Origin of the sequence: Enterobacter sp. AC1 (assembly GCF_050434705.1) — a bacterium.
Classification (GTDB): Bacteria; Pseudomonadota; Gammaproteobacteria; order Enterobacterales; family Enterobacteriaceae; genus Enterobacter; species Enterobacter cloacae_L.
The window spans coordinates 168,946-284,288 of the sequence record NZ_JBNDIZ010000003.1 but is presented as its reverse complement, the minus strand read 5'-3'; the positions used below and the strand labels follow the sequence as shown (position 1 = coordinate 284,288).

The following is a 115,343-nucleotide window of genomic DNA, read 5'->3' as shown; positions in this document are numbered from 1 at the left end:
AATGATGGTCTTGACGCCCAGCCGAATGCCTTCATCGATGTACCGTGCTGCGTCACCTTTTTCGAATGTCACCCGTACGTGAATTTGCGCACCGTCTTCACGTAGTTCGGTAATTGCCTGACGCAATACATCGTTGCCGGCACTTTTGCCATTGAGAATCAATAAACTGTCTGGATAGGTTGCCATCCTCGCTGCTCCCTTTTTTAGCGTTAGTAAGAGTGTATAGCAGAGAGGAAAAAAGCGGGTAAGAACAGGATGAAAGGAGCAAACCAGGCACGAAAGCGCGTTACAATTCAGCGATGAGATTCATGTAATTACAGAAAAGCGATGATAAATAAAATTCTGGTAAGCGCATGCCTGATGGGCTTCAAAGTCCGCTATAACGGTAGTGAAAAATCCCGAATGAACGAGCAACTCGCTCGCTGGCAACAGGAACAACGTCTGGTTATCCACTGCCCTGAACTTGCTGCCGGGCTGCCTGTACCGCGTCCCCCGGCTGAGATTATCTCTGCAGACGGTAAAGACGTCATGAACGGGCAGGCCAGAATAATTGAAAATACAGGCCAGGATGTGACTGAGCAATACCGGCTTGCAGCGTGGCTCGCGCTGCGTACCGCTCAGGAATCTGGCTGTAGCGCCGCGTTGTTAACTGACGGCAGCCCAACGTGTGGCAGCGTGGTGATTTATGACGGTTCTTTTAGCGGTATACGCAAGATGGGTATGGGGGTTGCGGCATCGCTGCTCGCAGAGCATGGGATAGCGGTGTTTTCAGAGAGGCGAATCCTTGAACTTATAGCTTGGATTGAGGAAAGCGAAAGGAAAAATAAAGGCCGCCAGCAAACCCTGGGGCCTTTAACATGTTTGATTCACTTATGAGGAGGGTAATCGATCCCCCCATTAGGAGGCCTGCATCGAGAAATGCGATTTAATCCCAGTCTCCACCCTTTTAGAAAACCGAAACGCTTTAGGGTAATCAGCGTGTACTTAGAGCAAGAAGGGGTATGGCGGCAACGATTACGGATACTCTTTGGGGCATGACCACGATATATGAGTACGAAACGTATGCTGAGCCACTTAAGCATCAGCAACTTCTTTTCTGAAAGTAATAACGTAATAGTGAGTCAATGTTGATTTATTTCCGCCAAAACATCCTGGCCGCTCTTCAATGCCGATAGTATCAACGCGCTGGAATTCCCACCCCTCAGCAGCCCAGGAGTTGACTTCTTGCTGCAAATAGGCGGCTGCAACGCCATCTTTATTGTCCCTTGCCTTAACAGAAATGTTAGGTGGTATCTGAACCATTTTATATGTGTACATAAAATATCCCTTAGTATTTTGGTGGTTTCTGATGGTAAAGCTTAACGCCAGGTGATTCAAATGAATCGTTTGGGTATCAAGTTAATATGATTCCTTTGAAACTTATCTACATTCATTTCTGCCACAATTGGTGACTAAAATCAGTGTTGTGAACAGTTGATTACTCCTATGGTGACAGATGAGGTCAACGACTCCTGAGAAGGGGGGGTTATTCCCCTCACCTCGGAGCACACTACGTGCATGTAACCCGTTCAGCCGAATGGCGCATTGCTCCAAAGGTTTTGGCCGTTGAGCCTTTGACCTTAAAAAGCGATTCTGCCGCGCCCCGGAGTCCTGTCAATAACTGTGGAAAGGTCACCGGCGGCAGCGTCCAGTTATGACCTCCATACTGTCTGAGCAAGCCGCAGCGGATTTAAATCTGATTGAGCGCGGGGTTATCGGTTGGAATTAGCCACTCAAAACCAGCTAGCAAGCTCCATCAGCTAAGTTAACCCGAACCGAAAGAGAGCGCATGGCAAAGATATGTTTTCGATTTGGTTCAGGAAGAGATTACCCTCGAACGGTGGGAACTCAAAGCGCTGGCTCGTGGGGCAGCGGTGGTTTGTGGCGATAAAAAATTTAGATGTTCGACTGATGAGGAGTGGTAGGGTAATACACAACGAAAGGGATGGTTTTCATATGATGGTTACTGTATTTTTGAAAAAGGATAACAAACTGCTGGGCTTCCTATGAACTACGTAAAGGAGTTGATTTACCCCGTTGTATTTTATTGGTTAATATATCTTTTTTCTTATTTTCAGGGTACTGATTCAATTTTCTTAGATGAGTATTATTTTATTTTTGCTGTAGCCAATACGTTGACTTTTCCATTTGCTCGAGCGTTCATAAAATCGTTGAATGAGCGATTTGTTTCGCTGCAACACTGGAATCGTTCTATTGGATTTGTTTGTCTTGTTTTTGCACTTCCCTTATCAATTCTATTTTTTATAAAAAAAAGGAATTAAAATCACCCCAGATAGAATATGTTTTATCTGGGGTGAGCTCTACATTAATCCCAATATTGATTTGTTAAATGCATCATAATCCAATTTATCTACAGCAGCTGCTACTAATAACATTATTAAACCGAATCCCAAAATCCCCATTGATGTTGTTGCCATGACGCCAAAAACAAAAGCTGTTAACTCTGCAGCAACCATACCAGCTAGTTGTTTTTCAACTTCACTATAAAAACCACTCCACTGTCCTGTTTTAACAGCTTTGCTGTATGCATCATACAAACTTAGACCATTTATCGAGTATGATATCACCCCGAACACCTTGCTATATTGTGCCAGTGTCTTAGATAACTCTGCACGGTTAACAGAATCTAAAGCTTGCGCAATTGCAGTCCTGTCCGCTGCACTAATTTTAGCATTTAATTGATTTTGATATTTTTCAAATGTTTTTAAAGCATCCTGTGCATTTTTTATTTTCTGACCTTTAGTCGACTCAGCCAGATTTTGTGCCTGTTTTGAAAACGCATCACTATATTTTGAAGTGACCTCTTTATAGAAATCAGCGGCCTTTCCTATAACGTTGTTAACATCTACTGCAAGGGCTTTTGCTTTCTCTTCTCTAGATTTAAAAGGAATCTGTTGTTGAGCATCTGGAGCTCTGTTCTCAAGATCTTTCTCCCAGTTGACATAATCTACTTGAATTACCTTCCCTGTTTTATGAATGTAAATTTTATAGACGTAGTTCTCTACGCGGGTTATATATATATGAGACTCTATGCCTTTTTGGGTTTTTCCATTGCCTAGTTCTATAACATCCCATTTTGGTACTTTTTTAAACCAGGAAGAATCATTTACAGGAGGGAATCCCATTGTGTTAGTATAGTCTGTATTTCCACCTGGTAATGTATCTTTGCCATTACCTCCGTTTCCCGCTGAGCCTCCGGGCTTGTCTGGTCTTCCATTAATTTCTATCCTAGGAGTGCCGTCTTTATCCCACGTTAAACTCATAGTTAACCTCTTTTTATCTGTGTTGATATTATTTAACTTACCATTTTTCAATTACTTTCAGTAAGCTCTAATTTATTTACCATTCTTGTATAAGTAAGTAAAGCACTCTTGGGTATGTTTTGTTGTGTGAGGCGCTTAGGCTGAATTTAGGGAGTCAAAACTTGGTAGGATTTTTGAGTTGATGGTTATTAAGGCTTACACGCAGAAAGCAATTTTATAAATTAAATATTGATTAATGTAGTTAGAGAGGAAGATGTGGTTTTGATAGCGTGTATAGTAGGTTAATAAATTTATTACGGTATCGTCTTTTAGATGAATGGTGCATTTCTCATTAATTCTCAGACCGGATAACCATGCTGACAATATCTTTGTTAGTGACAACGCTCATCCGCAACGATGGCTTTAAATTCTGGGGCAACGGCAAAGAAAGCCCCGCAATGCGGGGCTTTTTCTTTTGTAATTATTTAAAAAGCCGCGTATGTGAAAGCATGATCGCTTTTGCTTTTACTTCTGTTTCTTTCCCCATTTCATTACAGGTATCGAGCGGGTTTTCCAGCACATAACCCTGTGCTTTATGCTTGTTGAGAATGTGCACCTCTTTGACGGTCTTGAGGTAATTTGCCGGGACATCCTTAGTCCAGATATCCATGCAAGCACCGGCGCTGATAATCGCATCGTAGACGGTAGGGGTGATTTGGTTCTCGTCGAGTGTCACCGTCAGCGTATCACTGCTTTTCGAAACCTCGATTGGCTGCCACGGTTTAAGTGATTTTTTGAGAGTGGCGACGTCATTTGCCTGTGAGGTAAAGGACATAAAGGCGAGGGAAAGCAGGAGCGTATTTTTCAGAAGTTTCAAAATAATTTCCTTATTAAACATATGCTTGAAATCCATTGTGTCATTGGAATAATAAGAAAGTAAAGCCACTCACAGGGCAGGGCTATTTTGCGATGTGGTCAATGTGTGGGCGTGACCAGAAATAAATCATTTGATTTCAGATTGTTACTATCTATATGAAGTCACCAATAGTTGACGTACCTATATGAACTGAATTTTGAATATTCATTTGATCTAGTTAGTTAGATTGGAGGTATGACTGAACTATACATAGGCCCGGAGTAGTCAATCGGCTTACCGTTTAACTCATCTGCTATTCGGTTCTTATCTTCAAGCCAGTTTGCGAAAACTTCTAAACGCTCATAAACAAGCGGATGTTTATCGGCAGAAGCTGCGATCAGGAAAGCAATTGCCTGACCAACCTCTATGCATGCAAGCAGTGCATAATTCACTTGCCAACTATTTGATCCATAGACACCTGTGAGCTGGAAGCCATGGAATTTTGAATCTACCTCGCCAATGTCCGATAAGTGATTGAGCACGGCTTTATGGTTTGGATGTGCACCGTAATCAATAGCAGCATTGTAAAGCGCCATAACGTTTTCAGCCATTTGAGGGCTGAGGGAAACTAGTGCATCACAGGCTTTCTTTACAGTAAGTCTACGGCGGCATTTCTGGAGAGCTTTCTCCGATTTATGTCGGTTAGCCCAAATATCTCCCAATGCTTCGTCTTGAGATATTAAATATGCATAACAAGCTGACTCAAGCGCTGTACGTGCAACAGGGAAGACAGCTACAGTATGTCCTGAAAGTGCTTGCCCTACCGCATTGAGTAGCATTGTATAAGAATTCATTGCTAGAAAGAGAGCATAGGGGGGCGTCTCTAAATCATGTCCAAAAATCTCTTCCTGAAAGATTTGGTCCATCTGAAGAACCATTCCCATCAGTTGAGGGGGAGCCTCTGAGTGATCGGTATAATTTTCAAGGATTGCTTGTAAATAGTCGTTAAGAGTTCCAGCATTCACTTTCATCTTCTTTTTCCTACACTTTGTAATTATCGATAAGATGATATCTCAATCACTCTGAAGCATAACTACTCCAAGTCAGAGCTTATCTGACACAACCAAAAATACGCAAAATGCGTCCCATCATCACTTTTTGAAAGTGTTTAACAAAATGAAAGCCCCGCAAATGCAGGGCTTTCATTATCGATGTGGTCAATGTGTGGACATTGGTTGAAAAAAATCCCTTTATTTCATTAGGTTAAAGAAAAAAATAAGCCCGCGTAAGGGAGATTACGCAGGCTAAGGAGGTGGTTCCTGGTACAGCTAGCATTTATGGGTTATGTTTTTCAGCGGGGGGGATAATACCCGTATTGAACGAAGCGGTATGTGATCCGATTCTAAGAATTATCCCAGCGTGAAAAAATTTCCCTGATTGACTATTTGCCGTGTGGATTACGCGTGCTTTCACCGTTGAAATTACGCATCAGCAGCGCGAACTTCAGCTCCACCTCTTCCGGAACCGGCAGCCAGACGGTATGGCCGTCACCCGGTGCCACCTCAATCATTTGGCCTTTGCCGTTTTCCAGATGCTCCAGCGTGAAGTTCATGTTGCCCTGCGGGGTCATCAGCTCCAGGCTGTCGCCTTTGGTGAACTTGTTTTTCACCGCCACAGCCGCCAGCGCGCCTTTGCGCTCGCCGGTGAAGTCACCGACAAACTGCTGGCGTTCGGATACGGAGTAGCCATGCTCGTAGTTCTGGTAGTCGTCATGGGTATGACGGCGCAGGAAGCCTTCGGTGTAGCCGCGATGCGCTAGGCCTTCCAGGGTTTCCAGCAGGCTGGTATCGAACGGTTTACCGGCGGCGGCATCGTCGATGGCTTTGCGGTACACCTGCGCGGTGCGCGCGCAGTAGTAATAGGATTTGGTGCGGCCTTCGATCTTCAGGGAGTGCACGCCCATCTGGGTCAGACGCTCGACGTGGGCGATGGCGCGCAGATCTTTTGAGTTCATGATGTAAGTGCCGTGCTCGTCTTCAAAGGCGGTCATGTACTCGCCCGGACGTTTGGCTTCTTCAATCATAAACACGCTGTCGGTTGGCGCGCCGATGCCCAGCGTAGGCTCAACGTTGGTCACCGGGATCGGCTCATGCTTGTGGACGATGTTGCCGATGTCATCCTCTTTGCCTTCCTGGACGTTATATTCCCAGCGGCAGGCGTTGGTACAGGTGCCCTGGTTCGGGTCGCGCTTGTTGATATACCCGGAAAGCAGGCAGCGGCCAGAGTAGGCCATGCACAGCGCGCCGTGAACGAAGATTTCGATTTCCATATCCGGCACCTGGGTGCGGATCTCTTCAATCTCTTCCAGGGAAAGCTCGCGTGACAGAATGACGCGGGTCAGCCCCATCTGCTTCCAGAACTTGACCGTCGCCCAGTTGACGGCGTTAGCCTGCACGGAGAGGTGAATATCCATCTCCGGGAAGTTCTCCCGAACCAGCATGATTAAACCCGGATCCGACATGATCAGCGCGTCCGGCCCCATATCCACCACCGGCTTCAGGTCACGGATGAACGTCTTCAGCTTGGCGTTGTGCGGCGCGATGTTGACCACCACGTAGAATTTTTTGCCCAGAGCATGCGCTTCGTTGATGCCGAGCTGCAGGTTCTCGTGGTTGAATTCATTGTTACGCACGCGCAGCGAGTAGCGAGGCTGGCCCGCGTAGACGGCGTCGGCACCATAGGCGAAAGCGTAACGCATATTTTGCAGCGTTCCCGCCGGGGAAAGGAGTTCCGGTTTAAACATGTTTGTTCTCGTTCTGATGACAGGTCAGATCCGCGTGCACCTGGTGCAGCGGTAAGGGGAGATCCCCCACTTTAAGGGCGGGCATTGTAGCGCTGCGGGGCTGGGAGGTAAAGCGCCGGGTCGCGTCACCGCTCACCCGGCGCGCGTCGTGCTGTCAGGTGTTGTCTTTTACCGTCTGGGCAGAACCGTTAGTTTTGACCGAGGCAATACCCTTATCACGCGACTGTTCCGTCGCATACAGCTGGCTGCTGCCAATGACCTGATGATTGCCCGCCTTGAGATTGAAATGGAACTTACCGTTAGAGGCCGTTTTCTTCTCATAGCGCTCGTCCAGGGGGCTGTTCGTGCGTACGGAAGCAATGCCGTTTTCGGCGGCACTTTTGCTCGTGTAAAGCTCGCTGGTCAGAACGATCTCCCCGTTTCCAGCCTTCAGCACAAACCTGAACTGACCATCACTGCTTTTACTTAATTCGAACCAACCAGACATAGGAACTCCTTGATCGAAAGTAAAATTATCAGCACCAGTTATCAGTAAGCGAACCGGTAAAAAGAGTATGGTTGATTCCTGGATGGATTCCAGAAAAGAAAAACCCGCCAGAGGCGGGTTTCAGAGATGAAACGTCACACTATCCTGCACGCATCCGCTTCCCATCGATATCCCACGCCATACACCGCGCGAATAAAAGACTGATCGGCGTCCAGCGCCTCCAGCTTGCGGCGCAGGTTTTTGATATGGCTGTCGATGGTGCGGTCGGTCACGACGCGGTAATCGTCATACAGGCGGTTCAGCAGCTGCTCGCGGGAGAATACTTTCCCCGGCTCGTGGGAGAGGGTTTTCAGCAGGCGAAACTCGGCGGGAGTGAGATCCAGCAGCTTGCTGCGCCAGCTTGCCTGGAAACGGCTTTCATCGACGATCAGCGGGCTCTCCGCGTCCAGCACCTGAAGCTCGCGCTGCGGTTTGCAGCGGCGCAGAATGGTTTTCACGCGGGCGACCACTTCACGCGGGCTGTAGGGTTTGCAGATGTAATCGTCCGCGCCAATTTCGAGCCCCAGCAGGCGATCAATTTCTTCGATTTTGGCGGTGACCATGACGATCGGCACGTCGGAGAAGCGACGAATTTCCCGGCACAGGGTCAGGCCGTCGGTACCGGGCAGCATCAGATCCAGCAGGATCAGATCCGGCGGCGTCTGGCGCACGTAGGGCAGCACCTGGTCGCCGTGGCTTATCAGTGACGGGGCATAGCTGGCCGCGCGCAAGTAGTCGATAAGCAGCTGTCCAAGCTTGGGTTCGTCTTCGACAATCAAAATGCGCGGTGTGTTTTCGTCAATCGGTAACTCAGTCATACTTCTCTCGATAAATCCCGTTCCAGCGGTAACTCTACTGTAATGCTAACCCCGCCAAAAGGCGAATGGGCGGCGCGGAGGGTGCCATTATGCGCCTCGACGATGTTAACGCAAATCGCCAGCCCCAGACCGGAACCGCCGCTGGCGCGGTTACGGGAGCCTTCGGTGCGGTAAAACCGTTCAAACAGTTTTTCCAGCTGCGCATCCTGCACGCCGGGGGCGGAATCCGCAAAGGTGAGGGCGAAGCGTCCGTTTTCCTGTTTGCCGGAGATATGCAGCCCGCCGCCGCTGTCGGTATAGCGCAGGCTGTTTTCCAGCAGGTTGTTGAAGAGCTGCATCAGACGGTCCTTGTCGCCAAACACCACCGCGCTGTCCGGCAGGGAGAGGTCGATTTTCAGGTTACGGCTGGCAAAACGCTCCCGGAAGGCGCCGCTCGCAACTTCAAGCACGTTAATCACGTCAATAGGCGCCTTCTGGTAAGCCAGCGCGCCTTCATCCGACATGGAGAGCTGGTGGAGATCGTCCACCAGCTTGGTGAGCGTGCCCACTTCCGCCTGCAGGGAAGCGACCGATTCGGGCGTAAACTGGCGCACGCCGTCCTGAATGGCTTCCAGCTCGCCGCGCAGCACCGCCAGCGGCGTGCGCAGCTCGTGGGAGATATCGGCCATAAAGTCGCGGCGCATCTGCTGGTTCTTCTCCAGCGTGCTGGCGAGCTGGTTAAAGTCCTGCGCCAGCTTGCCCAGTTCGTCCTGGCTGCGGGTATCGACGCGGGTGGTGAAATCCCCGGCGGCCAGCTTGTGCGTACCTTCCACCAGCCGCTTTACCGGCGCGAGCAGGCCGCGCGCCAGCGGGAGGGTGGCGAGCGCGGCAAGCAGGGTGGAAAGGGCGACAATCAGCCAGCTTGTCCGGCGCTGCTGGCGGTCAAAGTTAATGTCGGTGTTGCGCGTCAGCCGCTCCACCGGGGAGGCGATAACCCAGCCAACGGTCGCGTTGTTGACCTTGATCGCACGGCGGGTGCCGTCCGGCGGTACCGGCGCGCGCGGGCCAACCAGCGTGCGCATGTCCTGGTCGATCACCCAGAACTGGGTGCGCCAGCCGTGCGGCGGCATACCCGGGCCCGGACGATCGTCACCTGCATCGTGCTCCAGCGAGCGCAGGATCTGGAAAACGAACCGGTCATTGTTGCGCAGAAAACGCCAGTTGCCGTGCTGGGCGTACTGTTCGCCCAGCGCATCGCTCAGCCCCTGCAGGCGCTGCTCGTTGCCGTGCTTGATGTAATCAATAAACCCGCGCTCAAAGCTGATTCGCACCGCCCAGTGCATGGTAACCAGCAGAACGATACAGGTGGCAAATATTGCCACAAAGAGCTTGCCGGTAATCCCCGGACGCCAGAATTTCATGAGCCACTCCTTTTGCCGCGCCTAATCACGACGTTCTTGCTGGTATCATCCGGCACTCTGGCGAAGATGAAAGCGGGCAGGGCGATAATGACCGCCATGCTGAGATAGGTATATAAAAAGACCTGATGCGCCACCGGCGTGTCGACGCTGAGGTGGTGCTGACCGTACATGCCGAGCAGCAGGCCGGCAATCGTGACGCCCACGCTCATAGAGAGCTGCATAACCATCGACAGCAGGCTGTTGCCGCTGCTCGCCAGCTCGTCCGGCAGATCTTTCAGCGTCAGGGTGTTCATCGACGAGAAGCGCATGGAGTTGACGATCCCCTGGCAGAACAGCACCAGCGGCAGGGCGTAGTACCAGCCCATCAGCGCCACGGCCATAAACAGCAGGCTGACCAGCGCCAGCCCCAGCGTGGCGGCCACCAGCACGTGACGATAGCCAAAGCGGTTAACCACCTGCACCACGATGCGCTTCATGCCCATGCTGCCGAGCACCATTGGGATCATCATCAGGCCCGCGTGAAACGGCGAGAAACCCATGCCAATTTGCAGGAACACGGGCGTCATAAACGGCAGCATGCCGCTGCCGACGCGTCCGGCGAAGCTGCCGAACAGGCCAAGACGGTAGGTGGGGTTGTTAAACAAGCTCAGGCTGAACAGCGCCTTGTCGTTTCCTCTGGCGTGCCAGAGGTACCACAAAATGGCGGTGAGGCCGAGGGCGACCAGAATACCCAGCGTCAGGGACGAAATCCCCAGCCCCTTTTGCCCGTCGAGCGCGAGGGTGAGCGTTGCCATCCCCGCCGCCAGCAGGATAAAGCCAAACAGATCGAAGCGACGCGTCTGCATTTTGTAGTTCGGCATCAGGGTCAGCGTGGCGATCGCGCCGATGATGCCCACCGGCAGGTTAATTAAGAAAATCCAGTGCCAGGAGGCGTACTCCACCAGCACCCCGCCCAGCGCCGGGCCCAGCAGCGGCCCCACCTGGCCGGGCAGGGTCACAAAGGTCATCGCCGCCATGTACTGCTCGCGCGGGACAATCTTCATTACCGTTAACCGCCCGACGGGCACCATCATCGCCCCGCCAACGCCCTGCAGCACGCGCGCCATCACCAGCTGGTCGAGAGTATGGGCCTGGGCGCAAAACAGCGAGCCGGTGGTAAACAGCACGATGGCGGTGAAGAAGATATTCCGCACCCCGACTTTATCGGCCAGCCAGCCGCTGGCAGGCAGCATCACGGCCACCGTCAGCACGTAGGAGACAATCACCATATGCATATGCAGCGGGCTCTCCCCCAGGCTTTTCGCCATCGAGGGGAGGGCGGTGTTGACGATGGTCGTATCCAGCGACTGCATAAAAAAGCCGAAGGCGACTATCCATAATTGCCAGCGAACGCTGCTGGGAAGCTCAGTCATTTACCCGGTCACCGTGGTTCTGTTTTTACGCGAAAAGCGCAGCCGCAGGCGGTCAAAGAACAGATAGACAACCGGCGTAGTGTACAGCGTCAGCAGCTGGCTCATCACCAGGCCGCCGACAATGGTGATCCCCAGCGGCTGACGCAGCTCAGAGCCGTCGCCGCCGGAGATCACCAGCGGCAGCGCGCCAAACAGCGCCGCCAGGGTGGTCATCATGATCGGACGAAAACGCAGCAGGCAGGCCTGGAAGATCGCCTCTTCCGGCGACAGGTTGCCGTTGCGCTGGGCGTCCAGCGCGAAGTCGACCATCATGATGGCGTTTTTCTTCACAATACCGATTAATAGCATAATCCCGATAAGCGCGATAAGGCTGAACGGCGCGCCGAACAGCTCCAGCGCCAGCAGTGCCCCCACGCCCGCCGACGGCAGGGTCGAGAGGATAGTCAGCGGATGCACGTAGCTCTCATACAGGACGCCAAGCACAATATAAACCGTGGCAATGGCGGCCAGAATCAAAATTACCTGCGAGTTCATCGTCTCCTGGAACACCTGCGCGGTGCCGGCAAAGCTGCCGCGCACGGTGGACGGCACGCCAAGCTGCGTCATTGCGCGGTTGATTGCGTCGCTGGCCTCCGAAAGTGACGAACCGGCGGGCAGGTTGAAGGAGATGGTCGACGCCGCCGACAGCCCCTGATGGTTTACCGACAGCGGCGCGTTGGCCGGTTGCCAGCTGGCAAAGTAAGAGAGCGGTATCGCCTTGCCGTCATTGTTGATCACAAACATCTTGTCCAGGGCGCTGATGTCCTGGGTATAGCGCGGGTCAACTTCCATCACCACCTTATACTGGTTCATCGGCTGATAGATGGTGGAAATCTCGCGCTGGCCGAAAGCGTTGTTCAGCAGGCTGTTGGCGGCTTCAACGTTAATGCCCAGACGCGACATGGTTTCGCGGTCGTAGGTCAGGGCCATCTCGGCGCCGTTGTCCTGCTGATCGGAGTTCACGTCCGCCAGCTCCGGCAGGGCGGCCAGCGCCTTGCGGATCTTCGGCTCCCACTCGCGCAGGGCGGCTAAATCATCAGAAAGCAGGGTGTACTGGTAGCTGGCGTTCGCCTGGCGCCCACCGACGCGGATATCCTGAACGGCCATCAAAAACAGGTTAGCGCCCGGCTCTTTGGCGAGCTTCACCCGCAGGCGGTCAATCACCTGCTGCGCCGTTTCGTTGCGCTCGCCGCGCGGTTTCAGGGTAATAAACATCATCCCGCTGTTAACGCGTGACCCGCCGGTAAAGCCGGTCACGTTATCCACGGCTTTGTCTTCACGAATGATCTTCATAAAGTCCTGCAGCTTGCCGCGCATCGCCTGGAAGGAAATGCTCTGGTCCGCCTGAATACCGCCCATTAGCACGCCGGTATCCTGCTCCGGGAAGAAGGTTTTCGGGATGGTGATATACATCCAGACGTTGAGCACGATGGTGCCGATCAGCACCAGGCCGACAAGCCGGGTATGGTTCAGCACCCACTTCAGCGATTTCCCGTAGCCCTCCTGCATCGCCATCAGGAAACGGCCAAAGCCCTTACGGCGCGGCTGCGAGTGCGGCTTGCTGCGCTTGAGCATCCAGCCGCACATCATCGGCGTGAGCGTTAAGGAAATAACCAGCGAAATGCCGATGGCCACCGACAGCGTGACGGCAAATTCCCGCAGCAGACGGCCCGGCAGCCCGCCCATCAGCAGCAGCGGCAGGAACACCGCTACCAGCGACAGGCTCATCGAGAGCACCGTAAAGCCCACCTCGCGCGTACCCTGGAGCGCGGCCTGCAGCGGCTTCACGCCGGCTTCCAGGTGGCGGGAAATGTTTTCCAGCACCACGATGGCATCATCCACCACGAAGCCCGTCGCAATCGTCAGGGCCATCAGCGACAGGTTGTTGAGGCTAAACCCGCACAGATACATGGCGGCGAAGGTACCGATCAGCGATACCGGCACGGCCACCGCCGGGATCAGCGTTGCCCGGCCGGAGCGCAGGAACAGGAACACCACCAGGATCACCAGCGCGACGGAGATAATCAGCGTCTGCTCCACCTCTTCCAGCGAGGCCCGGATGGTCGGGGAGCGATCCTGGGCAATTTGCAGATCGATCGCCGCCGGGATGGTCTGCTGCAGATCCGGGAGGCGGGCGCGAATGCCGTTCACCGTCTCGATAATGTTGGCTTCCGGGAGCTTGCGGATCATCAGCAAAATCGCCGGTTTGGCGTTGGTCATCCCGGCGTTGCGCACGTCCTGCACCGAGTCGGTGACGCTGGCAACGTCGCTTAAGCGCACCGCCGCGCCGTTGTTGTAGTGAATAATGAGCGGCTGATATTCCGCCGCGGTTTTCAGCTCGTCGTTGGTGTGGATCTGCCAGCGGTGGCTGTTGTCTTCAATCGCCCCCTGCGGTTTGCGCACGTTGGCGTTGCTGATGGCGGAGCGCACGTCGTCCAGCGATACGCCCTGGTTGAACAGCGCCTGCGGGTTTAACCCCACGCGCACGGCGGGCAGGGAGCTCCCGCCGACGCTCACGTCACCGACGCCGTTAATTTGTGAAATGGTCTGTGCCAGCTGGGTGGACGCAAAGTCGTACAGCTGCCCCTGCGAGTAGGTGTCCGAGGTCAGCGTTAAAATCATGATCGGCGCATCGGACGGGTTGGCCTTGCGGTAGGTTGGGCGGCTCGGCATCCCGCTCGGGAGCAGGCTTTGCGCGGCGTTGATGGCGGCCTGCACGTCCCGCGCCGCGCCGTTAATATCCCGGTCGAAGCTGAACTCCAGAATGATGCGCGTGCTGCCGAGCGAGCTGCTGGAGGTCATCTCGTTGACCCCCGCAATTCGCCCGAGCGAGCGCTCCAGCGGCGTGGCAACGGACGAGGCCATGGTTTCCGGTGAGGCACCCGGCAGCGAGGCGCTGACCATGATCACCGGGAAATCCACCTGCGGCAGGGGTGCCACCGGCAGCAGCCGGAAGCCCAGCACGCCGCAGAGGGTAATGGCGAGCGAAATTAATATCGTCGCCACCGGGCGATAAATGAAGAGGGCGAAAAACTTCACTTATGCCTCCTCTTCACGTTTCGGGAAGCGGCTTTTGGCCCACAGCGCCAGGCGGTCAAACAGCAGATAAATCACCGGCGTGGTGAACAGCGTCAGCACCTGGCTCACCAGCAGACCGCCGACCATGCCGATACCCAGCGGACGACGCAGCTCCGCGCCGACGCCGGTGCTGAGCATCAGCGGCAGCGCGCCCAGCAGGGCCGCCAGCGTGGTCATCAGGATCGGACGAAAACGCAGCAGGCAGGCCTGGAAGATGGCATCGCGCGGCGACATGCCCTGCTCGCGCTCTGCGGCCAGGGCGAAGTCGATCATCATGATGGCGTTTTTCTTCACGATCCCGATAAGCAGGATGATGCCGATGATGGCAATGACGTCCAGCTCGCTGCCCGCCAGCATCAGCGCCAGCAGCGCCCCGACGCCCGCCGTCGGCAGGGTGGAGAGGATGGTGATCGGGTGGATAAAGCTTTCGTACAGCACGCCGAGCACGATGTACATCGCCACGACGGCTGCGACAATCAGCCAGATGGTGTTGCCCAGCGCGGCCTGAAACGCCAGCGTGCTGCCCTGGAACTGGGTCTGAATATCGGACGGGAAGCTTACCGCTTTTTCAGCGGCCTGAATGGCCTCCACCGCTTCGCCGAGAGAATAATTGTCCGGCACGTTGAAGGAGATGGTGGTGGACGGGAACTGATCCAGATGGTTTATCGACAGCGGGGTATAGCGCTCCTCCACCGTCGCGATAGCGCTCAGCGGCACAATACCGCCGTCTTTGCTGGTCAGGCGCACCGAGTCCAGTCCCGCCAGGCCGGGGGTGTTCTCGGTGTTGTGCTCCAGCACCACGCGATACTGGTTCGCCTGGGTGTAGATGGTGGAGATCAGACGCTGCCCGAACGCGTTATACAGGGCGTTGTCCACGTCCGCCATGGTAATGCCCAGACGGCTGGCGGCGTCGCGGTTGACGTTCACATACGCCGCCAGGCCTTTGTCCTGCCAGTCGCTGCTGACGTCGGAGAGCTGCGGCAGAGTGTTAAGCTTATTCACCAGCTGCGGTACCCAGGTGCTGAGGGCATCCAGCGTGGTGGCCTGCAGCGTGAACTGGTACTGCGTGCGGCTGACCTGGGTATCGATGGTCAAATCCTGAATCGGCTGCAGGTAAAGCTCCACGCCCGGCACGCGGGCGACGGCGCTTTGCAGACGTTCAATCACGGCGTTGACGCGATCGTCGCGCTCATCCAGCGGCTTGAGGTTGATCTGCAGGCGCGCGCTATTGAGCGACGGGTTAGTACCATCTACCCCCACGTAGGAGGTGAGGCTTTCCACTGCCGGATCCTTCATGATGATTTCAGACACCTGCTGCTGGCGCTGGGCCATGTTGGCGAAGGAGACCGACTGCGGGGCCTGAAGCGTGCCCTGAATAATGCCGTTGTCCTGGATCGGGAAGAAGCCTTTCGGAATGAAAATCCACAGCATCACGCTGAGCGCCAGCGTGCCGAGCGCCACGCCGAGCGTCGCCCACGGGTGGTTGAGGACTTTCGCCAGCACGCGACCGTAGGCGGCAATAATCCGTTCGAACATGCGCTCGGAGGCGCGGGAGAAGCGGTTTTGCTTGCGCAGTGACTCGTGGCTCAGCATGCGGGCGCACATCATCGGCGTCAGGGTCAGCGACACCACGGCGGAGATCAAAATGGCGACGGCCAGCGTGACGGCAAACTCGCGGAAGAGACGCCCGACGATATCGCCCATAAACAGCAGCGGGATCAGCACCGCAATCAGCGAGAAGGTCAGCGAGATAATGGTAAAGCCGATCTCGCCCGCGCCTTTCAGCGCGGCCGCCAGCGGTTTTTCGCCTTTCTCGATATAGCGCGAGATGTTCTCGATAACGACGATGGCGTCATCCACCACGAACCCGGTGGCGATAGTGAGCGCCATCAGCGTCAGGTTGTTGATCGAGAAATCGAGGAACACCATGACGGCAAACGTGCCGACCAGCGAGAGCGGTACGGCGACGGCGGGAATAATGGTCGCCGGAACGTTGCGCAGGAACAGGTAAATGATCATGACCACCAGCGCAATCGCCAGCATCAGCTCAAACTGGGTGTCGGTGACCGACGCGCGAATGTTGGTGGTGCGGTCGGAAAGCACCTTCACGCTGACCGATTTCGGCAGGCTTTCAATCAGCTGCGGCAGCATGGCGCGGATGCTGTCGGCGGTTTCGATGATGTTGGCACCCGGCTGGCGCTGCACGTTCATGACGATCGCCTGCTGCCTGTTGGCCCAGGCCCCTAGCCAGCTGTTTTCCGCACCTTGCTCCACGGTCGCCACATCGCCCAGACGCACCGGGGCGCCGTTCTGATACGCGATAATCAGCTGGCGGTATTCATCGGCGGACTGCATCTGGTCGTTGGCGGAAAGTGTGACCGCGCGGGTCGGGCCGTCCAGCGAGCCTTTTGCCGAGTTGACGTTGGCATTGCTGATGGCGCTGCGGATGGTTTCGCTGGTCAGACCCAGCGCGGCAATCGCCTGCGCGTTAAGCTTGACGCGAACGGCCGGGCGTTGTCCGCCCGCCAGGGTGACGAGGCCGACGCCGGAGACCTGAGAAATCTTCTGCGCCACGCGCGTTTCGACCATGTCTTCGACCTGGGTCATCGGCATGGCGGAGGAGGTGACGGCAAGCGTCATTATCGGCGGATCCGCCGGGTTCACCTTGCTGTAGACCGGCGGGTTAGGCAGGTCAGACGGCAGCAGGTTGGTGGCGGCGTTAATCGCGGCCTGAACCTCCTGCTCGGCGACGTCCAGCGACAGCGTAAGTTGGAACTGCAGCGTCACGACGGATGCTCCGCCGGAACTCTGGGAAGACATCTGCTTTAGTCCCGACATCTGGCCGAACTGGCGCTCCAGCGGGGCGGTGATGGCGGAGGTCACTACGTCCGGGCTGGCACCGGGATAAAGCGTCACCACCTGAATGGTTGGATAATCCACCTCAGGCAGCGCCGACACGGGCAGGAAGCGATAGCCGATAATCCCGGCGAGCAGGATCGCCACCATCAGCAGCGTGGTGGCGACAGGGCGGAGGATAAACAGGCGTGACGGCCCACCTGTAGAGCCTGGCGGCATAACCTGCATCAGGAGGTCGCTCCCTGTTTCGCCGGTTCAACCACTTCCACTTTGGCCCCTTCGGTCAGACGGTCGATGCCGTCAGTGACCACGCGGTCGCCTGCGGAAAGGCCGGCGGCGATCACTACCGTCTGGCTGTCCTGAATCCCGGTTTTCACCAGGTGCTTGCTGACCTTATTGTCGCTGTTCAGCACCCAGACGAAGTTGCCTTCGTTACCCATCTGCAGCGCGGCGGTGGGGATCACCACCGCGTTCTCTTCGGTCGCGACCAGCATTCGCGCGTTGACGAACTGGTTCGGGAAGAGGGCATCGTCCTGGTTATTAAAGCGCGCCTTCAGCTTGATGGTGCCGGTGGTGGTGTCGATCTGGTTATCCAGACTGAGCAGGGACCCCTCGCTCAGTTTCTCCTTGTTGGTGCGGTCCCAGGCTTCCACCACCAGGCCGTTACCGGCTTTTTGCGCCTGCACTACCGTCGCAATGTCGCTTTCCGGCAGGGTAAAGACTAAATCGATCGGGTGGGTCTGGGTGATCACCACGATGCCCGTAGTGTCGCCGCTCGAGATCTGGTTGCCGATATCAACCTGCTTGAGGCCAACGCGGCCGTCAATCGGCGCGGTGATGCGGCTCCAGTCCAGCTGCAGCTGGGCGCTGGCCACGGCGGCTTCGTCGGCTTTGATGGTGCCCTGCGTTTCGCTGACCAGCGACTGCTGCGTGTCCAGCTCCTGACGAGAAACGAGGTTGGTTTTCACCAGCTGCTGGTAGCGTGCTAAATCGCGCCGGGCATTGGCGAGCGTGGCTTTGTCTTTCGCAAGCTGTCCCTGCGCCTGGGCGAGGGCGACCTTAAACTGGCTTGGATCGATTTCCGCCAACAGATCGCCCGCTTTGACCTGCTGGCCTTCCTGGAAGTGAATAGCCATCAGCTGGCCGTCGACGCGGCTGCGCACCGTCACGGTGTTGGCGGCGGTGATGGTTCCGAGACCGGTAAGGTAGCGTGGAACGGCTTTATTGACCGCCGTCGCCGCCTGGACCGGCGCCAGCGCGCCGCCACGCATACCGTGTCGCCCTCCACCTGCCGGGCGCTGCGGCTGGCCGGTGGCACTGGCGGGTGCTGCGGAGTTCGCGGATTGACTGTGCCAGTACCAGGCGGCGGCAAGGGCCACCACAATGATGCCAGCGGCGATTGCCCAGCGGGATTTATGACTGCCTTTCATCGTTATACGTTCTCATCCTGAATACTTCGGGGAATGATACTAGTTTAGTCAGGCGACGCAGCGGAAAAATGGAGGAAATATGGAAGACTGTCAGGAATGGTCTGAATGGTGCCGGTGCGGCTTCGTTGCGTGGCGCTCCGCGGATTCTGTTTAATCCAGGAATATTCTTTATACGTGGAATATTCCGAAGTTACTCCGTTCTAATGAAAAATACAATCCTCTGTTCAGCATTTTTTTATTAATTAATAGACCAGGAATATTCCTGTCATTATTAATGTGGCATAGGAATTTTCCCGCACTCACTAAATTGATGCATATTTTTAGCAAAAATTTAACAAATATTTTTATTGTGAGTCATGTTCAATAGTTTATTGATTCACAATGCTTTTTGGCTTTTTCGCATTCTTTTTCTATTTTGATTTGTATCAAAAAAGCAAAATAGATTTAAAATCCTTAATTTGTGTTAAATATAAAATTAAAAACCATTAAACACCTGTTTATTGGAATTTAATATTATTATTTGGCGTTACCAGCCGATTATTGATAAGAAAATTCTTAGAAACATTAAGGTTTTTCGTATTTTATAGTGTTGTGAGGAAGGTTATTTCGAATAATACTTTTTTGGCGCGGCAAATCTCGCTCGCAATTAAATGGAGCATCCTGGTTCTTATATAAAGAGTGCCTGGTTGCGCGTTTGTTCTCAGGAGAAAAAAATGAAAAAGTTATTACTGGTGGCCTCTCTGGTTTCTGTATTCGCAGCAGCAAATGCAATGGCTGATGTGACTGCATCTGCTACAGCGTCATGGGATGCTACTGCTACAAAAGATACGACCAGCATGCTGGTTGTTACTCCGCTGAACTCTCTGACTTTCCAGTATGCGGAAGGTCTGAACGGGTTTAACACTCAGGACGGCGCTTTTGATGTAACCATTCAGGGACAAGAAAGTGCGACAGATTTCGAGCTGACTGCACAGGTCATCAGCAATACGCTGACCAACGCAAGCGGCGATGCGTCTACGCTGGACGTGGGTGTGGCATGGAACGGCAATGCGCTTTCCAGCGCGTCTGAGACCGTACTGGTTAACTCCTCTTCAACCTCTGGTCTCGAAAGCCTGATGGCGGATGGTGCTTATAACGGTGCTGAGCGCGTGAGCGATCAGTCCAGCTTCAAGTTCTCCATCTCCTCTGCAACCTCTGACGGTACGACTCCGGTAACAGATTACTCAGCGCTGCCTGACGGCTACTGGACTGGCGATGTGAAAGTACAGTTCAACGCGACCTGGACCACGCCTGCGTAATGAATAAAATTCGGGGGAGTCACTCTCCCGAATTTTCTCAGGAAATAAGTAATGACTAAATATGTGCCAATAGCCATGTTGGTAGGGGTTGCCACATCCTTTTCCAGCTGGGCAATTAATGTGGGTGATATCACGTCGATAATGACTTCCGAAGCGAGTTCATTATCGAAAGAAATTATCAACACGACGGATTCAGCGCGCTACGTAAGCGTGACGGTAAAACAACTCTCCTCTCCGCTGCCCGGCGGCGTAGAGCTGAACGTTAATCCCGGTGAATTATTGTCGACGCCCGCCAGCCTTATTCTTCCAGGCGAGGCAAAAGACGTTTTCCGCTTTTTCTATAAAGGGCCGGAGGATGATAAAGAGCGCTATTACCGCCTGCAGTGGATAGATGAGCCGATCAGTGAAAGCGCCACAACCAAAGCCGGTAAGGCCGCGACGGCCACGGCCTCGGCGGAAATTGGCACCATTCTGGTGATTGCCCCGCGCAAGGAGCGCTTCGACTACAGCCGTCAGGACGACCTGATCACCAATACCGGCAATGTTTCCTTCCGCGTGATCGCCTACGGCGCCTGCAAGGACAAGGCGCAGGATCAGGGCAGGGGCTGCCGCGAGCGTTACTACGTTATGCCGGGCACAAAAATAAGGCTGCAAAAAAGCGATGTGTCGAACAGCCGTACCCGTATTGGCATCTGGCACGGCAAGCAATTTATTACAGTGAAGTAAAAGCATAACGCCATTACCGGTACCAAAAATTAAAATGCCGATGTGTAAGGATGCGTATGTCATTTAAATATCTCGTTGGGGGAAGTGTATTTCTCTCGTTAGCGTTAACACCAGGCTTTGCACATTCTGCGCCAGTGAAGATCGGGAAATACGTTATTCCTGGCGCGTTTGCCCGTTCGCTGGAGCAGGGAATGACGGTTCCGGTATTTATTCGCTATCGGGAAACGGACGAAAAGAGTCAGCAGAAAATTGCGGACGCGGTGATCTCTCTGGTCGACGGGAATATTACCGTGAAGTCGATTATGGTTTCCGACCTGCCAAATAACGCGGTGCTGTCGGATAAAACCCGCGCCATGGTGGAAAAAATCGCTGACGCTACGTTTGTCGATAACACTGCGATTGCCCTGACGCCGGAAGCCCGCCTGCAGCTGAACGTGTCGTCGTTTCACCTGGAGATGATCGTCAGCCGGGACGCGCTGACCGAGGCGGTCGTGGCGCGCAGTACCTTATTAGGCCCGTCCAGCGTGGACAGGCTCTCTAACGTGCTCAATTACAATTTCGGCACCTATTACAACGACTATCAGAACGGCAGCAGCGCGCGCAGCTATTTAACGCTGGATAACACCCTGTCGCTTCGGGAGCATCACTTCAATATTAACGGTTCGGTATACGGTATTGGCCAGAGCAACAGTTCGAGCAAGGTGTATCGCGCGATGTACGAGCGCGACTACGAGGGCTATCGCCTGGCGCTGGGGATGCTGGACACGTGGAACGTGCAGTCCATTGCCAGCCTGAACGCGCTGAACGGCGGAAAAATCTACGGTGCCAGCTACGGCAACAAAGGCAGCACAGTGGTGGAAAATACCGCCCTGTCGCTGACTCCCATTACGGTCTTTCTTCCGGCGGCCGGGGAAGTCCACGTCTTCCGCGACGGGCGCCTGCTGAGCGTGCAGAACTTCAACATGGGCAGCTACGAAATTGACACCAGCCGTTTTCCCTACGGTGTGTACGACGTGACGGTGGATATCGTGGTGAATGGTCGCACGGTGAACACCCGCGTCAGCCGCGTGAATAAGATCTTCGCGCGCCAGCAGGCCGCCGGGCTGGACCAGCTCTCATGGCAGGTGTTCGGCGGATCGCTGGATTACGATCGCGTAAGCTACAAGCGCAATCACTACCACAATGCCGGCAGCGAGCAGACCTGGATTGCCGGCGGCGCGGCCTCTCTGACGCTGGCGCTCCTCTCCGGCCTGAACGTGAAGTCCACGCTGTACGGTTTTGATTCCAACGCCGTGAACGAAACCGACCTGACCCTAAACGTTAATGAATACGTGAGCGTGGGCACTCAAACGCTGGTGGCAAACGACGGCACCTGGCGCAACGTCAGCAGCGTAAGCCTCAACGCTCCCGGCGGGTTTGGCTCGGTGTGGGCGTCACGCGAGGACAGCAAAATCGGCGACCGTTTACCGGTGCAGGAACGCGATAACTACTCCATTGGCGGTACGATTAACCTCGGGCGCTTTATACCGCACGGGGGATCGCTGGCGGTGAGCCAGACGGAAAACCGCTACTCGGGCAACACATATCGCAACCTGGATTACAGCACCACGCTGTACGCCGGGCGTTACGCCACCGTCGGCCTGCGCGCCGGGGTGCAGCGCTATTACTACAACAACCGAAATGACGACGGTCGTCAGGAGCGTTACGTCAGCCTCGACTTCTCGCTGCCGCTGGCCTCCTGGCTAAGCGTCGGAGCATCGCGGGATCGTTACGGTGCAACGCAGGGCAACATCAGCGCCCGCAAGCAGTTTGAAGACGGGCCAATTACCTCGGCGGGGATCGCGGCCTCCACCCGCCTGAGTGGCGAGCAGAACTACGGAAACGATTATTCCGTGAACGGCAACATGAGTTACGCCACCCAATACAACGCCGGCACGGTCTCCGTTACCCGATCGGCGGATAACGCCACCAACCTGAACTTCTCATCCCAGGGTTCGGTTGCCTGGGCGGGGGGCGATTTCGGCCTCAGCAAAGAGCGCCAGCGTTCCGGCATCATCGTGAAAACCGGGCTGGCAGGGGACGGCAAGCTGGCGGCAAAAATTAATAACCGCCAGTACGTCCTGAGCGGCAAATCGAGCTTTATCGCGCTGCCGCCGTACGCCCAGTACAAGCTGGAGATCATGAACGACCGCAACTCCGAGGACAGCTTCGATATCGTCTCCGGGCGTAAGCAGTCGCTGAACCTCTATCCGGGCAACGTTGGCGTTGTGGCGCCGGAAGTGAAAAGCATGGTCACCGTCTTCGGGCGCGTGCGCTATCCGAACGGACAGCTCGCGGTCAATACCGATATTCATAACCACATCGGTAAAACGCGCACCGATGAGAAAGGTGAGTTCGCGATTGATATCGATAAGACATTCCCCGTCATTACCCTTGTTTCGGCGAATGGCAACATCTGCGAAGCCGATTTAGATCTGGAAAAAGCCCGCGGCGCAGCGTGGGTTGGGGACGTGCAATGCGCACTGCAATCGACTATGGCGCAGAGATAATGCTATGAAAAATGTTAACCTTATTCTTCCGTTACTCGTTGCGGGTGCATTGACGCCGCTGGCGGCGAAAGCGTTGACCGCATCATCGTCCGGCTCGGTCAGCAATAACTTTCTGTTTATTGAAAACGCCGTGGACGGTGAGTATTTCATTACCCCCTCCGCTCTCGATCCTCGCTTTAGCGGATCCAATACCTGGGTGAAATACGGCACCTCGCAGGTGAGCCTCGGCTATCTCGGCTACGTGGGTTGGACGGCGCCGGCGAATAACTATCAGGATATGTGGATCGATAATTCGCCGATTGACGGGCCGTTTAACGGCATCCGCTGTTACAGCGGTACGCAATGCCCAACGTCCGGCTATATCTCCGGTCAGGGCCGAGACAGCAGCGGTTTCTACCACGCTCAGGTCGGATCGGTCGCGGGCGTGGTGGGCGGGGCGTACGGCTTTGCGTCGCTGAGCGATTCGGCCTACGAATATTTCCGCGCGATGCCGACCGGCAGCAGCGAAACTTACGTCTTTAACCGCTGCTATACCTCGGTTAACTATGATTACGCGGGGGGGGAGCGCTGTAAGGATCAAAGTACCGGGCGCTGGAACTACGTGAATTACACCTTAACCAAGCGCGGCCATCTGGCGCTGGAATCTACCAGCGCTTTCCAGGAGCTGTGGATCGCCAGCGACGGGACGCCGAGCATTACCAATGACTCCGGCGCCTGCGAGCTGGGGGTTGTCGGAAGCGTAAGCGGCGTGATCTGCAAAATGGTCAGCTACAGCCTTGAGCAGACCGCGAACCTGACCGCCTCGCTCACCTTCAGGGCCTATATCGATTCTGCCGCGCTGGGCTTTACCCCGGCGGCGTCAACGGTACGTTATTCCGGCAACGGCTCGAACTGGTATAACTTCAGCGCGACGACGGCCTATTACAATGTCTTCTCAACGGACGGCCACTACGTCTATCTCTTTTTGTCGAAGACGTTTCTTAAGAACCTTGTCGACGCGGGCTACAGCATTACCAACAGCCAGCCTTTTACCTTTGCCTTCCGCAATGCCTTAACGCCGGAGTCGGGGCATTACGAGTTCACGCCATCGTTGCAGTTGAACATTATTCCTAAGGAGTATGGAATCAGCATTGTCTCGTCGAATAACACCACGTCGGCAAGCGGCAGCGGCACCATCGGCGATGATACCCCGATAGGCATGGACTATGTCGTCACCGTTTCCGGCCCGCGTCAGGCGGACAGTATTACCGCCCAGGTCACGGGGGACACCACGACCATTAACAATACGCCGTACTGCCTGTTTACCTCCGCGCAGGGCGGGATCAGCGTGCCGATCCCGGCGTATCTTCAGTACAGCAACCAGTCGGGCAGCGTGACGCAGGTGCGCAATAGCTGCGGCGACGCGCCCATCAGCCTCAACGATGCGCTGTGGCAGCAAACGCCGTGGGATGCAAATAACACCGACGACGGGAGCTACTTCAGCACAGGCTTATCGCTGCTGTTCCCGATGAATGACTCCCGCTCGGCGCTGACGGTTGCAGGCTCCGACTGGGAAGGCGTGGTCAGCGCCAGCGGCGAAATCAAAGTCACCGCGAACTGGCTGGGCGTCACCAAATGAAGCGCTGGTATGCGGCAATCATTAGTGCGGCGCTGCTGAGCTTTTCGGCGCACGCCCTGTATCTCGATTCCACGATTTATGAGATGCCTGCGGACAAGTCCTTCATAAGCAAACGCATTTTTAACGACAGCAAAAAGCAGAATGTGTATCGCATTTCTGCGGTGAAAATTGATAGGCCCGGGCCGGGCGGAGAGAAACGCCAGGATATAGAAGAAGGGGAGCTGATCTTTGCGCCGCTGACGTTCTCGCTGGCACCGGATGCCGGGGAGTTTTTTAAGATTTTCTACCGCGGCCCGCAGGATGATAAGGAGCGCTATTACCGTGTGCAGTTCACCGAGCTGCCCGTCACGATGTTTCCTGAGCGCAACGGGGGGAAAAGAAGCGAAGCGATACCGGCTATCGCCCTGGATACGATATTGGTAGTACGCCCGAGAAAGATCGACCTGCGCTATACCCTGGATGAGCAGGCCGGGGTGCTTAGAAATACCGGGAACACTTTTTTTAAAATCATTGTGCAGCAGGGGTGTAATTCAACGGATGATGAGGCCGCTATCCGTTACGTCCTCCCCGGAGAAACGTATCGCAGCAGCGGGTTAAAAAATCAAAATAAAAAATTCATTGTCGCTTTGCACAAGTATATCCCTGTTGGCAACGCGTGTTTTAAACCTGGCTCATAAAATCTAAATAAAAATATTCTTATATTGCTAACCTGTATAAGGTAAATATACTCTGTATAGGTTGCTTGCATAATGAAAGAAAAATATAAGAGTTAGTCTGGATGAGAAAGATAATTAATGGTCGGGTTTTGTACGACTCAACGAAACGAGAATTGAGCCTACAAAATCAACAGCTTGTCCTTTCCGCTTCGGTGGCAAGGTTACTGGATTTTTTTATTGTAAATAATGCCCGGCAATTAAGCAGGGAACTGATCATCGAAGAAGTCTGGGCCAAGTATGGGATGAATCCATCCGGCCATAGTCTTAATAAAAGCATTAGTCTTTTACGTAAGGCATTGTCTTCGCTGGGCGTTGATGACGTAATTATCACCATTCCGCGAGAAGGGTTTATTTTTCAGGCGCAGGTTAGTGATAACCGCAAAGAAGAATTGGGTTCAACTGAGAAAGACGTAGCGCCTGGCAATCCTGCGTTGACCTTCCCGTGGAATAAAAAACTTTTAGTCTGGTTTGTTTTTTCTCTGGTTTTACTGGGCGGTGCAGGCATTTTTCTCACCGTCATGTTTCGCAATAACGACGGCGTGGTGCATGTTTCAAATACCGGGGCCTGCGAGGTGTATACGACGGATGATAATTCTTCCGAGAAAATTTTTAAGTTTCTGCATTCGCAAAGATGGAAAGGGTTTAGCACCATTTGTAACGGCACGAAGAAAGCCATCATATTTTATGACGATAACAGCCTGTCTAAGAGCAATAAACTGAAAGAACATTTTTTTAGTATTTGTTTGATGGACGAAAAAAAGGTGGCGTATGAGTGCCAAAATTATTTTTATTAGCATCATAGCTGCGCTGGCCGCTCTGTTTTTCATTGTACTTGACCGCGGGGAAATCCCGGCGGCGCTGGTCTGTACCTCTAAATATCATATCGAACTGGATACGCAAAAAAACGGGATAAAAATAAAGGGAGAGGTTCTCCAGGTATTCAGGATCTCCTCGGAAAAAGACGGGATGCTGTCGCAGGTGGGCGTACTGGAGGTAAATGATAAACAGTACGCCGTGAATCGGACAACGTCGCTGCATTTTTTAGGGAAGGACAGCGACGGATATCTGCGTACGGAGCGTCTGGCAATAGTCAAAAATGATAATGACGATTTGCCCGACGCGATAACGGATCTGCTGATGTCAAAACAGAAGCTGTTTTATTACAAGGTCATCCATATCGACAACAATGTGTATGGTATCAGGGATTTGCGCCGCACGCTGATGGTCTGTCGTGCGAAGTGATTCTCTGCTTTACAATGCCTTACAGTGATTTTTATCTGTGAGTTGATGTATTTTTGAAGTTTTAGTTTGTCTTGTTGTGAATGTAAGGGCATTTGTTTGTACTTGCCGCAGCTAAGAAAATTCCCTGTTCCGGTGATAGGAATATTCTTATCATTTTAACTCTGATCGCAGCCGTAGTCCGGGGGATATAAAAAATTTCTTTAGCATTGCAATGATAATATTAATTATCTGACATGTATGTCGTTGGAAACCGAATCAATTGTGAATGTTCTCTCTATTTGAGGGAGGGGTAGCCTTTGCAATTAAAACCATGATGGTGATGATGATGAACACAAAAAAGGTCTTCCTGCTTAGTTATGACATTTATCTTTTCTCAGGGATTAGGTCATTTTTGCCTAATCTGATACTGGTGGATACCGGAACCTATATCAACGATGCTGATATCTCCGCGCCCCAGTACAAAAACTGCCTGTTAATTATTGATAGCCGAATGCCATTTGGTCTGGTTAAAAGGTGGCTGCAAAGAAACAGCAGTCAGTTTATCAATATCAACAGCGTGGTGATTAAGTTGAGTGAAAATAAATGTATTAACCGAGGCTTTGAATACGCGGAGTTTATCGATGCCAAACTGGACGCTGATGCCGTCATTGATTCGCTGAAGCAGATTTTGATGGCGAATACTGAAAACGGTGCGCCCGCCAGAATAGGCTTTGTGGATGAATTTCGCCTGAGCAATTTTGAACAGGAAATGCTTAATGCCTCATTCACCCGTACCGGCCAGGAGGAGTTTTGCCGGGCGAACTCGCTGGCGGTAAAATCACTTTATCGTTATCGGGATAAAATAACCCATCGTCTGGAATTTGATAATTTCAACGAGTCCATTATTTTTCTTTCCCGTAACGGCCTGCTGGCAGAGAGAGTCAATGGAAATGAAAAGCCGCCGCGCTATGTCTGTGATAATACCGAGGCCGATCGATTGAGCCTGGCGCTGAAAAATGAGGAAATTATTCCGTATTATCAGCCTATCGTCGACAGCAATGGTGAACTGAGCGGGGTAGAGGTGCTGGCGCGCTGGCCGCTGGGTCATAATTACGCCATCTCCCAGCGTGAGTTTATTCCGCTGGCGGAAAAAAGCGGGCTTATTAATGAGCTAACCAGCTATTTAATGAATAAGGTAGCCTGCGATTTAAATCACGGCATTCACTGGCATGGACAGTCCTTTTTTGTCGCCTTTAACGTAAGCCCTTCAAGCCTGAGCAATCCCGTCTTTTACTGGGAGTGCCTTAATTTTTTAGAGTTAACGGAATCGTTGCCGATAAAGCTGATGATCGAAATAACCGAAAACCAGACGCTGGTGGTCACTCCGGCAATAAAAGAGCTGATCCGCTCCCTTCGCAATCGCGGGGTGCTGTTTGCGCTGGATGATTTTGGCACGGGGTATGCGAATCTTTGTTATCTGAACGAGCTTGAACTCGATGTGATTAAAATCGACAAGACCTTTATCAACGGCATCCACGCGCATGAGCAGCCGCTGCCGATGCTGGAGTCGATAATAAACCTTGCCGCTATTCTCGGGCTGCAAACCGTGGCTGAGGGGGTGGAATATGACTACCAGCGCGACTGGCTTGTGGATAACCAGGTCGACTACCAGCAGGGGTACTTTTTTATGCCCCCGGTGGCGCTGGCGGAGTTCAAAGGCTTTATGAAGCGGTGTGAAAATATCGAGAGGCCCGTCAGGAAAAAGAAGTCTCCAGGGCAGGAAAATCAGGTTAATCCGCGCCTTACCGCACCCTGAATCCGCTCGCCCCGTATCATAGTACGGGGCGAGCGTCGTTTTAACTAAACATCACCTGCGCCCAGCGCGCCAGGCCCGCGGTGACGGAGCCAAAGTCATCGCCGCCCGCAATAGGTATTCCCGGCAGCTGTTCCGCCAGCGCTTTTTTGATCAGCGGCGAACGGGCGCTTCCCCCGGTCAGGTAAATCACGTCAGGCTTCTCTTTGCCGTTCTCCAGCGCCAGCTGCACCTGTTCCAGGATGCGCTGCAGCGGCTGAGCGAGCGCCGTCTCCAGCCCCTCCTGTGAAATCGCCGTGGCCAGTTCGTCGCTGATAAACGGCAAGGACACCGCATGTTCAGCGCGATCGGAGAGGGCGATTTTACTCTCTTCCGCAGTGCGCACCACGCGGTAGCTGAGGCGCTGACGCCACACTTTATACAGCAGGGCGACCTTATCGGCGTCCTGGGCATCGCGCACCAGATCGTTAAGGAAGCGGCCGTTAGCGGTGCTGTAGAAATCGCTCTGCGCCGGCACGTCGTTGATGGCGATGGCGTTCCACCATGGCAGGATCGGCAGAGCGATCCCTTTTTCCGTTTGCCCGCCCATGCCCAGCAGCGGCATCAGGCTCTTAAAGGCCAGCGCGATATCGAGATCGTTACCGCCTACGCGGCAGCCGCTGTGCCCCAGCAGGCTGTTTTCGCGGTCGCGCCGGTTATGCCACTGCGGCCCCATCAGCAGCAGCGAGCAGTCGGTGGTGCCCCCGCCGATGTCGACGACCAGCACGCGCTTCTCTTCCGACAGCGTGGCTTCAAAATCCAGCCCCGCCGCAACCGGCTCGTACTGGAATACCACGTCGCGGAAGCCCGCGCGGTGCGCCGCGCGCTCCAGGATCCCCTGCGCCTGCTGGTTGGCCTCATCGCCGCCCAGCCCCTGGAAGTTGATGGGTCGACCAATCACCGCCTGGGTAATCGTATCTGATACCTGGGTCTGCGCCTGATTGCGGATATGCAGCATCATCGCGCACACCAGGTCTTCAAACATCGCCACCTGCTGAGGCTTCAGGCCGCTGGCGCCGAGGAAGGACTTTGGCGACTTAACGAAGTAGACCTCTTCAGGATCTTCAATGTAGTGCCCGAGCGACGAGAGGCCGAACTGCACGCTCGACGGCGTAACGTCGATATCTTCCTCGCGGTTGAAGCTGACCGCACGGCGTAAAAGCGCCTGGGTTTCCGCCGCCGAAGCCGGAACCTGATGGTGGCGGAACAGCCATTCGCTGACCGCTTCGCGGGTGGGCGCGCAGAGCATTGACGGCAGCAGCGTGCTCTCTTTTTCCATTTTCAGGAGCTGTGGTTGCCCGTTTTGCATAATCGCAACCGAGCAGTTTGCCGTACCGTAGTCAAATCCAATAAACACGATGAATCCCCATGCCGGTGAGAAGGGGCGAGACTTTAACGAAATGTCTGCATGGCGACAACAGGAATATGAAAGCAAGGCAATACAAGGTCTTTCCGTTTATGCTGATAACAATAAAAAAGGAGCAACGATGTATACCCTCACCTGGCTTCCCCCCTATGACTGGCAGTGGATGTTTGGCTTTCTTGGCGCGCGTGCGGTGGCGGGCATTGAAACCGTCACGAGCGACTACTATGAGCGCAGTTTTGCCTGCGAAGGACATCAGGGGATCTTTCGCGTTACGCCGGATGACGCAACACATACGCTGAGCGTGACGCTCAGCCCGGGGTTGATCCCGGTTGCGCAGGCGTGTCTTGAGCGCATCGCGCGGCTGTTCGATCTCGCCTGCAACCCGCAGCATATAGCGGAGACGCTGGGCGACCTCGGCGCTGCCCGGCCGGGCTTGCGCTTGCCGGGGGCGATGGACGCGTACGAGCAGGGCGTCCGGGCGATTCTCGGACAGCTGGTGAGCGTGGCGATGGCGGCGAAGCTGGCGTCGCGCGTGGTGGCGCTGTGCGGTGAACCCGTGACAGATTGCCCAGGCTATCTCTGCTTTCCCACGCCGGAGGCGCTGGCGGCAGCGGACCCGCTGGCGCTGAAAGCGCTGGGCATGCCGGTAAAGCGCGCAGAGTCGTTGATTCATCTGGCGCAGTCGGTCATCGACGGGACGTTTCCGCTTTTCCCGCCCGCAAATATTGAGGAGGGGATGAAGGCGCTACAGCAGAGGCCGGGAATTGGCCGCTGGACGGCAAACTACCTGGCCCTGCGCGGCTGGCAGGCGAAAGATGTGTTTCTGCCGGATGATTATCTGATTAAGCAGCGCTTCGCCGGGATGACGCCCGCGCAAATTCGCCGCTACGCCGAACGCTGGCAGCCCTGGCGCTCTTACGCGCTGCTGCACATCTGGTATACCGACGGCTGGGCGCCGTCAGTTGATGGCGAAATAGCTGGTATTAAGAAGTAAATCCAGCGGCTGCGGCTCAGCGATGGTGTCGCCAAAGATAAAATCAATACCGATGCCGGAGAGCGTATCCATCATGATGGGCTGATTGCAGGGGCCGGCTATGGTCTTCATGCCCAGACGCTGGGCATGGCCCTGAACAATGGTGACCATCATTTCATCCATCAGATTACCATAAACATTGGTCACCACTTCCGCGTCCAGCATCAGATAGTCGGCCATATTCGCGCTCAGGTGGGTAAAGACGTTCATGTCGCGGCCCACCTGGCTGAAGATAATGCGACAGCCCGCCTGGCGAAGCTTTTGCAGACCCCGCTGCAGGTTCTTGTCCGGATTGCACACCACGTCGGCAGAGATAACCAGGTGCAGGAGACGGCCCGGCATCGGGCTTTTATCCAGCAGGTCGAGAAGTTCATCGACCAGCGTCACGCTGGCTAAACCGGCCTCAGAAAGCGGAAGCGCGATACCCATACCTTTACTGGCGATCTGTGCCGCAGAGGCGCGGAAAAACTCGCTAAAGATACGTCTGTCGAGGGCGTGAAAAAGCTCAGGCTCCGCCAGGCCCGAGCGGAAGGCGTGCTCTTCCTGAACTTCGCCCTGGCTGGTCCACAGGCGTAATGAAATCAGCCAGAAATTACTGCTTTCCGGAATGCGTGGGGAGGCAACGCTGCGGGCAATCATCATCAGGTGATTGTCTTTAATCATGTGCCACTGCTCGTCAAGCGACATCATGCTGCGCGTGCTGCGATCCCGCTCCTGCTGGGGTTCGTAAACCGTCACCATGCCGCGTCCGCCGTTTTTCGAGGCATAACAGGCAATGTCCGCCTGCGACATGATCTCCGACGCCTGATGGTTATTTTCATCTATCAGCGTGATCCCGGCGCTGGCGCCGATCCGGTGCAGACGGCCTTCCCACATAAAATGGTAGTCATTGATGGTCTGGATCAGGCGGTTGGCGATATAGCGTGCGCTTTCAATATTGCAGTCCGGCAACAGTAACCCGAATTCGTCCCCGCCCAGGCGCGCCAGCACGTCGCTGGAACGAAGCATGGTCAGCATTAAGGAAGAGAGTTCCCGCAGCAGCGCATCGCCGGCGGCATGGCCTGCCGTATCGTTGACGGCCTTAAAGCGATCGAGGTCGATAAAGACCAGGGCGTGACGCTGGCGCGTTTCGCGAACGGTCTGCAGGAGCCGCTTGAGATGGCTTTCGAAGCTGACCCGGTTGGCGAGGTGGGTCAGGGCATCGTGGGAGGCGCTGTAGCTCAGCTGGCGCAGCATTTTGCGCGACTCGGTGACGTCCTGAATCACGATAACGGAGCCAATACTCTGTCCATCCAGGGTGCTGAGCGGTGTAATGCTGTAATGGATATCGAAGTTTCCGCCGGTGCGGCAGTTCAGGACCACGTCCTGATCGATATCGGAACGGGACATATCGCCGCTGTGAATATTCTCCATCAGCGGCCCTTTTTCACCGAAGGTGATGTGTAACACCGTCAGAATCGGCTGGCCAATTGCCTCGGCCTGCAGCCAGCCGCTCATTTTCTCGGCGACCGGGTTCATAAAGGTGACATTCATGTTGATATCGGTACACAGCACCGCTTCACCGATGGAGTCGAGGGTGATGTGCAGACGCTCTTTTTCCTGGAAGAGGGCCTCGTTGAGCTGCTTCACCTCGGTCATATCCATGTTGATCCCGAGCAGTCGTTCAACTTCACCCTGCTTATTCAGCACCCGGTTCGCCAGGGAGCGAATATGGCGCACGCCTTCCTTCACGCGGATGCGGAACTCGAGCTTAAACGGCAGGCGGGAAATCAGCGAGTCCCGCAGGACCTGCTCCGCGTGGGCGCGATCTTCCGGCAGCATCGTTTCATGCCAGAGCTGCCAGGTGGGCTTGATGTGCGGCGGAATTTCATACAGCTCAAACATCCGCTTATCCCAGCTAATAACGTCTGGCTCCAGATCCCACTCCCAGATGCCGATCCCGCCCGCTTCGTTAGCAAGCGTAATGCGCTCCATCAGGCGCTTATTGACCCACTCGGTCTGCTTCAGGTCGTTAATATCTTCAATCTGGGCGATAAAATAGAGCGGCGAGCCGTCGGCATGCCGCACCACGGAGACGGCCAGCAGCGCCCAGACCACTTCCCCATTGCGGGTGTAATAGCGCTTTTCGAGGGTGTAGGTATTGATCTCGCCGTTGACCAGCTGTTCCAGCTGTTCCAGGTCGGTATGGAGATCTTCCGGCCAGGTGAGCTGCTGGAAGGTCAGCGACTGAAGCTCCGTCTGGCTGTAGCCGAGGAAATTGCACAGCGCCTTGTTGGCCTGCAGCCATTTGCCCTCGATGCTGACCAGCGCCATGCCGATGGCGGAATACTCCATCGCATTACGAAAACGCTCCTCGCTTTCGGTGATGTGTTTGCGTTCGGCGCGGAAGGCATACATCACCATGGTCATAACGTTGGCCGGCAGGAGCAGCATCAGGAACGGCAGCCACGGCGCGTTCAGCATTGCCCCGGCGTGCTGGGTTGTCAGCGCCACCGGATTGCGGGCAATCATCAGCGAGACGACCATCACGGTGACCAGAAACACCATGAACGCTTCCATCCGCGGCAGGCGCACGGCGCTCCACATCAGCAGAACGATAACGCAGGTAAAGGGCCACGGCAGCCAGGTGATGGCGGCCCAGCTAAGGACTAACGTGACGGCAAGCGTAGTTAGCGTTTCCAGCAGCAGTCGCGGGTCACGGTGGCGCAGCAGATAATGCGGTTTAAACAGCAGGCCCAATGGCACCAGCGCCAGCGCGCCAATGGCCTCTGACAGCACCCACACGAAGAAATTACGCAGCGTCTCAGGGCCGGGCGCCACCAGAGTAACAAGAATGCCGCCCACCAGCGGTGGAACCAGCGCGCTGCCGATGGCTACGCGGATCCAGTCATTCAGGTTCTGCAGCGGGTTGTACCACGGAAGTAATTTGCGCAGGAACACCGCGCCGATAACGGCCTCAATCACGTTGATTGAAGGGTAGATGAGGCTTATCGATCCCCACGAAAACAGCATCCACGAGGCCAGAATATTGCCGAACGAACAGGCCAGGGCAATGCCCGGCCACATTTTTCCGGCATGGCGGTAAAACGCCACCATCATAATGGCGGTGGGAAACCAGAGCGGGGCCAGCAGCGTGCCGAAGCGGGTAAGTTCCAGCGAAAATAAGGTAAAGATAAAGGTGACCAGGCCCAGACAGACAAGTCGTAATAAAGGATGTGGGGTGGTAACCAAAACCCGCTGGTATTGTTTATTCATTACCGCTTTATCCAGAGACGCCATGCCGTCAGGGAAGATGTTCGAACGCGTGAATTTGATAATTTGGTTTATGCTAGTACAAACAATTTACAATTCATATGGCGACTGCTCAGAATTTGACACCATAGACTTATTAAATAGTTACTCCGCGAGAAAAAAAGGGTAAACGCTGAAAAAACGTTCATTTAAATTTCACTCAGGGAGTAATGCGCCACTTTTCGGCCAGTCTCGCAGAACCTGTGCATTCGACTGGTATCACGCCCGCGAAATCCCTATAATTGCCGCGTTTGACGCTCCGGCGTCGTCCTTCCTTAACATCCAGGTTAATCAGGTCGCTAAATTTATGACTGATAAGTCTCATCAGTGCGTCATTATAGGCATCGCCGGCGCATCGGCTTCAGGTAAAAGTCTAATTGCCAGTACGCTTTATCGCGAACTGCGTGAACAAGTAGGTGATGAGCATATCGGCGTCATTCCCGAAGACAGCTATTACAAAGATCAATCCCATCTGTCGATGGAAGAACGCGTCAAAACCAACTATGACCATCCCAATGCGATGGATCACAGTTTGCTGTTCCAGCATTTAGAAGCACTTAAGAGCGGCCAGGCGATTGAACTGCCCGTTTACAGCTACGTAGAACACACCCGCACCCAGGAAACGATCCGCATCGAGCCGAAAAAGGTCATTATCCTTGAAGGTATCCTGCTGCTGACCGATGCCCGTCTGCGCGAGTCCATGAACTTCTCGATTTTCGTCGATACCCCGCTGGATATCTGCCTGATGCGCCGCATCAAGCGTGACGTTAATGAACGCGGCCGTTCGATGGACTCCGTCATGGCGCAATACCAGAAAACGGTCCGCCCGATGTTCCTGCAGTTTATTGAACCCTCCAAACAATACGCCGATATCATCGTGCCGCGCGGCGGCAAAAACCGCATCGCCATTGATATCTTAAAAGCGAAAATCAGCCAGTTTTTTGAATAAGCCGCGTGAATTGTGTACCGTTCAGAGATAACCTGGTTTTACCCTGAGCGCTTACCGCCTCAGGGTATGATGCATGAAAGGAGAAAGTGCCGTGCGTCTTTGCGATCGCGATATTGAAGCCTGGCTGGATGAAGGCCGTTTGTCTATTACCCCGCGTCCCCCCGTGGAACGTATCAATGGGGTGACCGTTGATGTACGGTTGGGGAATAAATTCCGCACCTTTAGCGGCCATACCGCACCGTTTATTGACCTCAGCGGGCCGAAGGACGAAGTCAGCGCCGCGCTCGATCGCGTGATGAGTGACGAAATCGTTATCGATGAAGGCGACGCTTTTTATCTGCATCCGGGGGAGCTGGCGCTGGCGGTGACGTATGAATCCGTCACTCTGCCTTCGGACTTGGTCGGCTGGCTTGATGGCCGTTCTTCTCTGGCGCGACTGGGGCTGATGGTTCACGTAACCGCGCACCGTATCGATCCAGGCTGGTCGGGGCGTATCGTGCTGGAATTCTTCAATGCCGGTAAACTGCCTCTGGCGCTGCGTCCCGGCATGATGATTGGTGCGTTAAGCTTTGAGCCGCTGTCAGGCCCGGCAGACAGGCCTTATAACCGCCGGCAGGACGCAAAATATCGCGACCAGCAGGGTGCGGTTGCCAGCCGTATTGATAAAGACTGATCGTTAGTCCATTGAGGATGCCATGAGAAGAGTTCTGACAACGCTGATGATTTTGCTGGTGGTGCTGGTTGCTGGCCTTTCGGCGTTGGTTCTGCTGGTTAACCCTAACGATTTCCGCGCTTACATGGTGCGGCAGGTCGAAGCACGTAGCGGTTATCAACTGAAGCTTGATGGATCGCTGCGCTGGCACGTCTGGCCGCAGCTCAGCATTCTCTCTGGCCGCATGTCGCTCACGGCGCCGGGGGCTTCCCAGCCGCTGGTTTCCGCAGACAATATGCGCCTTGATGTGGCGCTGATCCCGCTCTTCTCTCATCAGCTGCAGGTTAAACAGGTGATGCTGAAAGATGCGGTCATTCAGCTCACCCCGCAAACCGAAGCCGTGCGTGATGCGAATGCGCCGGTTGCGCCGCATGAAAATACCCTGCCTGATGAACCGTCTGATACAGGCTGGTCCTTTGATATTGGCAAGCTGAAAGTCGCCGACAGCGTGCTGGTTTTCCAGCATGAAGATGAGGAGCAGGTTACCGTTCGCAACATTAACCTGCAGATGGAACAGGACGCTCACCATCTTGCCACGGTGGACTTTAGCGGGCGCGTGACCCGCGATCAGCGCGATCTCACCCTGTCGCTGAATGCCAGCGTCAACGCCGCAGACTATCCGCATCAGCTCACCGCCGACGTTCAGCAGCTTAACTGGCAGCTTACGGGCGCCGATCTCCCTACCCAGGGGATTACCGGGCAGGGGACGTTGCAGGCCGTGTGGCGCGAAGAGCAAAAGCAGCTGGAGCTGGATAATCTCAACCTGCAGGCAAATGACAGCACTCTGAAGGGGCAGGCAAGCGTCTCGCTCGAAGAGAAACCGAAGTGGGTGCTGAACCTGCAGTTCGACAAGCTCAATCTGGAAAACCTGCTGCCGCCTCTGCCAGCAGGCGCAACGGACGGCGATGCCGTGCAAACGGGGCAAAGCCAGGCACCGATATCACGTCCGGTTATCTCGTCGAATCTCGATCAGCCTGACTATAACGCCCTGCGCGGATTCACGGCGGATGTTCTGCTGAAAGCCAATAGCCTGCGCTGGCGCGGCATTGATTTTACCGACGTGAGCAGCCAGATGTTTAACCATAACGGTTTGCTGGTGATCTCCGAGCTGAGCGGCAAGATGGGGGCAGGGCACCTCTCCCTGCCCGGCACGCTGGATGTCCGTAAAGACGTTGCCAGCGCCGAATTCCAGCCGCGTCTCGACAACGTTGAGATCGGTACCATCCTGAAGGCGTTTAACTACCCGATATCCCTGACGGGGCAGCTGACGCTGGCGGGTGACTTCTCGGGCACAAAAATTGATGCCGATGCCTTCCGCCGCGAGTGGCAGGGGCAGGCGCATATCGACTTAAAAGACTCACGTATGGAAGGGCTTAACTTCCAGCAGCTGGTGCAGCAGGCGGTGGAGCGCAGCAGCGACGTGAAAGCCCAGGAGAACTACGACAGCGCCACGCGCCTCGACAGCTTCACCACAGACCTGACGCTGGATAACGGACTGCTTGCGCTTGCCGACATGCAGGGAACCTCTTCCATGCTCTCGCTGACGGGCGATGGCTCGATGGATCTGGTGAAAGAGACGGCGGACACGCGCTTTAATGTCCGGGTGCTTTCCGGCTGGCAGGGCGAAAGCTCGCTCATCGACTTCCTGAAAGAGACGCCGATCCCGCTGCGCGTTTATGGCAAATGGCAGGCGCTGAATTACAGCCTTCAGGTGGATCAGATCCTGCGTAAGCATCTGCAGGATGAAGCCAAACGTCGGCTTAACAGCTGGGCGGATCGTAATAAAGATTCCCAGACCGGGAAGGATGTGAAAAAGCTGCTCGATAAGCTGTGATGCGTGTTGTGCCGGGTGACGGCTTTGCCTTACCCGGCCTACAAAAGCCAGACACCGTAGGCCGGGTAAGCGAAGCGTCACCCGGCTTTTTTACACCTCAAAATCCAGTTCTTCCTCGTCCTGCAGCGGGATGAGCTGAACCTTCTGCACGCGATGGTTTTCAATCTGCAATGTTTTCAGCAGATAGTCGCCCACCTGAACCTCTTCCCCCGGCTGCGGAATACGCTGCAAATACTCCATCAGCAGGCCAGCAATGGTGTGATAGTCCCGTTTTTCATCCAGCGGCAGCGGCACATACTGCACCAGGTCTTCAAGCGGCATATGGCCGTTGGCCGTCCACGAGCCGTCTGCGTTTTTCTGGATGTCATGGCGGGCATCAATCTCATCAACCTCATTGGGTAAATTACCGGCGATGGTTTCCATCACGTCGCTGAGCGTGACCAGCCCTTCAACCGACCCAAACTCATCCACCACAAAGGCAAAGTGCGTGCGCGCGTTACGGAATTGCTCAAGGGCCGAAAGCAGCGGTAGCCCCTCCGGGAAAACCAGCGGCTGGCGGACCAGGGCGCGGAGATTGAGCGTCTCGCCGTGCAGCTGCTGTTGCAGCAGGTCGATGACGTGGACCACGCCCAGCAGCTCCTCTTCCTCTTCGCCGCCGGTGACCACCACGCGGGTGTGCTGGTTTTTATCCAGCAGGGCGCGGATTTGCGCTTCCGGGGCCGTCAGGTCGATATGCTCAATGTCATGGCGCGACGTCATGATGCTGCTGACCGTGCGCTGATTAAGGTTGAGCACCCGCTCAATCATCAGCCGCTCCTGCGGGTTAAAGATCTGCCCGTCGCTGTGATCGGCCAGCATGGAGGAGGTTTCAGCGTCCAGCTCCGCATCCTCTTTCTTGCCGCTTAACAGGCGCATGACCGTGTCGGCCGTGCGCTGGCGCAGGGTCTGATTTGCGGAAAGGAAGCGGCGGCGGTTAAATATCGCCAGCTGGTTAAGCGCCTCAATCATGACGGAGAAACCGATGGCGGCGTAGAGGTAGCCTTTCGGAATATGGAACCCAAAGCCGTCGGCCACCAGGCTAAAGCCAATCATCAGCAGGAAGCTCAGACAGAGTATAACGATGGTCGGGTGACTGTTCACAAACCGTGTCAGCGCCTTGCTGGCCATCACCATCAGGGTGATGGCGATAATCACCGCCGCCATCATCACCGCAAGATGGTCCACCATCCCGACGGCGGTGATCACCGAATCCAGAGAGAAGACCGCATCCAGCACCACAATTTGCGCCACCACCGGCCAGAATTTCGCCCCGCGGCGCTGGGTCGGGTTTTCGCTGTCTTTGCCTTCGAGCCGCTCGTTCAGCTCGACGGTGGCTTTGAACAGCAGGAACAACCCGCCGAAGAGCATGATCAGATCACGGGCGCTAAAGCTCAGCCCGTGAAGGGAGAACAGGGGCTGAGTGAGCGTGACCAGCCAGGAGATAGAGGCCAGCAGCAGTAAGCGCATCACCATCGCCAGCAGCAGACCCGTCACGCGCGCGCGGTCGCGCTGGGAAGGGGGCAGTTTTTCAGCGAGGATGGCGATAAAGACCAGATTATCAATCCCGAGCACTAACTCGATGACGACCAGCGTTACCAGCCCGGCCCAGATTGAGGGATCGGCAATCCATTCCATAGTAATAGCAATACCTTCTGTTATATGACGAATGTCACACTTCGATCATGGATAAAGCCGGGAGAAATTGCAATGCCGGGCTGAGATTTCTCTTAATACGAAACGCTAAAAAGAGAGCAATCTGATGACGCTGTAAATAAGGGGAATACGTATATTTAATTACAGGAATATCATTTTAGGATATATCGCAGTTAATGGTTTTTGCTCTCTTTTTGTCAATATAAAGAAAATCCTAAAAGGTCAAAAATTTGCTCTTAATATTAATCTTAAAAACCGATATTAGGACAGTTGTCTCCTTGCCTGCTATTAGGTTAGCTGCAACAATTCTCCCAGCATCAAATGTTAAATCTCGGTGTTGCTATTATTGTTCGGTCTTCAGGGATGGTTATTCATTATCCGCCGGGTATCTCAAGCGGCTGATATATTTCCAGAAGACCTTGCTTAAGAGGGTGTCTATCCATAACACATTGTTTAGTCAGTGGATTGGTAACTGAAAGCCAAGGGCGGTAGCGTGCCTGAAAGCGTGTGAATGAGCCTCGATTATTCTGTCAATAGCCAATGGATGAATAAGCTTTTTTTAGGACTGATGCCAGTTATATTTCTTATTGATTAACTGCATGCTGAAACCCAATACGACTCGAGCTTATTTAAATTGCACAGGATAATTACTCTGCCAAAGTGATAAATAATCAATGATGAAATCCAAAATGAAATTGATGCCATTATTGGTGTCTGTGACCTTGATGAGTGGTTGCACGGTCTTTCCCGGCAGCAATATGTCAACAATGGGTAAGGATGTGATCAAGCAACAGGATGCCGATTTTGATCTCGACAAAATGGTGAATGTTTATCCACTTACGCCACGTCTGGTCGAACAATTACGTCCACGTCCGAATGTTGCTCAGCCGAATATGTCGCTGGACCAGGAAATTGCCTCCTATCAGTATCGCGTGGGGCCGGGTGACGTGATTAACGTGACCGTCTGGGACCACCCTGAACTGACCACGCCTGCGGGCCAGTACCGCAGCTCAAGCGACACCGGTAACTGGGTGCAGTCAGATGGCACCATGTTCTATCCCTACATTGGTAAAGTCCATGTAGCCGGGAAAACGCTTGCCGAGATCCGTAGTGATATTACCGGCCGCTTAGCGCAGTACATCGCCGACCCGCAGGTGGACGTTAATATCGCCGCATTCCGCTCGCAAAAAGCCTATATCTCCGGCCAGGTGAACAAATCGGGCCAGCAGGCCATCACCAACGTTCCCCTGACCGTGCTGGACGCCATTAACGCCGCGGGCGGCTTAACCGACGGCGCCGACTGGCGCAACGTCGTGCTGACCCACGAAGGCAAAGAGCAGCGCATTTCGCTACAGGCGCTGATGCAAAACGGCGATCTGACTCAGAACCGCCTGCTGTATCCGGGCGACATTCTCTACGTACCGCGCAATGACGATCTGAAAGTCTTCGTGATGGGTGAAGTGAAGAAACAGAGCACCCTCAAAATGGACTTCAGCGGTATGACCCTGACCGAAGCGCTGGGCAACGCGGAAGGCATCGACCTGACCTCGTCGAACGCCAGCGGTATCTTCGTTATCCGTCCGCTTAAGGGGGAGGGTACGAAAGGCAAGATTGCCAACATTTATCAGCTGGATATGTCCGATGCGACGTCGCTGGTGATGGCAACGGAGTTCCGCCTCCAGCCATACGATGTGGTGTACGTCACCACCGCGCCGGTCGCCCGCTGGAACCGCCTGATCAACCAGTTGCTGCCAACCATCAGTGGCGTTCGCTACATGACGGATACGGCGCGCGACATTCATACCTGGTAATCCGCGATGTTTAACAAAATTCTGGTGGTATGCGTGGGGAACATCTGCCGTTCCCCCACGGCTGAGCGGCTGCTGAAGCAGTACCAGCCTGAGTTAACGGTCGACTCCGCTGGGCTTGGCGCACTGGTTGGCAAAGGGGCCGACGAGCGTGCGACGAGCGTGGCGCGGGATCATAACCTCTCTCTTGACGGGCACGTTGCCCGCCAGGTCACCGGCCGCATGTGCCGGGAGTATGACCTGATCCTGGCGATGGAAAAACGCCATATTCATGCGCTATGCGATATCGCACCGGAGATGCGCGGCAAGGTGATGCTGTTTGGTCACTGGGACAATGAGCGCGAAATCCCCGATCCGTATCGCAAAAGCCATGAGGCCTTCGAGGCGGTTTACACCTTACTTGACCAGTCTGCCCAACAGTGGGCGCAGGCACTGAAAGCTCAGCAGGGATAACAATGACAGAAAAAACAAGACCTTCTGCCGCCCCGACTTCGGGCAGTGATGAAATTGATATTGGGCGCCTGGTCGGCACGGTTGTAGAGGCAAAGTGGTGGGTACTGGGTATTACCGCCGTATTTGCCGCTGCGGCCGTCGTCTACACGCTGTTCGCCACCCCTATCTACAGCGCCGACGCGCTGGTGCAGATCGAGCAGAACACCGGGAACTCGCTGGTGCAGGATATTGGCTCTGCGCTGGCGAACAAGCCGCCGGCCTCCGACGCTGAAATTCAGCTCATCCAGTCACGACTGGTGCTGGGTAAAACGGTTCATGACCTCGGGCTCGATATCTCCGTCACCAAAAATACCTTCCCGATCTTTGGTGCCGGCTGGGATCGGCTGATGGGCCGCAACAACGACACGGTGAAAGTCACTGACTTCGTGCTGCCGAAAGGGACCGCCGATCAGACCTTTACCCTGACGGTACTTGGCCCGAAACAGTACCAGCTGACCAGCGACGCGGGCTTTAGCGCGCGCGGTGAAGTCGGGCAGATGCTTACCAAAGACGGCGTCAGCATGATGGTCAGCGCGATCAACACCCACGAGGGCGGCGAATTCACCGTCACTAAATTCTCCACGCTGGGGATGATCAACAATCTGCAAAACAACCTCACCGTTACTGAAAACGGTAAGGACACCGGCGTGCTGAGCATGACCTTTACCGGTGAAGATAAGGATCAAATCCGCGACATCCTGAACAGCATTACCCGCAACTACCTTGAGCAGAACGTCGAGCGTAAGTCGGCCGAAGCGGCGAAGAGCCTGGCCTTCCTCGCGAAGCAGCTCCCGGACGTTCGCGCTCATCTGGATGACGCCGAGAACAAGCTGAACGCCTATCGTCAGGATAAAGATTCCGTCGACCTGCCGCTTGAGGCGAAATCGGTCCTTGATTCGATGGTCAACATTGACGCGCAGCTCAACGAGCTGACCTTCAAAGAGGCGGAGATTTCCAAGCTTTATACCAAACGTCACCCGGCCTACCGCACGCTGCTGGAAAAACGCCGTACGCTGGAAGAGGAAAAGGCGAAGCTCAATGACCGCGTGACCGCGATGCCGAAAACGCAGCAGGAAATCGTGCGTCTGACCCGCGACGTGGAGTCCGGGCAGCAGGTTTATATGCAGCTGCTGAACAAACAGCAGGAGTTGAAAATCACCGAAGCCAGTACCGTCGGTGACGTGCGTATCGTCGACCCGGCCATTACCCAGCCTGGCGTGCTGAAGCCGAAGAAAGCGCTGATTATTCTCGGCAGCATTATTCTCGGCCTGATGCTCTCCATCGTGGGCGTGCTGCTGCGTTCGCTGTTCAACCGCGGAATCGAAAGCCCGCAGGCGCTGGAAGAGAACGGCATCAACGTTTACGCCAGCATCCCGCTGTCTGAATGGCAAAAATCCCGCGACAGCGTCAAAACCATCAAAGGCGTTAAGCGTTACAAACAGAGCCAGCTGCTGGCGGTGGGTAACCCAACCGACCTGGCGATTGAAGCGATACGCAGCCTGCGTACCAGTCTGCACTTCGCCATGATGCAGGCCAAAAACAACGTCCTGATGATGACCGGCGTTAGCCCGTCAATCGGTAAAACCTTCGTCTGTGCCAACCTGGCGGCGGTGGTCAGCCAGACCAACAAGCGCGTGCTGCTGATCGACTGCGACATGCGTAAGGGCTACACCCACGAGCTGCTGGGCACCAACAACGTCAACGGTCTGTCGGAGATCCTCCTCGGCAAAGGTGAAATCAGCCAGAGCGCGAAACCGACTACGGTGCCGAAATTTGACCTGATCCCGCGCGGCCAGGTGCCGCCTAACCCGTCCGAACTGCTGATGAGCGAACGCTTTACCGAACTGGTGGAGTGGGCGAGCAAGAACTACGACCTGGTGCTGATCGATACGCCGCCAATTCTGGCCGTAACCGACGCTGCCGTTGTGGGTCGCCTGGCGGGTACCACCCTGATGGTGGCGCGCTACGCGGTGAACACGCTGAAGGAAGTGGAAACCAGCCTGAGCCGCTTCGAGCAGAACGGTATTGAGGTGAAAGGGGTGATTCTGAACTCCATCTTCCGCCGCGCCACCGGATACCAGGATTACGGGTATTACGAATACGAATATAAATCTGACAGTAAATAAAAAAAACATACACATAACCCCCTCACCCTAACCCTCTCCCCAGAGGGGAGAGGGGACTGCACGGTGCAGCTTTTCTCCCTCTTCCTCCGGGAGAGGGTCGGGGTGAGGGATAAGGGGAAGACCATGACCACACAACGCCCTTTAGTATCAATCTATATGCCGACATGGAATCGTCAGCAGCTGGCGATCCGCGCAATTAAATCGGTTTTACGTCAGGATTACGATCACTGGGAACTGATCATCGTGGATGACTGTTCTTCCTCGTATGAACAGCTGCAAAAATTTGTCACTGACCTCAACGATCCGCGGGTGGTCTATACCCACAACGCAATAAACTCCGGCGCCTGTGCGGTGCGTAACCAGGCGATTATGCAGGCCAAAGGGCAGTATCTGACCGGCATTGACGACGATGACGAATGGACGCCGAACCGCCTGTCTATCTTCCTGTCGCACAAAGAGCAGCTGGTCACGCACGCTTTCCTGTACGCCAACGACTATGTCTGCCAGGGCGAGGTTTATTCGCAGCCTGCCAGCCTGCCGCTGTACCCGAAATCACCGTACTCCCGTCGCCTGTTCTACAAGCGCAACATCATTGGTAACCAGGTCTTTACCTGGGCATGGCGCTTTAAAGAGTGCCTGTTCGATACCGAACTGAAGGCCGCGCAGGATTACGACATTTTCCTGCGCATGGTCGTGGAGTACGGCGAGCCGTGGAAAGTGGAAGAGGCCACGCAGATCCTGCATATCAATCACGGGGAGATGCAAATCACCTCCTCGCCGAAGAAATTCTCCGGCTACTTCCATTTCTACCGCAAGCACAAGGACAAGTTTGACCGTGCCAGCCGTAAATATCAGCTCTTTACCCTCTATCAGATCCGCAATAAGCGCATGAACTGGCGCACGCTGCTGACGCTGCTGTCCGTGCGTAACGGCAAGCGCCTGGCTGATGGGCTTCGGGGGAAATAATGTTTCTGGAAGATTGCCGCGCTAACAGCTGGAGCCTGCGCCCGTGCTGCATGGTTCTGGCCTACCGCATCGCGCATTTTTGCTCGGTGTGGCGTAAGAAAAACGTGCTGAACAATATCTGGGCGGCACCGGTGCTGATCCTGTACCGCGTCATTACCGAATGCTTTTTTGGCTATGAGATTCAGGCCGCTGCCACCATTGGCCGCCGCTTCACCATCCACCACGGCTATGCGGTGGTGATCAACAAGTTCGTGGTCGCCGGGGATGATTTCACCATTCGTCATGCGGTCACCATTGGCAACCGCGGGCCTGACAGCCTGGCCTGCCCGGTCATCGGCAACAACGTCGAGCTGGGGGCGAACGTGGTGATTATTGGTGACATCACGATAGGTAACAACGTCACGATTGGTGCTGGCAGCGTGGTGCTGGACAGCATTCCGGATAACGCGCTGGTGGTGGGAGAAAAAGCCCGCGTGAAGGTGATTAAATGAACATTCTGCAATTTAACGTACGCCTCGCAGAAGGCGGAGCAGCAGGCGTGGCGCTGGATCTGCACCAGCGCGCGCTGCAAAAAGGTCTTCAGTCCCGGTTTATTTACGGCTATGGCAAAGGCGGCAAGAAAAGCGTTAGCCACGATAACTACCCGCAGGTGCACAAGCACACGCCGCGTCTGACCTCAATTGCCAACATTGCGTTGTTCCGTCTCTTTAACCGCGACCTGTTTGGCAACCTGAACACCCTCTATCGTACCGTGACGCGCACGCCTGGCCCGGTCGTCCTGCATTTTCACGTCCTGCACAGCTACTGGCTGAATCTGGAAGAGGTGGTGGCGTTTTGTCAGAAGGTGCAGGCCCACAAGCCCGACACCCGCTTCGTCTGGACGCTGCACGATCACTGGAGCGTGACGGGCCGCTGCGCGTTTACCGACGGCTGTGAAGGCTGGAAAAATAGCTGCCAGAAATGCCCAACCTTAAGCAACTACCCGCCGGTGAAGGTGGACCGCGCCCACCGGCTGGTGGACGGAAAGCGCCAGCTGTTTCGCGATATGCTCTCGCTCGGCTGTACGTTCATCTCCCCGAGCCAGCACGTAGCCGATGCCTTCAACAGCCTGTACGGGGCAGGGGGCTGCCAGATTATCAACAACGGCATCGACGTGGCGACGGAAGCCATTCTTGCGGAACTGACGCCGGTGGCGGAAACCGCAGGCAAACCAAAAATCGCCATCGTTGCGCACGACCTGCGTTACGACGGTAAAACCAACCAGCAGCTGGTGCGCGACATGATGGCGCTGGGTGACAAGATAGAGCTTCATACCTTCGGCAAGTTTTCACCGTTCGAAGGGGCCAACGTAGTGAACCACGGGTTTGAAACCGACAAGCGCAAACTGATGAGCGCGCTGAATGCCATGGATGCGCTGGTGTTCAGCTCGCGCGTGGATAACTACCCGCTGATCCTCTGCGAAGCGCTCTCCATCGGCGTGCCGGTGATTGCCACCCACAGCGATGCGGCGCGTGAAGTGCTGGAAAAATCGGGCGGAAAAACCTTTGCGGAGCAGGAGGTCCTGCCTCTGGTCCAGCTGCCGAAGGCGCAGATCGCTAAGGCCGTTTTTGGCACTGACCTGGAATCGTTCCGCAACCGCAGCCGCAAGGCCTACAGTGGACAACAGATGCTGGAGGAGTATGTCTCGTTCTATCAGAATCTGTAGTTATCTGCTGCTGCCGCTGATCTACCTGCTGGTCAACGTCAAAATTGCCCAGCTCGGCGAAAGCTTCCCGATAACCATCGTTACCTTCTTGCCCGTTCTGCTTCTGCTGTATGTCGATAAAATCAACCTGAAGAAGCTGATGATTGCCCTGGGGCTGGGCACGGGCCTGACGCTGTTTAACTACATCTTTGGCCAGTCGCTGGATGCCAGTAAATACGTCACGTCGACCATGCTGTTTGTTTATATTGTCATTATTATCGGAATGGTCTGGAGTATTCGGTTTAAAACTATTTCTCCGCACAATTATCGGAAAATCCTTAGGTTCTTTTATATTGCCGTTGCGTTAATTGTTATGCTTGCTGCTATGGAGATGGCACAAATTATTCTCACCGGCGGCAGTAGCCTGATGGAGATAATTTCGAAATATCTCATTTACAGTAACAGCTATGTATTGAACTTCATTAAGTTTGGCGGCAAGCGTACTACGGCCCTCTATTTTGAACCGGCGTTTTTCGCTCTGGCGTTAATCTCAATTTGGCTCAGCATCAAACAGTTTGGTATCAAAACGCCTAAGACCGATGCTATGATTCTTGCAGGAATCGTTCTGTCTGGGTCGTTCTCAGGGGTAATGACATTTATCCTGTTTTACCTGCTGGAGTGGGCGTTCCAGTACCTGAACAAAGATGCGATTAAGAAAAAACTGCCGTTGGCGATTATCTCCCTGACGGTATTTATGGTAGGCGTGATATTTGCTTTCCCGTACATCTCAGAACGTCTGGGTGATTTGGGAACGGAAGGGTCTTCGTCCTATTATCGCATCATTGGTCCGCTGGTCATGGTGGGTTATTCCTTAACCCATATTGATGGTGTAGTAAGATTCGGCTCACTTTACGAATATGTTGCATCATTCGGAATCTTTAACGGTGCGGATGTCGGTAAAACCATAGACAATGGTCTGTATCTGTTAATTATTTATTTTTCGTGGTTCGCCGTACTGTTGACGCTGTGGTATCTGTTTAAAGTTTTCAAAATGATGATTAACGCGTTTGGTGATAACCAGAACTTTCGCGTGCAGCTTTATCTGTTTACACCGGTGTCGCTGTTTTTTACCGGGTCAATATTTAGCCCGGAATATGCTTTCTTGATTGTCTGTCCGTTTATTCTGCGCAAAGCGCTTAATATTACGAACGCATGACGAAATGAGGTGATTTATGTTTCTTAGCGTCATTACTGTCGCTTTTCGTAATTACGAAGGGGTGGTAAAAACCTGGCGCTCGCTGCGTAACCTGGCGCGCGATCCCAGCCTCACCTTTGAGTGGATTGTGGTCGACGGCGGTTCGAACGACGGTACGGCGGAGTTTCTGGAAAAACTCAACGGTGAGTTCAACTTACGCTACATCAGCGAGAAAGATAAAGGCATCTACGATGCAATGAACAAGGGCATTAGCATGGCGCAGGGCCGGTATGCCATTTTCCTGAATTCCGGCGATATCTTCCATGACGACGTGGCGCTGTTTGCCCGTCAGCTGGCGCGCCAGAAAGAGGACGCCATGTATATTGGCGATGCGCTGCTCGATTTTGGCGATGGACATAAAGTGTGCCGCAGCGCGAAGCCAGGCTGGTATATCTATCACAGTTTACCTGCCAGCCATCAGGCCATTTTCTTCCCGGTAAAAGGTCTGAAAAAACACCCTTACGATTTGCAGTATAAAGTCTCATCAGATTATGCGCTGGCCGCCAGCCTGTATAAATCAGGCTACCCGTTCCGTCGCATGAAAGGACTGGTGTCTGAATTTTCGATGGGCGGCGTGTCAACGTCAAATAATCTCGAGCTGTGTAAGGATGCCAAAAACGTGCAGCGCAGAATATTACGCGTGCCGGCATTCTGGGCGGAATTGTCTTATTTATTACGCGTGCGCACCACGGGTAAAACGAAAGCCTTATATAACAAAGCCTGAATATAAGGAAACGTAATGCAGGATCTGAATGGTTTCTCCGTTCCGAAAGGTTTTCGGGGCGCGGGCGGTATTAAAGTGCAGCTGTGGTGGGCCGTTCAGGCCACCTTATTTGCCTGGTCTCCGCAAATACTGTACCGCTGGCGAGCATTTTTATTGCGCCTGTTTGGCGCAAAAATAGGAAAAAACGTAGTCATCCGGCCTTCGGTAAAAATTACCTACCCCTGGAAATTAACGCTTGGGGATTACGCCTGGGTAGGGGATGACGCGGTGTTATATACCCTGGGCGAGATTACGATTGGCGCAAATTCGGTGGTTTCACAGGAATGTTATTTGTGCACCGGCAGCCACGACTTTATGAGTCAGCATTTTGATATTACCGCTTCGCCTATTGTGATTGGTGAAAAATGCTGGCTGGCAACGGATGTTTTTGTTGCACCGGGTGTTTCTGTTGGCGATGGCACGGTCGTTGGTGCCCGCAGCAGCGTTTTTAAATCGCTACCGGCAAATAAAGTTTGCCGTGGCAACCCCGCAGTGGTGATACGCGAACGCGTTGAAACTGATTAAATTCATAAGTAGAGGAATATAAACATGTCTAAAGTCGCTCTCATCACCGGCGTTACCGGGCAGGATGGTTCTTACCTGGCAGAGTTTCTGCTGGAAAAAGGATATGAAGTTCACGGTATTAAGCGTCGTGCGTCTTCTTTCAATACCGAACGTGTGGATCACATCTATCAGGATCCGCACGCGGCAAACCCGAAATTCCATCTGCACTACGGCGACCTGACCGATACCTCCAACCTGACCCGTATCCTGCAGGAAGTTCAGCCGGATGAAGTGTACAACCTGGGCGCAATGAGCCACGTAGCGGTTTCCTTCGAATCCCCGGAGTACACTGCTGACGTTGACGCCATGGGTACCCTGCGTCTGCTGGAAGCCATTCGCTTCCTCGGCCTTGAGAAGAAAACCCGCTTCTACCAGGCATCCACCTCCGAACTGTACGGCCTGGTGCAGGAAATTCCGCAGAAAGAGACCACGCCGTTCTACCCGCGTTCTCCGTATGCAGTCGCAAAACTCTACGCCTACTGGATCACCGTGAACTACCGTGAATCCTACGGTATGTATGCCTGTAACGGCATCCTGTTCAACCACGAATCTCCACGCCGCGGCGAAACCTTCGTGACCCGCAAAATCACCCGCGCTATCGCTAACATCGCGCAGGGTCTGGAATCGTGCCTGCACCTCGGCAACATGGACTCCCTGCGTGACTGGGGCCATGCCAAAGACTACGTGAAAATGCAGTGGATGATGCTGCAGCAGGAACAGCCAGAAGACTTCGTGATCGCGACAGGCGTGCAGTACTCCGTGCGTCAGTTCGTGGAAATGGCTGCCGCACAGCTGGGCATTAAGCTGCGCTTCGAAGGCACCGGCGTGGAAGAGAAGGGCATCGTGGTGTCCGTGACCGGCCATGACGCACCGGGCGTGAAGCCGGGCGACGTTATCGTTCAGGTTGACCCGCGCTACTTCCGTCCTGCTGAGGTGGAAACCCTGCTGGGCGACCCAACCAAAGCGCACGAGAAGCTGGGCTGGAAACCAGAAATCACTCTGCAGGAGATGGTTTCTGAGATGGTGGCCAAAGATCTTGAAGCAGCGAAAAAACACTCCCTGCTCAAGTCTCATGGCTACGAGGTTGCCATCGCGCTGGAGTCCTGAGAATGACAAAACAACGTATTTTTGTCGCCGGTCATCGCGGAATGGTGGGTTCCGCGATTGTACGCCAGCTGGAGCAGCGCGGTGACGTCGAAGTGATTGTCCGCACCCGCGACGAGCTGAACCTGCTCGACAGCCGTGCGGTACAGGACTTCTTTGCTAACGAACGCATTGACCAGGTGTATCTGGCGGCGGCGAAGGTGGGCGGCATTGTTGCCAACAACACCTACCCGGCGGATTTCATCTACGAAAACATGATGATTGAGAGCAACATCATTCACGCGGCGCATCTGCACAACGTGAACAAGCTGCTGTTCCTCGGATCGTCCTGTATTTACCCGAAAATGGCGAAGCAGCCAATCGCCGAAAGCGAGCTGCTGCAGGGCACGCTGGAAGCGACCAACGAGCCGTACGCGATTGCCAAGATTGCCGGGATCAAGCTGTGCGAGTCCTACAACCGTCAGTACAACCGCGACTATCGTTCGGTGATGCCGACTAACCTGTACGGACCGCACGACAACTTCCACCCGAGCAACTCGCACGTGATCCCGGCGCTGCTGCGTCGCTTCCACGAGGCGACCGCCGAGAACGCGCCGGACGTGGTGGTGTGGGGCAGCGGCACGCCGATGCGCGAATTCCTGCACGTGGACGACATGGCTGCCGCCAGCATCCACGTGATGGAGCTGGATCGCGAAGTGTGGCAGGAGAACACCGAGCCGATGCTGTCGCACATCAACGTCGGTACCGGCGTGGACTGCACCATTCGCGAACTGGCGCAGACCATCGCGCAGGTGGTGGGCTACAAAGGCCGCGTGGTGTTTGACGCGACCAAACCGGACGGCACGCCGCGCAAGCTGCTGGATGTGACCCGTCTGCATCAGCTGGGCTGGTATCACGAGGTGTCACTGGAGCAGGGGCTGGCCAGCACCTACCAGTGGTTCCTGGAAAACCAGCACCGCTTCCGGGGGTAATGATGTTTTTAAGTCAGGAAGATTTTGCCACGGTGGTGCGTTCCACTCCGCTCATCTCAATTGATTTGATCGTGGAGAACGAACGCGGCGAGTTCTTGCTGGGGAAACGAACCAACCGTCCTGCACAGGGCTTCTGGTTCGTGCCCGGCGGGCGCGTGCAGAAGGATGAGACGCTTACCGATGCGTTTGAGCGTCTCACTCTGGCGGAGCTGGGCCTGCAGCTGCCGATGGCAGCGGGCCAGTTTTACGGGGTCTGGCAGCACTTCTATGACGATAACTTTTCGGGCACCGGGTTCACCACGCACTACATCGTGCTGGGGTTCCGCCTGAAGGTGAGTGAGGCAGACCTGCGTCTGCCTGATTCTCAGCATGACGACTACCGCTGGCAGACGCCAGAGGCGTTGCTGGCCAGCGACAACGTGCACGACAACAGCCGTGCCTATTTCCTGGCCGATCGTCAGTCTGAGGTGCCGGGACTATGAAGATCCTCGTATACGGAATCAACTACTCGCCGGAGTTAACCGGTATCGGGAAATACACCGGCGAGATGGTCGAGTGGATGGCGAGCCAGGGACATGACGTGCGGGTCATTACCGCGCCGCCGTACTACCCGGAATGGAAAGTAGGGGAGCGCTACTCAAGCTGGCGCTACCGTCGTGAAGAGGGAGCGGCGACCGTCTGGCGCTGCCCGCTGTATGTGCCTAAGCAGCCCTCGACGCTGAAGCGGCTGATTCACCTCGGCAGCTTTGCGCTGAGCAGTTTCTTCCCGCTGATGGCGCAGCGTCGCTGGAAGCCGGATCGCATCATTGGCGTGGTGCCGACGCTGTTTTGCACGCCGGGCATGCGCCTGCTGGGCAAACTTTCCGGCGCGCGCACGCTGCTGCACATTCAGGATTATGAAGTTGACGCCATGCTGGGCCTGGGGATGGCAGGCAAAAGCAAAGGTGGCAAGGTGGCGAAGCTCGCCAGCGCGTTTGAGCGCAGCGGTCTGCATAACGTGGATTACGTTTCGACCATTTCGCGCTCAATGATGAACAAGGCGCAGGAGAAAGGCGTCCCGGCCCAGAAGGTGATCTTCTTCCCGAACTGGTCTGAAGTCGCGCGTTTTCGCGACGTGACTGAGCAAGACGCTCAGGCGCTGCGCGCGCAGCTCGGTTTGCCTGATGACCAAAAAATCATTCTTTATTCAGGCAACATCGGCGAAAAGCAGGGGCTGGAGAGCGTGATCGAAGCGGCCCAGCAGCTAAGCCAGCACCCGTGGACGTTTGTGATTGTCGGGCAGGGCGGTGGGAAAGCGCGGCTTGAGAAGATGGCAAGCGAACGCGGCCTGACCAACGTGAAGTTCTTCCCGCTTCAGTCTTACGAGGCACTGCCAGCGCTGCTGAAGATGGGCGACTGCCATCTGGTGGTGCAAAAACGCGGCGCGGCGGATGCGGTGCTGCCGTCCAAGCTGACCAACATTCTGGCAGTGGGCGGTAACGCGGTGATTACGGCAGAAGCCGAAACAGAATTAGGCCAGCTGTGTGACAGCTACCCGGGGATTGCGGTGTGCGTGGAGCCGGAATCGGTCCCGGCGCTGGTCACCGGCATTGAACAGGCACTCGCCATGCCAAAACTGAACACGGTGGCACGTGAATATGCCGAACGCACGCTCGAGAAAGAGAACGTGCTGAGCCAATTTATTGCAGATATACGGGGATAAATCATGAGTCAAACCACTTTGTATCCGGTTGTGATGGCTGGTGGCTCTGGTAGCCGGTTGTGGCCGCTGTCCCGCGTGCTCTATCCAAAACAGTTCCTCTGCCTGAAAGGGGAACTCACCATGCTGCAAACGACGGTTAACCGTCTGCACGGCGTGGAGTGTGAAAGCCCGGTGGTGATTTGTAACGAACAGCACCGCTTTATTGTTGCCGAGCAGCTGCGCCAGCTGAACAAACTCACGGAAAACATCATTCTGGAGCCTGCCGGTCGTAACACTGCCCCTGCGATCGCCCTGGCGGCGCTGGCGGCAAAACGCAGCAGCCCGAACTGTGACCCGCTGATGCTGGTGCTGGCGGCAGACCACGTTATCCAGCAGGAAGACGCGTTCCGCGACGCAGTTCGTGCGGCCATTCCTTATGCCGACAGCGGCAAGCTGGTGACCTTCGGCATCGTGCCGGATCTGCCGGAAACCGGCTATGGCTATATCCGCCGCGGCAGCGTGACGCCGGGTGAAGGCGACAGCGTGGCGTTTGACGTGGCGCAGTTTGTTGAAAAACCGAATCTGGAAACCGCGCAGGCGTACGTCGCCAGCGGGGAGTACTACTGGAACAGTGGGATGTTCCTGTTCCGTGCCGGACGCTATCTGGAAGAATTGCAGAAGTATCGCCCGGACATTCTCAGCGCCTGCGAGAAAGCGATGGCCACGGTTGATCCGGACCTCGATTTTATCCGCGTAAACGAAGAGGCATTCCTCGCCTGTCCGGAAGAGTCTATTGACTACGCGGTGATGGAACGCACGGCAGATGCCGTCGTGGTGCCGATGGATGCGGGCTGGAGCGACGTTGGCTCCTGGTCCTCCCTGTGGGAGATCAGCGCGCATACCCCGGAGGGTAACGTCCATCACGGTGATGTGATTAGCCACAAAACCGAGAACAGCTACGTCTACGCCGAATCCGGCCTGGTTACCACGGTCGGGGTAAAAGATCTGGTGGTGGTTCAGACCAAAGACGCCGTGCTGATCGCCGACCGTAACGCCGTGCAGGACGTTAAAAAAGTGGTGGAAAAAATCAAGGCGGATGGTCGCCACGAGCACCACATTCACCGCGAAGTGTACCGTCCGTGGGGCAAATATGACTCCATTGACGCAGGCGAGCGTTACCAGGTGAAACGTATCACCGTGAAGCCGGGTGAGGGGCTGTCCGTACAGATGCACCACCACCGTGCCGAGCACTGGGTAGTGGTCGCGGGCACGGCGAAAGTCACCATCGACGGTGAAGTCAAACTGCTGGGTGAAAACGAATCTATCTATATTCCGCTGGGGGCGACGCACTGTCTGGAGAACCCGGGGAAAATTCCTCTCGACTTAATTGAGGTGCGCTCCGGCTCATATCTGGAAGAGGACGATATCGTGCGCTTCCAGGACCGCTACGGGCGAGCGTAGCACTCCGCATCATGCCCGGCGGCGCTGCGCTTGCCGGGCCTACGAATGACAAAAAAATCAATTTGGCCATTTAGTGGTCAGGGCCGACTGTTGCCTGAAAAAGGGGTCATCATGGAAAAATTAACCTGTTTTAAAGCCTACGATATTCGCGGCAAGCTGGGCGAAGAGCTGAACGAAGATATCGCGTGGCGCATCGGCCGCGCGTACGGCGAATATCTCAAGCCAAAAACCATCGTGCTGGGCGGCGACGTGCGTCTGACCAGTGAATCCCTGAAGCTGGCGCTGGCGAAAGGGCTGCAGGACGCGGGCGTTGACGTGCTGGATATCGGCCTTTCAGGGACCGAAGAGATTTACTTTGCCACCTTCCACCTCGGCGTGGACGGCGGTATCGAAGTGACCGCCAGCCACAACCCGATGGACTACAACGGCATGAAGCTGGTGCGCAAGGGCGCTCGCCCTATCAGTGGCGACACCGGCCTGCGCGACGTGCAGCGCCTGGCGGAAGCCAACGATTTCCCGCCGGTGAACGACGCGAAGCGCGGTAGCTACAAGCAGATCAATTTGCAAAAAGAGTACATCGACCACCTGCTGGGCTACATCAACGTGGCGAACTTCAAGCCGCTGAAGCTGGTGATTAACTCCGGCAACGGCGCGGCCGGCCCGGTGGTGGATGCCCTGGAAGCCCGCTTTAAGGCGCTGAACGTGCCGGTGACCTTCGTCAAAGTGCACAACACCCCGGACGGCAACTTCCCGAACGGTATTCCTAACCCGCTGCTGCCGGAGTGCCGCGACGATACCCGCAACGCGGTGATCGAGCACGGCGCGGATATGGGCATCGCCTTTGACGGCGACTTCGACCGCTGCTTCCTGTTCGACGAGAACGGGCAGTTCATCGAGGGCTACTACATTGTCGGCCTGCTGGCGGAAGCGTTCCTCGAGAAAAACCCGGGCGCGAAAATCATTCATGACCCGCGCCTTTCCTGGAACACCGTCGACGTGGTGTCCGCCGCGGGCGGCACGCCGGTGATGTCCAAAACCGGCCACGCCTTCATCAAAGAGCGCATGCGCGAAGAAGACGCCATCTACGGCGGCGAGATGAGCGCCCACCACTATTTCCGCGACTTTGCCTACTGCGACAGCGGGATGATCCCGTGGCTGCTGGTGACCGAACTGCTGTGCCTGAAGGGGAAAACGCTGAGCGAGCAGGTAGCGGACCGTATGGCGGCGTTCCCGGCGAGCGGGGAGATCAACAGCAAGCTGGCGCAGCCAGCCGAGGCCATTGCCCGCGTGGAGCAGCATTTTGCCATTCACGCGCTGGAAATTGACCGTACCGACGGCATCAGCATGGCGTTCCCGCAGTGGCGCTTTAACCTGCGCTCGTCCAACACCGAGCCGGTGGTGCGCCTGAACGTAGAGTCCCGTGCTGACACCGCGCTGATGGAAGCCCGAACGAAGGACATTCTGGCGCTGTTGAATCAGTAATATTTGCCCCTCCCGGTGGGAGGGGGAACTGAATACAGGAACAACGATGACGAATCTAAAAAAACGCGAACGAGCGAGAACGAATGCATCGTTAATCTCTATGGTGCAGCGTTTTTCTGATATCACCATCATGGTCGGTGGATTGTGGGCGGTGTGTCGGATCAGCGGGCAATCGTTCTTATATATGCATCTGCTGATGGCGCTGATTGCGCTGGTCGTGTTTCAGATGATCGGCGGGATGACGGATTTCTATCGTTCGTGGCGCGGCGTCAAAATGACCACCGAACTGATGCTGCTGCTGCAGAACTGGACCCTGAGCCTGATCTTCAGCGCGGGTCTGGTGGCGTTCAGCCATGATTTTGACACTCGTCTGGTGACCTATCTCTGCTGGTATCTGCTGACCTGCGTCGGCATGGTGGTTTGTCGCTCTCTTATCCGCTTTGGCGCGGGCTGGCTGCGCAACCGGGGATATAACCGTCGCTTCGTTGCCGTGGCAGGGGATTTGCCGGTCGGGCGGGTGCTGCTCGACAGCTTCCGCAAAGAGCCGTGGTTAGGTTTTGAAGTGGTGGGTATTTATCACGACGCGAAGCCTGGCGGCGTGCCTGCGGACTGGGCGGGCAATTACGAGCAGCTTATTGAAGACGCGAAAGCCGGCAAAATTCACAACGTCTACATCGCCATGCAGATGAAAGACGAATCCCGCATTAAGCAACTGATGCGCGAGCTGGCGGATACCACCTGTTCGGTGATCCTGATCCCGGACGTGTTTACCTTCAACATCCTTCACTCCCGCATTGAGGAGGTGAACGGTGTGCCGGTCGTACCGCTGTATGACACGCCGCTGTCAGGTATTAACCGCGTGCTGAAGCGTCTGGAAGATATCGTGCTCTCTTCGCTGATTTTACTGCTCATCTCCCCGGTGCTGTGCTGCATCGCCCTGGCGGTGAAGCTGAGCTCTCCCGGACCGGTTATCTTCCGTCAGACCCGCTACGGCATGGACGGTAAGCCGATTATGGTGTGGAAATTCCGCTCCATGAAGGTGATGGAAAACGACAAGGTGGTAACCCAGGCAACGCAGAACGATCCGCGCGTCACCCGCGTGGGGAACTTCCTGCGCCGTACCTCGCTGGACGAGCTGCCGCAGTTTATCAACGTCTTTACCGGCGGGATGTCGATTGTCGGGCCCCGTCCACACGCGGTCGCGCATAACGAGCAGTACCGCTCGCTGATTGAAGGCTACATGCTGCGCCATAAGGTGAAGCCGGGCATCACGGGCTGGGCACAGATTAACGGCTGGCGCGGTGAAACCGACACGTTGGAAAAAATGGAAAAACGTATTGAGTTCGATCTGGAGTACATCCGTGAGTGGAGCGTCTGGTTCGATATCAAGATTGTTTTTCTGACCATCTTCAAAGGCTTCGTGAACAAAGCGGCGTATTAAGATGAGCTTACGTGAAAAAACCATCAGCGGCGCCAAGTGGTCAGCGATGGCGACCATCGTCATCATTGGCCTTGGCCTGGTGCAGATGACCGTGCTGGCGCGCATTATCGATAATCACCAGTTCGGGCTGCTGACCGTTTCGCTGGTGATCATCGCGCTGGCCGATACGCTGTCTGACTTTGGTATCGCCAACTCGATTATTCAGCGCAAAGAGATTAGCCATCTGGAGCTGACCACACTCTACTGGCTGAACGTGGGGCTGGGGATTTTCGTGTTTGTGCTGGTGTTTCTGCTGAGCGACACCATCGCCAGCGTGCTGCACAACCCGGATCTTGCTCCGCTGATGCGTACGCTGTCTTTTGCTTTCGTGGTGATCCCGCACGGGCAGCAGTTCCGCGCGTTGATGCAGAAAGAGCTGGAGTTCAACAAGATCGGCATGATCGAAACCAGCGCCGTGCTGGCGGGCTTTACCTTCACCGTAGTGAGCGCCCATTTCTGGCCGCTGGCGATGACGGCCATTCTGGGGTATCTGGTCAACTCTTCCGTACGCACGCTGCTGTTCGGCTATTTTGGCCGCAAAATCTACCGTCCTGGGCTGCATTTCTCGCTGGCTTCCGTCTCCTCCAACCTGCGCTTTGGCGCATGGCTGACGGCGGACAGTATCATCAACTATGTGAACACCAACCTTTCAACGCTGGTGCTGGCACGTATTCTCGGCGCGAGCGTGGCGGGGGGCTACAACCTGGCCTACAACGTTGCGGTCGTTCCCCCGATGAAGCTGAACCCGATTATTACCCGCGTGCTGTTCCCGGCGTTTGCCAAGATTCAGGACGACACCGAGAAGCTGCGCGTCAATTTCTACAAGCTGCTTTCTGTTGTGGGGATTATCAACTTCCCGGTGCTGCTGGGGCTGATGGTGGTTTCCAGCAACTTCGTGCCGCTGGTGTTTGGCGAAAAGTGGAACGGTATCATCCCTATCCTGCAGCTGCTTTGCGTGGTGGGGCTGCTGCGCTCCGTGGGGAATCCGATTGGTTCCCTGCTGATGGCAAAGGCGCGCGTGGATATCAGCTTTAAGTTCAACGTATTTAAAACCTTCCTGTTTATTCCGGCAATTATCGTGGGTGGACACATGGCGGGCGCTATCGGCGTCACGCTGGGCTTCCTGCTGGTGCAGATTATCAACACCGTGCTGAGCTACTTCATCATGATCAAGCCGGTGCTGGGCTCCAGCTACCGTCAGTACATCCTGAGCCTGTGGCTGCCGTTCTATCTCTCATTGCCGACCCTTGCGGTGAGCTACGGCCTGGGCATCATCCTCAGCGGCCACCTGCCGCTGGCCGCGCTGCTGGCGGTGCAGGTTGCCGCGGGCGCGCTGGCGTTCGTCGTGATGATTGTGCTGTCGCGAAATGCGCTGGTGGTGGAGATGAAGCGCCAGTTTTGCCGTAACGAAAAAATGAAAACGCTGCTTCGCGCAGGCTAGTTATTTAAGAGGCCATTATGAAATTATTAATTCTTGGCAACCATACCTGCGGCAACCGTGGCGACAGCGCCATCCTGCGCGGTTTACTGGATGCGATTAACACCCTTAAGCCTGAGACCGAAGTGGACGTGATGAGCCGTTATCCGGTCAGCTCATCCTGGCTACTGAACCGCCCGGTGATGGGCGACCCGCTCTACAGCCAGATGAAACAGCATAACAACGCCGCAGGGGTGATGGGGCGCGTGAAGAAAGTGCTGCGCCGTCGCTACCAGCACCAGGTGCTGCTTTCCCGCGTGACCGACACCGGCAAGCTGCGCAACATTGCTATCGCGCAGGGCTTTACCGATTTCGTTCGTCTGCTGTCGGGCTATGACGCGATTATCCAGGTCGGCGGGTCGTTCTTCGTCGATCTCTACGGCGTGCCGCAGTTTGAGCATGCGCTATGTACGTTCATGGCGAAAAAGCCGCTGTTTATGATTGGTCACAGCGTAGGTCCTTTCCAGGATCCACAGTTTAACCAGCTGGCAAACTACGTTTTCGGCCACTGCGATGCCCTGATCCTGCGCGAGTCGGTCAGCCTTGAGATGATGAAGCGCAGCGAGATTGATACCTCAAAAGTCGAGCACGGCGTGGACACGGCCTGGCTGGTGGATCACCAGGACGACAGCTTCCAGGCAAGCTACGCGGTGCAGCACTGGCTCGACGTGGCGGCGAAACAGAAAACCGTCGCCATCACCCTGCGCGAGCTGGCGCCCTTCGATAAGCGTTTAGGCACGACGCAGGCGGCGTATGAGAAAGCGTTCGCCGACGTGGTGAACCGCGTGCTGGACAGCGGTTATCAGGTGCTGGCGCTTTCCACCTGCACCGGTATCGACAGCTACAACAAAGACGACCGCATGGTGGCGCTGAACCTGCGCAACCTTGTCAACGATCCGTCCCGCTATCACGTGGTGATGGACGAACTGAACGACCTGGAGATGGGCAAGCTTCTCTCTGCCTGTGACCTGACCGTGGGCACCCGCCTGCACTCGGCGATTATCTCCATGAACTTCGGCACGCCGGCCATTGCCATTAACTATGAGCACAAATCCGCCGGGATTATGCAGCAGCTCGGTATGCCGGAAATGGCCGTGGATATCCGTCATCTGTTGGATGGTTCGCTTGGCGCGATGGTGGGGGACACTCTGGGCCAGCTGCCGGCCATCAATGAACGCCTGGCCGTGGCGGTGAAAGCCGAGCGCGAGAAGGGCATCGGGATGGTGAAATCGGTACTGGATCGCGTGCGGGAGGGGAAATGAAGGTTGGTTTCTTCTTGCTGAAATTTCCGCTGTCGTCTGAAACGTTTGTCCTGAACCAAATCACCGCGTTTATCGATATGGGATATGACGTGGAGATTATCGCCCTGCAAAAGGGCGATACCCAAAACACCCATGCGGCCTATACCCAGTATGGGCTGGAGGCGAAAACCCGCTGGCTGCAGGATGAGCCTTCCGGGAAGGTGAGCAAGCTGCGCCACCGGGCCAGCCGGACCTTACGCGGGATCCATCGCGCGTCGACCTGGCGTGCGCTGAATGTGTCCCGCTATGGCGCAGAGTCCCGCAATTTGATCCTGTCGGCCATCTGCGGGCAAACGGCGCAGCCGTATCGTGCGGATGTGTTTATCGCCCACTTTGGCCCGGCGGGCGTTACCGCCGCGAAGCTGCGCGAGCTGGGCGTAATTGACGGTAAAATCGCGACCATCTTCCACGGCATTGATATCTCCAGTCGCGAAGTACTGAACCACTACACGCCGGAGTATCAGCAGCTTTTCCGCCGTGGTGACGTGATGCTTCCCATTAGTGAACTGTGGGCCGGACGGCTTAAAAACATGGGCTGCCCGGGTGAGAAAATTGCCGTTTCGCGTATGGGGGTGGATCTCACTCGCTTCACTCGCCGCCCGGTGAAGGTGCCGGGCAAACCGCTTCAGATCATCTCCGTCGCTCGCCTGACCGAGAAGAAAGGGCTGCATGTGGCCATTGAAGCCTGCCGCCAGCTGAAGGCGCGCGGGGTGGATTTCCACTATCGCATTCTCGGCATCGGGCCGTGGGAGCGTCGTCTGCGCACGCTTATCGAGCAGTATCAGCTGGAAGATGTTGTCGAGATGCCGGGCTTCAAGCCGAGCCATGAGGTGAAGGCCATGCTCGATGAGGCGGATGTGTTCCTGCTGCCTTCCGTAACGGGAACCGATGGCGATATGGAAGGCATTCCGGTGGCGCTGATGGAGGCGATGGCCGTGGGCATTCCTGTGGTATCGACCCTGCACAGCGGGATCCCGGAGCTTATCCAGACTGACTATTCCGGCTGGCTGGTGCCGGAAAATAACGCCATGGCCCTGGCCGATCGATTAGCGGCATTCAGCGACATCGACCAGCAGGCGCTGGAGCCCGTGCTTCACAACGCCCGACAAAAAGTAGAAACCGATTTTAACCAGCAGGTGATTAATCGCCGGTTAGCGAGCCTGCTGCAAACGTTGTAACGCCGAGGTTGTATGCTGAAAAAGATTACCCGACGCACCTTCGTCTCTTCTCTGTCCGTTCTGGCCGCCGCGCCGCTGCTGTCGTCCCGCCTTGCGCGGGCGGCAACCGGAAGAACGGTTTCTGTGAATCAGTACAATAACAACGACTGGATTGCCGCCTTTAAGCAGGCGTTTAAAGAAGGGGACACGGTTGTTGTCCCTGCGGGACTCACGTGCGAAAACATCAATACAGGCATTTTCATTCCTGACGGGAAAACGCTGCTGATCCGCGGGGCGCTAACCGGCAACGGACGGGGGCGCTTTGTTCTGCAGGAGGGCAGTAAGGTTATTGGCGAGGGCGCGGGACGCACGGAAAATATTACCCTGGACGTTCGCGGCTCTGACTGTGCGATCAAAGGACTCGCGATGAGCGGGTTTGGTCCGGTGACGCAGATCTACATTGGCGGGAAGAAGCCCAGCGTGATGCGCAATCTTGTCATTGATAACATCAGCGTGAGCCAGGCCAACTATGCCATCCTGCGCCAGGGGTTCCATAATCAGGTGGACGGTGCCCGCATCACCAACAGCAAGTTTAGCCACCTGCAGGGCGATGCGATCGAGTGGAACGTCGCCATCAATGACCGCAACATCCTGATTTCCGACCATGTGATCGACAACATCAACTGCACGAACGGCAAGATCAACTGGGGCATTGGCATTGGCCTCGCCGGAAGCACCTACGATAATGACTATCCGGAAAAGCAAACCGTTAAGAACTTCGTGGTGGCCAATATCACCGGCAGCAACTGCCGTCAGCTGGTGCACGTTGAAAACGGTAAGCATTTTGTTATCCGTAATATAAAGGCCAAAAATATTACGCCCGACTTCAGTAAAAAGGCGGGAATAGACAACGCCACGGTAGCCATTTATGGCTGTGATAATTTCATTATTGATAATGTCGACATGGTAAATAGTGCCGGAATGCTCATCGGCTATGGCGTGATTAAAGGCGATTATTTGTCCATTCCGCAAAACTTTAAGCTCAACAATATTCACCTCGATAATCGCCAGCTGGCGTATAAGCTGCGCGGAATACAAATTTCATCCGGCAACGCCACGTCATTTGTTGCGATTACTAACGTCGAGATGCAGCGCGCTACCCTGGAGCTGCACAATAAGCCCCAGCATCTTTTCTTACGAAATATCAATGTCATGCAGGAAGCTGCCGTGGGACCTGCCCTGAAGATCAATTTCGACCTGCGCAAGGACGTGCGGGGAAAATTTATGGCTAAAGACGAGACGCTGTTGTCGCTGGCGAACATAAAAGCCGTCAACGAGAAGGGGCAAAGTTCGGTGGATATTGACCGGGTTGATCAACAGGTCGTGAATACGGAACGGCTGAATTTTGCGCTTCCGCACAGATAATCATCAACGGTCCGTTTTAAGACTATTCCTGGCGAAAAAGCGTGATCTAATCAGATTACAACTACAGAAATTTGTAGTGCTAAGGCGTAACATTACTTAAGAACTACGGCAAATCATGCTGGCGAAAACAGGTTTAAGAGCTATAATTCGTCAACCATTTTAAGGTGGAAGATATAATGATTAATTTGAAAGCAGTCATTCCGGTAGCAGGCCTGGGCATGCATATGCTGCCAGCCACAAAAGCCATTCCAAAAGAGATGCTGCCGATCGTCGACAAGCCAATGATTCAGTACATTGTCGACGAAATTGTTGCTGCAGGTATCAAAGAAATCGTCCTGGTTACGCACTCGTCCAAGAATGCGGTAGAAAACCACTTCGACACCTCTTACGAACTCGAGGCGCTGCTTGAGCAGCGCGTCAAACGCCAGCTGCTGGCGGAAGTACAGTCTATTTGTCCGCCGGGCGTAACCATCATGAACGTGCGCCAGGCGCAGCCGCTGGGGCTGGGTCACTCGATTCTGTGCGCGCGTCCGGTCGTGGGTGATAACCCGTTCATCGTCGTTCTGCCGGATATCATCATTGATAACGCATCTGCGGACCCGCTGCGTTACAACCTGGCGGCAATGGTCGCACGTTTCAATGAAACGGGCCGTAGCCAGGTGCTGGCAAAACGCATGAAAGGCGATCTCTCCGAATACTCCGTTATCCAGACGAAAGAGCCGCTGGAGACGGAAGGGCAGGTGAGCCGCATCGTTGAGTTCATCGAAAAACCGGATCAGCCGCAGACGCTGGATTCTGACCTGATGGCGGTGGGCCGTTATGTTCTGAACGCAGATATCTGGGCCGAGCTGGAAAAAACCGAGCCAGGCGCCTGGGACCGTATTCAGCTGACCGACGCCATTGCCGAGCTGGCGAAAAAGCAGTCTGTTGATGCGATGCTGATGACCGGCGATAGCTATGACTGCGGTAAGAAAATGGGGTATATGCAGGCGTTTGTGAACTATGGACTGCGCAACCTGAAGGAAGGGGCAAAGTTCAGAAGTCGTATTGAGAAGTTGCTGGCTGACGACTGATTTGTCTCTGTCTGTTTGAAAAAACGGCAGTTATCATTTGGTATGTGTAAACATAACCAAAATGGTAACTGCCTTTTTTGTTATTAATTCTAGTGATAACATGGAGTTATCTGATTCAAATGTGGACTGAATTGTAACGATTTGTGCTTGTTTCCGAGTCCATTTAGGACGACAATTAACGCCAGTTTTTTGTCTGTAATCAGACCTCAAAATCCTTTATTCAACATTCGCTCAGTGCACTGGTAGCTGTTAAGCCAGGGGCGGTAGCGTGCAAAATTTCTGAAACCGTTATTATTAATCGGGTTCCAGAGCATCAATATCTCGATATACCCAATAGATGGAATAGCTAACGTGAAGATTCTTGTTACGGGCGGTGCCGGTTTTATCGGCTCAGCAGTGGTACGACATATTATTAATAATACCCAGGATGCGGTCGTCAATGTGGATAAACTGACGTATGCCGGTAACCTGGAGTCACTGACCGACGTTAATGATAGCGATCGTTATGTCTTTGAACATGCGGATATTTGCGATAAAGCGGCAATGGGTCGCATTTTCGCCGAGCATAAACCGGATGCGGTGATGCACCTTGCGGCAGAAAGCCACGTTGACCGTTCTATTACCGGCCCCGCTGCATTTATTGAGACCAATATTGTCGGTACCTATGTGATTCTGGAAGCCGCACGGGCTTACTGGTCGACGCTGGATGACGCGGCCAAAGCGGCGTTTCGCTTCCACCACATCTCCACTGACGAAGTGTACGGTGATTTACCTCATCCTGATGAACATCCTGCCTCTGATGAGCTGCCGCTTTTTACAGAAACCACAGCCTATGCGCCAAGCAGCCCGTATTCTGCGTCTAAAGCGTCCAGCGATCACCTTGTTCGCGCATGGCTGCGTACCTACGGTTTCCCAACGATTGTGACCAACTGCTCCAATAACTATGGCCCGTATCACTTCCCTGAGAAGCTGATCCCACTGGTGATTTTAAATGCCCTGGATGGGAAAGCTCTACCTATTTACGGCAAAGGTGACCAGATCCGCGACTGGCTGTATGTTGAAGATCATGCGCGTGCGCTGTACACCGTCGTAACCCAGGGTAAACCGGGTGAGACTTACAACATCGGTGGGCATAACGAAAAGCAAAATCTGGACGTAGTGCACACCATTTGCGATCTGCTGGATGAAATCGTGCCGAAAGAAGGCTCCTATCGCGATCAGATCACCTACGTCGCTGACCGCCCCGGGCATGACCGCCGCTACGCGATTGATGCACATAAAATTGGCGTTGAGCTGGGATGGAAGCCTGAAGAGACCTTCGAAAGCGGTATCCGTAAGACCGTTGAATGGTATCTCAGCAACCAGGACTGGGTTAACAACGTTAAAAGCGGTGCTTATAAGACCTGGATCGAACAGAATTACGGAGAACGTCAATAATGAACATTCTTCTCTTCGGCAAGACAGGGCAGGTGGGTTGGGAACTCCAGCGCGCACTCGCACCGTTAGGGAACGTGATTGCACTTGATGTGCATTCCAGAGAGTACTGTGGAGATTTTAGTAATCCAGAAGGCATTGCTGAAACCGTCCGCACCATCAGACCTGACGTCATCGTCAACGCAGCGGCGCATACTGCAGTGGATAAAGCTGAATCAGAGCAGGAATTCGCGCAGCTGCTTAACGCAACCAGCGTCGAGGCAATCGCAAAGGAAGCGGCGAAAATTGGTGCTTGGGTGGTTCACTATTCTACTGATTACGTTTTTCCAGGCGATGGCGAAACGCCATGGCGTGAAACGGATGCGACCGCACCGCTCAATGTGTATGGTCAGACCAAGCTTGACGGCGAAAAAGCGCTCCAGACATACTGCGCTAAGTACCTGATTTTCCGTACAAGTTGGGTTTACGCCGGCAAAGGCAATAACTTTGCAAAAACGATGCTTCGTCTGGCGAAAACGCGTAAAGAACTTTCCGTGATCAACGATCAGGTTGGTGCGCCAACAGGCGCTGAGTTACTGGCTGACTGTACCGCCCATGCAATTCGTGTGGCGATGGTTAAACCGGAAGTGGCTGGTCTTTATCATCTGGTAGCATCGGACACGACCACCTGGTATGACTATGCCGCATTAGTTTTCGATGAAGCCAGAAAGGCGGGTATTGAACTGGAAATTGCAAAACTCAATGCCGTTCCAACCACCGCGTATCCTACGCCTGCGCGTCGTCCGCATAACTCGCGTTTAAATACAGAGAAATTTCAGCATAACTTTGGCCTGGTATTACCGGCATGGGATGTGGGCGTTAAACGAATGCTCGCCGAGCTTTTTTCAGCTGAATCAATCTAATCATTAAATAATTGCCCGGATTCGGGCAATTTGCATTTATAGAGAAATTTCAATGGCTACGCGTAAAGGCATTATTCTTGCTGGTGGATCCGGCACTCGTCTCTATCCGGTTACTATGGCTGTGAGCAAGCAACTGCTGCCAATTTATGACAAACCGATGATTTACTATCCGCTGTCAACGCTGATGTTGGCGGGGATTAAAGACATCCTCATCATCAGTACCCCGCAGGACACGCCACGTTTTGAACAACTGCTCGGTGACGGCAGCCAGTGGGGGTTAAACCTTCAATATAAAGTGCAGCCAAGCCCGGACGGACTGGCGCAGGCCTTTATTATTGGCGAAGAGTTCATTGGTGACGATAGCTGCGCGCTGGTGCTGGGCGATAACATTTTCTATGGTCATGACCTGCCAAAACAGCTTGAAGCGGCGTTGAATAAAGATGATGGTGCAACGGTATTTGCCTATCACGTTAACGACCCTGAACGCTATGGCGTTGTGGAGTTTGATAAAAACGGTACGGCCATCAGCCTGGAAGAAAAGCCGCTGGAGCCTAAGAGCAACTATGCCGTTACGGGTCTCTATTTCTATGATAATGACGTTGTAGAAATGGCTAAAAACCTGAAACCTTCTGCGCGCGGTGAGCTGGAAATTACGGATATCAACCGTATTTACCTGGAGCAGGGACGTCTGTCAGTTGCCATGATGGGACGCGGTTATGCCTGGCTGGATACCGGTACACACCAGAGCCTGATCGAGGCGAGTAACTTTATTGCGACAATTGAAGAGCGTCAGGGGCTAAAGGTTTCCTGTCCGGAAGAAATTGCTTTTCGAAAAGGTTTCATCGATGCGGAGCAGGTCAAGATACTGGCAGAACCCCTGAAAAAGAACGCTTACGGTCAATATCTGCTCAAAATGATAAAAGGTTACTAATCGATGAAAGTTGTAAAAACTGATATTCCAGATGTACTCATTTTTGAGCCGAAAGTATTTGGTGATGAACGCGGTTTTTTCTTTGAAAGCTTTAGCCAGAAAGTTTTTGAAGAAGCAGTTGGGCGAAAAATCGAATTTGTACAAGATAACCATTCGAAATCGTGTAAAGGCGTTTTACGTGGACTGCACTATCAGTTAGATCCCTACGCGCAGGGTAAATTAGTACGCTGCGTTGCTGGCGAAGTATTTGATGTCGCCGTGGATATTCGCAAATCTTCTCCAACTTTTGGTAAATGGGTTGGTGTAAATCTTTCTGCTGAAAATAAAAAACAATTGTGGATCCCTGAAGGATTTGCGCATGGATTTTTAGTATTAAGTGAATCTGCTGAGTTTGTTTATAAAACTACAAATTATTATGCACCCCAGCATGAGGGTGGAATAATTTGGAATGATGAAACCATAAATATTGAATGGCCTTCAATTGAAGTGGTTTTATCAGAAAAAGATAAACAAAATCCACAATTCAATAAATCTATTGGAGTAAGATAAAAAATGATTGATATTTTAAAATTAATCGGAAGAAATAAAGCTTTGTTCGAATCGGATATTATCCACCATGAGAATGAACTTAAGGAAATTGTTTCAGATTCGAAATTTCTAGTTCTTGGTGGCGCTGGTTCAATAGGTCAGGCGGTAACTAAAGAAATATTTAAAAGAAATCCTAAAAAGTTACATGTGGTTGATATCAGTGAAAACAATTTAGTTGAGCTCGTCCGTGATATCCGAAGTTCTTTTGGTTATATCAATGGGGATTTTAAAACTTTCGCTTTAGATATAGGCTCCATCGAATATGATGCATTCATAAAAGCTGATGGCGAGTATGATTATGTGTTAAATTTATCTGCTCTAAAGCACGTTCGTAGTGAAAAAGACCCTTACACATTAATGCGTATGATAGATGTTAATGTGTTTAATACTGAAAAAACAATTATTCAATCTCATTTGCACGGTGCAAAAAAATATTTCTGTGTGTCAACTGATAAGGCCGCCAACCCCGTTAATATGATGGGTGGCTCTAAACGTATCATGGAAATGTTTTTAATGGAACAAAGCCAGAACATAAATATCTCAACAGCAAGATTTGCAAATGTTGCTTTCTCTGATGGTTCGTTATTACATGGTTTTAACCAGAGAATACAGAAAAGACAACCAATTGTTGCACCTAATGATATCAAACGCTATTTTGTTACTCCACAAGAGTCCGGTGAGTTATGCTTGATGTCATGTATCTTCGGAGAGCGCGGTGATATATTCTTCCCTAAACTAAGCGAAGAGTTAGATTTAATAACTTTTTCAGAAATAGCTGTGCTGTATTTACAACAGCTAGGACTAAAACCATACTTATGTAATTCAGAAGAAGAAGCGCGAGAATTTGCCAAAAATAATCTAAACAAGGATTTATGGCCTTGCTTGTTTACACCGAGTGATACTACAGGTGAAAAGGATTTCGAAGAGTTTTTCATGGCTAATGAAATTGTTGATATGTATAAATACAATAGCATTGGAATAGTTAAAAATACATCTTCGCCTGATTCTGAAAAAATACAGAATTTCCGTGATAAAATTCAAAGTATGAAGAAAGATTTATCATGGAACAAAGATGAAATCGTTTCTTTATTTCACGAAACTATTGGTGGTTTCGGACATCAAGAAAAAGGCAAATATTTAGATGGCAAAATGTAAAGGTTGAAACATGAATGCTGATATCCTGGTAGATTTTATTAGAGACCTGTATAAAACGGATGATTTCATTCCTCTCCATGTGCCAACATTTATTGGAAATGAAAAGGCATATGTAGCAGATACAATTGAATCAAGTTTTGTTTCTAGCGTTGGGAAGTATGTGGATGAATTCGAGAGGAAAATCGAATCTTATACAAAAAGCCCAAGGGCAGTGGCGACAGTAAATGGTACCGCTGCGCTGCATGCAGCACTCTATCTTTCGGGAGTGCAACGAGGTGACTTGGTCATTACACAAGCATTAACTTTTGTCGCAACATGCAATGCCATATATCATTTAGGTGCAGAGCCTGTCTTCATCGATATATCACCTATTAGCATGGGCCTATGTCCAGTAGCGATGAGTAATTGGCTTGATGAAAACGCTGAGCTCACTGAATCAGGTGCAATTCATCGGAAAACAGGTAAAAATATTCGAGCGGCAGTTCCGATGCATACTTTTGGTCATCCTGTTGAGTTAGATGAATTACTTAAAGTATGTCTTAAGTGGGGCATCACTTTAGTAGAAGATGCTGCAGAGAGCTTGGGCTCTTATTATAAAGGTAGACATACTGGCACAATAGGTAAATATGGATGTTTGAGTTTTAATGGTAACAAAATAATCACCACTGGCGGCGGTGGAATGATTTTATGTCATTCAGAGGAGGAAGGTAAAAGAACTAAGCATGTAACAACGACGGCGAAAATCCCTCATCCTTACGAGTTTAATCATGATGAACCAGGATTTAATTATCGGATGCCAAATATTAATGCCGCTCTTGGTTGTGCACAAATAGAAAAAATTGATCTGTTCCTCTCTCAAAAACGAGAACTTGCTAAAAAATATCAAGATTTTTTTGCTAAAAGCGAACTGACATTTGTATCTGAGCCTGAATATGCACGTTCTAATTACTGGTTAAATGCGGTTGTATGTGACACAAAGGAAACCAGAGAAAGGTTACTTAACGATATGAATCAGAAGGGGATAATGACCAGGCCTGTCTGGAAATTAATGCATCGTTTACCAATGTATAGCGGATGCATTCGTGATGAATTGACACAATCGGAAATTATCGAAGAGAGATTAATAAATCTTCCAAGTACCCCTATCAATACTTTGTAGGAAAATTTGGTATGCCAAAAAAAATTGCTGTCTTTACTGGTACAAGAGCTGAATATGGTCTGCTATATTGGTTAATGCAGGACATAAAAAATGATCCTACTCTTAAACTACAGGTTTTGGTCAGCGGGATGCATTTGTCCCCTGAATTTGGCCTAACATGGCAGCAGATAGAAGAAGATGGTTTTAAGATTGATGAAAAAGTAGAAATCCTGCTATCTTCGGACAGTGCTGTTGGAGTGGTGAAGAGTATAGGGCTTGGTTTAATTGGATTTGCCGATGCACTAACCAGAATGAAACCTGACCTGATTATCATTCTGGGGGATCGATATGAAGCTTTTGCGGCAGCCCAGGCAGCAATGTTCTTAAGAATACCTATCTTTCATTTACATGGCGGTGAAATTACTGAAGGTGCATACGACGATGCGATTCGTCACGCTATAACTAAGCTTAGTTATCTGCATGGAGTTTCAACAGAAGAATATCGTACAAGAGTCATTCAATTAGGTGAGGAACCTAACAGAGTTTACAATGTCGGTGCGTTGGGCCTCGAACACCTTCATCGTACTAATCTACTAGGGTTAGCTGAATTAAGTAAATCATTAAATTTTGCGTTAGATTGTCCTTATTTTCTAGTTACATATCACCCTGTAACTCTTGCAGACGAATCACCAAAGTGCTCTTTTGAGGCATTATTGGATGCACTCGATGAATTTAAAGAATACAAAATTATTATAACTTATCCAAATTCAGACGATGGTGGGCGGCAAATAATTCCAATCCTGGAGCAATATGCAAAAAATCAGGCGGGTAGAGTTTTTGCTATACCCTCCTTAGGGCAACTTCGCTACCTTTCTGCATTGAAGCATAGCACTATGGTAATTGGGAACTCTTCAAGCGGAATTATTGAAGCACCATCATTTGGTGTCCCTACTATAAATATTGGCTCTCGTCAGAATGGTAGATTAGCTGCTGACTCTGTCTTTAACTGCCTCCCAAATAAGAATGCTATTGTTGAGGCTATAAAAGCAGCCTGCCAGATGAAAGTTAAACTTAATTCTGTAAAAATTGATAATCCTTATGGGGAAGGTGATTCGAGCAAAAAAATTATTAATGCGGTTAAAGCACTCGATTTTAATCCCATGAAAAAATTTCACGATTTAGGATAGCATTATGACTCTTATCATTGCAGAGGCCGGTGTAAATCACAATGGCCAGCGTGACCTGGCTTTTCGTTTGGTCGATGCGGCACACGACGCCGGAGCTGATATAGTAAAGTTTCAAACCTTCAAATCGCAAAATCTTGTTACATCTAGTGCAGTTCAGGCTGAATATCAAGTTGCTAATACTAATAAAACCGAATCACAGCTAGCTATGTTAAGTCGGTTAGAGTTATCTTATGAAGTTCATAAGGAACTAATTGACTATTGCAACCAGTTAGGCATTGAGTTTTTGTCTACTGCATTTGATGAAGAAAGCTTAAACTTTTTGGTGAATGACTTAAACTTGAAAACGTTGAAAATACCCTCAGGAGAGATAACGAACGCTCCATTCGTATTATCGCATGCATTGACAGGCTGCAATATTATGTTGTCAACAGGAATGGCTACATTATCCGAAATTGAAGATGCTCTGGGTGTGCTTGCATTTGGATTTACTTCTGATGGTGATGTGGAACCGTCACGCTCAGAATTTCAGAAAGCGTATTCATCGGATGCTGGGCAGCGTGCACTGAAAGAAAAGGTACGTATATTACATTGCACTACTGAATATCCTGCACCAATGAATGAAATAAATCTGAGGGCGATGGATTCTATGGCTTTAGCCTTTGGCTTACCGACAGGATATTCAGATCACAGTCAGGGTATTACTATTCCAGTTGCAGCTGTTGCAAGAGGGGCGGTTATAATAGAAAAACACTTCACTCTCGATAAAAATATGGAAGGGCCTGATCATAAAGCATCTCTTGAACCGAACGAGCTTGCAGAAATGGTTAAAGCAATTAGAAACGTTGAATTAGCTTTAGGTGATGGAGTTAAAAGACCTACGGCTTCAGAGCAAAAGAATAAATCGATAGCGCGTCGAAGCATTGTTGCAGCAAAAGATATCAGTTCGGGTTCTAATTTTAGTAGCGATAATATTGCCATCAAACGTCCCGGTGATGGTATTTCACCGTATGAATATTGGAATATGCAAGGGAAAACAGCAAAAAAAGATTATCGTGAAGGTGATAGAATCAGCAATGACTAAAACGATTGCTCTATATGGTGGTGGGGGCCATGCCTCTGTTATTGCTGATATGTTACTCAAGCTTGGGTATAAAATAGAAGTTATAGTTGATAAACAGTTATCTCTAAATCGTGAAGTATTTAACGATATACCCGTTATTTCTGATGACGTTTTTATTAGTAGATACTCACCCGAGGCAATAAAGGTAGTAAATGGTTTAGGCTTTGTGCCTGGGTCTCATATCAGAAAAGCGATATTTGAGAAATTAAAAACTATTGGGTTTGTATTTGAAACAGTTGTATCTAAAGACGCTATAGTTTCTTCGTACTCAATATTAGGCGAAGGTGTACAGGTTTTACCTGGCGCAATAATACAACCTGGCGTAAGACTTGGTGAAAATACAATTATCAATACGGGCGTTATCATTGAGCATGACTCAATTGTTGGTAATAACTGCCATATTTCGCCTGGTGGGGTGCTGTGCGGTGGTGTTACTTGCGGCGATAATGTTTTTGTAGGCGCGAATGCGACTGTTATTCAAAACATCATTATCGGAGATGAAAGCATTATCGGTTCTGCAGCACTTGTCCGGAAAAATATTCTACCTAACTCTACCTTTTACTAAATATAACGATTGCTCGCTAGTCAGGGGGATACGATGAAAAAAAAATGGCAAAAAGTTCTTATATCACCAAATGAAAGTATTCGTAGTGCACTCAAAATAATCAATGACGAAGCCTTACGTATAGCCCTTGTTATCGATGCTGAAGGCCGGTTGCTCGGAGTACTTACCGATGGTGATATACGGCGTGGTATAATAAATAATATTGATCTTGACGAAAATGTCAGCTGCGTGATGAATAAATCACCTATTACAGCAACTGTTGAAACATCAAAATCCCAGTTAATCCAATTAATGTCAAATCGGTCTATATTAGCAATACCAATTATTGACTCTCTTACTAGGAAAGTAGTTGGTTTGGAAACTTATGAAACAAGTATTGAGAAGCCTAGCTACCAAAATCCTATTTTTATAATGGCGGGCGGGTTTGGTACCAGGCTAAAACCCTTAACTGATAATTGCCCAAAACCAATGCTTAAGGTTGGTGATAAACCAATTTTGGAAACACTTTTAACTCAGTTTATTTCCTCTGGGTTTGAGAATATATATATTTCAACGCATTATATGCCAGATTATATTTCAGACTATTTTGGCGACGGTTCAAAATGGGGTGTTAATATAACCTATGTTTATGAGGCTGAGCCTTTAGGGACTGGCGGTGCCCTCGGGCTTTTACCGAATGATATTGGTAATTTACCATTGATAATGATTAATGGTGACGTACTCACGACTCTTAATGTTGAGAAGCTTTTGCAATTTCATATTGAATCTAAATCAATTGCGACTATGTGTGTGCGGGAATATGAGTATCAAATCCCATATGGGGTTGTTCGTGGCAAAGGGAATGTCATTACGGACATGGTCGAAAAGCCAATTCAGAAATTTTTTGTGAATGCAGGCATTTATGTTGTTAATCCAGAAATATATAAAAATGTTGGAGCAAATACTAAAATTGACATGCCAACATTATTAGAGCAACAAATAAAAATGGATAAACAAGTAACAATGTTCCCAATCCATGAATACTGGTTGGATATTGGTCGAATGGATGATTTTAATAAAGCTCAACAAGATATCCAGGGGTTGTACTTATAATGAAGAAAATAGCGATAATTCCTGCCAGAGGCGGTAGTAAAAGACTTCCAGGCAAGAATATTAAAAAAATTTGCGGGAGACCTCTGATTGAATGGACGATAGAAGCTGCCATAAAATCCAAGCTATTCGATAGGATAATAGTTAGCACGGATTCTTATGAGATCCGTGAAATTTCTATACGCGCCGGAGCAGAGGTTCCTTACCTTCGTTCGCCTGAACTCGCATCTGATACGGCAACTACCAATGATGTTGTTACAGATATAGTAAAATGGTTAGAGGGAACTGGTGTCGTAGTTTCTACTATTATGATATTACAACCAACTTCACCTCTGCGAACCGAGACTGACATCATTAATGCATTTGATCTGATGGTGGAAAAAAAAGCAAAGGCGATAGTCTCAGTATGCGAGGTCGAGCATCCTATTCAATATTGTAACGTTTTGGAAGATGATTTATCGATGGATAATTTTATTCCAGAAGCCAGTATTAAACGGACACAAGATCTTCCTACATATTATAGATTAAATGGCTCAATCTATTTATTTAATAGGGATTATGTCTCAAACATAAATGATATTTATAGTAAAGGGACTTTTGCTTATATAATGAACAGGTTTAATTCTGTTGATATTGATGAGAGTATAGATTTTGAATTGGCTGAAATACTATTGTCTAAAAGAATTAATTAAAACAGGTATCCTATGTCTTTTCTAAAGAAATCATCAGTATATTTGATTTCAAACATATTAAATGCATCTATACCATTTGTTCTTTTACCAATATTAACTCGATATCTTACGACATCTGAGTATGGAAAAATCGCTATTTTCCAAACAATCATTACAGGATTAGTATCAGTTATTGCATTTAATACTCTAGGTGCAACTGCGCGGGTTTTTTTTGATAAAAAAGATAAAGATTATTTAAGGAATTACAATGGTGCTTGTTTTTATCTTTTGATTTTAAGTCTGGCAATCATTATTCCTTTAACTTTAATGTTTTCATCAGACTTGGAATATTTTACTGGGATAAATAAAAACTGGATTCTCGCTGCTATATTCATAAGCGGCATAAATTTCATTGTCCAATTTCGGCTTAACCAATGGCAAATTTCTGAGAAAGCGATATCATTTGGAATGTTGCAAATCGGACAAAGCCTTCTTCTTTTCATTTTCACATTGGCTTTCGTTGTTGTTCTTGGACGTCATGCCGAGGGACGAATTGAAGCTCAAATATATTCCATGATTATTATTTTAGTCATTGTCATTTATCTCATCCAAAAAGATAAATTATTAAGCTTCAAGAAAATACATAGAGGAATGTTCCTGGATGCGTTAAGTTTTAGCGTTCCTCTAATACCTCATGTTTTTGGTATGTATCTTATTAGTTCAGTCGACCGTTTTTTTATAAATGCTAAAATGGGTTCTGATCAGGCTGGTATATACATGGTGGCAATGCAATTAAGTATGGGAATGGTGATCGTTTTCGATGCAGTCAATAAAGCATTTATGCCGTGGCTTTTTAAGGAATTGAGTAATAGTGCTTTTATTGAGAGGAAGCATATCGCTAGTAAAACGTATTATTATTTTATTTTATTAGTATGTATTGGTGTGTTATCTTTCTTCATTTCACCTTATATTTTAACTTTGGTTGCAGGCGAGAAATATGAAGCAGGAAAATCAGTTATAGGCTGGTTGTGCATAGGGCAGGTTTGTCTTGGCATGTATTTAATGGTAACTAATTATTTGTTTTACGCCAAAAAAACAGGACAATTATCAGTTTTAACGATAGCCTGCGGAATATTTAATGTCATTCTTCTTATGTTATTGATTACTCCATTTGGTATAAAAGGCGTCGCGATTTCATTTGCTATCTCGATGTTTCTACGTTTTTTAGGTACCTGGATTCTTGCTTATAAAACAAAACTTGTACCGTGGGCTTTAGGAAATGTTAGATGATAAATAGTCGAGAATCGCAATTACCACTAATTTGTGTTGTTAATAACATACATGGTCTTTTCATGTATTATCTTGTAAGGCCAGAAGATTTTAAAAAGACAACCTTTATTGTTTCCGATGGCATTTCACAAGATGTCAAGAGAAAACTGCCTTCTTCAGTGTTATTTCCTTCATTCAATAATTATCCAAAATTAATAAGCCTATTGCTAAGGGCGATTTATTATCGTTATAAAAACTTTTGCCTTCATCTCAAAATGAAAAAAAGTAAAGTGTATGGGCATGATCATCTATATTTTTCGCAGCTTTACATTAAGCGCAGTGCTGGTTTCGTTTTAATTGAAGATGGGCTGGCTAATTATGCATCATCAAAGCAAAATCGAAAATCTTTATTCAGAAAATATCTATTCGGTTCAAGTGGTCCTTTCTTTGGATGGGGCGATGATATAAATGAGATTATTCTCTCTGGTATTGTTAATATACCAGAAGAAATCAGCAGAAAAGTAACGCAAATTGATATTAGTAAAAGTTGGAATAACCTCTCATCTATTCAGAAAAACTATTTTCTAGATCTGTTTTCTGATGAGCCTTATGTTCCACTTTCAAAAGTTGTTATTTTTACCCAACCATTTTCAGAAGATGGAATGATGTCCGAGACAGAAAAAATCGCGATTTATAAAGTTCTTTATGAGCATTATTGCAGCATCTATGATAAAAATGAAATTTGCATAAAATCCCACCCGCGGGAAAATACGGATTATTCTAGATATTTTGACTGTACTTTTATTCAATCAAAAATCCCCGGTCAGATCATGATTTTAATGGATCAGCCTGAGGTATTAGCAACAATTTATTCGAGCGTGGGTTTTGTAAAAGGTAATGCTCAGACACATGTATGGGGAACCTCTTTTAACGAATCTCTTCTGAAGAAAGCTGGTTACTTCGAAGGAAACTATAATGGATTTGAATAAAATGAGAAAGATTGTTGTAATTCATCCTTTAGATGACAGCTATGGCGCAACGAAGATTTTATCTTATGTAATATCTATTTTATCAAATTATTTTTTGATAGAAGTTTGGTTTAAAAATGATAAAAAGTGCCTTGAAGAATTTCTGTCAAAACAATCAAGCAAATTCGAGAATATAAAATATAATAAAGTCGAATCTATTCCAGTTGTACATAGTAAAATTTTTACTGCGAAAGGTATATCTTCTCTTGTTAAAGATTTTATAAAATTTAGTTTTTATTTGTTCAAAAATAAAAATAATTATGATTTTTTTTACATTAACACCTATGCTGCAGGTTTGGTTTCGTTTGGCTGTAAATTATTTCTTGTTAAAAATATAGTCCATTGCCACGAAAATCAGAAACAAAAATTCTCAGGCAGGGCATTGGCTTTTCTAATAAAGAAGAGTGCGAATCAAATTTTTTGCGTATCCAATGTAGTTAAAGATTATGTAACTAATGGAGACGAGAATATATGTGCTACCGTAATAAAAAATGGTGTGCCGGATATTTTTGAAGATTCCATAGCCCAAAAGAAGATCAATGTTTCCAACCCGAAATTCCTTATAGTAGGTAGAATAATGCCTGAGAAGGGATATTGGTTTTTAGCTGATGCTGTAAAGATACTCACACATAATGAAAACCAAAGTATCTTAATTGATGCATACGGAGATGCACCACCTAATCGACCTTCATTACTCGACGATTTCCGACATTACCTTCAAGAAAATAATATAGAGAATAATGTTCGATTACTTGGTTTCAGTGACTGTGCTGATCGTCAAATGTTCAACTATGACGTGGTTCTGGTTCCATCTGTGATGAGTGATCCTTTTCCAACTACAGTGTTGGAGGCAATGCGAGCCAAATGTGTAATAATTACAACTTCACATGGTGGAGCTGCAGAGATAGTTAGCAATAATAATAATGGGATACTCATTAATAAAGATGATAGGGACGCTTTCGCGGAAGTATTAAAAAACATCTGCCAACAAAACGTTGATACTGAGCTTTTAGCTTCAAGAGCCAGAGAGTTTTATGCTACCAATCTAACTAAAAATATTTTCGAAAAGAATATTCTTAGTCATATTCAAACTTTTATAAAAGATCATATCGATGAAAAGTATATTTAAAGCAGTATTCTTATTATTGACTGCAATTTATCTCTTTTCAATGACATTCGATGGTGTGCTAATTCGACAAGTGGTAACAGTCCTTTTTTTAGCATCTTCTCTAATGTTATTCATCTTTAATAGGACTTATTTCTCCCAAAACGTCTTTTTTGGGCTTGCAATCATTTTGATTATATTTTCTGTTTCAGCTTTATTATCACCAAACGATGACTGGAAACTGAAGATCTACTTTATATTCTCTGGGGTGGCATTTTTAGCTTTTTCATATGCATTGTATATTTTGGATTATAAGCGTTATTTTTTTCACTTTCTTCTTTTGGCGTGTGCGCTGATTATAATACGCCTTTTAATTGTTCATGATGAAAATCTAATTTTCTTTGAGGCTAGCAGAAATATTGTAGCCACCTTTGTAATTTTTCCCGTTGCCTGTAGTTTTTTGTTTACTCTACGAAATAGAAACTTACTACCCGTCGCAATTGTTACATTATTAATGTGCTTTTTATTAAAGGGAAGAACAGCTTTATTAATTTCCGCAGTGATATTGTGTATTGCACTCTATAAGACTTTTGGCTTGAAAGGAATGCTGATAGTAGTTTTGATTTGCTCACCTTTTATAATGTATGTTGACTTTAGTTCTCTGAATGAAAGAATTGCTGATAATACAAATTTTTCCGAAGGATTAAAAACTACAAGAAGTGTTATATATGAAGAGTATTTTTCTAATTTCGGTCTGACTGATCTTGTCCTGGGTCGATCATTCAATGGAATGGAGATAATTAATATATTAAATAACAACCCACATAATTCTTTTGTCTTAATACACTCATTATTTGGGTTGCTACCGGTATTGATGCTTTTAATTCTATTTATAGTCGTGACGTTTAAAACGTTCTTACGCTATGGTTTTATTTGCTCTTTATTGTTCGCGATAATACCTATAAAAGCAATGACTGATAGTGTTTTATTTTTTAATTTGTTAGATGTTTTTTATATGTTCCCTATTATTCTATTAATGAATGGAAAGCGAACAATTAATTCAATTGATTCGAAGAGCGAAGGTTATAAATGAAAAAAATATCTATAATTGGCATTGTTGGTATTCCTGCCTCCTATGGTGGATTTGAATCGCTTGTTGAAAACCTGACAAGGTTTTCTAGTGAAGATATTAACTACGAAGTCTTTTGTTCATCAAAACAACTTACGACACGTTTAGAACACCACAATGGCGCTAAATTAAAGTATATTCCATTAAAAGCGAATGGAATTCAAAGTATTGCATATGATATGGTTTCAATAATGCAAACCCTGAAAACCAAACCAGATGTGATACTTGTGCTCGGTGTTTCTGGTGCGGTTGTTTTCCCTTTTTTCAAACTCTTCAGTCGCAGTAGGATTATTACAAATATTGATGGGTTGGAGTGGAGGAGGGAAAAGTGGGGCCGGTTAGCACGCTTATTTTTGAAATTTTCTGAATATATAGCCATTAAGTTTTCTGATGTAATTATTACCGATAATCAAGCTTTGTCGGATTATGTCTATAGTAAATATAAGCTGCAAAGTGAAGTTATTGCATATGGCGGTGATCACGCTGTAAGTGTTGGTGAAATTTCAACCTCCAGTGGAGTTGAAACATTCCTCAAGGACGATGAAGAGTTTTTTCTCAGCATCTGCCGGATAGAACCAGAGAATAATATACACCTTATTCTTGATACGTTTACAAAAATTCAAAAGAAAATTAAATTCATTGGGAATTGGAATTCTAGCGAATATGGACGTGACCTCGTAAAGAAATATAGCCACTTTTCCAACATTGAGCTAATCAATCCAATTTATGATATAAATCTTCTCTATCAAATTCGAATGTCTTGTGCTGGCTATCTTCATGGGCATTCCGCTGGAGGTACTAATCCTTCCCTGGTTGAAGCAATGCACTTTGGCAAACCTATATATGCATATGATTGCAACTTCAACCGTTTCACAACGGAAGGACGAGCTTTCTATTTTACTGACAGCGATAACCTTGTACAGCTTTTGAATGACCAAATGCTTAAAATTTCTGAGAATGCAGCTGCAATGCAGGAAATTGCAGAACGCAGGTATACTTGGAAGATTATCTCCAGGCAGTATGAAAGCTTGTATTAAAATGCTCAGTGTTTCATAACGCATTGATAAAAATAAAAATTATTTAAAGAGCATCTTCCACTACCTTTCACCTCATATCCTGAGTTAACATCATAGATACATTCAAGCCACGTATTTTTCGTGGTGACCACACCTGACAGGAGTATGTAATGTCCAAGCAACAGATCGGCGTTGTCGGTATGGCAGTGATGGGGCGCAACCTGGCGCTCAACATCGAAAGCCGTGGTTATACCGTCTCCGTTTTCAACCGCTCCCGTGATAAGACTGAAGAAGTCATCGCTGAGAATTCAGGCAAGAAACTGGTTCCTTTCTATACGGTTAAAGAGTTCGTTGAGTCTCTGGAAACGCCTCGTCGTATCCTGTTAATGGTGAAAGCGGGCGCGGGTACCGATGCTGCTATCGATTCCCTGAAACCGTATCTGGATAAAGGCGACATCATCATTGATGGCGGTAATACCTTCTTCCACGACACCATTCGTCGTAACCGTGAACTTTCTGCGGAAGGCTTTAACTTCATCGGTACCGGCGTTTCCGGTGGTGAAGAAGGTGCACTGAAAGGTCCATCTATCATGCCTGGCGGCCAGAAAGAAGCGTACGAACTGGTCGCTCCTATCCTGACCAAAATTGCAGCCGTTGCAGAAGACGGTGAGCCGTGCGTGACCTATATCGGTCCTGACGGTGCTGGTCACTATGTGAAAATGGTTCACAACGGCATCGAATACGGTGATATGCAACTGATTGCCGAAGCTTACTCCCTGCTGAAAGGCGGCCTTAACCTCACTAACGAAGAACTCGCCGAGACCTTCACCGAGTGGAACAAAGGCGAGCTGAACAGCTACCTGATCGACATCACCAAAGATATCTTCACTAAAAAAGATGAAGAGGGTAAATACCTGGTTGATGTGATTCTGGATGAAGCAGCGAACAAGGGTACCGGTAAATGGACCAGCCAGAGCTCTCTGGATCTGGGCGAGCCTCTGTCCCTGATCACCGAATCTGTGTTTGCACGTTACATTTCCTCTCTGAAAGAGCAGCGTGTTGCCGCTTCAAAAGTACTGTCTGGCCCTCAGGCCAAGCCAGCTGGTGATAAAGCTGAATTCGTTGAGAAAGTTCGTCGTGCGCTGTATCTGGGTAAAATCGTCTCTTATGCGCAAGGTTTCTCTCAGTTGCGTGCCGCTTCAGACGAAAACAACTGGGATCTGAACTACGGCGAAATCGCGAAGATCTTCCGTGCTGGTTGCATTATTCGCGCTCAGTTCCTGCAGAAGATTACAGATGCGTACGCTGAAAATGCCGGTATCGCGAATCTGCTGCTGGCACCGTACTTCAAGAAAATCGCGGACGAATACCAACAGGCGTTGCGTGATGTGGTTGCTTACGCTGTGCAGAACGGTATCCCTGTTCCGACCTTCTCCGCTGCGGTGGCGTACTATGATAGCTACCGTGCTGCCGTACTGCCAGCGAACCTGATTCAGGCACAGCGTGATTACTTCGGTGCGCATACGTATAAACGTACCGATAAAGACGGTGTATTCCATACCGAATGGATGGAATAATTTAATCAACTGGCTGTGAACATAACCCGGAGAATTCTCCGGGTTTTTTTTATCCTGAAAATGGCGATTTTGTTCGAAGAAGTCTGAATGTCAGCCCGCTCGTAGGGATTACTCCTGGTTTGCCTTGACAGTTCTGTTGGCAAGGAGGTACAAAGCCCAACAGTCAGGTTCATCGCGATGGTCAGGTGGCCATCAATACAGTTAACTCACAGAAGTCATTAGCGAATGAAAATAACTATTTCCGGAACAGGCTATGTTGGTCTTTCAAACGGCATTCTAATTGCTCAGAATCATGAAGTGGTTGCACTGGACATCGTGCAGGCTAAAGTTGATATGCTCAACCAGAAGAAGTCCCCGATTGTTGATAAGGAAATACAGGATTATCTCTCAAATAAGTCGCTGAATTTCCGTGCCACGACGGACAAAGAAGACGCCTACCGTGACGCAGATTTCGTCATCATCGCCACACCAACGGATTACGATCCCAAAACCAACTACTTCAACACCTCAACCGTAGAAGCGGTGATCAAAGATGTTATCGCAATCAACCCACATGCGGTGATGATCATCAAATCGACCATTCCGGTAGGCTTCACCAAATCGATTAAAGAAGAGTTGGGTATTGATAATGTCTTCTTCTCGCCAGAGTTTCTGCGCGAGGGCAGGGCGTTATACGATAACCTGCACCCATCCCGTATCGTGATCGGTGAGCGCTCTGAGCGTGCGGAACGTTTTGCCGCACTGCTCCAGGAAGGCGCAATCAAGAAAGATATTCCGGTACTGTTCACTGACTCTACCGAAGCCGAGGCGATCAAGCTCTTCGCCAATACCTATCTGGCAATGCGCGTCGCCTACTTCAACGAGCTGGACAGCTACGCAGAGAGTCTGGGCCTGAACACCCGCCAGATCATCGAAGGTGTGTGCCTCGACCCGCGTATCGGCAACCATTACAACAACCCGTCATTTGGCTACGGCGGTTACTGTCTGCCAAAAGATACCAAACAGCTGCTGGCCAACTATCAGGCTGTACCGAATAACCTGATTTCAGCCATTGTTGACGCCAACCGCACGCGTAAAGACTTCATCTCTGACTCCATCCTTGCGCGTCAGCCTAAAGTTGTGGGCGTGTATCGTCTGATCATGAAGAGCGGTTCAGATAACTTCCGTGCCTCTTCCATACAGGGCATCATGAAGCGCATAAAGGCGAAAGGGGTGCAGGTTATTATTTATGAACCAGCGATGCAGGAAGATGAGTTCTTCCACTCCCGCGTGATTCGCGATCTGGATGCGTTCAAGCAGGAAGCGGACGTGATCATCTCTAACCGCATGGCGGAAGAGCTGGCGGACGTGGCGGATAAAGTCTATACCCGCGATCTGTTCGGAAGTGATTAATTTCTCTTAAGTCGCATAAAAAACCCGGCCATGTTGCCGGGTTTTTTTATTTTTCAGACCTTGTAGAAAGCGCGATACCAGTCGACAAAGTTTTTCACCCCGTCTTTGACCGAGGTCTGCGGTTTAAAGCCAATAACGTCATACAACGCTTTCGTATCCGCGCTGGTCTCCAGCACGTCACCCGGTTGAATCGGCATCATGTTTTTCTCTGCTTCTTTGCCGAGTGCTTCTTCCAGCGCCGTAATGTAATCCATAAGCTCGACCGGAGAGCTGTTACCAATGTTGTAAACGCGATAAGGCGCGGAGCTGGTCGCCGGGGAACCGGTCTCTACGGTCCAGTCTGCATCGGCCTGAGGAATGACGTCCTGCAGACGAATAATGGCTTCGGCGATGTCGTCGATGTAAGTGAAATCGCGCTTCATCTTGCCATAGTTGTAAACGTCGATGCTTTTGCCTTCAATCATCGCTTTGGTGAACTTAAACAGCGCCATATCCGGACGGCCCCACGGGCCATACACGGTAAAGAAGCGCAGGCCAGTAGTCGGCAGGTTATACAGATGGGAGTAGGTATGCGACATCAGCTCATTGGCTTTTTTGGTCGCCGCGTACAGTGACACCGGGTGGTCTACGGAGTCGTCTGTAGAGAATGGCATCTTGCGGTTCAGACCGTAAACGGAGCTTGATGAGGCATACAGCAGGTGCTGTACCTTGTTATGACGACAACCTTCCAGCACGTTGAGGTGACCCACCAGGTTGGCGTCCGCATAGGCATGCGGGTTTTCAAGAGAGTAGCGAACCCCTGCCTGTGCCGCCAGATGGATTACACGATCAAAATTCTCGCTGGCAAACAGCGCCGCCATCCCTTCACGATCGGCTAACTCCAGCTTGTGGAAAGTGAAATTCCCGGATTTGAGCAAGTCCAGACGTGCCAGCTTGAGGTTCACATCATAGTAATCACTGAGATTATCAATCCCGACGACCTGGTGTCCGGCATCCAGCAAGCGTTTACTGATATGAGAACCGATAAATCCTGCCGCGCCCGTAACCAAAAATTTCATACCTTCCCTCATTACTTTTCTGTCTTGTCGATGCCTGAGGCATCAGAATTGCTATATGATAGCGCGTTGGCTGCGAGTTAGATAATCCATCTTTCCGATATAACTCATCGGATTCTGATAGAAAAATCGCTGGCAACAGATACACTATGTAAACATGATTATTTTTGCCCTTTTTCATCTGTTAGGGATTGTATGACGCAGAACAACAATACTCCGGTTAATAGAAGTAATGGTCCGGAGCAAATTGATTTACTTGATTTAGTGCTGCAGCTGTGGCGTGGAAAGTGGGTAATTGGCGCTTTTGTCGCTGTTTTTATTGTCCTGGCGGGTATTTATATCACCGTCGCAAAAGAGAAATGGACCTCTTCCGCGATCATTGCTCAGCCAGATGCGGCGCAAATTGCCACTTACGCCAACGCACTGAATATCCTTTACGGCGGCGCGGCGCCTTCGATGCTGGATATTCAAAACCGTGCGATTAGCCGTTTCAACTCCTCCTTTTCTGCTTTAGCTCAGGCGCTCGAAAACCAGGAAATACCTGAGAAGCTGACCATCGATGCTACCGTTAAGGGCCAGCCGCTGCCGTTAAGTGTCTCCTATACCGGTGAGTCTGCGGAAGCTGCGCAAAAACAGCTGGCACAGTACATCCAGCAGGTAGATGAGCAAACGGCGAAGGAGCTCGCTCTCGACCTTAAAGACAACATTAAACAACAGATCACCACGCTAAATGACTCTCTGGAAAACCAGGAGAAGGTTGCTCAGGAGCAGAAAGATCTGCGTATCAAGCAGATCACAGAAGCGCTTAAAAACGCTGATGCGGCGAAGATTACCACTCCGCAGATCCAGCAAACCCAGGACGTGACTCAGGAAACCATGTTCTTACTGGGAAGCGAAGCGCTGAAATCGATGATTGATAACGAGGCGTCTCGCCCGCTAGTCTTCTCAGGTGCTTACTATCAGACGAAACAAAACTTACTGGATATCGAGAAGTTGAGCGTGAAGCCGGATACCATACATGTTTATCGTTACGTCATGAAGCCGGATCTCCCTATCTATCGTGACAGCCCGAAAAAAGCTATCACCCTGATTCTTGCCGTACTGCTGGGCGGAATTATCGGCTCTGGTGTAGTACTGGGTCGCAACGCGCTGCGTAACTACAAGCCAAAAGCCTGATTAGCAGACAAAAAAAGACCGGGTTTCCCCGGTCTTTTTTTATTTATGCCGCTTACGCAAATTCTCTATCACCGCCGTCAAATTCAGCTCCTGATCCTGCAGCAGCACCAGCAGGTGATACATCAAATCAGACGCTTCATTGGTCAGCTCCTCGCGGTCATGCACCGTCGCGGCCAGCGCCGTCTCAACGCCTTCTTCACCCACCTTCTGCGCAATACGCTTGGTTCCGCTTGCATAAAGCTTCGCGGTATACGAACTTTCAGGGTCAGCCGTTTTACGTTCAGCCAGAAGCTGCTCAAGCTGGTACAGGAACAACCACTGGTGGCTCGCCTCACCAAAGCAGCTGCTGGTGCCCTTGTGGCAGGTCGGGCCGATGGGGTTTGCCAGTACCAGCAGGGTATCGTTATCGCAGTCTGGCGTAATGCTCACTACATTCAGGAAATGGCCCGAGGTTTCGCCTTTGGTCCACAGACGCTGTTTGATGCGCGAAAAAAACGTGACTTTGCCGCTGCCGAGCGTTTTTGCCAGCGCGTCCGGGTTCATATACCCCAGCATCAGCACTTCGCCAGAAACCGCATGCTGCACAACCACCGGCAGTAATCCGTCAGTTTTTTCCCAGTCCAGCTGCGCCTGTTGTTGCTCTGTTAACATACCCTGATCTCCACGCCCTGGCCGGCCAGGTACGTTTTTAACTCACCAATATTGATAATCTGTTTGTGGAACACGGAGGCGGCCAGTGCGCCGTCCACGTTCGCATCTCGGAAGGCTTCCAGGAAGTGTTCCATAGTGCCCGCGCCGCCGGAGGCAATCAGCGGCACGTGGCAGACCGCACGCACTTTTTTAAGCTGCTCCAGGTCGTAGCCGTTACGCACACCGTCCTGGTTCATCATGTTCAGGACAATCTCGCCCGCGCCGCGCTTCTGCACTTCCTGCACCCAGTCGAGCGTCTCCCATTGGGTGACGCGGGTGCGGCTTTCGTCGCCCGTGTACTGGTTAACGTGGTACTTGCCGGTGGTATCGTCAAACCAGGTGTCGATACCGACCACAATACACTGGACACCAAAGCGATCGGCGAGTCGGGTAATGAGCTCCGGGTCAGCCAGGGCAGGGGAGTTGATGGAAATTTTATCCGCGCCAAACGAGAGAATTTTGGCAGCGTCGTCAGCGGATTTGATTCCGCCTGCCACGCAGAACGGGATGTCGATCACTTCTGCCACGCGTGCGACCCAGCTTTTATCAACCACACGGCCGTCGCTGGAGGCGGTGATATCATAAAATACCAGCTCGTCTGCGCCTTCTTCGGCATAGCGTTTTGCCAGCGGGACGATGTCACCGATGATCTCGTGGTTGCGGAACTGCACGCCTTTCACAACCTGACCATCGCGTACGTCCAGGCAAGGGATTATCCGTTTTGCCAGCATTGAATCGCCTCCGTCACCGTAAATTTGCCTTCCAGTAAGGCCCGTCCCACAATCACACCCTGCACACCGGTAACGCGCAGCGCGGCCACGTCGCCAATATCACCGATACCGCCAGAAGACTGGAACGCCACCTGCGGATAACGCGCGCAGACCTCTTCGTACAGCGAAACGTTAGAGCCAGCCAGCGTGCCGTCGCGTGAGATATCCGTGCACAGCACGTGCTTCAGGCCGACGGGCAGATACATCTCGACCAGCGCTTCCAGCGTCATGCCGGAGTTTTCCTGCCAGCCGCTAACGGCAACCTGCTTGTTACCCTGTTCATCAATGCGAACGTCCAGCGCCAGCACCAGCGCGTCGGCGCCAAAGCGGCGGAACCAGCCTTTGACGGTCTCAGGGTCTTTCACCGCGGTTGAACCGACCACCACGCGCGCCACGCCCGCGTCCAGCAGCGCTGCCACGTCATCTTCAGTACGCACGCCTCCACCAACCTGGACGGGCACGTCAACGCCGGCAACCAGATATTTAAGCAGTGGGATCTGGCGTTTCGCCGGGTCCTTCGCGCCGGTCAAATCCACGAGATGCAGGACCTGAGCACCCTGCGCGGCATACTCCTGCAGGCGCGGTAGCGGGTCGTTCCCGTAGTCACGCTGCTGCCCGTAGTCACCCTGGTGGAGACGAACAACCGTGCCGTCAATTAAATCTAAAGCGGGAATAATCATCACATCTCCAGGAAGTTTTTCAGCAGCTGCGCGCCCGCGGCGCCAGAGCGCTCCGGGTGAAACTGCACGCCGAAGAAGTTGTCTTTCTGCACGGCCGCCGTAAACGCCTCGCCGTAATTGCACTGGGCGATCGTATTTGCGTTCACCGGCATGGCGTAGCTGTGCACGAAGTAGAAATACGCGCCGTCTTCAATGCCGCGAAACAGGCGGTCGCCCGCTTTGGCGTAAACGCGGTTCCAGCCCATGTGCGGCAGAGGCAGGCCGTGGTCGACCATTTTCGGCACGTCTTCGTCAATAATGCCCAGCAGGTCGACGCCGTTACTCTCTTCGCTCCGGCGGCCCAGGATCTGCATGCCCAGGCAAATGCCCAGCACCGGCTGGGTACAGGCTTTGATAAGCTCAACCAGCTCGCGCTCGTGGATCTGATCCATTGCCGCCTGCGCGGTGCCCACGCCCGGCAGGAATAGCTTGTCGGCGCGCAGCACCACGTCCGGGTCGCGGCTGACCACCGGTTCATAGCCGTGGCGCGCGATGGCCGACTTTACGGAGTTCAGGTTGGCGCACCCGGTATCCAGAATCACCACGTTCATTACAGCACTCCTTTCGATGAAGGCAGGGCGTCACCTTCCACGCGAATCGCCTGGCGAAGGGTACGGCCGAAGGCCTTGAAGAGACTCTCTACGCGGTGGTGGTCGTTCTTGCCCTTGGTCTTCAGGTGTAGCGTCAGGCCCATGGTGTAGGACAGTGAACGGAAGAAGTGCTCCACCATTTCGGTGCTCAGGTCGCCCACGCGCTGGTAGGTAAAATCGGCTTTATATTCCAGGTGCGGACGACCGGAGATGTCCATGGCGCAGCGCGCAAGGCACTCGTCCATTGGCAGAACGAAGCCAAAACGGTTAATACCGCGCTTATCGCCGAGCGCCAGCTTCAGCGCTTCACCCAGCGCCAGGCCGGTATCTTCCACGGTGTGGTGATCGTCAATGTACAGGTCACCTTTCACCGCGATCTCCATGCGGAAACCGCCGTGGGTGGCAATCTGGTCCAGCATATGGTCGAAGAAACCGACGCCGGTGTGGATCTTGCTGCCGCCTTCACGGTCCAGCCAGACCTTCACGTCAATCTGCGTCTCTTTGGTGTTGCGCTCAACGTGTGAGTAACGGTCGCGTTTGGTCAGCTGTTCGCCAATCTTCGCCCAGTTGAGATCGCTGCTGCTGTAACGCAGGCCCGCGATGCCCATGTTTTCGGCGAGGGTGATGTCGGTGGCGCGATCGCCAATCACATAGCTGTTGGCTTTATCGAGCGCTTCTTCCGCCAGATAACGTTCAACCAGCTTCACTTTCGGTTTACGGCAGTCGCACTCGTCGGCTGGCAGGTGAGGGCAAATCAGCACTTCATCAAACGCCACGCCCTGCGAGGTGAGGATCTGCATCATCAGGTTGTGCGGGCCGTCGAAGTCGGCCTGCGGGAAGCTGTCCGTACCCAGCCCGTCCTGATTGGTGATCATCACCAGCTTAAAGCCAGCCTTCTGCAGTTTGAGCAGAACCGGGATTACGTCGGGTTCAAAAGCCAGCTTGTCGAAACGATCGACCTGAAAATCGGAAGGTGGCTCCGAAATGAGGGTGCCGTCACGATCGATAAAGAGATACTTCTGACTCATACTTTCTCCGCTTTCAGGGCGTCAATTACGCGCTGGCTCTCTGCACGGGTGCCGACGGTAATACGCAGGCAGCCGCTTAAGGATGGTTGTTTATTTTGGTCTCGTAAGATAATGCCTTGATCCCATAAAGATTTAAATACGGAGCTTGAGGCAGTAAAGCGCACCAGAATGTAGTTGGTTTCAGAGTCAAACACCTGCTCTACGCAGGGGATCGCTTTCAGGGCCGTCACCAGGTACTGACGCTCTTCCAGAATTTGCGCCACGCGTTCACGCATTGCGTTAATACCCTGCGGCGCCAGCGCCTGTGCGGCAATGTCGGCAACCGGCGTGGAGAGCGGGTAAGGGGCAATAACTTTCAGCAGCAGGTCGATAACCTCTTTATTGGCCAGCGTAAAGCCGCAGCGCAGGCCCGCAAGGGCGAAAGCCTTCGACAGCGTACGCAGCACCACCAGGTGCGGGTACTCTTCAATCCAGCCTGCCAGCGTCGCCTGCGGGCAGAATTCGATATAGGCTTCATCCGCCACCACCAGCGCCTTGCCGCGGGTCATCTCCAGCAGGGTGCGGATATCCTGCGGGTTGATAATCTGCCCGGTCGGATTGTTCGGGCTGCAGACGAAGACGACTTTCACGCCGTCGAGATTGTCGGCGATGCCCTGCAGATCGAGCTGCCAGTCTTCCAGGGACAGCACATTACGGCACGCTACGCCGAAGGTCTCCGCGCTGACGCTGTACATGCCGTAGGTCGGCTGGCAGTACATCACCGCGTCTTTGCCCGGCTCGCAGAAGGCGCGGATCAGCAGCTCAATGCCTTCGTCTGCGCCGCGGCTGACCAGCACCTGCTCTGGCTTCACGCCCGCGTACTGCGCGTAGTTTTCGATAACCGCTTTCGGCTGACACTCCGGATAGCGGTTCAGCGTTTGCTGCGACAGTTCGAACTGCACCGCCGTCGGAAATTCGTTGGCGTTCAGCCAGACGTCACCGTTACCGCCCAGGCGACGGGCAGACTGGTAAGGCGTCAGGCGACGGACATTTTCGCGGGCTAACTCTTCAATGCTCATGCTTGCTCCTTCAGGGCTGCAACGCGCAGCGTAACGGCATTTTTGTGGGCGGTCAGGCGCTCGGCGGCAGCCAGCGTCTCGATGGTGGACGCCAGCGAGGCAAACCCTTCACGGGAGAGTTCCTGCACGGTCATGCGTTTCTGGAAATCCGCCAGCCCCAGGCTGGAACAGGTAGAAGTGTAGCCATACGTCGGCAGGACGTGGTTGGTGCCGGAGGCGTAATCGCCCGCGGACTCCGGTGACCAGTCGCCGAGGAACACCGAGCCCGCGCTGGTGATGCTGTCGACCAGATTGCGCGCGTTGCGGGTCTGAATAATCAGGTGCTCCGGGCCGTACTGGTTGGAAATGGCAATGCACTGCGCCAGATCGCGCGCCACAATCAGGCGGCTGGCCGATAACGCCTGACGGGCTGTTTCGGCGCGGGGCAGGTCCGCAAGCTGGCGCTCAACGGCTTCGCCTACGCGTTTCGCCATGTCGGCATCCGGCGTCAGCAGGATGACCTGCGAGTCCGGGCCGTGTTCCGCCTGAGATAACAGGTCGGAGGCCACGAAATCCGGCGTTGCGCCGCTGTCGGCAATGACCAGCACTTCAGACGGACCGGCTGGCATGTCAATTGCCGCGCCGTCCAGACGCTGGCTGACCTGGCGCTTGGCTTCGGTCACAAAGGCATTGCCCGGGCCAAAAATTTTGTCGACCTTAGGAATGGATTCGGTGCCAAACGCCAGGGCTGAAATCGCCTGCGCGCCACCCACCTTATAGACCGCCTGCACGCCGCACAGCTTCGCCGCATACAGAATCTCGTCGGCAATCGGTGGCGGTGAACAAAGCACCACTTTCTGGCAACCGGCAATACGCGCCGGGGTGGCCAGCATCAGGACGGTCGAGAAAAGCGGGGCAGAGCCGCCGGGAATATAGAGGCCGACGGACGCGACCGGACGGGTCACCTGCTGACAGCGCACGCCGGGCAGGGTCTCGACATCCACGGTCTGCAGCGTTTGTGCGGTGTGGAAGGTATCAATGTTTTTCACCGCGACGGCCATCGCCTGCTTGATGTCGTCACCCAGACGATTGCTGGCATCGATGATTTCTTGCTCGGTTACCCTCAATGCGCCGACGTCCGTCTTATCAAACTTTGCGCTGTACTCACGCAGCGCGTCATCGCCACGGGCTTTGACGTTATCAAGGATCTCTGCCACGGTGCGTGAAATGCTTTCGGAGGCGGAAATCGCCGGGCGCATCAGCAGCTCGCGCTGTTGCGCTTCGCTACACGTATTCCAGTCGATGATTGTGTTAAAACCCATGGCCGTTACTCCATCATCTTCTCAATTGGCAGCACCAGGATAGAGCTTGCCCCCAGCGCCTTCAGTTTTTCCATGGTTTCCCAGAACAGGGTTTCGCTGCTCACCATGTGCATCGCTACGCGCTGCTGATCGCCTGCCAGCGGCAGAATGGTTGGACGCTCAGCACCCGGCAGCAGGGCAATCACTTCATCCAGACGCTCGGTCGGCGCGTGCATCATAATGTATTTGGATTCACGCGCCTGAATCACGCCCTGAATACGGGTCAGCAGTTTGTCGATGAGCTGCTGCTTGGCATCGGCCATGTCGCCGTCGCGCTGAATCAGGCACGCTTTGGAGCGGTAGATAACCTCCACTTCGCGCAGACCGTTCGCTTCCAGCGTTGCGCCGGTCGAGACCAGGTCACAGATGGCATCCGCCAGACCCGCACGCGGTGCCACTTCAACAGAGCCGTTCAGCAGGCAGGATTTAAACTGCACGCCTTTCTGGTCCAGGTAACGCTTTAACAGGTGAGGGTAGGAGGTGGCGATACGTTTCCCGTTCAGCGCGGCCGGGCCGTCCCAGGCTTCATCAACCGGCGTTGCCAGCGACAGGCGGCAGCCGCCGAAGTCCAGGCGACGCAGGGTGAAGTAACGCGGGTCTTCACCCTGAGCGCGGCGGGTCAGCAGCTCTTCTTCCAGCACGTTTTCACCGATGATGCCGAGGTCAACGACGCCATCCATGACCAGGCCGGGAATATCGTCATCACGCACGCGCAGAATGTCGATGGGCATGTTTTCAGCCAGAGCAATCAGGCGCTGGGTGTGCAGGTTAATTTTAATCCCGCAACGGGCCAGCAGTTCGCGTGAATCGTCACTCAAACGGCCTGATTTTTGAATAGCTATGCGTAAGCGTGAGTTATCTAACATTCTTTATTCCTCGTTAACCTGTTTTAACCTGTCTGAATTTGGTCCAAAAAAAAGCCCCCGGAAGAAGATCTTCCGGGGGCTTTCTCATGCGTTCATGCACCACTGGAAGATCCAAACGTCTTCCAGCACACATCGCCTGAAAGACTAGTCAGGATGATGGTGATGATGGTGGTGTTTAAATTGAACGCGTGTCATATAAATTCTCGATGAATGCTTATTCATTTGATGTCTTTTAACCTAAACCAGTTGTACGACATATTGCAAGGGCTTTTTTTGATCATTAATTCATTTCATATTGATGCTATGAATTGTGTGTTCTGCCGGGCTGGCGTAGCCTTATAAAAGACGAGTAAGAGTCAGGAGAATTCGCATGAAAAAGGTCGCGATTGTCGGTTTAGGATGGCTGGGAATGCCGCTGGCGATGTCATTAGCCGCGAAAGGCTGGCAGGTGACCGGGAGCAAAACCACGGCGGATGGGGTAGAGGCAGCGCGCATGTGCGGTATTGACGGCGTGGAACTGCGCCTTGAGCCGCAGCTGGTGTGCGATGCTGACGATCTGGACACGCTGATGAACGTCGATGCGCTGGTGATAACCTTACCCGCCCGGCGCAGCGGGCCGGGCGAGTCATTTTACCTGCAGGCGATGCAGGAGATTGTCGACAGCGCGCTGGCGCATCATGTCCCTCGCATCATTTTTACCAGCTCGACCTCGGTCTATGGCGAGGTTGAAGGCGTTGTGAAAGAGACTTCTGAGCGCCGTCCCGTTACCGCGAGCGGGCAGGTCCTTAAAGAGCTGGAAGACTGGCTGCATAATCTTCCCGGCACGCAGGTCGATATCGTCCGTCTGGCGGGACTGGTCGGCCCGGGGCGTCATCCGGGGCGCTTTTTTGCCGGAAAGTCTGCGCCAGACGGCCAGCACGTCGTCAACCTGGTGCACCTTGGCGATGTTATTGGCGCGATCGAACTCCTCTTACAGGCTCCAAAAGGTGGACACATCTATAATATATGTGCACCGTCTCATCCGCCGCGCAGCACGTTTTACCCGCTGATGGCGCGCCAGCTGGGCCTGGCGCCACCGGTTTTTGGTGAGACAAAGGATGACAGAAAAGGCAAAATTGTTGATGGCAATCGCATTTGCCATGAGCTGGGGTTTGAGTATCAGTATCCCGATCCGCTGGTGATGCCCATGGAATAAGTCCCGCAGCGGAGACGATCGCGTACCGGAAGGGGGCGAATATGAAACCGCTGCTGGATGTTCTTATTATTCTGGATGCACTGGAAAAAGAGGGGAGCTTTGCGGCTGCGTCGGCAAAGCTCTTTAAAACCCCTTCGGCGCTGAGCTATACCGTTCAAAAGCTGGAAAGCGATCTCAATATCCAGATCCTCGATCGCTCCGGGCATCGCGCGCGGTTTACCCGAACCGGGCAAATGCTGCTGGAAAAAGGACGCGAAGTCCTCCACACCGTTCGCGAGCTGGAAAAACAGGCCGTCAAGCTTCACCAGGGGTGGGAAAACGAGCTGGTTATTGGTGTGGATGATACCTTTCCGTTTTCTCTCCTGACGCCGCTGATTGAAGCCTTCTATCAACACCACAGCGTGACCCGGCTTATCTTTATCAACGGCGTGCTGGGGGGCTCCTGGGACGCCTTAACTCAGGGCAGGGCGGATATTTTTGTCGGGGCACTCCATGAACCACCCCAGTTGAGCGAGTTTGGCTTTGCCCGTCTGGGCGTGCTGGAGCAGGTGTTCGCCGTGGCCCCCCATCACCCGCTGGCTCAGGAGCCAGAGCCCATAAACCGACGCGTGATTAAGAGTTATCGCGCGATAGTGGTCGGGGACAGTTCTCGTCCAGAGTGTGCGGTTTCCTCGCAGCTGCTTGACGAGCAGGAAGCCATTACGGTTTTTGACTTTAAAACCAAGCTGGAGCTGCAAATAAGCGGTCTGGGCTGCGGCTATTTACCCCGCTATCTGGCGCAGCGGTTCATTGACAGCGGTGCGCTTGTTGAAAAACAGGTACTTGCTCAAAGCAGTAATGAATCGGTGTGGGTCGGATGGAATGAACAAACTGCCGGGCTGGCCAGCGCCTGGTGGCGGGACGAAATTTTAGCAAATAGTGCTATCGCCGCCGTTTACTCTCAGCCCGACGTCCAGAAATCAGCCAGTTAGTAAAAAGAAAATTGTCCCGTGCTTTGCAAAGTATTGCCTTTTGTATCCGATGTGGGGCAAAATGCCGCCGCTGCAAACAAATGAATAATCGACGATATAAAAGGCGTCGGTTATTTTTTTTTGCATGTACGAAACGAAACTAAAAACCAAGAGGCCGGGCTTCGTACCGGATAGATATTTACTAAAATCCGACAGTTGTTGTCGCTGAGGAAGAAAGAAATGGGGCAATTTTTCGCTTACGTGGCGGTTATCACCGTAAAGGAGAATAACTATGTCGCATAACGCAACTCCAAACACCTCTCGCGTGGAATTACGTAAAACGCTTACGTTGATTCCGGTTGTTATGATGGGCCTGGCCTATATGCAACCAATGACGCTGTTCGATACATTCGGTATCGTATCAGGCCTTACTGACGGTCACGTTGCAACGGCGTACGCCTTTGCGCTGGTCGCCATTCTCTTTACAGCGCTGAGCTACGGAAAACTGGTTCGCCGTTTCCCGTCTGCAGGCTCTGCCTACACCTATGCTCAGAAATCCATTAGCCCGGCGGTTGGCTTTATGGTGGGCTGGTCATCTCTGCTGGACTACCTGTTCATGCCGATGATCAACATTCTGCTGGCAAAAATTTACTTTGAAGCGCTGGTACCTTCCGTACCGTCGTGGATCTTCGTGGTGGCGCTGGTGGCCTTTATGACCATCTCTAACCTGCGCAGCATCAAGACCGTGGCTAACTTCAACACCCTGATTGTTATTCTGCAGATGGGTATCGTTGCGGTTATCGTGGGGTTGATCATTTACGGCGTGTCCCATGGTGAAGGCGCAGGTACGCTGGCCAGCACCCGTCCGTTCTGGTCTGAAGGCGCGCACGTTGTGCCGATGATCACCGGTGCGACCATCCTTTGCTTCTCGTTCCTGGGCTTCGACGGTATCTCTTCTCTGTCTGAAGAGACCAAAGACGCCGAGCGCGTGATCCCGAGAGCGATTTTCCTGACCGCGCTGATTGGCGGAATGATCTTTATCGGCGCCTCTTACTTCCTGCAGCTGTACTTCCCGGACATCTCTCGCTTTAAAGAGCCGGACGCATCACAGCCTGAAATCATGCTGTATGTTGCAGGGAAAACCTTCCAGTGGGGCGTGCTGATCTTCTCCAGCGTAACCGTACTGGCATCCGGTATGGCGGCACACGCAGGTGTTTCTCGCCTGATGTACGTAATGGGGCGTGACGGTGTGTTCCCAACCCGTTTCTTCGGCTACGTCCATCCGAAATGGCGTACCCCGGCGTGGAACGTACTGCTGGTTGGCGCAATCGCACTGATGGCCATTAAGTTTGACCTGGTGACTGCAACCGCGCTGATTAACTTTGGTGCGCTGGTGGCGTTTACCTTTGTTAACCTCTCGGTAATCTCTCAGTTCTGGATCCGCGAGAAGCGTAATAAAACGCTGAAGGACCACTTCAACTATCTGGTGCTGCCAATGTGTGGCGCGATGACGGTGGGTGCGCTGTGGATTAACCTGGAAGAGAGTTCAATGGTTCTGGGTCTGATCTGGGGTGCTATCGGTCTGATCTATCTGGCTTGCGTAACCAAAAGCTTCCGTAACCCGGTACCTCAGTACGAAGACGTTGCGTAATATTGTGTCGGGTGGCAACTACGCCTTACCCGACCTACAAAACACCCAGTCCCGCGCCAGCGGGCAAAAAAAAGCCGGAGACATCGCCTCCGGCTTTTTTGTACCCGTCGCTCAGACTATCTCTTGTGCGTACTGGAACAGGGATTTCAACAGCGCTTGTTTCTCAGCATTCCCTTCATACTGGCCGTAAAGCATTTCCAGCTCTTGCGCATAGCTGTTGAGGAATTCCGGCGTAAACACGTTACGTCGATGCTGCAGCCAGCGTTCCTGCTCTGCTTCATCCAGCGTGCCGGGGTAGTTACGCGCGCGGTAATTAAACATCAGCTTTTCAATGCGCTTATCGGCGAAAGTGATATCCAGCGCCGGCAGATTACGCGGCTCGGTTTGCAGAACGATATTCATGGCAGCCCGATCGGCATCGCTGAAGAACCCGTTGTATAGCTGGGCATCCACGTTTTCCGACGGCACGAACGGCTCGGCTTCGGCAAAAATGGCCACCACTTTTTCGCGCACCTGTGGGTTTTCGCGCAGCACTTTCAGGTTATCAAGGCAGTGCTGACGGTTAATGCCCAGCCTGTCGGCATCTTCCGGACGCAGCGTATTCGCCTGTGCCAGTACCAGGCATTTATTGATATGCACCAGTTTGACCGGCACCGCAGGCAGATCGCCAAGTTCATTTTTCGGAGTGTAAAGCCGCTCGCGCAGGGTATCACTGTCGAGCTCCAGCAGCGGCGAAATGTCGCCGGCTAAATCCACCATGATGACCGCATTACGGTTGTCCGGATGCCACGCCAGCGGCGCGACCCAGCTGGTATTGCCGCGCCAGGCACCAAACATGCCGGAAATATGCACCAGCGGCTTCATTTGCGGCACGTCAATCAGCGTGGTTAATTTCTGCTTGCTGCGATGGCTCAGCAGATACTCAAACAGCCTTGGCTGCGCGCTTTTCACCAGCCTCGCCATAGCAATGGTGGCATAGACGTCGGCCATCGCGTCGTGGGCATTGCTGTGCTCGATACCGTTGGCGCGCGTCAGGTGCTCCAGCCGGAAGCTCGTCAGCCCTTCCTCATTTTCAGGCCAGTTAATGCCCTCGGGACGCAGGGCATAGCAGGCGCGCATGATGTCGAGTAAATCCCAGCGCGAATTGCGGTTCTGCCAGCTCCAGGCGTAGGGATCGTAGAAGTTGCGATAAAAGATGTTGCGCGTCACTTCGTCATCGAAACGGATGTTGTTGTAACCGACCACGCAGGTATGGGGGACGGTGAACAGATCGTGTATGCGGCGGGCGAACTCCGCCTCGCTAACGCCTTTTTCCCGCGCTTCCTGAGGGGTGATCCCGGTAACCATGACCGCGCCCGGCTGCGGCAGGTAGTCATCAGCAGGCTTGCAGTAGAAGACCTCAGGCTCGCCAATGATGTTGAATTCGTCGTCGGTGCGGATGGCGGCAAATTGCGCCGGTCGGTCCAGCGCCGGATGAGTGCCAAAGGTTTCGTAATCGTGGAACAAAAAAGTCGGGCGTGCGGCAGAGTCAGACACCAGTAATACCATCCTGTTAAAAAATGACGTCACTATGGTAAACGATCGCGCGGGTCAGACCGAATAAAAAGCACCGTTGTGACACAAATTTGCGCACCAGCTTCAGCGTAAAATCTGCGTCCTGTCACATTTTTTTGCAATTAAGCCAGGTAACGACATCAGAACTCCCGTAAAAAGGTCATCGATTTTTAATGACCTGAGGATATACCGTTGAAACGCCGTCTGTTTATTGCTGTTTCTTTACTCGCTTCGAGTATCTCATCTGCTTTTGCGGCCGAACCGCTGGATTTTTCGCCGCAGCCTCCGGCCATTCAGGCGGGCTCCTGGGTGCTGATGGATTACACGACTGGTCAGATCTTAACGGCGGGCAACGAACATCAACAACGTAATCCGGCGAGCCTGACCAAGCTGATGACGGGCTATGTGGTGGATCGGGCCATTGATAGCCATCGCATCACGCCGGACGACATAGTCACCGTAGGACGTGATGCCTGGGCAAAAGGGAACCCGGTTTTTGACGGTTCGTCGCTGATGTTCCTGAAAGAGGGCGATCGCGTCTCCGTGCGCGATCTGAGCCGCGGTCTGATTGTCGATTCCGGTAACGATGCCTGCGTGGCGCTGGCCGATCACGTGGCGGGCGGCCAGCCGCAGTTTGTGAAGATGATGAACGACTACGTGCAAAAGCTAAACCTGCGCGATACGCATTTTGAAACCGTCCACGGTCTGGACGCACCGGGCCAGCACAGCTCGGCCTATGACCTGGCCGTACTCTCCCGGGCCATCATTCACGGCGAGCCTGAGTTTTACCATATGTACAGCGAAAAGAGCCTCACCTGGAATGGGATCACCCAGCAAAACCGCAACGGCCTGCTGTGGGATAAAACCCTGAACGTGGACGGGCTTAAAACGGGACACACCTCGGGAGCAGGCTTTAACCTGATTGCGTCCGCCGTTGACGGCCAGCGTCGCTTGATCGCGGTGGTGATGGGGGCGGACAGCCCGAAAGGGCGTGAGGATCAGGCCCGGAAACTGCTGCACTGGGGGCAGCAGAATTTCGATACGGTGCAGATCCTGCACAACGGTAAAAAAGTGGGGACAGAGCGTATCTGGTACGGCGATAAGGAGCAGGTGAAGCTGGGCACCGACCAGGACTTCTGGCTGGCCCTGCCGAAAGCGGAAGTACCGAACATCAAAGCCAAATACGTGCTGGATAAAAAAGAGCTGGAAGCGCCAATTGCCGCGCATCAGCGGGTCGGTGAGATCCAGCTCTATGACCGCGACAAGGTGGTAGCCCACTGGCCGCTGGTGACGCTGGAAGCCGTTGATAAAGGCGGTCTGTTCTCCCGCATGAGCGATTATCTGCATCACACGCTTTAACTGCTGCTGAGCAGACTGGCAGGGTTGCGAGTCTGCTCACATAATAAACACTTCTCGTTTGCCGATCGGCCAGAATCCGCTTTATAGTGTATAAATATACAGTAATAAATGGAGGCAGCATGGACTACAGCATTAAGCAGCAACAGAAACGTAAGATTGCCGGTTTTCATTTGGTCGGACCGTGGGAACATACGGTAAAACAGGGCTTCGAACAGCTGGTGATGTGGGTAGACGGGCGTCACATTGAGCCGCTGGAGTGGGTTGCGGTCTACTACGATAACCCGGATGAGGTCCCGGCAGAAAAACTGCGCTGCGATACGGCCGTCACGGTACCGGATGATTTCGTTATCCCGGAAAACAGTGAAGGCGTCATGATGACGGAAATCGCGGCCGGTGATTACGCCGTGGCGACGGCGCGCGTGGAAAACTACGACTTCGCCACGCCGTGGTACCAGTTTTTTAATTCCCTCCTGCAGGACAATAAATACCAGATGGCGCTTAAACCCTGCTTCGAGCGCTATCTCAATGACGGCAATGCGGACGGCTACTGGGATATCGAAATGTTTATCGCAGTAGAGCACAAAGCGGTTTAAGCCTGCTAAATGAAGGGTTTTTCAGCCGGAAGCGATCCGCCCGGCTGAAAACGCAGTACAATTGTGCTTTGCCGTGTAGCTGGAGAGCGGGTGTGCGTCCCGACAAATCATTAACCCCTTTTGAAATTCGCTTGTACAAACACTACCGCGTGGTGCATGGATGTCGCATCGCGCTGGCGTTCGTGTTGACGTTTGTCCTGGTCCGCTTGCTTGAAGTGCCAGAAGGGACGTGGCCGCTGATCACGCTGGTGGTGGTGATGGGGCCCATCTCGTTTTGGGGAAATGTTGTCCCGCGCGCCTTCGAGCGAATTGGTGGGACCGTTTTAGGCTCGGCACTTGGGCTTATCGCCCTGAAGCTGGAGCTTATCTCGTTTCCGGTCATGCTGGCATGGTGCGGTGCCGCCATGTTCCTGTGCGGCTGGCTGGCGTTGGGCAAAAGACCCTATCAGGCGCTGTTGATCGGAATTACTCTCGCGGTGGTGGTTGGTGCGCCCGCCGGGGATATGACCACTGCGCTGTGGCGAAGCGGGGATGTCATCCTGGGATCGCTCCTGGCCATGCTCTTTACCGGTATCTGGCCGCAGCGTGCTTTTCTGCACTGGCGCATTCAGATGGCCAACTACGTCACCGCGTTTAACCGCGTCTATCAGGCCGGTTTTTCCCCCAACCTGGTTGAGCGTCCCCGGCTGGAAAAGCATCTGCAAACGATCCTCAACGACGTGGTCAAAATGCGCGGCCTGATTACGCCCGCCAGCAAAGAAACCCATATTCAGAAAGCGATTTTCGAAGCCATCCAGACGGTAAGCCGCAACCTGGTCTGCATGCTTGAACTGCAGATCAACGCGCACTGGGCCTCGCGCCCAAGCCATCTGCTGATGCTTAACGCGCAGACCCTCAAAGAGACCCAGCAGATGACGCAGCAAACGTTGTTGACCATCGCCCATGCGCTCTATGAAGGCAACCCGCAGCCGATAATGGCGAACAGCGAGCGGCTGAATGAGATCGTTGCGGAGCTGAAGCAGTTAATCAATGAACGCCAGAGCGATAACGTGGCAGAAACGCCTATTCACGGCTATGTCTGGCTGAGTATGGAACTGGCGCGTCAGCTTGAGCTGTTATCGCACCTAATTTGCCGGGCGCTGCGCAAATAAAAGGCGTATGTGACGCCTGCTGCTTCGATTCAGCAGCAATTGGGGTTATGATAGTTTTAAACGATATACTCATTGTCATTCGCAGCCGCTGTCAGTAAGGTTATTGTTACAACGGTTGCCTTAACGAATCCGAATCTCACATTATCAGGGGTGTAAAAATGGAAACTACCAAGCCTTCGTTCCAGGATGTTCTGGAATTCGTCCGCCTGTTCCGCCGCAAAAACAAACTGCAGCGTGAAATCCAGGACGTTGAGAAGAAGATCCGTGACAACCAGAAGCGTGTTCTGCTGCTCGATAACCTGAGCGACTACATCAAGCCAGGAATGAGCGTTGAAGCTATTCAGGGCATCATCGCCAGCATGAAGAGCGACTATGAAGACCGCGTTGATGACTACATCATCAAAAACGCTGAGTTGTCCAAAGAGCGTCGTGACATCTCCAAGAAGCTAAAAGTGATGGGCGAAATCAAGAACGGCGAAGCAAAAAGCGAATAATCACAGCGAATAGTGAAAAAGGCTCTCTGGTGACAGAGAGCCTTTTTTTATGATTCAGAACGTGGCTGTAGCTGATAAATCCAGGCATTAACCTGTTTGCCTTCGAGAGTGGTCACCGTGACCTCAACCCGATCGTAGCCGTCTTCAAATTCATCGAGCATTTGCCAGTGTGCGGCAAGGTTATCAGAGATAAACAGATAGCCTTCAACGCGGGGTCCGTCAGGGTGGAGCACAATTCCCGGGAAGTCTGCCGCAGCGCCCCAGCCTCGTTCATAAAACGTGCCGGATACGAAGCCGGCCAGCCATTCGCCGCCAATGTTTTCAAGAATATGCGCATTAGAGTGGCCCGGACGCAGCGTGCCATAGACAAACAGAGCGTTCATTTTCCCTCACCCGCAAAGCAAAAAGCCCGCTTTAAAAGCAGGCTTTTTAAATTTGGCTCCTCTGACTGGACTCGAACCAGTGACATACGGATTAACAGTCCGCCGTTCTACCGACTGAACTACAGAGGAATCGTTGTGGAGGCTTATCTTAGCGGCGAAAAAAGTTTTGTCAAACCTGATCTTAGAGAAAATCGACCGATTGCTGATTCTGTCGTCAGTTTGTTGTAATTCCACACATCTTTTTCTGGAAAATACTTTGCAGGATGAGCATTTGTCCCCCATCATTTGAAATGGAGTTTCAACTTTTCTCGCTAAGGTCCATTTTGAACGTCACTGCCTCCTTACGCCAGGCGATAACGCGCACGCCATGGTATGCAAAACGTAAAAGCTATCGTGTTCTGTTCTGGCGTGAAATCACCCCTCTTGCTGTGCCTATCTTTCTGGAAAATACCTGCGTTCTGCTGATGGGGGTTCTGAGTACCTTCCTGGTGAGCTGGCTGGGGAAAGAGGCGATGGCTGGGGTCGGGCTGGCGGACAGCTTTAACATGGTGGTGATCTCGTTCTTTGCCGCCATAGACCTCGGAACGACGGTGGTGGTGGCCTTTAGCCTCGGCAAGCTTGACCCCAAACGCGCGCGCGAGGCGGCCCGTCAGTCGCTGATGATCATGACCATTTTTTCGATCGTTCTGGCGGCGGTGATCCACTATTTCGGTAAAGAGATTATCGACTTTGTTGCCGGGGAAGCCACGAATGAGGTTAAAGACCTGGCGCTAACCTACCTGGAAATGACCGTCTTAAGCTATCCGGCGGCGGCCATTGCGCTGATTGGCAGCGGTGCGCTCCGCGGGGCGGGCAACACCAAAATCCCGTTGCTGATCAACGGCGGGATGAATATCCTGAATATCATCATCAGCAGCGTGCTGATCTACGGCGTGTTCTCCTGGGAAGGGCTGGGGTTCGTTGGTGCCGGACTGGGGTTAACCATTTCACGCTATATCGGCGCGGTGGCGATTATCGGCGTGCTGATGGCGGGGATCACGCCTTCGCTGCGTCTTACGCTGAAAAGCTATTTCAGGCCGTTTAACTTTGCCATTATCTGGGAAGTGATGGGCATCGGTATTCCGGCCAGCATTGAATCGGTGCTGTTTAACGGCGGGAAGCTGCTCACGCAAATGTTTGTTGCCGGGATGGGGACCGACGTTATCGCCGGTAACTTCATCGCCTTTTCCATCGCCTCGCTGATTAACCTGCCGGGTAACGCGCTGGGTTCGGCTTCGACCATCATTACGGGTAAACGCCTCGGGAAAGGGCAGATAGGGCAGGCGGAGCGGCAGTTGCGTCACGTGTTCTGGCTATCAACCATTGGGCTGACCCTGATCGCCTGGGGCACCGCGCCGTTTGCCGGGCTGATGGCCTCGTTCTATACCCACGAAGATGATGTTAAAGAGGTCGTCAAGATCCTCATCTGGCTCAACGCGGCCTTTATGCCCATCTGGGCGGCCTCATGGGTTCTGCCCGCCGGGCTGAAAGGCGCACGCGATGCCCGCTTTGCGATGTGGGTATCGATGCTCGGCATGTGGGGTTGTCGCGTTGTCGCGGGGTATACGCTCGGGGTAATGCTCGGATGGGGCGTTATCGGGGTTTGGCTGGGGATGTTCCTTGACTGGGCCGTGCGGGGCGCGCTGTTCTACTGGCGTATGGTCAGCGGGCGCTGGCTGTGGAAATATCCGCGAAAACATGCCTGACAATTGCGCGAAATGGAGAATAATTCGGCAAACGATCGGAAATATGCATTCTGCCTTTGACATCATGGGGGAGCATCGATAATATGCGCCCCGTTCACACGATTCCTCTGTAGTTCAGTCGGTAGAACGGCGGACTGTTAATCCGTATGTCACTGGTTCGAGTCCAGTCAGAGGAGCCAAATTTAAAAAGCCTGCTTTTAAAGCAGGCTTTTTGCTTTTCTGCGCATGGTAAATGCAAAACGGCAACCCGGTTGCCGTTTTTAGTGTGTGCACCCTCTCCCGTGGGAGAGGGTTAGGGTGAGGGCACCAGGCCGCACGAAATTACATACAAATTGGTGCTGTCGCTTCCACCAGCCACGAACGCGCTTCGCTGTTCACCAGGGGTAACAGCGCCTCACGAACCTGCTGATGATATTCATCCAGCCACTGCTTTTCCTGTTCGCTTAACAGCTCCAGCTCGACCTGACTCAGGTCGATGGGGATCAGCGTCAGAGAAGCAAATTTGCAGAACCCCGGGCGGCTTTCAACGATTTCTACCTGGTTTTCAATGCGAATACCGTGGCTATCGCCCAGGTAATATCCCGGCTCGATAGTCATGATATTGCCCGCCACCAGCGGCCACGGGTTGACCTTTTTGGCAATACGATGCGGGTTTTCATGGATCAAAAGCTGGTGCCCTACGCCATGCCCCGTGCCGTGATCGTAATCCAGCCCCATCTCCCACAGCGGACGACGGGCGAAGGCATCCAGCTGATGTCCCTGAGTCCCTGAAGGGAACTGCAGGGTAATGAGCGACAGGAAGCCTCTCAGCACGGCGGTATAGTGCAGGCGCTGCTGCGGATCGACCTGACCCCATGCCAGCGTGCGCGTGGCGTCGGTGGTGCCATTAGCATACTGACCGCCGGAATCGTTCAGGTAAAAGTGGTCATGAACGATGGGCTTGTTGCTGGCCTCGCTGGAATGGTAATGGCACATCGCCGCATTGCTCGACGACGCGGAAATGGTCGCAAAACTCTGCTCAATAAAACCGGGCTGTTGCCTGCGGAACGCCAGCTGTTGTGCCTGTACCTCCAGTTCGGTCAACGGTTTCCCTGCCGCCTCGCGTCGTGGAACTTCCCGACTCAGCCAGGCAAGAAAATTAACCCACGCGGCACCGTCCTGATGATGGCATTCGCGATAGCCCGCCAGCTCCATCGGGTTTTTCGTGGCTTTCATCAGGGTGATGGGATCGGTCTGCCAGACGATCTCTCCCTGCGGCTCGATGGCAAAGCGCAATGCAACAGGCGCAGAATCTGCATCGACCAGCACCCGTTTGCCCGCAGCCTGCTGCTGGCAGCGTTCAATAAACGCCCTCTGCGGTGAGAGAGTGAAAGCATCACGCACGGGAGCCGGCAACGCGGTGAGCTTCGCATCGTCAACAAACCACTCCACGCTACCATCACGGCTGAGCAGGGCGAAGGAGAGAGGAACCGGGCTAAAGGGGATATCTGATCCACGCACGTTCAGCAGCCAGGCGATATTGTCCGGCAGCGTCACGGCGAGGAAATCAGCATTGTGTTCTGCCAGCACGGCGGCAACACGCTGACGTTTTTCTGCGCTGCTTTCACCGCTGACCTCAACGGGCATTTCGCGGATAAGCCCCGCTGGCGCCGCTGGGCGGTCAGTCCACAGCGTGTCAAACGGCGAGGCCTTCAGAGGCACCAGCTCGCACGGCGTGGCAGACAACAGCTCAAACTCTGAATTTGTCATCAGCAGCGCGTCAAAGCCGATGCGCGTGCCTGCCACCACGTTTTCCGCCAGCCACTCAGCCAGCGGCTCGTTATGCAGGTGGTGGATCTCAATCTCGTCCATATTGACCTGAACGCGGGCCTGAACCTGATAACGTCCATCGACGAAGAGTAGCGCTTTGTCTTTCAGCACCAGAGCCAGACCAGCCGAGCCGTCAAAGCCCGTCAGCCAGGCCAGCTTTTCGTCGTACGGGGCGCAGTATTCGCTCTGCCAGGCATCCGCACGCGGAACGATCATTCCGTCGAGATGACTGGCTTCAAGCCAGTGGCGCAGGGCAGAGAGCGGTGATGTGGTGTGCATGGTTTTTCCTTGTTATTAGCGGAACGGCGGCTCGTTGAAGGTACGCAGCTTGCGTGAATGCAGCTTGTCGCCCTCCGCGCGAAGTAAATCAATCGCACGAATACCGATCTGCAGATGCTCAGAGATAGCCCCTTCGTAAAAACGGTTGGCCTGCCCCGGCAGCTTAATTTCGCCGTGCAGCGGCTTATCGGAGACGCACAGCAGCGTGCCGTAAGGGACGCGGAAGCGATAGCCCTGCGCGGCAATGGTGGCGCTTTCCATATCAATCGCCACCGCGCGGCTCAGGTTGAACCGCAGCGCGGAGGCGGAGTAGCGCAGCTCCCAGTTGCGGTCATCCGTTGTGACGACCGTACCGGTGCGCAGGCGCTGTTTAACCTCTTCACCCGGCATGCCGCTGACCTCTTTGGTGGCGTCATACAGCGCGCGCTGCACTTCGGCGATGCTCGGGATGGGAATATCCGGCGGCAGCACCGCGTCAAGCACGTGGTCGTCACGCAGATAGGCGTGGGCGAGAACGTAATCGCCAATCAGCTGGCTTTCACGCAGGCCGCCGCAGTGGCCAATCATCAGCCACACGTCCGGGCGCAGTACCGCCAGATGGTCGCAGATGGTTTTCGCATTTGACGGGCCCACGCCAATGTTGATCAACGTAATGCCCTGACCGTCGGCGGTGATCAGGTGCCAGGCGGGCATCTGGTGTTTTTTCCACGCCAGGTCGGAAATGGCCTGCTCGGGGGCTTCCGTCTCTGCAGTGATCCAGATCCCGCCCGCACACGACAGCGCGATGTAAGGACTCTCCGGGTCGAGGATCTGGCTACAGCCCCAGCGGACAAACTCGTCGACGTAGCGGGTGTAGTTGGTAAAGAGCACGAAGGGCTGGAAATGTTCGGCTGGCGTACCGGTATAGTGGCGCAGGCGCGCCAGGGAAAAATCGACCCGGCGGGCATCAAAATGCGACAGGGGAGAAAATTCAGCCGGGTGATAAATGCCGTCAGCCGTCTCATCGCCAATCTGTGAAAGTTCAGTCGTCGGGAAGTGGCGGGTCAGTCCCGCGCTCATGGAGCGGTCAAGCGTTAACGCCGAGCCGTCAATCACGTAGGGATACGGGATTTCGTGCTGTGAGGGCTCAACGGCAATATGCGCACCGTAATCCTGGTAAAGCAGCGTGAGCTGTTCTTCAAGATAAGGGCGGAACAGTGCAGGGCGGGTGACGGTGGTGCTGTAGCAGCCGGAGTGGGTAAAACGCGCGTAGGCGCGGGTTTTCGGCGTGGTGCTGGCGCTGCCGTCCCAGGTTACAGAGAGCGATGGATAAACAAAAAGGCCCGCGGTTCTGGCCTTTTCGTCGGGGAGTTTCCCTGTTTCGATATACTCGCTAATGGCGCTGCGCAGCGCATTGACGGACTGTTCATACAGCGCGTCGAGTTTTTCCAGCGCCTGAGCCGGGGTCAGGCTGGAGCCCTTATTATTCATCTCTGTCTCCTTGTTCCACAGGTGTGCGACTCTACCCGATAGTATGTCACACGCCTGTGAAACAAAAGTGAGATCAGCGGTGGCTCGTCTCTTTCATCAATAGCGCCGTCGCCGCCGACAGCAGGCAGCCGGCCAGCAGATAAATGGCCACGCTGTGCCAGTTTCCGCCGGAGAAGGTCACCAGCGCAGCGGCAATAAACGGCGTAAACCCGCCGCCGACCACGCTTGCGACCTGGTAACCCACCCCTGCGCCGCTATAGCGGTAGCTGGCACCGAACAGTTCGGTAAACATCGGCTGCTGGACGCAGACCACCATATCGTGAGCGATGTTCGCGAGCATAATGGCGAAGAAGACAATCCAGAAGATCGACTGCGCCTCCAGCGCCATAAAGAACGGCCAGGCGCTGAGGGTTCCCACCAGCGCCCCGGTAATATAGACGCGACGGCGGCCAAACCGGTCCGCCAGCCAGGCGAAGCAGGGTATTGTCAGGCAGCTTATCCCCCCGACCACCAGGCCGATATTCAGGAACAATTCGCGCGGCAGACCGAGGTTTTGCGTCGAGTAGTTCAGCGCAAACGCGGTGACGATATACATCGTCAGCAGTTCGCACAGGCGCAGGGCGATTATTTTCAGAAAAGCGCCAGGGTGCTGAACCAGGGCTTCCATCACCGGCAGCCGTTTTTTGGCGGCCGGATTTTCCTCCCGCTGCTGTTCGAATTCAGCGGACTCTTCCATCCCGTTACGGATCCACAGCGCGGCAACGACCAGCACGATGCTGAAGATGAACGGAATGCGCCAGCCCCAGCTCAGGAACTGTTCGTCGGTGGTGAGCTGGCTGATTAAGGAGACCAGCCCGGTGGACAGGAGCAAACCCACGCCATAGCCCACCTGCACGCCGCTGCTGTAAAACGCTTTCTTATTTTTTGGCGCGCTCTCTACGGATAACAGCGCCGCACCGCCCCATTCGCCGCCCACGGCGAATCCCTGGATGGCGCGCAGCATGACCAGTAACACCGGCGCCCACCAGCCTATGGCGGAAAAAGAAGGGAGAATGCCAATCAGCGCGGTGGCGATCCCCATCATCCAGACGGTGAGCATCAGCATGCGCTTGCGGCCGAGGCGGTCGCCGAAGTGGCCGAAAATCACCCCGCCCAGCGGGCGAAACAGAAAGCCGACGCCGAAGGTGGCAAACGCGGCGAGCGTGCCCATCGCGGGGCTGACCTGCGGAAAGAATTCGCGGTTAAAGACCAGGGCGGCGGTAATGCCGTAGAGCAGAAAATCATACCAGTCGACGACGGCACCCGCGAAGCTGCCTAAGGCTGCGCGGCGGGCACGGTTGAGCGAAGGTGTCTCCTCGTTGGGACGTTCGGAGATGAGGGTGGAGTCCATAGTTGTCCTGTCTGTACTGATTTTTAATTATTGGTATAAGAAAAGGTCACTCACGTTGCGTCCGTCATATAAACGGAACCTATGAGACTACCGCGACAAAACGCCTGAGAAAACGTTTTTATCTTTCCGGTAGGCGCTGAATAAATAAATTTCATCTTCCCCTGCCTCGAGATAAATCAGTCTGTTTGGCTCCGGTTAGTGCTGAATGGATTACAGTAATAGATACCGCTGCGTGACTTAAGCTGAGGGAAAAACGATGCAACGCACCTTTTCGGCCATCTGGATTGTCCTGTTTTTATTCGCCGCACCGCTTCATGCCGAGCCGAAAGTCTATGGAGAACAGCGAATTAGCGGCTGGTGGAATGCGCTGACGGAGGATATCTCCCAGACCTGGGAAGAGCCTCAACGTTACGATTTGTACCTGCCGTTTCTGAGCTGGCACGCTCGCTTTATGTACGACAAAGAAAAAACGGACAATTACAACGAAATGCCGTGGGGCGGCGGGCTGGGCGTTTCCCGCTATAACGAAGAGGGCAACTGGAGCGCGCTCTTCGCGATGATGTTCAAGGACTCGCACAACGAATGGCAGCCCGCGATGGGCTATGGCTGGGAGAAGGGCTGGTATCTGGATAATGCCAAAGATTTCCGCCTTGGGCTCGGTGCCGCAGCGGGCATCACGGCGCGAGATGATTTTGCAAACTATGTCCCGCTGCCGTTCATATTCCCGCTGTTTTCAGCCGGGTATAAGCGCGTTACCGTCCAGTTCACCTATATTCCTGGAACCTATAACAACGGTAACGTGCTCTTTGCCTGGCTGCGCTTAGGCTTTTAAAGGGTGATCACCTTTTTTGCCACGGCGTTGGACAATACCAGCATGGAGAAGAGCACCGAGGTGACGAAAGTGAGCACAATCAGCGCCAGCTTCATACCGAGAGAGGTCACCGGGATCAGCGCCGTCAGCAGGTGAAACACCGAGTAGTGGACAATATACACGCCGGTCATTGTTTTGCTGATGGCGGCCAGCACTGACTCCTTAAACTCAGCATTGCGGCGAAAGCGCACCCCGTTCGCCGCAATCACCAGCGCAATAATCAGAATGTAGATTTGCGAGCCGGTAAGAATAAAGGCGTTTCTGTCGGCCTTGAACAGGGCAAAAAAGAAGTGGCGCTCGTAAAACCAGGTGAAGAGATAAATAAACGGGATGGCGATAACTGCTCCCCGTACCACCTTTTTGCGGCTTATCCACTCGGCGACTTTAGGGTCGCAGAAGAGTTGCCCCGTCAGATAAAACAGCAGCCATGTCCACAGGCGGTACTGTGGTGAAAGCGAAAGGACGTGCGTTTCAGGATAAAGCGCCGATAGCAGATCGTATCCGTAGGAAAAGAACAGCAGGGCAGCAATCGCGCCGCAGAACAGCGCTCTCCGCTGGCTAAGCCACTCCACCGCCGGGTGGAAGGTGTAAATCACGACAAAAGCGAACACGAACCAGGGCTGGATTAAATACCCGCGCTGATAGGGCTCCCACAGGTAGTAGATCGTTATCCAGAACAGAAAAACAATCACCAGGCTTTTAATTTTACCCAGCTGCCAGCGGGTGCCGTGTCGGGATTGTCCGTCGAGATAGCCCGCAACCACAAAAAAAAGCGGCGTGGCGATGGTCGAAATAAAGGTTAAAAACCCCAGAATCCAGTGATAGTCGTAATCATAATGATCCCAGGTGTTGTAGATGGTAAAGAAGGTGACCGCCGTCATACAGCCCAGCGTCTTGATAATGTTCAGCCCTGTCGCATTCATTGTTGTTTGGCTTCGTCCTTACGATGGAAACATGCATAGATCACGGGAAGTACCAGCAGCGTCAGGATTGTAGCAAACCCCAGTCCAAACATAATCACAACGGCCATGCTCTGGAAGAAAACATCCAGCAGCAGCGGTGCCAGGCCAAGTACGGTAGTGAACGCGGTGAGCAGGATGGGGCGCAGGCGCGAGGTGGCGGCATAAACGATCGCGCTGTGCTGATCCTTTTGCGTTTTCTGCTGTTCGATCTCTTCCACCAGCACGATGCCGTTGCGGATGAGCATTCCGCTCAGGCTCAGCAGGCCAATCAGCGCCATAAAGCCAAAGGGAATGCCGGTAATTAAAAATCCCGGCGTCACGCCAATCAGCGCCAGCGGTACGGTCAGCCAGATAGCGACGGCGTTTTTTACCGAGCTAAACATCAGAACCGTAATGACAAACATCACCAGATAACCGAGGGGTAGCGTAGTGAACAGCCCTTGCTGCGCTTCGCTGGAATTTTCCGCGTCGCCTCCCCACTCAATGCTGTAGCCGTGTGGCAGGGGAAGGGCATCTACCTGCGGCTTCACGCGAGCGAGGATATCGCCGGAGGTTTGCTGGCTTAGCGGGTCCGGGTCCGTCTGAACCGTCAGTACCCGCGAACGGTCGCGTCGAAGGATGAGCGGATCTTCCCACTCCAGCGAAAAGCGGCTGACGACGTTACTCAGCGGGATATACTGCTGCCGGGCCTGGCTCCAGACCAGCACGTTGTTCAGGTGATTGGCGTCCAGTCGTTCGCTTTCCGGCGGGCGTACCACGACCGGGAGCAGGTCGCTGCCTTCCCGATACAGCCCCGCACGACTGCCGGAGAAATTCATCTCCAGCGCGTTGTCGACGTCCTGCTTATCCACGCCAAGCTCGCGTCCCAACGCGGCGACATACTGCGGACGGATCACCTTGCTGCGGTTTTGCCAGTCGTTCCTGACGCTGCCTGTGGCAGGATCGCGCGTGAGAATATTGTCCACCTGGCTTGCTATCAGACGCAGCCTGTCAGGGTCGGGGCCTTGAATGCGCACCTCAATGGCGCTGTCGCCGGAGGGGCCAAACATCACGCGCTTGGTGCTGGCGTTGACCTGCGGATAGTTTCGCGCGATGTACTCATCCACGTGGCGCGTCAGGGCGGAGATGTTGCGCTGGTCATCCATGCGCACCATGATCTGCGCATAGTTACTGTACTGCCGCTGTCCGCTGTAGGTCAGAATAAACCGCATGCTGCCTTGACCGATGGTTGAAACGGTAGTTTCCACGCCCGGCTGACCGTTGATGGTTTTCTCTATATCGCCGGTCATCTTCTCGGTCCACTTGATATCGGTACCGTAGGGTAACCAGAGATCGACAAAGAAAATCGGCGTATTAGACGACGGGAAAAAATTTTGCCGTACGGCGCCAAAGCCCCAGACGGACGCAGCCAGCAGCGCAGCCATCACAATGAGCGTCGGTGTCTTATGGTGCAACAGCGTGTTAAGCAGGTCCTGGTAGAGGCGGTAGAGTCGTTTGTCGTAGGGATCTGACTCGTCACTTTTTTGCGGCGCGCTGTCGTTTTTAAACAACCACCATTTGATCAGCACCGGGGTGAGGGTGAGCGCCGAGAACCAGCTCAGCATCAGGGAAATCAGCAGCACCTGGAACAGGGATTTACAGTATTCCCCGGTGGAATCCTGCGACAGCCCGATAGGGGCAAACGCCAGGATGGCGATCACCGTCGCCCCCAGCAGCGGCAGGGCGGAGCGGCGGATGATATAGTTCACGGCGGCCAGCAGAGGCGAGCCCTGCTGTCGGGCAATCAACACCCCTTCGACAATTACGATGGCGTTATCCACCAGCATGCTGAGGGCGATAATCAGGGCCCCGAGCGAGATGCGCTGCAGCTCAATGCCCCACAGATACATAATCAGCAGCGTGCCCAGCACGTTCAGCGCGAGGGAAAACGCGATGATGATCCCGCTGCGGACGCCCATAAAGATCAGCAGCACGCCGATGACAATCGCCAGCGCCATCAGGAAGTTAATGATAAACCCGTTAACGGAGTGGCCCACTTCCGCGGCCTGATCGTAGAACAGGTCGATGTGTATCCCCGCCGGTTTTTCCGCCGACATCTGGTTGAGCTTCGCCTCCAGCGCGTGGCCGACGTCAATCACGTTCACGCCGGGAATAAACGAGACGCCCATGGTGACGGCTTTTTTACCGTTGGCATGATAGAGACTGGCGGGCGATTCGTTCAGCCCGCGCGACAGCGTGGCGATATCCCGCAGACGCGTCGCCGCCCCGGTGCCGGAAGGCGTGATGATGATATCCGCAAGCTCATCAAGATTTTCGAACTCGCCGGTCGGGTGAAGGCGAATAGATTCGGTGCCGGAGGTGATTTCTCCTGCGCTGGAAACGACGTTAAGTCTGCTGAGCAGGACGGAAAGCTGGTTCAGCGTAATGCCGCGCGCGGCCATTTTGGTCAGGGAGATATCGATGTTGACCTGTTGGCTAATGGCCCCGCCGATGGCAACCTTCGCGACGCCGGGGATCAGAATCAACGCGCGGCGCAGCTGCTCCGCATATCTCACCAGTTCAGGATTACTGAATTCATCTCCGGAAATGGCGAAGAAGAAGCCGAACACGTCGCCGAAATCGTCATTCACAAAGGGCGTGATGACGCCGGGCGGGAACTGACGCGAGGCATCGCCCACGCGGCGGCGCAGTTCGTCCCAAATCTGCGGCAGTTCGTTCGAGTGATAGCGTGAAGCGATGTTAACGGTGATTTGCGACAGACCGTTTGACGAGATGGAGCTCACGTTGTCCAGATAAGGCAGCTGCTGAAGGGCATTCTCCAGCGGCAGCGTAACCTCCTCTTCAACCTGCTGAGCGGAGGCGCCGGGGTAGTGGGTGACCACCACGGCGGTTTTGATGGTAAAGGCGGGATCTTCCAGCCTGCCGATATTTAACAGGGCGAAAATACCCCCGATGCCCAGCAGCAGAATCGTTAGCCAGACGCGAACAGGGTTATTAATAAATTGACGAGAGATATCCATTACAGTCCCCGTTCACGCGTCCAGATACGCACCGGCTGGTTAGCATGGAGTTCCCCAACGCCTGCGGCCACCACGCGCTCGCCTGCCTTAAGCCCGCTGGTGATTACCACGCCTTCGGTACTCACTTGCCCCACGCTGACCTTGCGGTCTTCAAGATGGAGCGCGTCGTCTTCTCCCGTTACGACCCAGACGTGCGGCTCATTGCGCGGGCTGTTGTCCGGGTTAAAGACTGCCTCAACGGGTACAACCAGCGTCTGAGCGCCTGCGCCAGCCGGGAGATTGGTTAAGTTGATGGTCACCGTACCGCTTACGCCACCGACGGCGGGAAAATCATCGGGCCGCGGCATGGTGAGTATCACCTGCCAGGTCAGGGTGTTGCTGTCGCTGCTGCCCGAATGCTCTTTGTAGACGGCGGTAAACTCCCGATCCGGGAAGGCGTTAATTTTCACCACGGGACGATACTGCGTATTACGGATGTCAAAGGTTTTGAACAGGTTCTCCGGAATACTGAACACCACGTCCAGCAGGTCGGTACGGGTTAACGTCGCGATGGGCTGACCGGCGGACACCACCTGATGGTTTCGTACGTGTACGCTGGCCGCCGTTCCGCTGAAGGGGGCGACGAGCGTCATCTGATTCAGCTCTTCACGGGCAATCTGCAGCGCCGCATTCGCCGAATCGCGGTTTGCACGCTGCACGTCCATTTCTGCTTTCGAAATCGCCTGGCGGCCCGCCAGCGTCTGGAAGCGATCGAACTGCCGCTGGGCCAGCGTCGCCGCCGTTTGTCTGTCATTTACCCGCTGCTGGGCTTCACGGGCATTCAGTCTGGCAAGCTGTTGCCCCTGCTTGATGGCAGCGCCCTGACGTACATCGAGCGCTTCAATTTGACCGGCGCGCTTGAAGGAAAGGTCTGTGGCATCGCCCGATTCAATGCGGGCGGGAAAAACGCGCTGCTGGGCGTGACCCGGAGCCGTCACCTCCGCCACTTTTACCATTCTGGGCAGGGGAGAGGCTTGCTTGGGTTTCGGATCGCATGCCGTGAGCGTTAACAAAACGAACGGTAAAAGAGAGAGGTAGCGGTTCACTGTATTCCCCTAATAAATAACTCTTTTATTTATTCCATGACCTGGACAGGGGTGACACTATTCTGCCAGAACAGTGACGACCATATAGGTAAATAAACCAATCGCCGTGCTGGCGATAATGGCGAGTGCAATAAACATACCCAGGCGGATCAGGCTTAAACCATACATACATTCCTCCATGAGCCGGAAGCGGTGTCTGACTATGAGCATAGTCGGCGAAAAGATAAATGTTAAATAACCATTATCAGGGGGGAAGCGCTAAACCTGATATTCCTGTGCTACGTTTAATATTATTCATCTCTTTTTATCGTAACTGGCATTAAGGGCAACCCCCTGCATTTAATGCGTTTTTTTGCTTCATTCACTCTCGTGTTGGTTATAAAAAGGATGCTCGATATGTATAAAAACATTCTCGTTCCGGTGGATGTCTACGAGACAAGCCTGGCGGATAAAGCGTTGCAGCATGCACGGTTTCTGGCGCAAAGCGCGTCGGGTGACATTCATTTGCTGCACGTCATGCCCAAATTTTCAGCCGAACTGACGCGTGGTTTTATTTCAGATGCGCGCAAAATGGATGAATATATGATTAATAATTCGAAAGAAAAACTGTCTGAGCTGCTCAAAAAATTGAATCTGCCAGAAGAGCGTGTTCATCTCCATGTCCGTAGCGGGAACGTTCGTGATGAGGTTATTAAGCTGGCGGATGAACTGGCTGCCGGCGCGATTATTGTCGGCTCTCGAAATCCAAATATACAAACCCATTTGTTAGGATCGGAGGCCGCAAGCATTGTTCGTTACGCACATGTTCCTGTTTTCGTTATTCGTTAATTACAGAGAAGCAAGGTGATTTCTGAATAGAACCTGAGGAAGGAACGATGAAAACAGGAAAACCTGAACGTCCGTATTATCAACAAACCGTTGACGAAACCCTGTCGAATATCCACTCCACCCTGGAAGGCCTTAGCGGCACTGAGGCATCAGCCCGACTTCAGCAGCACGGTGAGAATGCGTTACCGCAAAAAAAGGGCAAACCGGCCTGGCTGCGCTTCCTGGCGCATTTTAACGACGTATTGATTTACGTTCTGCTGGTGGCCGCGTTGCTTAAGCTCTTTATGGGCCACTGGGTAGACATGTTTGTGATCCTTGG

100 protein-coding genes, 2 tRNA genes, 1 pseudogene and 1 other annotated feature (2 of these 104 only partly in view) are annotated in these 115,343 nt (G+C 52.7%); of the genes and pseudogenes, 67 read left to right on the top strand and 36 right to left on the bottom strand.

Annotated elements, in window-relative coordinates:
- Positions 1-186: the beginning of a lipid kinase YegS gene (gene yegS / locus M2433_RS11115; RefSeq protein WP_429054359.1), read on the bottom strand. 714 nt of this gene lie to the left of the window's left edge; 186 of the gene's 900 nt are visible here — the first part of the coding sequence; it begins with the start codon at positions 184-186; the stop codon falls past the left edge of the window.
- Positions 187-327: 141 nt separating this feature from the next.
- Here yegS and M2433_RS11110 point away from each other — a divergent pair, with 141 nt between their 5' ends.
- Positions 328-876, top strand: coding sequence for a DUF523 domain-containing protein (locus M2433_RS11110; RefSeq protein ID WP_429054361.1), 549 nt, complete (start codon positions 328-330; stop codon positions 874-876).
- Here M2433_RS11110 and yidD read toward each other — a convergent pair.
- Together yidD and M2433_RS11100 are read right to left on the bottom strand one after the other, a co-directional pair.
- Positions 867-1,082: a membrane protein insertion efficiency factor YidD gene (gene yidD, locus M2433_RS11105; protein ID WP_072059227.1), complete on the bottom strand. Its 216-nt coding sequence runs from the start codon at positions 1,080-1,082 to the stop codon at positions 867-869. The two genes, M2433_RS11110 and yidD, sit on opposite strands and share 10 nt — an antisense overlap.
- On the bottom strand, positions 1,075-1,317 hold the full coding sequence (locus M2433_RS11100) for a hypothetical protein (RefSeq protein WP_047346513.1): 243 nt from the start codon (positions 1,315-1,317) through the stop codon (positions 1,075-1,077). The genes yidD and M2433_RS11100 overlap by 8 nt, the downstream gene beginning before the upstream one ends.
- 203 nt (positions 1,318-1,520) lie before the next feature.
- Here M2433_RS11100 and M2433_RS11095 point away from each other — a divergent pair.
- Positions 1,521-1,964: pseudogene (locus M2433_RS11095) on the top strand (replication endonuclease); the annotation flags it as partial.
- 396 nt (positions 1,965-2,360) lie between these two features.
- Here the strand turns inward: M2433_RS11095 and M2433_RS11090 are convergent.
- The 11 genes from M2433_RS11090 to M2433_RS11040 form a co-directional block, all read right to left on the bottom strand.
- Positions 2,361-3,323 (bottom strand): colicin-like pore-forming protein, encoded by a 963-nt coding sequence (locus M2433_RS11090; protein ID WP_429054363.1) that lies wholly within the window; start codon positions 3,321-3,323, stop codon positions 2,361-2,363.
- A 460-nt stretch (positions 3,324-3,783) separates the two neighbouring features.
- Positions 3,784-4,179, bottom strand: coding sequence for a hypothetical protein (locus M2433_RS11085; RefSeq protein WP_429054365.1), 396 nt, complete (start codon positions 4,177-4,179; stop codon positions 3,784-3,786).
- Between the two features lie 221 nt (positions 4,180-4,400).
- A complete protein-coding gene (locus M2433_RS11080; protein ID WP_429054367.1) occupies positions 4,401-5,189 on the bottom strand; it encodes a hypothetical protein in 789 nt (262 codons plus the stop codon).
- 410 nt (positions 5,190-5,599) lie between these two features.
- Positions 5,600-6,961 carry a tRNA 5-hydroxyuridine modification protein YegQ gene (gene yegQ / locus M2433_RS11075; protein ID WP_429054368.1) on the bottom strand — a complete coding sequence of 454 codons (1,362 nt, stop codon included), beginning with the start codon at positions 6,959-6,961 and terminating at the stop codon, positions 5,600-5,602.
- A gap of 154 nt (positions 6,962-7,115) precedes the next feature.
- Positions 7,116-7,448, bottom strand: a complete 333-nt coding sequence (locus M2433_RS11070) for a YegP family protein (protein WP_047346508.1) — start codon at positions 7,446-7,448, stop codon at positions 7,116-7,118.
- A gap of 134 nt (positions 7,449-7,582) precedes the next feature.
- Positions 7,583-8,305 carry a two-component system response regulator BaeR gene (gene baeR / locus M2433_RS11065; RefSeq protein ID WP_429054370.1) on the bottom strand — a complete coding sequence of 241 codons (723 nt, stop codon included), beginning with the start codon at positions 8,303-8,305 and terminating at the stop codon, positions 7,583-7,585.
- Positions 8,302-9,705 (bottom strand): two-component system sensor histidine kinase BaeS, encoded by a 1,404-nt coding sequence (gene baeS / locus M2433_RS11060; RefSeq protein WP_429054372.1) that lies wholly within the window; start codon positions 9,703-9,705, stop codon positions 8,302-8,304. Before baeS ends, baeR begins: the two co-directional genes overlap by 4 nt.
- Positions 9,702-11,117 carry an MFS transporter gene (locus M2433_RS11055; protein WP_429054373.1) on the bottom strand — a complete coding sequence of 472 codons (1,416 nt, stop codon included), beginning with the start codon at positions 11,115-11,117 and terminating at the stop codon, positions 9,702-9,704. Before M2433_RS11055 ends, baeS begins: the two co-directional genes overlap by 4 nt.
- Positions 11,118-14,195 (bottom strand): multidrug efflux RND transporter permease subunit MdtC, encoded by a 3,078-nt coding sequence (gene mdtC, locus M2433_RS11050; protein ID WP_429054375.1) that lies wholly within the window; start codon positions 14,193-14,195, stop codon positions 11,118-11,120.
- Complete coding sequence (locus M2433_RS11045) at positions 14,196-17,318, bottom strand: MdtB/MuxB family multidrug efflux RND transporter permease subunit (RefSeq protein WP_429054376.1); 3,123 nt, start codon at positions 17,316-17,318, stop codon at positions 14,196-14,198.
- Entirely contained in the window at positions 17,318-18,520 is a 1,203-nt protein-coding gene (locus M2433_RS11040) for an MdtA/MuxA family multidrug efflux RND transporter periplasmic adaptor subunit (RefSeq protein WP_429054377.1), read from the bottom strand. Before M2433_RS11040 ends, M2433_RS11045 begins: the two co-directional genes overlap by 1 nt.
- Positions 18,521-19,233: 713 nt before the next feature.
- Here M2433_RS11040 and ecpA point away from each other — a divergent pair.
- The 8 genes from ecpA to M2433_RS11000 all read left to right on the top strand — a co-directional run bounded on the left by ecpA (position 19,234) and on the right by M2433_RS11000 (position 28,464).
- On the top strand, positions 19,234-19,818 hold the full coding sequence (ecpA, locus tag M2433_RS11035) for a common pilus major fimbrillin subunit EcpA (RefSeq protein WP_023336292.1): 585 nt from the start codon (positions 19,234-19,236) through the stop codon (positions 19,816-19,818).
- A 51-nt stretch (positions 19,819-19,869) separates the two neighbouring features.
- The gene (locus M2433_RS11030; RefSeq protein ID WP_429054378.1) at positions 19,870-20,544 is read left to right on the top strand and encodes a hypothetical protein; all 675 of its coding nucleotides are present in this window, start codon (positions 19,870-19,872) and stop codon (positions 20,542-20,544) included.
- Positions 20,545-20,600: 56 nt separating this feature from the next.
- On the top strand, positions 20,601-23,093 hold the full coding sequence (locus M2433_RS11025) for a TcfC E-set like domain-containing protein (protein WP_429054380.1): 2,493 nt from the start codon (positions 20,601-20,603) through the stop codon (positions 23,091-23,093).
- A 4-nt stretch (positions 23,094-23,097) separates the two neighbouring features.
- Complete coding sequence (locus tag M2433_RS11020) at positions 23,098-24,711, top strand: fimbrial protein (protein WP_429054381.1); 1,614 nt, start codon at positions 23,098-23,100, stop codon at positions 24,709-24,711.
- A complete protein-coding gene (locus tag M2433_RS11015) occupies positions 24,708-25,388 on the top strand; it encodes a fimbrial biogenesis chaperone (RefSeq protein ID WP_429054383.1) in 681 nt (226 codons plus the stop codon). Before M2433_RS11020 ends, M2433_RS11015 begins: the two co-directional genes overlap by 4 nt.
- Positions 25,389-25,489: 101 nt before the next feature.
- On the top strand, positions 25,490-26,221 hold the full coding sequence (locus M2433_RS11010; protein WP_429054385.1) for a winged helix-turn-helix domain-containing protein: 732 nt from the start codon (positions 25,490-25,492) through the stop codon (positions 26,219-26,221).
- A complete protein-coding gene (locus M2433_RS11005) occupies positions 26,196-26,669 on the top strand; it encodes a hypothetical protein (RefSeq protein ID WP_429054387.1) in 474 nt (157 codons plus the stop codon). The genes M2433_RS11010 and M2433_RS11005 overlap by 26 nt, the downstream gene beginning before the upstream one ends.
- Positions 26,670-26,994: 325 nt before the next feature.
- Entirely contained in the window at positions 26,995-28,464 is a 1,470-nt protein-coding gene (locus tag M2433_RS11000; protein WP_429054388.1) for an EAL domain-containing protein, read from the top strand.
- A 40-nt stretch (positions 28,465-28,504) separates the two neighbouring features.
- Here M2433_RS11000 and yegD read toward each other — a convergent pair whose 3' ends face one another.
- On the bottom strand, positions 28,505-29,857 hold the full coding sequence (gene yegD / locus M2433_RS10995) for a molecular chaperone (RefSeq protein ID WP_429054390.1): 1,353 nt from the start codon (positions 29,855-29,857) through the stop codon (positions 28,505-28,507).
- Positions 29,858-29,987: 130 nt separating this feature from the next.
- Between yegD and alkA the strand changes: the two genes are divergently transcribed.
- Positions 29,988-30,860, top strand: coding sequence for a DNA-3-methyladenine glycosylase 2 (alkA, locus tag M2433_RS10990; RefSeq protein WP_429054392.1), 873 nt, complete (start codon positions 29,988-29,990; stop codon positions 30,858-30,860).
- Here alkA and M2433_RS10985 read toward each other — a convergent pair.
- The gene (locus M2433_RS10985; protein ID WP_429054394.1) at positions 30,825-34,154 is read right to left on the bottom strand and encodes a diguanylate cyclase; all 3,330 of its coding nucleotides are present in this window, start codon (positions 34,152-34,154) and stop codon (positions 30,825-30,827) included. The genes alkA and M2433_RS10985 overlap by 36 nt on opposite strands.
- A 343-nt stretch (positions 34,155-34,497) precedes the next feature.
- Here M2433_RS10985 and udk point away from each other — a divergent pair, with 343 nt between their 5' ends.
- The 3 genes from udk (at position 34,498) to asmA (ending at position 37,685) form a co-directional block, all read left to right on the top strand.
- A complete protein-coding gene (udk, locus tag M2433_RS10980; protein ID WP_008500855.1) occupies positions 34,498-35,139 on the top strand; it encodes a uridine kinase in 642 nt (213 codons plus the stop codon).
- Positions 35,140-35,230: 91 nt separating this feature from the next.
- Positions 35,231-35,812 (top strand): dCTP deaminase, encoded by a 582-nt coding sequence (gene dcd, locus M2433_RS10975; RefSeq protein WP_047346799.1) that lies wholly within the window; start codon positions 35,231-35,233, stop codon positions 35,810-35,812.
- Between the two features lie 22 nt (positions 35,813-35,834).
- Positions 35,835-37,685, top strand: coding sequence for an outer membrane assembly protein AsmA (gene asmA, locus M2433_RS10970; RefSeq protein WP_429054397.1), 1,851 nt, complete (start codon positions 35,835-35,837; stop codon positions 37,683-37,685).
- Positions 37,686-37,775: 90 nt separating this feature from the next.
- Here asmA and M2433_RS10965 read toward each other — a convergent pair whose 3' ends face one another.
- Positions 37,776-39,359: a TerC family protein gene (locus M2433_RS10965; protein WP_429054399.1), complete on the bottom strand. Its 1,584-nt coding sequence runs from the start codon at positions 39,357-39,359 to the stop codon at positions 37,776-37,778.
- Between the two features lie 692 nt (positions 39,360-40,051).
- On the opposite strand from M2433_RS10965, the gene M2433_RS10960 reads away from it, so the two are divergent.
- From M2433_RS10960 to ugd, 39 genes are all read left to right on the top strand, one after another.
- Entirely contained in the window at positions 40,052-41,188 is a 1,137-nt protein-coding gene (locus M2433_RS10960) for a polysaccharide export protein (RefSeq protein ID WP_042719349.1), read from the top strand.
- Positions 41,189-41,194: 6 nt separating this feature from the next.
- Positions 41,195-41,638 (top strand): low molecular weight protein-tyrosine-phosphatase Wzb, encoded by a 444-nt coding sequence (gene wzb / locus M2433_RS10955; RefSeq protein ID WP_047346496.1) that lies wholly within the window; start codon positions 41,195-41,197, stop codon positions 41,636-41,638.
- A 2-nt stretch (positions 41,639-41,640) separates the two neighbouring features.
- Complete coding sequence (gene wzc, locus M2433_RS10950; RefSeq protein WP_429054401.1) at positions 41,641-43,803, top strand: tyrosine-protein kinase Wzc; 2,163 nt, start codon at positions 41,641-41,643, stop codon at positions 43,801-43,803.
- A gap of 123 nt (positions 43,804-43,926) precedes the next feature.
- On the top strand, positions 43,927-44,769 hold the full coding sequence (gene wcaA, locus M2433_RS10945) for a colanic acid biosynthesis glycosyltransferase WcaA (protein WP_429054403.1): 843 nt from the start codon (positions 43,927-43,929) through the stop codon (positions 44,767-44,769).
- Complete coding sequence (wcaB, locus tag M2433_RS10940) at positions 44,769-45,260, top strand: colanic acid biosynthesis acetyltransferase WcaB (RefSeq protein WP_063957639.1); 492 nt, start codon at positions 44,769-44,771, stop codon at positions 45,258-45,260. Before wcaA ends, wcaB begins: the two co-directional genes overlap by 1 nt.
- Positions 45,257-46,474 (top strand): colanic acid biosynthesis glycosyltransferase WcaC, encoded by a 1,218-nt coding sequence (gene wcaC / locus M2433_RS10935; protein ID WP_429054405.1) that lies wholly within the window; start codon positions 45,257-45,259, stop codon positions 46,472-46,474. The genes wcaB and wcaC overlap by 4 nt, the downstream gene beginning before the upstream one ends.
- A complete protein-coding gene (gene wcaD / locus M2433_RS10930; protein WP_047346492.1) occupies positions 46,449-47,669 on the top strand; it encodes a colanic acid polymerase WcaD in 1,221 nt (406 codons plus the stop codon). Before wcaC ends, wcaD begins: the two co-directional genes overlap by 26 nt.
- 16 nt (positions 47,670-47,685) lie before the next feature.
- The gene (wcaE, locus tag M2433_RS10925) at positions 47,686-48,432 is read left to right on the top strand and encodes a colanic acid biosynthesis glycosyltransferase WcaE (protein WP_047346491.1); all 747 of its coding nucleotides are present in this window, start codon (positions 47,686-47,688) and stop codon (positions 48,430-48,432) included.
- Between the two features lie 15 nt (positions 48,433-48,447).
- Positions 48,448-48,996: a colanic acid biosynthesis acetyltransferase WcaF gene (gene wcaF, locus M2433_RS10920; protein WP_429054407.1), complete on the top strand. Its 549-nt coding sequence runs from the start codon at positions 48,448-48,450 to the stop codon at positions 48,994-48,996.
- Positions 48,997-49,020: 24 nt separating this feature from the next.
- Complete coding sequence (gmd, locus tag M2433_RS10915; RefSeq protein WP_014884502.1) at positions 49,021-50,142, top strand: GDP-mannose 4,6-dehydratase; 1,122 nt, start codon at positions 49,021-49,023, stop codon at positions 50,140-50,142.
- 2 nt (positions 50,143-50,144) lie between these two features.
- Positions 50,145-51,110: a GDP-L-fucose synthase gene (fcl, locus tag M2433_RS10910; protein WP_024908102.1), complete on the top strand. Its 966-nt coding sequence runs from the start codon at positions 50,145-50,147 to the stop codon at positions 51,108-51,110.
- A 2-nt stretch (positions 51,111-51,112) separates the two neighbouring features.
- Positions 51,113-51,592, top strand: coding sequence for a GDP-mannose mannosyl hydrolase (locus M2433_RS10905; RefSeq protein WP_353143520.1), 480 nt, complete (start codon positions 51,113-51,115; stop codon positions 51,590-51,592).
- Positions 51,589-52,812 carry a colanic acid biosynthesis fucosyltransferase WcaI gene (gene wcaI / locus M2433_RS10900; RefSeq protein ID WP_264438624.1) on the top strand — a complete coding sequence of 408 codons (1,224 nt, stop codon included), beginning with the start codon at positions 51,589-51,591 and terminating at the stop codon, positions 52,810-52,812. Before M2433_RS10905 ends, wcaI begins: the two co-directional genes overlap by 4 nt.
- Positions 52,813-52,815: 3 nt before the next feature.
- Complete coding sequence (gene cpsB, locus M2433_RS10895; protein ID WP_059311147.1) at positions 52,816-54,252, top strand: mannose-1-phosphate guanyltransferase; 1,437 nt, start codon at positions 52,816-52,818, stop codon at positions 54,250-54,252.
- Positions 54,253-54,363: 111 nt separating this feature from the next.
- Complete coding sequence (gene cpsG, locus M2433_RS10890; RefSeq protein ID WP_429054411.1) at positions 54,364-55,734, top strand: colanic acid biosynthesis phosphomannomutase CpsG; 1,371 nt, start codon at positions 54,364-54,366, stop codon at positions 55,732-55,734.
- Positions 55,735-55,780: 46 nt separating this feature from the next.
- Entirely contained in the window at positions 55,781-57,175 is a 1,395-nt protein-coding gene (wcaJ, locus tag M2433_RS10885; RefSeq protein ID WP_429054412.1) for an undecaprenyl-phosphate glucose phosphotransferase, read from the top strand.
- A gap of 1 nt (position 57,176) precedes the next feature.
- Entirely contained in the window at positions 57,177-58,655 is a 1,479-nt protein-coding gene (gene wzxC, locus M2433_RS10880) for a colanic acid undecaprenyl disphosphate flippase WzxC (protein WP_032658814.1), read from the top strand.
- A 17-nt stretch (positions 58,656-58,672) separates the two neighbouring features.
- Entirely contained in the window at positions 58,673-59,953 is a 1,281-nt protein-coding gene (gene wcaK, locus M2433_RS10875; protein ID WP_047346485.1) for a colanic acid biosynthesis pyruvyl transferase WcaK, read from the top strand.
- Positions 59,950-61,170: a colanic acid biosynthesis glycosyltransferase WcaL gene (gene wcaL, locus M2433_RS10870; protein WP_429054414.1), complete on the top strand. Its 1,221-nt coding sequence runs from the start codon at positions 59,950-59,952 to the stop codon at positions 61,168-61,170. The genes wcaK and wcaL overlap by 4 nt, the downstream gene beginning before the upstream one ends.
- A gap of 12 nt (positions 61,171-61,182) precedes the next feature.
- Entirely contained in the window at positions 61,183-62,574 is a 1,392-nt protein-coding gene (gene wcaM / locus M2433_RS10865; RefSeq protein ID WP_429054416.1) for a colanic acid biosynthesis protein WcaM, read from the top strand.
- Positions 62,575-62,750: 176 nt separating this feature from the next.
- Complete coding sequence (gene galF, locus M2433_RS10860) at positions 62,751-63,647, top strand: GalU regulator GalF (RefSeq protein ID WP_429054418.1); 897 nt, start codon at positions 62,751-62,753, stop codon at positions 63,645-63,647.
- A gap of 351 nt (positions 63,648-63,998) precedes the next feature.
- The gene (gene rfbB / locus M2433_RS10855; RefSeq protein ID WP_429054420.1) at positions 63,999-65,084 is read left to right on the top strand and encodes a dTDP-glucose 4,6-dehydratase; all 1,086 of its coding nucleotides are present in this window, start codon (positions 63,999-64,001) and stop codon (positions 65,082-65,084) included.
- Positions 65,084-65,983: a dTDP-4-dehydrorhamnose reductase gene (gene rfbD, locus M2433_RS10850; RefSeq protein ID WP_429054421.1), complete on the top strand. Its 900-nt coding sequence runs from the start codon at positions 65,084-65,086 to the stop codon at positions 65,981-65,983. The genes rfbB and rfbD overlap by 1 nt, the downstream gene beginning before the upstream one ends.
- A 52-nt stretch (positions 65,984-66,035) precedes the next feature.
- Positions 66,036-66,914, top strand: coding sequence for a glucose-1-phosphate thymidylyltransferase RfbA (gene rfbA, locus M2433_RS10845; protein WP_214593795.1), 879 nt, complete (start codon positions 66,036-66,038; stop codon positions 66,912-66,914).
- A 3-nt stretch (positions 66,915-66,917) separates the two neighbouring features.
- Complete coding sequence (gene rfbC, locus M2433_RS10840; protein ID WP_429054422.1) at positions 66,918-67,463, top strand: dTDP-4-dehydrorhamnose 3,5-epimerase; 546 nt, start codon at positions 66,918-66,920, stop codon at positions 67,461-67,463.
- A 3-nt stretch (positions 67,464-67,466) separates the two neighbouring features.
- On the top strand, positions 67,467-68,657 hold the full coding sequence (locus tag M2433_RS10835; protein ID WP_429054424.1) for a UDP-N-acetylglucosamine 4,6-dehydratase: 1,191 nt from the start codon (positions 67,467-67,469) through the stop codon (positions 68,655-68,657).
- 10 nt (positions 68,658-68,667) lie between these two features.
- Positions 68,668-69,816 (top strand): LegC family aminotransferase, encoded by a 1,149-nt coding sequence (locus M2433_RS10830; protein ID WP_429054426.1) that lies wholly within the window; start codon positions 68,668-68,670, stop codon positions 69,814-69,816.
- Between the two features lie 11 nt (positions 69,817-69,827).
- Positions 69,828-70,982, top strand: a complete 1,155-nt coding sequence (gene neuC / locus M2433_RS10825; protein ID WP_429054428.1) for a UDP-N-acetylglucosamine 2-epimerase — start codon at positions 69,828-69,830, stop codon at positions 70,980-70,982.
- Positions 70,983-70,986: 4 nt separating this feature from the next.
- Positions 70,987-72,063, top strand: coding sequence for an N-acetylneuraminate synthase (neuB, locus tag M2433_RS10820; RefSeq protein WP_368278455.1), 1,077 nt, complete (start codon positions 70,987-70,989; stop codon positions 72,061-72,063).
- A complete protein-coding gene (locus tag M2433_RS10815; RefSeq protein WP_429054430.1) occupies positions 72,056-72,667 on the top strand; it encodes an acetyltransferase in 612 nt (203 codons plus the stop codon). The genes neuB and M2433_RS10815 overlap by 8 nt, the downstream gene beginning before the upstream one ends.
- 33 nt (positions 72,668-72,700) lie before the next feature.
- Complete coding sequence (locus M2433_RS10810; protein ID WP_429054432.1) at positions 72,701-73,759, top strand: nucleotidyltransferase family protein; 1,059 nt, start codon at positions 72,701-72,703, stop codon at positions 73,757-73,759.
- Entirely contained in the window at positions 73,759-74,448 is a 690-nt protein-coding gene (locus tag M2433_RS10805) for a cytidylyltransferase domain-containing protein (protein ID WP_429054434.1), read from the top strand. Before M2433_RS10810 ends, M2433_RS10805 begins: the two co-directional genes overlap by 1 nt.
- A 12-nt stretch (positions 74,449-74,460) precedes the next feature.
- A complete protein-coding gene (locus tag M2433_RS10800) occupies positions 74,461-75,717 on the top strand; it encodes a lipopolysaccharide biosynthesis protein (protein ID WP_429054435.1) in 1,257 nt (418 codons plus the stop codon).
- Between the two features lie 62 nt (positions 75,718-75,779).
- Positions 75,780-76,685, top strand: coding sequence for a glycosyltransferase family 52 (locus tag M2433_RS10795; RefSeq protein ID WP_429054437.1), 906 nt, complete (start codon positions 75,780-75,782; stop codon positions 76,683-76,685).
- Positions 76,672-77,853, top strand: coding sequence for a glycosyltransferase family 4 protein (locus M2433_RS10790; protein ID WP_429054438.1), 1,182 nt, complete (start codon positions 76,672-76,674; stop codon positions 77,851-77,853). Before M2433_RS10795 ends, M2433_RS10790 begins: the two co-directional genes overlap by 14 nt.
- A complete protein-coding gene (locus tag M2433_RS10785) occupies positions 77,837-78,922 on the top strand; it encodes a hypothetical protein (RefSeq protein ID WP_429054440.1) in 1,086 nt (361 codons plus the stop codon). The genes M2433_RS10790 and M2433_RS10785 overlap by 17 nt, the downstream gene beginning before the upstream one ends.
- The gene (locus M2433_RS10780; RefSeq protein ID WP_429054442.1) at positions 78,919-79,995 is read left to right on the top strand and encodes a DUF1972 domain-containing protein; all 1,077 of its coding nucleotides are present in this window, start codon (positions 78,919-78,921) and stop codon (positions 79,993-79,995) included. The genes M2433_RS10785 and M2433_RS10780 overlap by 4 nt, the downstream gene beginning before the upstream one ends.
- Positions 79,996-80,144: 149 nt before the next feature.
- Positions 80,145-81,551 (top strand): NADP-dependent phosphogluconate dehydrogenase, encoded by a 1,407-nt coding sequence (gndA, locus tag M2433_RS10775; protein WP_429054443.1) that lies wholly within the window; start codon positions 80,145-80,147, stop codon positions 81,549-81,551.
- Between the two features lie 225 nt (positions 81,552-81,776).
- Positions 81,777-82,943 (top strand): UDP-glucose 6-dehydrogenase, encoded by a 1,167-nt coding sequence (ugd, locus tag M2433_RS10770; protein ID WP_429054444.1) that lies wholly within the window; start codon positions 81,777-81,779, stop codon positions 82,941-82,943.
- A 53-nt stretch (positions 82,944-82,996) separates the two neighbouring features.
- Here ugd and M2433_RS10765 read toward each other — a convergent pair whose 3' ends face one another.
- Complete coding sequence (locus M2433_RS10765) at positions 82,997-84,001, bottom strand: NAD-dependent epimerase (RefSeq protein WP_429054445.1); 1,005 nt, start codon at positions 83,999-84,001, stop codon at positions 82,997-82,999.
- Positions 84,002-84,193: 192 nt separating this feature from the next.
- Here M2433_RS10765 and wzzB point away from each other — a divergent pair, with 192 nt between their 5' ends.
- The gene (gene wzzB / locus M2433_RS10760) at positions 84,194-85,174 is read left to right on the top strand and encodes an LPS O-antigen chain length determinant protein WzzB (RefSeq protein WP_429054447.1); all 981 of its coding nucleotides are present in this window, start codon (positions 84,194-84,196) and stop codon (positions 85,172-85,174) included.
- Between the two features lie 39 nt (positions 85,175-85,213).
- Here the strand turns inward: wzzB and hisIE are convergent, their stop codons facing one another.
- From hisIE to hisL, 9 genes are all read right to left on the bottom strand, one after another.
- Positions 85,214-85,825 (bottom strand): bifunctional phosphoribosyl-AMP cyclohydrolase/phosphoribosyl-ATP diphosphatase HisIE, encoded by a 612-nt coding sequence (gene hisIE / locus M2433_RS10755; RefSeq protein WP_429054449.1) that lies wholly within the window; start codon positions 85,823-85,825, stop codon positions 85,214-85,216.
- On the bottom strand, positions 85,819-86,595 hold the full coding sequence (gene hisF, locus M2433_RS10750; RefSeq protein ID WP_429054450.1) for an imidazole glycerol phosphate synthase subunit HisF: 777 nt from the start codon (positions 86,593-86,595) through the stop codon (positions 85,819-85,821). The genes hisIE and hisF overlap by 7 nt, the downstream gene beginning before the upstream one ends.
- Positions 86,577-87,314 carry a 1-(5-phosphoribosyl)-5-[(5-phosphoribosylamino)methylideneamino]imidazole-4-carboxamide isomerase gene (hisA, locus tag M2433_RS10745; RefSeq protein WP_429054452.1) on the bottom strand — a complete coding sequence of 246 codons (738 nt, stop codon included), beginning with the start codon at positions 87,312-87,314 and terminating at the stop codon, positions 86,577-86,579. Before hisA ends, hisF begins: the two co-directional genes overlap by 19 nt.
- Entirely contained in the window at positions 87,314-87,904 is a 591-nt protein-coding gene (gene hisH, locus M2433_RS10740; RefSeq protein WP_264440387.1) for an imidazole glycerol phosphate synthase subunit HisH, read from the bottom strand. The genes hisA and hisH overlap by 1 nt, the downstream gene beginning before the upstream one ends.
- Positions 87,904-88,971, bottom strand: a complete 1,068-nt coding sequence (hisB, locus tag M2433_RS10735) for a bifunctional histidinol-phosphatase/imidazoleglycerol-phosphate dehydratase HisB (RefSeq protein WP_429054454.1) — start codon at positions 88,969-88,971, stop codon at positions 87,904-87,906. Before hisB ends, hisH begins: the two co-directional genes overlap by 1 nt.
- Positions 88,968-90,029 carry a histidinol-phosphate transaminase gene (gene hisC, locus M2433_RS10730; RefSeq protein WP_429054455.1) on the bottom strand — a complete coding sequence of 354 codons (1,062 nt, stop codon included), beginning with the start codon at positions 90,027-90,029 and terminating at the stop codon, positions 88,968-88,970. The genes hisB and hisC overlap by 4 nt, the downstream gene beginning before the upstream one ends.
- Positions 90,026-91,330 carry a histidinol dehydrogenase gene (gene hisD / locus M2433_RS10725; protein ID WP_429054457.1) on the bottom strand — a complete coding sequence of 435 codons (1,305 nt, stop codon included), beginning with the start codon at positions 91,328-91,330 and terminating at the stop codon, positions 90,026-90,028. Before hisD ends, hisC begins: the two co-directional genes overlap by 4 nt.
- A gap of 5 nt (positions 91,331-91,335) precedes the next feature.
- Positions 91,336-92,235 (bottom strand): ATP phosphoribosyltransferase, encoded by a 900-nt coding sequence (gene hisG, locus M2433_RS10720; protein ID WP_028018500.1) that lies wholly within the window; start codon positions 92,233-92,235, stop codon positions 91,336-91,338.
- Between the two features lie 45 nt (positions 92,236-92,280).
- Positions 92,281-92,404: a sequence feature (His leader region), on the bottom strand.
- Positions 92,380-92,430 (bottom strand): his operon leader peptide, encoded by a 51-nt coding sequence (hisL, locus tag M2433_RS10715; RefSeq protein ID WP_001364200.1) that lies wholly within the window; start codon positions 92,428-92,430, stop codon positions 92,380-92,382. (Overlaps the previous feature by 25 nt.)
- Positions 92,431-92,605: 175 nt before the next feature.
- On the opposite strand from hisL, the gene M2433_RS10710 reads away from it, so the two are divergent.
- The 4 genes from M2433_RS10710 (at position 92,606) to M2433_RS10695 (ending at position 96,031) form a co-directional block, all read left to right on the top strand.
- Entirely contained in the window at positions 92,606-93,430 is an 825-nt protein-coding gene (locus M2433_RS10710) for an SDR family oxidoreductase (protein ID WP_429054459.1), read from the top strand.
- 41 nt (positions 93,431-93,471) lie between these two features.
- Positions 93,472-94,401 carry a LysR substrate-binding domain-containing protein gene (locus tag M2433_RS10705; protein WP_429054461.1) on the top strand — a complete coding sequence of 310 codons (930 nt, stop codon included), beginning with the start codon at positions 93,472-93,474 and terminating at the stop codon, positions 94,399-94,401.
- Between the two features lie 219 nt (positions 94,402-94,620).
- A complete protein-coding gene (gene yoeI, locus M2433_RS10700; RefSeq protein ID WP_099458931.1) occupies positions 94,621-94,683 on the top strand; it encodes a membrane protein YoeI in 63 nt (20 codons plus the stop codon).
- Positions 94,673-96,031 carry an APC family permease gene (locus M2433_RS10695; RefSeq protein ID WP_429054462.1) on the top strand — a complete coding sequence of 453 codons (1,359 nt, stop codon included), beginning with the start codon at positions 94,673-94,675 and terminating at the stop codon, positions 96,029-96,031. The genes yoeI and M2433_RS10695 overlap by 11 nt, the downstream gene beginning before the upstream one ends.
- A gap of 111 nt (positions 96,032-96,142) precedes the next feature.
- Here the strand turns inward: M2433_RS10695 and sbcB are convergent, their stop codons facing one another.
- Positions 96,143-97,579, bottom strand: a complete 1,437-nt coding sequence (gene sbcB, locus M2433_RS10690; protein WP_429054687.1) for an exodeoxyribonuclease I — start codon at positions 97,577-97,579, stop codon at positions 96,143-96,145.
- A 198-nt stretch (positions 97,580-97,777) separates the two neighbouring features.
- On the opposite strand from sbcB, the gene dacD reads away from it, so the two are divergent.
- From dacD to M2433_RS10670, 4 genes are all read left to right on the top strand, one after another.
- Entirely contained in the window at positions 97,778-98,944 is a 1,167-nt protein-coding gene (gene dacD / locus M2433_RS10685) for a serine-type D-Ala-D-Ala carboxypeptidase DacD (RefSeq protein ID WP_429054463.1), read from the top strand.
- 119 nt (positions 98,945-99,063) lie between these two features.
- On the top strand, positions 99,064-99,537 hold the full coding sequence (gene sbmC, locus M2433_RS10680) for a DNA gyrase inhibitor SbmC (protein WP_429054465.1): 474 nt from the start codon (positions 99,064-99,066) through the stop codon (positions 99,535-99,537).
- A gap of 92 nt (positions 99,538-99,629) precedes the next feature.
- Entirely contained in the window at positions 99,630-100,688 is a 1,059-nt protein-coding gene (locus M2433_RS10675) for an FUSC family protein (RefSeq protein ID WP_429054467.1), read from the top strand.
- Positions 100,689-100,846: 158 nt separating this feature from the next.
- Positions 100,847-101,182, top strand: coding sequence for a DUF496 family protein (locus tag M2433_RS10670; RefSeq protein WP_008499467.1), 336 nt, complete (start codon positions 100,847-100,849; stop codon positions 101,180-101,182).
- Between the two features lie 47 nt (positions 101,183-101,229).
- Here M2433_RS10670 and M2433_RS10665 read toward each other — a convergent pair whose 3' ends face one another.
- Both M2433_RS10665 and M2433_RS10660 read right to left on the bottom strand, forming a co-directional pair.
- Positions 101,230-101,565: a gamma-glutamylcyclotransferase family protein gene (locus M2433_RS10665; RefSeq protein WP_047346450.1), complete on the bottom strand. Its 336-nt coding sequence runs from the start codon at positions 101,563-101,565 to the stop codon at positions 101,230-101,232.
- Positions 101,566-101,618: 53 nt separating this feature from the next.
- A tRNA-Asn gene (locus M2433_RS10660) sits at positions 101,619-101,694 on the bottom strand.
- A 161-nt stretch (positions 101,695-101,855) separates the two neighbouring features.
- On the opposite strand from M2433_RS10660, the gene emmdR reads away from it, so the two are divergent.
- The gene (gene emmdR, locus M2433_RS10655) at positions 101,856-103,310 is read left to right on the top strand and encodes a multidrug efflux MATE transporter EmmdR (RefSeq protein WP_429054469.1); all 1,455 of its coding nucleotides are present in this window, start codon (positions 101,856-101,858) and stop codon (positions 103,308-103,310) included.
- Between the two features lie 103 nt (positions 103,311-103,413).
- Positions 103,414-103,489: transfer RNA gene (locus tag M2433_RS10650), tRNA-Asn, on the top strand.
- A 142-nt stretch (positions 103,490-103,631) separates the two neighbouring features.
- Here the strand turns inward: M2433_RS10650 and M2433_RS10645 are convergent.
- The 3 genes from M2433_RS10645 to shiA form a co-directional block, all read right to left on the bottom strand.
- A complete protein-coding gene (locus M2433_RS10645; RefSeq protein ID WP_429054470.1) occupies positions 103,632-105,398 on the bottom strand; it encodes an aminopeptidase P family protein in 1,767 nt (588 codons plus the stop codon).
- A gap of 15 nt (positions 105,399-105,413) precedes the next feature.
- Positions 105,414-106,868, bottom strand: coding sequence for an AMP nucleosidase (locus M2433_RS10640; protein ID WP_429054471.1), 1,455 nt, complete (start codon positions 106,866-106,868; stop codon positions 105,414-105,416).
- Between the two features lie 73 nt (positions 106,869-106,941).
- Positions 106,942-108,258, bottom strand: coding sequence for a shikimate transporter (gene shiA / locus M2433_RS10635; RefSeq protein ID WP_429054472.1), 1,317 nt, complete (start codon positions 108,256-108,258; stop codon positions 106,942-106,944).
- Positions 108,259-108,514: 256 nt separating this feature from the next.
- Between shiA and pagP the strand changes: the two genes are divergently transcribed.
- A complete protein-coding gene (gene pagP, locus M2433_RS10630; RefSeq protein ID WP_238460032.1) occupies positions 108,515-109,090 on the top strand; it encodes a lipid IV(A) palmitoyltransferase PagP in 576 nt (191 codons plus the stop codon).
- Here pagP and M2433_RS10625 read toward each other — a convergent pair.
- Genes M2433_RS10625 through M2433_RS10615 form a run of 3 tightly spaced genes read right to left on the bottom strand, consistent with a single transcriptional unit; the run spans position 109,087 to position 114,196 of the window.
- On the bottom strand, positions 109,087-110,052 hold the full coding sequence (locus M2433_RS10625; RefSeq protein WP_429054473.1) for an acyltransferase: 966 nt from the start codon (positions 110,050-110,052) through the stop codon (positions 109,087-109,089). The genes pagP and M2433_RS10625 overlap by 4 nt on opposite strands.
- The gene (locus M2433_RS10620) at positions 110,049-113,111 is read right to left on the bottom strand and encodes an efflux RND transporter permease subunit (RefSeq protein WP_429054475.1); all 3,063 of its coding nucleotides are present in this window, start codon (positions 113,109-113,111) and stop codon (positions 110,049-110,051) included. Before M2433_RS10620 ends, M2433_RS10625 begins: the two co-directional genes overlap by 4 nt.
- The gene (locus M2433_RS10615) at positions 113,111-114,196 is read right to left on the bottom strand and encodes an efflux RND transporter periplasmic adaptor subunit (RefSeq protein WP_429054477.1); all 1,086 of its coding nucleotides are present in this window, start codon (positions 114,194-114,196) and stop codon (positions 113,111-113,113) included. The genes M2433_RS10620 and M2433_RS10615 overlap by 1 nt, the downstream gene beginning before the upstream one ends.
- A 396-nt stretch (positions 114,197-114,592) precedes the next feature.
- Between M2433_RS10615 and M2433_RS10610 the strand changes: the two genes are divergently transcribed.
- Together M2433_RS10610 and M2433_RS10605 are read left to right on the top strand one after the other, a co-directional pair.
- Positions 114,593-115,024, top strand: coding sequence for a universal stress protein (locus tag M2433_RS10610; protein WP_429054478.1), 432 nt, complete (start codon positions 114,593-114,595; stop codon positions 115,022-115,024).
- 47 nt (positions 115,025-115,071) lie between these two features.
- Positions 115,072-115,343, top strand: the 5' end (the start) of a protein-coding gene (locus M2433_RS10605; RefSeq protein WP_429054479.1) for a cation-transporting P-type ATPase. 2,422 nt of this gene lie beyond the right edge of the window; only the first 272 of its 2,694 coding nucleotides appear in the window; the start codon lies at positions 115,072-115,074; its stop codon lies off the right edge, out of view.

Bases quoted from the DNA above. Each gene is read 5' to 3' on its own strand.
- M2433_RS11110 (WP_429054361.1), top strand. From the start codon at position 328: ATGATAAATAAAATTCTGGTAAGCGCATGCCTGATGGGCTTCAAAGTC.
- yidD (WP_072059227.1), bottom strand. From the start codon at position 1,082: ATGCTTAAGTGGCTCAGCATACGTTTCGTACTCATATATCGTGGTCAT.
- M2433_RS11100 (WP_047346513.1), bottom strand. From the start codon at position 1,317: ATGTACACATATAAAATGGTTCAGATACCACCTAACATTTCTGTTAAG.
- M2433_RS11090 (WP_429054363.1), bottom strand. From the start codon at position 3,323: ATGAGTTTAACGTGGGATAAAGACGGCACTCCTAGGATAGAAATTAAT.
- M2433_RS11080 (WP_429054367.1), bottom strand. From the start codon at position 5,189: ATGAAAGTGAATGCTGGAACTCTTAACGACTATTTACAAGCAATCCTT.
- yegQ (WP_429054368.1), bottom strand. From the start codon at position 6,961: ATGTTTAAACCGGAACTCCTTTCCCCGGCGGGAACGCTGCAAAATATG.
- M2433_RS11070 (WP_047346508.1), bottom strand. From the start codon at position 7,448: ATGTCTGGTTGGTTCGAATTAAGTAAAAGCAGTGATGGTCAGTTCAGG.
- baeR (WP_429054370.1), bottom strand. From the start codon at position 8,305: ATGACTGAGTTACCGATTGACGAAAACACACCGCGCATTTTGATTGTC.
- baeS (WP_429054372.1), bottom strand. From the start codon at position 9,705: ATGAAATTCTGGCGTCCGGGGATTACCGGCAAGCTCTTTGTGGCAATA.
- M2433_RS11055 (WP_429054373.1), bottom strand. From the start codon at position 11,117: ATGACTGAGCTTCCCAGCAGCGTTCGCTGGCAATTATGGATAGTCGCC.
- M2433_RS11045 (WP_429054376.1), bottom strand. From the start codon at position 17,318: ATGCAGGTTATGCCGCCAGGCTCTACAGGTGGGCCGTCACGCCTGTTT.
- M2433_RS11040 (WP_429054377.1), bottom strand. From the start codon at position 18,520: ATGAAAGGCAGTCATAAATCCCGCTGGGCAATCGCCGCTGGCATCATT.
- ecpA (WP_023336292.1), top strand. From the start codon at position 19,234: ATGAAAAAGTTATTACTGGTGGCCTCTCTGGTTTCTGTATTCGCAGCA.
- M2433_RS11030 (WP_429054378.1), top strand. From the start codon at position 19,870: ATGACTAAATATGTGCCAATAGCCATGTTGGTAGGGGTTGCCACATCC.
- M2433_RS11025 (WP_429054380.1), top strand. From the start codon at position 20,601: ATGTCATTTAAATATCTCGTTGGGGGAAGTGTATTTCTCTCGTTAGCG.
- M2433_RS11020 (WP_429054381.1), top strand. From the start codon at position 23,098: ATGAAAAATGTTAACCTTATTCTTCCGTTACTCGTTGCGGGTGCATTG.
- M2433_RS11015 (WP_429054383.1), top strand. From the start codon at position 24,708: ATGAAGCGCTGGTATGCGGCAATCATTAGTGCGGCGCTGCTGAGCTTT.
- M2433_RS11010 (WP_429054385.1), top strand. From the start codon at position 25,490: ATGAGAAAGATAATTAATGGTCGGGTTTTGTACGACTCAACGAAACGA.
- M2433_RS11005 (WP_429054387.1), top strand. From the start codon at position 26,196: ATGAGTGCCAAAATTATTTTTATTAGCATCATAGCTGCGCTGGCCGCT.
- M2433_RS11000 (WP_429054388.1), top strand. From the start codon at position 26,995: ATGAACACAAAAAAGGTCTTCCTGCTTAGTTATGACATTTATCTTTTC.
- alkA (WP_429054392.1), top strand. From the start codon at position 29,988: ATGTATACCCTCACCTGGCTTCCCCCCTATGACTGGCAGTGGATGTTT.
- M2433_RS10985 (WP_429054394.1), bottom strand. From the start codon at position 34,154: ATGAATAAACAATACCAGCGGGTTTTGGTTACCACCCCACATCCTTTA.
- udk (WP_008500855.1), top strand. From the start codon at position 34,498: ATGACTGATAAGTCTCATCAGTGCGTCATTATAGGCATCGCCGGCGCA.
- asmA (WP_429054397.1), top strand. From the start codon at position 35,835: ATGAGAAGAGTTCTGACAACGCTGATGATTTTGCTGGTGGTGCTGGTT.
- M2433_RS10965 (WP_429054399.1), bottom strand. From the start codon at position 39,359: ATGGAATGGATTGCCGATCCCTCAATCTGGGCCGGGCTGGTAACGCTG.
- M2433_RS10960 (WP_042719349.1), top strand. From the start codon at position 40,052: ATGATGAAATCCAAAATGAAATTGATGCCATTATTGGTGTCTGTGACC.
- wzb (WP_047346496.1), top strand. From the start codon at position 41,195: ATGTTTAACAAAATTCTGGTGGTATGCGTGGGGAACATCTGCCGTTCC.
- wzc (WP_429054401.1), top strand. From the start codon at position 41,641: ATGACAGAAAAAACAAGACCTTCTGCCGCCCCGACTTCGGGCAGTGAT.
- wcaA (WP_429054403.1), top strand. From the start codon at position 43,927: ATGACCACACAACGCCCTTTAGTATCAATCTATATGCCGACATGGAAT.
- wcaB (WP_063957639.1), top strand. From the start codon at position 44,769: ATGTTTCTGGAAGATTGCCGCGCTAACAGCTGGAGCCTGCGCCCGTGC.
- wcaC (WP_429054405.1), top strand. From the start codon at position 45,257: ATGAACATTCTGCAATTTAACGTACGCCTCGCAGAAGGCGGAGCAGCA.
- wcaD (WP_047346492.1), top strand. From the start codon at position 46,449: ATGTCTCGTTCTATCAGAATCTGTAGTTATCTGCTGCTGCCGCTGATC.
- wcaE (WP_047346491.1), top strand. From the start codon at position 47,686: ATGTTTCTTAGCGTCATTACTGTCGCTTTTCGTAATTACGAAGGGGTG.
- wcaF (WP_429054407.1), top strand. From the start codon at position 48,448: ATGCAGGATCTGAATGGTTTCTCCGTTCCGAAAGGTTTTCGGGGCGCG.
- gmd (WP_014884502.1), top strand. From the start codon at position 49,021: ATGTCTAAAGTCGCTCTCATCACCGGCGTTACCGGGCAGGATGGTTCT.
- fcl (WP_024908102.1), top strand. From the start codon at position 50,145: ATGACAAAACAACGTATTTTTGTCGCCGGTCATCGCGGAATGGTGGGT.
- M2433_RS10905 (WP_353143520.1), top strand. From the start codon at position 51,113: ATGTTTTTAAGTCAGGAAGATTTTGCCACGGTGGTGCGTTCCACTCCG.
- wcaI (WP_264438624.1), top strand. From the start codon at position 51,589: ATGAAGATCCTCGTATACGGAATCAACTACTCGCCGGAGTTAACCGGT.
- cpsB (WP_059311147.1), top strand. From the start codon at position 52,816: ATGAGTCAAACCACTTTGTATCCGGTTGTGATGGCTGGTGGCTCTGGT.
- cpsG (WP_429054411.1), top strand. From the start codon at position 54,364: ATGGAAAAATTAACCTGTTTTAAAGCCTACGATATTCGCGGCAAGCTG.
- wcaJ (WP_429054412.1), top strand. From the start codon at position 55,781: ATGACGAATCTAAAAAAACGCGAACGAGCGAGAACGAATGCATCGTTA.
- wzxC (WP_032658814.1), top strand. From the start codon at position 57,177: ATGAGCTTACGTGAAAAAACCATCAGCGGCGCCAAGTGGTCAGCGATG.
- wcaK (WP_047346485.1), top strand. From the start codon at position 58,673: ATGAAATTATTAATTCTTGGCAACCATACCTGCGGCAACCGTGGCGAC.
- wcaL (WP_429054414.1), top strand. From the start codon at position 59,950: ATGAAGGTTGGTTTCTTCTTGCTGAAATTTCCGCTGTCGTCTGAAACG.
- wcaM (WP_429054416.1), top strand. From the start codon at position 61,183: ATGCTGAAAAAGATTACCCGACGCACCTTCGTCTCTTCTCTGTCCGTT.
- galF (WP_429054418.1), top strand. From the start codon at position 62,751: ATGATTAATTTGAAAGCAGTCATTCCGGTAGCAGGCCTGGGCATGCAT.
- rfbD (WP_429054421.1), top strand. From the start codon at position 65,084: ATGAACATTCTTCTCTTCGGCAAGACAGGGCAGGTGGGTTGGGAACTC.
- rfbA (WP_214593795.1), top strand. From the start codon at position 66,036: ATGGCTACGCGTAAAGGCATTATTCTTGCTGGTGGATCCGGCACTCGT.
- rfbC (WP_429054422.1), top strand. From the start codon at position 66,918: ATGAAAGTTGTAAAAACTGATATTCCAGATGTACTCATTTTTGAGCCG.
- M2433_RS10835 (WP_429054424.1), top strand. From the start codon at position 67,467: ATGATTGATATTTTAAAATTAATCGGAAGAAATAAAGCTTTGTTCGAA.
- M2433_RS10830 (WP_429054426.1), top strand. From the start codon at position 68,668: ATGAATGCTGATATCCTGGTAGATTTTATTAGAGACCTGTATAAAACG.
- neuC (WP_429054428.1), top strand. From the start codon at position 69,828: ATGCCAAAAAAAATTGCTGTCTTTACTGGTACAAGAGCTGAATATGGT.
- neuB (WP_368278455.1), top strand. From the start codon at position 70,987: ATGACTCTTATCATTGCAGAGGCCGGTGTAAATCACAATGGCCAGCGT.
- M2433_RS10815 (WP_429054430.1), top strand. From the start codon at position 72,056: ATGACTAAAACGATTGCTCTATATGGTGGTGGGGGCCATGCCTCTGTT.
- M2433_RS10810 (WP_429054432.1), top strand. From the start codon at position 72,701: ATGAAAAAAAAATGGCAAAAAGTTCTTATATCACCAAATGAAAGTATT.
- M2433_RS10805 (WP_429054434.1), top strand. From the start codon at position 73,759: ATGAAGAAAATAGCGATAATTCCTGCCAGAGGCGGTAGTAAAAGACTT.
- M2433_RS10800 (WP_429054435.1), top strand. From the start codon at position 74,461: ATGTCTTTTCTAAAGAAATCATCAGTATATTTGATTTCAAACATATTA.
- M2433_RS10795 (WP_429054437.1), top strand. From the start codon at position 75,780: ATGTATTATCTTGTAAGGCCAGAAGATTTTAAAAAGACAACCTTTATT.
- M2433_RS10790 (WP_429054438.1), top strand. From the start codon at position 76,672: ATGGATTTGAATAAAATGAGAAAGATTGTTGTAATTCATCCTTTAGAT.
- M2433_RS10785 (WP_429054440.1), top strand. From the start codon at position 77,837: ATGAAAAGTATATTTAAAGCAGTATTCTTATTATTGACTGCAATTTAT.
- M2433_RS10780 (WP_429054442.1), top strand. From the start codon at position 78,919: ATGAAAAAAATATCTATAATTGGCATTGTTGGTATTCCTGCCTCCTAT.
- gndA (WP_429054443.1), top strand. From the start codon at position 80,145: ATGTCCAAGCAACAGATCGGCGTTGTCGGTATGGCAGTGATGGGGCGC.
- ugd (WP_429054444.1), top strand. From the start codon at position 81,777: ATGAAAATAACTATTTCCGGAACAGGCTATGTTGGTCTTTCAAACGGC.
- M2433_RS10765 (WP_429054445.1), bottom strand. From the start codon at position 84,001: ATGAAATTTTTGGTTACGGGCGCGGCAGGATTTATCGGTTCTCATATC.
- wzzB (WP_429054447.1), top strand. From the start codon at position 84,194: ATGACGCAGAACAACAATACTCCGGTTAATAGAAGTAATGGTCCGGAG.
- hisIE (WP_429054449.1), bottom strand. From the start codon at position 85,825: ATGTTAACAGAGCAACAACAGGCGCAGCTGGACTGGGAAAAAACTGAC.
- hisF (WP_429054450.1), bottom strand. From the start codon at position 86,595: ATGCTGGCAAAACGGATAATCCCTTGCCTGGACGTACGCGATGGTCAG.
- hisA (WP_429054452.1), bottom strand. From the start codon at position 87,314: ATGATTATTCCCGCTTTAGATTTAATTGACGGCACGGTTGTTCGTCTC.
- hisH (WP_264440387.1), bottom strand. From the start codon at position 87,904: ATGAACGTGGTGATTCTGGATACCGGGTGCGCCAACCTGAACTCCGTA.
- hisB (WP_429054454.1), bottom strand. From the start codon at position 88,971: ATGAGTCAGAAGTATCTCTTTATCGATCGTGACGGCACCCTCATTTCG.
- hisC (WP_429054455.1), bottom strand. From the start codon at position 90,029: ATGAGCATTGAAGAGTTAGCCCGCGAAAATGTCCGTCGCCTGACGCCT.
- hisD (WP_429054457.1), bottom strand. From the start codon at position 91,330: ATGGGTTTTAACACAATCATCGACTGGAATACGTGTAGCGAAGCGCAA.
- hisG (WP_028018500.1), bottom strand. From the start codon at position 92,235: ATGTTAGATAACTCACGCTTACGCATAGCTATTCAAAAATCAGGCCGT.
- M2433_RS10710 (WP_429054459.1), top strand. From the start codon at position 92,606: ATGAAAAAGGTCGCGATTGTCGGTTTAGGATGGCTGGGAATGCCGCTG.
- M2433_RS10705 (WP_429054461.1), top strand. From the start codon at position 93,472: ATGAAACCGCTGCTGGATGTTCTTATTATTCTGGATGCACTGGAAAAA.
- M2433_RS10695 (WP_429054462.1), top strand. From the start codon at position 94,673: ATGTCGCATAACGCAACTCCAAACACCTCTCGCGTGGAATTACGTAAA.
- sbcB (WP_429054687.1), bottom strand. From the start codon at position 97,579: ATGGTATTACTGGTGTCTGACTCTGCCGCACGCCCGACTTTTTTGTTC.
- sbmC (WP_429054465.1), top strand. From the start codon at position 99,064: ATGGACTACAGCATTAAGCAGCAACAGAAACGTAAGATTGCCGGTTTT.
- M2433_RS10670 (WP_008499467.1), top strand. From the start codon at position 100,847: ATGGAAACTACCAAGCCTTCGTTCCAGGATGTTCTGGAATTCGTCCGC.
- M2433_RS10665 (WP_047346450.1), bottom strand. From the start codon at position 101,565: ATGAACGCTCTGTTTGTCTATGGCACGCTGCGTCCGGGCCACTCTAAT.
- emmdR (WP_429054469.1), top strand. From the start codon at position 101,856: ATGGAGTTTCAACTTTTCTCGCTAAGGTCCATTTTGAACGTCACTGCC.
- M2433_RS10645 (WP_429054470.1), bottom strand. From the start codon at position 105,398: ATGCACACCACATCACCGCTCTCTGCCCTGCGCCACTGGCTTGAAGCC.
- M2433_RS10640 (WP_429054471.1), bottom strand. From the start codon at position 106,868: ATGAATAATAAGGGCTCCAGCCTGACCCCGGCTCAGGCGCTGGAAAAA.
- shiA (WP_429054472.1), bottom strand. From the start codon at position 108,258: ATGGACTCCACCCTCATCTCCGAACGTCCCAACGAGGAGACACCTTCG.
- pagP (WP_238460032.1), top strand. From the start codon at position 108,515: ATGCAACGCACCTTTTCGGCCATCTGGATTGTCCTGTTTTTATTCGCC.
- M2433_RS10625 (WP_429054473.1), bottom strand. From the start codon at position 110,052: ATGAATGCGACAGGGCTGAACATTATCAAGACGCTGGGCTGTATGACG.
- M2433_RS10620 (WP_429054475.1), bottom strand. From the start codon at position 113,111: ATGGATATCTCTCGTCAATTTATTAATAACCCTGTTCGCGTCTGGCTA.
- M2433_RS10610 (WP_429054478.1), top strand. From the start codon at position 114,593: ATGTATAAAAACATTCTCGTTCCGGTGGATGTCTACGAGACAAGCCTG.